A 109,143-nucleotide genomic window follows, 5' to 3' on the forward strand; every position below is an offset into this window, starting at 1 on the left:
TTTCAGACGCAGCATGATATCCCCTTGGGCTTTCAGCCAAAACGCAAAGGGCGCGGCCAGGTTCCCCCGCCGCGCCCCGATCTTCGGATTTTTTTCGCTCAGACCAGAACGCCGTCGACGAGGCGGGTCTTGCCGCCCAGATAGGGGTGCAGGACGGCGGGCAGGGTGACGGAGCCATCGGCCTCCTGACCGTTCTCGAGCACCGCGATCAGGCAGCGCCCGACGGCGAGGCCCGAGCCGTTCAGCGTGGCGACGAATTCGGGCTTGCCGCCCGAGGCGGGCTTGTAGCGCCCGTTCATCCGCCGCGCCTGGAACTGGCCGCAGGTCGAGACCGAGGAGATCTCTCGATAGGTGTTCTGCCCGGGCAGCCAGACCTCGAGGTCATAGGTCTTCTGCGCGCCGAAGCCCATGTCGCCGGTGCACAGCACGATCCGCCGATAGGGCAGACCGAGCGCCTCGAGCACCGCCTCGGCACGCTTCACCATGCCCTCGTGTTCCGCGATCGCATCCTCGGGGCGGCAGATCGTCACCATCTCGACCTTCTCGAACTGGTGCTGGCGCAGCATCCCGGCGGTGTCCTTGCCGGCGGACCCGGCTTCCGAGCGGAAGCAGTTCGTATGCGCGCACATCCGGGCGGGCAGCGCCGCCTCGTCCCAGACCTCGCCCGAGATGAAGTTCGTGAGTGTCACCTCGGCGGTCGGGATCATCCACCAGCCATTGGTGGTCTCGTAGCTGTCCTCGGCGAATTTCGGCAGCTGCCCGGTGCCGAGCATGGTCTCGGGGCGGACGAGCACCGGGGTGATCGCCTCGGTCAGGCCATGGGTGTCGACATGCAGGTCGAGCATGAACTGCGCCAGCGCCCGGTGCACGCGGGCGACGCCCGATTTCAGCACCACGAAACGCGCCCCCGAGAGCTTCGCCGCGGTCTCGAAATCCATCGCCTTGCCGACCGCCGAGAGCTGGTAATGCTCCTTCGGCGCGAAGTCATAGGCGCGCGGGGTGCCCCAGCGGCGGACCTCGACGTTGTCGTTTTCGTCGGCGCCCTGCGGCACTTCGTCGAGCGGGCTGTTCGGCACCCACAGCAGCTTGTCGCGCAGCTCGGCATCAAGCCGGCCGGCCTCGGCCTGCATCGCGGCGACCTCGGATTTCTTCTCGGCCACCAGCGCGCGCAGGCGCTCGAACTCGGCCTCGTCGCCCTTGGCCTTGGCCGCGCCCACAAGCTTCGAGGCGGCGTTCTGATCGGCCTGCGCGGTTTCGGCGGCGTGGATCGCGGCCCGGCGCGCCTCGTCGAGCGCGAGGATCTCCGAGGCGAGCGGCGAGAGCCCCCGGCGCGCGAGCGCGGCGTCGAACTGGGCGGGGTTTTCGCGGATGGCGCGGATGTCGTGCATGGGGCTCACCTCTGATGGTTGCGCCAAAGCGTTTAGCGCGGAAAGATGCGGCATGAAAGCCCCGCGCATGCCGCGCCTTGATCCCGGTCATGGCGCAAGCCCTTGCGGGGTGATTGCATAATCGTGTATGGGATCACACATTCAAGAACCAGAATGTAAATGCCCGGACGCGAGCCGGGATCTGGGCGCCGTAGGGAAGGGATGCCGACATGAAAACTTACGTCTTGCCGCTGGCGCTTCTCGCGCTGGCCGTGCCGCAGGGGCTGCGTGCCGAGCAGAGCTTTACCGTGACCCCGACCGAGGTCGTCGACTGGAAGGCGGTCTATGGCCAGATCGAAGCGAAGGATTCGATCGCGGCGCGCGCGCGCCTTGGCGGCACGCTGACCGAGCTGAGCGTGACCGAGGGGGACCTCGTGCAAGCGGGCCAGCCGATCGGCAAGGTGGTGGACGAGAAGATCGCCTTCCAGCTGAGCGCGATCGACGCGCAGATTGCGGCGCTGCAGGCGCAGCTGGCGAATGCCCAGACCGAGCTGAAGCGCGGTCAGGAGCTGAGCGCGCGCGGCATCACCACGACCCAGGCGCTCGATGCGTTGCGCACCCAGGTCGACGTCTACATGAGCCAGATCGAGGCGCAGCAGGCAAGCCGCAAGGTGACCGAGCAGCAGGCGACCGAGGGCGAGGTGCTGGCGCCGATCTCGGGCCGGGTGCTGTCGGTGCCGGTCGCCAAGGGCGCCGTGGTGATGGCGGGCGAGACCGTCGCTACCGTCGGCGGCGGCGGTTTCTTCCTGCGCATCTCGGTGCCAGAGCGCTTCACCGCGACGCTGAAGGAAGGCGACGCGATCCATATCGAGGGCGCGAAAGGCGCCATCGACGGCAAGCTCGTCAAGGTCTATCCGCTGATCCAGGGCGGCCGGGTCGACGCCGATGTCGAGGTGCCCGATCTTGATTCGGAATTCGTGCAGGCGCGGGTGCTGGTGCGTCTGCCGCTCGCCCGGCGCGAGGCGATCTTGGTGCCGGCAACCGCGATCTCGACCCGCTCGGGCCTTGATTTCGTGCGGGTGCGCGCGGGCGAGGGCACGGTCGAACGCGCCGTCGTTCCGGGCGATCACCGCGACGAGAACGGCACCGAGATGGTCGAGATCGTCACCGGCCTTGCCGGCGGCGAAGAGGTGGTGACGGAATGAGCCAGGACCAGATCCCCGAAGAGGCGCATCCGCTCGGCATTCCCGAGCATCGCCTCGGCATCGCCGGCCGGCTGACGCGGGCCTTCATCCAGTCGGCGTTGACGCCGCTCATCATCCTTGCCGCGCTTGCGGTGGGGCTGGTCGCGCTGATCTCGCTGCCGCGCGAGGAAGAGCCGCAGATTTCCGTGCCGATGGTCGACATCCACCTGCAGGCCCCCGGCCTGAAGGCCGAGGATGCGATGAAGCTCGTGACCGAGCCGATGGAGACCATCATCAAGGGCATCAACGAGGTCGAGCACGTCTATTCGCAGACCTCGGACGATTCTGCGCTGGTGATGGCGCGCTTCGTCGTCGGCACCTCCTCGGACGCGGCGATCCTGCGCGTGCACGAGAAGGTCAAGGCGAACATGGACCGGATTCCCACCGGCATCGCCGAGCCGATCATCGTCGGCCGCGGCATCGATGACGTGGCGATCGTGGCACTCACCCTCTCGGGCAAGCCCGGCGAACAGATCGGCGCGAACGACCTGACGCGCATCGCGCGCGAGCTGCAGACCGAGGTGACGAAGATCGACAATGTCGGTCTGACCTACATCGTCGGCGAGGCGACCGAGGCGATCCGGATCGAACCCGATCCCGAGAAGCTCGCCATGTATGGCGTCACGCTGCAGCAGCTGTCGAACAAGGTCGAACAGGCGAACCGCGCCTTCAACACCGGCAAGCTGCGCGACAAGGGCGAGCAGATCGATCTCGTGGCCGGCAAGACGCTGACCGCGCCGGCCGAGATCGCCGGGCTGTTGCTGACCACCCGCGACTCGCGCCCGGTCTATGTGGCCGACGTGGCGAAGGTCGAATACGTGGGCGACACCTCGGACCACATCGTGGCCAATGTCACCCGCGAGAATGGCACGCTCGACCGCCGCCCGGCGGTGACGGTGGCGATCGCGAAGCGCGCCGGGGCGAATGCCGTGGTCGTGGCCGAGAAGATCCTCGAGCGCGTGCACGAGCTCGAGGGCTCGCTGATCCCGTCGAATGTCGAGGTGCAGGTCACCCGCGACTATGGCGAGACCGCGAACGAGAAGGCGAACGAGCTGCTGTTCCACCTCGGCCTTGCCACGGTGTCGATCATCGCGCTGGTCCTCTTCGCGATCGGCTGGCGGGAATCGATCGTCGTCGCGATCGTCATCCCGGTGACGATCCTTCTGACGCTGTTTGCCGCGAACATCATGGGCTTCACGCTGAACCGCGTCAGCCTCTTCGCGCTGATCTTCTCGATCGGCATTCTCGTCGACGACGCGATCGTGGTGATCGAGAACATCGCGCGGCATTGGGCGATGAAGACCCCGGGCACCCGCATCGCCAAGGCGATCGAGGCGGTGGCCGAGGTCGGCAACCCGACCATCGTCGCGACGCTGACCGTGGTCGCGGCGCTGCTGCCGATGCTCTTCGTCAGCGGGCTGATGGGCCCCTACATGTCGCCCATTCCCTCGGTCGCCTCGGCGGCGATGATCTTCTCCTTCTTCATCGCGGTGATCGTGACGCCCTGGCTGATGGTGAAGATCGCGGGGCGCGCCGACATGTCGTCGCATGCCGAAGGGCCTGGCCATCATGCCGGTGGCAAGCTGGGCGCGCTTTACGAACGGGTGGCGCGGCCGGTGCTGCGCACCAAGCGCACCGCCTGGACCTTCCTGATCGCGGCGATCGTGCTCAGCTTCGGCTCGCTCGGGCTTCTGTACACCAAGCACGTCACGGTGAAACTGCTGCCCTTCGACAACAAGTCGGAGCTGAGCGTGGTGATCGACCTGCCCGAGGGCTCCTCGGTCGAGGCGACGGATGCGGTGGCGCAGAAGGTCGCCGAGGTGGTGACGCAGATGCCCGAGGTGATCTCGGTGCAGACCCACGCCGGCGCCGCGGCGCCCTTCAACTTCAACGGGCTGGTGCGGCACTACTATCTGCGCGAATACCCCTATCAGGGCGACGTGCAGATCAACCTGACGAACAAGGCCGACCGCGACCGCAGCTCGCATGACATCGCGCTGGATGTGCGCGAGCGGATCGCCAAGCTCGACCTGCCCGCGGGCACCAGCCTGAAGACGGTCGAACCGCCGCCCGGTCCGCCGGTGATGGCGACGCTGCTGGCCGAGGTCTATGGCCCCGATCCCGAGACCCGGCGCGCCGCGGCCGCGAAGATCCGCATGGCCTTCGAAAGTGTGCCCTTCATCGTCGACGTCGACGACAGCTTCGGCACCCAGACCCGGCGGCTGCGCGCCACGGTGAACTCGGACGATCTCGAGTTCTACTCGGTCGAGGAAAGCGACGTCTTCGACACGCTCGGGTTGCTGAACGGCTCGACCACGGTCGGCTATTCGCACCGCGGCGACGAGCGCTCGCCGCTGCCGATCGTGATGGCGCGGGCGAAGGGCGACAAGGTGATGAACGAGGCGACGCTGTCGACCCCGATCCCGGCGAACGTGCTGCCCGGCGCGCGCGGTGTGGTCGAGCTGGGCGACGTGGTGACGGTAGGCGAGGAGAAATCCTCCTTCCCGATCTTCCGCCACAACGGCCGCGAGGCGGAGATGGTGACGGCGGATCTTGCCGGCACCTTCGAGGCGCCGCTTTATGGCATGATCGCGGTCGATGCGGCGCTCGACAAGATCGACTGGGCGCCGGGCGAGAAGCCCGTGGTGTCGCTGCACGGCCAGCCCGACGACGAGAGCCACGTGACGCTGCTGTGGGACGGCGAGTGGGAAGTGACCTGGGTCACCTTCCGCGACATGGGCGCGGCCTTCGGCGTGGCGCTTCTGGGGATCTACATCCTCGTCGTGGCGCAGTTCGGCTCGTTCCGGCTGCCGCTGGTCATCCTGACGCCGATCCCGCTGACCTTCCTCGGCATCATGCTGGGGCACCTGATCTTCCACGCGCCGTTCTCGGCGACCTCGATGATCGGCTTCATTGCCCTTGCGGGCATCATCGTGCGCAACTCGATCCTGCTGGTGGACTTCATCCGCCACGGCAACCACGAGGGCAAGTCGGACATCGACGTGCTGGTCGAGGCGGGGGCGATCCGCTTCAAGCCGATCCTGCTGACCGCGGTCGCGGCGATGATCGGCGCGGTGGTGATCCTTGCCGACCCGATCTTCCAGGGGCTGGCGATCTCGCTGCTCTTCGGTCTGCTCAGCTCGACGCTGCTGACCGTGCTGGTGATCCCGGCGATCTACCGGATCTTCAAGACCTGATCGGGCCCGAGAGACCGAAACGGGACGGACAAGAGGGGCACCCGGCGGCAACGCCGGGTGTTCGCGTTTCCGGGCGGGTGCGACATTCGGGCACGGCAGATGTGATCGCCGCCCGCGCGGCGCGGCGCTAGTCTGGACCTGTCACAGAGGTGACGCATGGAGGATGAGATGCACAGCGTCTTGAAGGCGTCGGTCGTGGTTCTGGCCGTCGCTGCCGGTTTCGTGCCAGTGCGGGTGTTCGCCGAGCCGAGTTGCACCGACTGGATGGATCAGGGCGACGGCACATCGTGGAAGGAATGCGTCGACGACAGTGGTGTGCAGCATTGCTACAAGGTGAACAACACGCCCGGCAGCACGGCCTACGAGGTCAGTTGCTCCGACTGAGCCCTCGGGCCATGTGGCACGGGCGGGCCGCTCCGGGAAACCGGGGCGGCTTTTTCCTGTCGGGGGGCGGGCTCAGATGCCCTTGCAGAACATCTCGTAGACGGTTTCGACGATGCGCACCGCCTTCGGGTCGCTCAGCGAATAATAGATCGCCTTGCCCTCGCGCCGGCAGGTCACCAGCCCCTCGAGGCGCAGCCGCGCCAGCTGCTGGCTGACCGCGGCCTGCCGCGACTCGAGCAGGTTCTCGAGTTCGGTCACCGTCTTCTCGCCCGAGGAGAGATGGCACATGATCATCAGCCGGCCCTCGTGCGCGAGCGCCTTGAGCAGGTTCGACGCCTCCTGCGCGCGGCTCATCAGCTCGTCCGCGTCGAGCCGTGCACAGCGCTCGGCCGGGTCGGCCGCCGTCGCTTCGGTCTGGATGATCTCTTGCCCGTCAGCCGCCATGATGCGCTGCGTTCTCCTTCGCTGTCCCTGCCGCTCCGGCCAGGTGAAGCAGCAGTCTGGGCAACGGAATTAGCACGGCTGCACAGGAGAATCGAGTGGGCGGCGCATTTTGTCGCGGGGCGCAGGCGCACAGCCGGGCTGCGCAGGAGCAGATCTGCCTGTCGCTTGGGCGGATTGTCGCCGGAACGGGATCGGAACGGGCAGGAAAACAAACGGCGCCCGCAGAGGGCGCCACAGATGAGGATGACGGCGCCGGCGTTGCTGTGCCGTGGCTCAGGCCGATTTCGGCGCGCGCGGGGCAGGGCGCAGGCGGCGCAGCAGCTCGTTCACGGCGGCCACGGCGATGACCAGAAGGGCGATGGTGTCGAAGCTCAGGTAGGTCATGCGCTCCTCCGGGTGCGGGCCTTGCCGGGCGTTCTGCGCCGGCCGCGATGCGGGACGTTTTCCGGCTACCGGCGGAATGCGGCAAAAACCGGGCAGGGGTGCGACTTTCGCGCGGCTTCGCGGCTTGCCCCTGCGCAGGGGGTTGATTTTCCTGCGCCCGGGCCGATACGCAAGGGGCGAAGCACGCGAAGAGGTCCGCCATGCTGCACGCCTTCACTGCCGGAACACGCGGGCTTGCGCGGATGGGCCAGGAGACGCCGATGGCGCCCGGCTCGCAGATCGCGCATGCGCTCTGGATCGACCTCTATCGCCCGCTCGACAGCCAGATCGCGGCGGTCTCTGGGCTGGGCATCGAGGTGCCGACCCTCGCCGACATGGAGGAGATCGAGATCTCGAACCGGCTCTACCGCGAGGACGGGTCGGATTTCATGACCGTCGTCGTGCCCGGCCAGACGCCCGACGGGCGCCACATCTCGGGCCCGGTCACCTTCATCCTGACGCCCGAGCGGCTGGTGACGGTGCGCCACCACGCGCCGCGCTCGTTCGAGACCTATCCCGAGCGCGCCGACCGCTCGACCGCCGGCTGCACCTCGCCCGAGCGGATCTTCCTTGGCCTGATCGAGGAGATCGTGGCGCGCCAGGCCGACCTGCTCGAGGGCATCGGGCGCGGGCTCGACTCGGTCTCGGTGCATGTGCTGGGCGACGCGAGCCCCGACGAGCTGCAGCATGCGCTTGGCGAGGTCGGGCGGCAGGGCGAATTGCTGGGCCGGATCCGGCTGGCGCTGCTGACGCTCGAACGCGCGCTGTCGTTCTATGACCAGACGCTGGCCACCCATCCGCAGGGCAAGGACCTGCACACGATCATCAAGGGCCAGATCCGGGACATCGGCTCGCTCGCGGTGCATGGCGATTTCCTGTCCTCGCGCGTGTCGCTCTCGGTCGACGCGACGCTCGGCATGATCAACCTGGCGCAGAACACCACGGTGCGGATCGTCTCGGTGGTCGCCGCGCTCTTCATGCCGCCGACGCTGATCGCCTCGATGTACGGGATGAACTTTGCCGTCATGCCCGAGCTCGACAAGCCCTGGGGCTATCCCTTCGCGATCGGGCTGATGATCGCCTCGGCGCTTGGCACCTGGGCCTTCTTCAAGTGGAAGGACTGGCTCTAACGCGCGCAGAGCTTCGTCTGCGGATCGAGCCGGACATATTCGCGCGCCGAGATCTTGGTCATCTTCAGCGACTTGCTCCAGGTGCTGTTCCATTTCTTCAGCACGCCGTTGCGGTAGTAATTGCCCATCAGCCCGATCATCATCGTCGCCGGGATGTTGGTGCCGATGAAATGCGGCGCGTGGAAGGCCATCACCGATTTCGGCCCGAGGCAGGCATTGGGCAGCGTCGTCAGCATCGTGCAGGCCGAGGCGCAATAGCCGCGGATCTCGACCCGGCGACCCGACCGCTCGAGCTGGTTGCGCCGCGCGATATAGCCCGCCACATTGCCGCCGTCGTCGTTGAAGATCACGATCGGTGCCTTGTCCGAGACCCGCACGCTGCCCGCGGTGCTGCCGCCGGCCTCGGTCTCGGTGACGCAGCCGGCCAGCACGAGGCCGGCGACGAGGAGGGGAAGAAGGCGGGTCTTGCGGGTCATCTGTGGCGTCCTTTGCGAAGCTCGGCCAGACGATAGGCGCGGCGCGGGCGCGGGCAAGCCCCGGCCCGCGCCCCCGGCGGGTTTCCGCCTCAGCGCGTCAGCACCAGCCGGTCGCGGTCGAATTCCACCTTCGCGAAGCGGGTCAGATAGCTCATCCCCATCAGCGAGCTGTCCATGTCTGCGCGGTTCACCACGGCGCGCAGATTGCGGTCGTGGATCGGGCCGAGATCCATCGTCTCGATCCGCACCGGCGCCGTGGCGACGGTGCCGTTCGCGGTATTGGCGCTGCCGATGAAGGCAAGCCCCGCGGTGTCGATGCCGGCGCGCTCCGCATCGCGCCGGGTCAGCACGATGTCGCTCGCCCCGGTGTCGACGACGAAGCGCACAGGCACGCCGTTCACCTCCGCGGTGAGGTAATAATGCCCGTCGGGACCGAGCGGCGCCTCGATCCGCCCGTCGGTCATCACCGATTGCTGCGGCACGAAGCTCTTGCGGATGTCGTCCCACATGCCGAAGACCGCGACGAGGCCCAGCACGATCAGCGCCCAGACCATGAGCTGTTGCAGGCTGCGCGCCGGATGGCGGCGGAAGGCGGTGAGGAAATAGCCTGCAAGCACGGCCAGCAGCAGCGCGAGATAGACGAGGTTCGGAGAGATGTCGCTCATGGGGCCTCCTGTCTGGCGGATGTAGGGGGCGGGGACGCCCCTGTCATCCCCTCAGCGGCCGAAGAAGGGGCCGAGCAGCCCCGAGCCGCGCAGCCCGTCGAGGATGAACTGCACCGCCAGCGCGGCCAGCAGCATGCCCAGAAGCCGCGTCACCACCATCGTGCCGGTGCGGCCCAGAAGCCGCTCGAGCGGTGTGGCGATCAGGAACATCGCGAAGACGCAGGCCAGCACCGCCAGCATCACCAGATGCACGAAGATCAGATGCACCGTGTCAGAGCCGGGCGCGCCGGCAAGCAGAATCATCGTCGCCATCGCGCCGGGCCCGGCGATCAGCGGTGTCGCCAGCGGGAAGACCGAGGGATCATCGGCATGCGGTTCGGCCGATTGCCCCTCGCGCCGCTCGGTGCGCCGCTCGAACAGCATGTCGAGCGCGGTCAGGAACAGGAGCACGCCGCCCGCGATCCGGAAGGCGGGCATCGAGATGCCGACCCCCGCCAGCAGCTTGTCGCCGAACAGGCCGAAGAGCGTCAGCAGGATCGCCGCGATGATCAGCGCCCGCAGCCCGACCTTCAGCCGCGCCCGTGCCGACATCCCGCGGGTCAGGGCGATGAAGAGCGGCGCGAGGCCGATCGGATCGACCACGACGAAAAGGGTGACGAAGGCGGTGACGGTTTCGGCGGGGCTCATGGCGCGAGAGTAGCGCGCGGATTTCGGGCGTTCCATGGGCGCGGACACAAAAACTTGCGTGATCTCGCGAAATCGGTCTTTGATTGCCCCCGCGCAGCCCGTAAATGTTGCCAAAGACAAGAAACAGGTGCGGCCCTCCCGCACCGGCTGGAGACTGAAATGCTCAACAATATCGGCCTTCCCGGCCTTCTTCTGATCGCCGTCGTCGTGCTCGTGCTCTTCGGCAAGGGCAAGGTGTCTTCGCTGATGGGCGAAGTCGGCAAGGGCATCACCGCCTTCAAGAAGGGCGTGAACGACGGCACCAAGGAAATCGAGGACGCCAAGGTCGACGAGGCGCGCGACGTGACGCCGGCGCCTTCGGACAAGGACAAGGCCTGAGCCGGCCGGCCGGGGCGGACGCGCCATGTTCGACATCGGTTGGAGTGAACTGCTGCTGATCGGCGTGGTGGCGCTGATCGTGGTGGGTCCGAAGGACCTGCCCGTGATGTTCCACACGCTCGGGCGGCTGACCGCCAAGGCGCGCCAGATGGCGCGCGAGTTCAGTCGCGCGATGGAGGATGCCGCGAAGGAGACCGGCATCAACGACGTCGCGTCGGACCTGAAGGGCATCGCCTCGAAGAAATCGCTCGGTCTCGAGGCGCTCGAGCGCGCCACCGAGAAATTCGAGAAATGGGATCCGAAGCTGCCGGGCACGGCGAAAGCCGCGGCCCCCGCCGCGCTGCAGCCCGATCCCGAGCTTGCGGCCGAGCTTGACGCGGCCGAGGCGGAATACGAGCCGGGCGACGCGCCCGCGCCGGCCGCGACAACGGCCGACACCGCCGCCGCGGCCCCGGCTGCGCCGGCCGGTGACGAAGAGAAGGGGAAGGCATGAGCACCGCGCCTCAGGACGAGATCGACGACTCCGCCGCGCCCCTGATCGAACATCTGGCCGAGCTGCGCACCCGCATCCTCTATGCGCTCGCCGCCTTTCTGGTCGCGATGGTGATCTGCTATGCCTTCTGGCAGCCGGTCTTCAACTTCCTGACCCAGCCGATCTGCCACGCGCTGACCGTCCGCGGCCAGCAATGCGGGCTCTACCTGATCAAGCTGCAGGAAGGGTTCTTCGTCGCGATCAACATCTCCTTCCTCGGTGGTTTCGCGCTCAGCTTCCCGGTGATCGGCTATCAGCTGTGGCGCTTCGTGGCGCCCGGGCTCTACAAGTCCGAGAAGCGGGCCTTCCTGCCCTTCCTCGTCGCCTCGCCGGTGATGTTCATCGCGGGCGCGGCCTTCGCCTATTACGTGATCCTGCCGATGGCCTTCTCGTTCTTCCTCGGCTTCCAGCAGGGGCCGATGGCCCCCGATGGGGGGGCGACGAACCAGATGGCGGCGATCGGCTTCCAGGGCTCGGTCGAGGAATATCTGTCGCTCACGATGAAATTCGTGATCGCCTTCGGCATCTGCTTCCAGCTGCCGGTGCTGCTGACGCTGATGGGCAAGGCGGGGATCATCTCGGCCGCGGGGCTGTCGAGCGTGCGCAAATACGCGGTGGTGGTGATCCTGATCGTCGCCGCCATCGTCACGCCCCCCGACGTGGTCAGCCAGGTGATCCTGTTCTCGGTGGTCTATGGCCTCTACGAGATCTCGATTCAGCTCGTCGCCCGGATCGAGCGCAAGCGCGAGGCGCAGATGCGCGCCGATGGCACCTGGGAAGAAGACGAGGAAGACGGCGAATGACCGATCCGCTGTTGCGTATCGCCGAGGCGCTCGAGCGCCTCGCGCCGGCGCCGGCGCCGGCTCCCGATTTCGGCGCGGCCGACGCCTTCGTGTGGCAGACCGCGCCCGACCGGCTGGCGCCGGTGGCCGCGGTGAACCGGGTCGAGCTGTCGCTTCTGCGCGGCATCGACCGGGCGCGTGACACGCTTCTGGCGAACACGCTGCAATTCGCCCGCGGTGCGGCGGCGAACAACGCCCTGCTGTGGGGCGCGCGCGGCATGGGCAAAAGCTCGCTCGTCAAGGCGGTCCATGCCGAGGCGCTGCGTCAGGGTCTGCCCCTCAAGCTCGTCGAGCTCGCACGCGAGGACCTGCCCTCGGTCAACCGGCTGATGGCGCATCTGCGCGCCTCGGGGCAGCGCTTCGTGCTGTTCTGCGACGATCTGAGCTTCAGCCACGACGACCAGCATTACAAGTCGCTGAAGGCGGTTCTCGATGGCGGCATCGAGGGGCGACCGGCGAATGTGATCCTCTATGCCACCTCGAACCGGCGCCACCTGATGCCGCGCGACATGATCGAGAACGAACGCTCGAGCGCGATCAACCCCTCGGAAGCGGTCGAGGAGAAGGTCTCGCTGTCCGACCGTTTCGGGCTGTGGCTGGGCTTCCATTCCTGCGATCAGGACGAGTTCTTCGCGATGATCGAGGGCTATTGCGCGGCCTATGGTGTCGAGATCGCGCCCGAGGCGCTGCGTGCCGAGGCGACGGAATGGTATCGCACCCGCGGCTCGCGCTCGGGGCGCGTGGCCTGGCAGTTCTTCACCGATCTGGCCGGCCGGCGCGGTCTCGCGCTCTGACCGACGGCACCGCGGCCCTGGCCGGGCAGGGGGGGGGCGCTGCCCCCCGTCCTTCGGACTCCCCCCGGGATATTTGAGGCAATTGGAAGCAGGGAACGGTTCGTCTTCCAATCGCGTCAAATATCCCGGGGGGTGAATTTTGCCGTCAGGCAAAAGAGGGGTGAGACGCAGGGCGTCGAATGCGCCCCCTGCCTCACATCAGCAGCAACACCAGCACCTGTGGTGCGAGGATGCGCAGGCACATCACCAGCGGATAGACCGCGGCATAGCCGATCGACTGCGCCGCGGAATTCGGCGCCATCGCATTCGCGAAGGCGAGCGCGGGCGGGTCGGTCATCGAGCCGGCCAGGACGCCCGCGAGGCTGAGGTAGTTCACCTTCCACAAGAGCCGCGCGGCAAAGCCCACGATCAGCAGTGGCAGCAGCGTGATGATCGCGCCGTAGAGCATCCAGATCAGCCCGTCGCCATGAATGAGCGTGGCGAGGAAGCTGCCGCCCGCCTTCAGCCCCACCGCGGCGAGGAAGAGCACGATGCCGAGTTCGCGCAGCGCGTGGTTCGCGACCGGCGGCATGAAGAACACGAAGGGGCCGAGAAAGCCGATGCGCGACAGCACGATCGCCACCACGAGCGGCCCGCCCGCAAGACCGAGTTTCAGCGGCGCCGGAAGCCCCGGCACCAGGATCGGCACCGAGCCCACCAGCACACCCAGCACGATGCCGATGAACACCGCCGAGAACTGCACGCTCTCGAGGCTCTTTGCCTGATTGCCGAAGAGCGGGCGGGCGGCGGCGATCTCCTCCTTGCCGCCGACGACGGTCAGGATGTCGCCGAATTGCAGCGTCAGGGCGCCGTCCGCCGGCACCTCGGTGCCCGCGCGCATCACCCGCGAGATGGTGACATTGTGCGCCTCGAGCCCGAAGTCGCGGATGTGCCGGCCAAGCGCCTTCTTCTCGGTCACCGCGATCCGCTCCCAGGCAAGATGTGTGCCCTTCGTCGTGGTCAGCGCGCTCTCGGCGCGCTCACCGAGGATCAGCTCCATCGCATGCAGCTTCGGCGCGGGACCGACGAGGTGCAGCACGTCGCCGAGGTTCAGCACCGTGTCGCGCGTCGGATGAAGCAGCTCGTCGCCCTTGCGCAGGCGCGACACCACCACACCCGCATCATAGAGATCGGGCACCTCGCCAAGCCGCAGCCCGTCGAGGTTGGGGTTGCGCACCCGCAGGTTGAGCGAGGGCAGCTCGGCCGCGCCGCGCGCGCGGGTGGCGTCGAAGGCGGCTTCCTCGGCCTCGATGCGGATCTTCAGCACTGCCCGCACCAGAAGCATCGAGGTGAGGATGCCGAGGATGCCGAAAGGGTAGGCGACGGCATAGCCGAGCCCCGGCTGCGACAGCGTGGCGGCATCGGCGCCGATGTCTTTCAGCACCTGCGTCGCGGCGCCGAGCCCGGGGGTATTGGTCACCGCCCCAGACATCAGCCCGACCAGCGCCGGCACCGGCACCGCGGTCAGCGCATGCAGACCGAGCGTCACCAGAACGCCCTGAGCGACGATCGCCGCGGCGATCAGGTTCAGCTGCAACCCCGATTTCTGCAGCGTGGCGAAGAAGCCGGGCCCGACCTGGATTCCGATGGTGAAGACGAAGAGGATCAGCCCGAATTCGCGGATGAACTCGATCATCGCGCCGTCGAATTTCAGTCCCGCGACCGAGGCGAGATGGCCGACGAAGATCCCCGCGAACAGCACCCCGCCGATGCCCAGCCCGACGCCGCGCCAGCTCAGCCCGCCCAGAAGCAGGCCGAGCGCGCCGGCAAGCGACAGCGCCGCGGTGCCAAGCGCGACACCCGACAGGCCTTGCAGGAAGCCGAGGATCATCTCCATCGCGGGTCTCCGTCATCGATGCTGCGAGTGCGAAAGGGTCTTGCCCTCACGCTGCACCCGCCGCCCGCGCCGGTCAATGCGCCAGCACATGCGATCCCCAAACCCTTGCGCTCATGCCGGATTTTGCGGCGCAGGCGCCACGCTTCCCGGGGCTTTCTTCCTGGCCGAAAGACCTCGGGGGTGAATTTTGCCGCATGGCAAAAGAGGGGGCAGCGCCCCCTTGCGCTGCCCACCCCCGAAAACGCCGGACTTCAGCGCCCCATCGCGAAGAATTCCTCGTTCGCGCGGATCGAGGCCATGTTCACCAGCCGGTTCGACAGCCCGAAGAAGGCGGTGATCGCGCCGATGTCCCAGATGTCCTCATCGTTGAAGCCATGGGCGTGGAGCGCGGCATAATCGGCCTCGTCCACCTCCTGCGCCCGCGCGCTGACCTTCAGCGCGAAGGCCAGCATGGCGCGCTGCCGGGGCGTGATGTCGGCCTTGCGCCAGTTCGTGGCGAGCTGATCGGCGAGGATGCGGTTCTTCGTGCGGATCCGCACGATCGCGCCATGGGCGACGACGCAATACTGGCACTCGTTCGCGGCACTCGTCGCCACCACGATCATCTCGCGCTCGCCCACGCTCAGTCCGCTGTCGCGCTCCATCAGCGCGTCGTGATAGGCGAAGAAGGCGCGGAATTCGTCGGGCCGGTGCGCGAGCGCCAGAAAGATGTTCGGCACGAAGCCCGCCTTCTCGGCCACGGCCTCGATCCGCGCGCGGATGTCTTGCGGCAGCGATGCCAGTGACGGCACCGGAAACCGGCTGATTGGTCTCTCTGTCATTGTGGTCCTCCCTGCGGGCACTGTGCCGCGGGGAGGGGTGCAACGGGAAATGACGTTGCGTCAGCTCTCAGGCGTCAAGCTCGATCACCAGCGGCACGTGGTCCGAGGGCTTGTCGCGGCCGCGGATCTCCTTGTCGATGGTGACGCCGCGCAGCAGGTCGGCGGCCTGCGGGCTGAGCAGCATGTGGTCGATGCGGATGCCGTTGTTCCGCTGCCATGCACCCGCCTGGTAATCCCAGAAGGTGTAATGCCCGGGCCCCTCGACCTCGGCGCGGAAGGCGTCGGTATAGCCGAGGTTCACGATCCGGCGGAAGGCCGCGCGGCTGTCGGGCAGGGCGAGCGCATCCTCGCGCCAGGCCTCGGGCTTGGCCGCGTCCTCATCTTGCGGGATGACGTTGTAATCGCCCGCAAGGATCACCGGCTCCTCGCTCGCCAGAAGCTCGGCCGCGCGGGCGCGCATCCGCTCCATCCAGGCCAGCTTGTAGTCGTATTTCGGCCCCGGCGCCGGGTTGCCGTTCGGCAGGTAGAGCCCGCAGAACCGCAGCGCGCGCTTGCCGACCACCGTCGCCTCGATCCAGCGCGCCTGCTCGTCGCCGTCATCGCCCGGCAACCCGCGCTCGACATCCTCGAGCGGCAGCTTCGAGAGCAGCGCGACGCCGTTGAAGCTTTTCTGCCCGTGCGTCTCGATGAAATAGCCCAGCCCCTCGAAGATCTCGTGCGGGAAGGCCTCGTCGGTCGACTTGATCTCCTGCAGCGCGACGAGGTCGGGCTCGGCCTCGCGCAGCCAGGTGACGAGCGCCTCGGCGCGCGCCTTGATGCCGTTGATGTTGAACGTCGCGATCTTCATGGGCGCCTCCCTTTGGGGAAGTTGTAGGGGAAGGGGGCGACGAGGGAAAGGGAGAGGAGGCTCAGTGCTCGGCCTCGTCGAAGAGGCGGTCGAGGATGTCCTGCCCGAAGATCTGATATCTCGGGTCGATCTTGCGGAGCTCGGTGTCGATCAACGGAAAGATGCGCTGACGCAAGGCGATCTCGGCTGCTTCCGGAAAGCTGGACGGGGCGCCGAGCCCCCGCCGATACTGCGTGATCAGCGCCATGAATGCCTTGTCGACGTGTAGGCTCGCCAAAACTGTTGCGACCTCTGCGTCGGCGAGCCGGAGCAGGACATGACCGCCCCCTTTCGTGCCGACACGGCGTTCGAACGGGCTCCTCACATCGAAAAGCTGATGCCGCAGCCGCAGGAGCTGGTGGCGTTCGGGTTCACCACCACGAAGCGCGCGCCGATCAGCTCGTCGGTGAAGTCGATCGTGGCGTTCTCGAGGAACGGCAGGCTGACCGGGTCGATCAGCACGCGCTGGCCCGCGCCCTCGAGCACGATGTCGTCCGGCGCCGAGGCCTCTTCCAGCGTCATGTCATACTGGAAACCCGAGCAGCCGCCGCCCTCGACGGCGATGCGCAGCGCGCGCGGCGCGTCGGTCGCGCCGTTGATCTCGGCGAGGCGCGCGAAGGCGCGCGGGGTGACTTTCGGCGGCACGAGCATGGCTGAACCCTCCGGGGGCCTGTATTTCCGTAACTTTCCGGATATAGGGTGGGAAGGACGAACCGGCAAGACGAGGCGAGAACCGTGCTGCAACCCTATGCCTGCCATCCCGAGGCCAGCCGCGGGCGGCTGTTTCCGGAGAGCATCTCGACCTTCCGCTCGCCCTTCCAGCGCGACCGCGACCGGATCATCCATTCCTCGGCCTTCCGCCGGCTCAAGCACAAGACCCAGGTCTTCGTCGAGCACGAGGGCGATTATTACCGCACGCGGATGACGCACACGATCGAGGTGGCGCAGGTCGCGCGCACGATCGCCGGGGCGCTCGGGCTGAACACCGATCTGGCCGAGGCGGTGGCGCTCGCCCATGACCTCGGCCATCCGCCCTTCGGCCACACCGGCGAGGATGCGCTGGCGGTGCTGATGAAGGAGTACGGCGGCTTCGATCACAACGCGCAGGCGCTGCGGATCGTGACCAAGCTCGAGCGGCACTATGCCACCTTTGACGGGCTCAACCTGACCTGGGAGACGCTCGAGGGCATCGCCAAGCACAACGGGCCGGTGATCTCGGACAAGGGCGGCTCGCATCAGGTGCCCGACCGCGCGAGCCTGCCCTATGCGCTGGCCGAGATCGACCGGCAATGGAACCTCGAGCTCGAGACCAACGCCTCGGCCGAGGCGCAGGTGGCGGCGGTGGCGGACGATTGCGCCTATAATCACCACGACCTGCATGACGGGCTGCGGGCCGGGCTCTTCACCGAGGACGACCTGTGCGAGCTGCCGATGGTGGGCGAGTGCTTTGCAGAGGTCGACCGGCTCTATCCCGGGCTCGAGGCGACGCGGCGCCGGCACGAGGCGCTGCGGCGCGTCTTCGGCGTGATGGTCGAGGACGTGATCGCGGTGGCGCAGAACCGGCTGGCCGGTCTGCAACCGCGCTCGGTCGACGACATCCGCGCGATGGACGGGCCGATCATCCGCTTCTCGAAGCCGCTCTACCAGAGCCTGAAGGTGGTGAAGATGTTCCTCTTCCAGCGCATGTATCGCGCGCCCCGCGTGGTGGCGGAGCGGCAGCGCGTGACGGCGATGGTGAACGGGCTGTTCCCGCTCTTCCTCGACCGGCCCGAGCTCTTGCCCGAGGACTGGCAGGGCGATGTGGCGGCGGCGAAGGCGAAGGGCAACGACGGGCGCACTGAGCTTGCGCGAGTCGTGCTGGATTACGTCGCGGGCATGACCGACCGGTTCGCGATTCAGGAATATCACCGGCTGATCGACCCCGACCTCTGAGCGGGGATCCGGCGGGCGGGCAGGGAGGGGGCGCTGCCCCCTCTTCGGCTGTGCCGAATTCACCCCCGAGGTCTTTTCGCCAGGAAGAAAGCCCGAAGGGGGCTGCAATCGGGCGCGTTGCGGCGTGAAGAAAGCCGGCGCGGAACTTTGCGGCGTGGCGTATGTTGATCTTCTGTGGCGCCGTTTCGGCGCATCATGGGAGAGGACAGATGATCCTGAAGACCGGTTCCGCACATTGGGAAGGTTCGATCCGCGAAGGCAGCGGCAGCATCTCGACGCAATCGGGGGCGCTTGCGGCGCAGCCCTATGGCTTTGCCGCGCGGTTCGAGGGGCGGCCGGGCACCAACCCCGAGGAGCTGATCGCCGCGGCCCATGCCGCCTGCTTCTCGATGGCGCTGTCGGGCGGGCTCGCTGCCGCCGGGGTGGGCGATGTGGTGATCGACACCGTCGCCACGGTGAAGATGGAAAAGCAGGAGGCGGGGTTCGCGATCACCGCCTCGATGCTGACGGTGCGGGTCTCGGGCACGGGCACGCCGGAGGTGATCCGTGCCGCGGCCGAGGCCGCGAAGGCGGGCTGCCCGGTCTCGAAGGTGCTTGCCTGCGAGGTGGGGATGGAGCTCGAGATCGTCGAATGAGCTCAGGCGGGCGGCAGCGGGCCGCCCGCGTCGAAGCCCGTCTCCATCGCGCCGATGCGGGCCGCCTCGATCCGCGCCCAGACCTCGGGCGCGGTCTCGCCCTGCCAGATCCCGGTCAGCGCGAAGCGGATCCGGGCCGAGCGGCGCGCGGCCTCCTCGAGCCGGTCGATGATCGCGGCGCCGTGGCTGGCGATCAGCTCCTCGAGCGGGCCGGCGGCGATCAGCCCGACCTGCCAGGGGTTTTCCGCCTTGCGGATCGCCCGCAGGCAGAAGGCGAACAGTTCCTCGGGATGGGCGTCGAGCTCGAACACGCACAGATCCGACCAGGCCATCTCGTCGGGATCGCCGCGGTCCTCGCGGTGATCGGCGAGCCACAGATCGGCCAGCGCCTCGACGCTGTGCAGCCCCTCGGGGGCGTTCGCGGCCTCGGCGAGGCGGGTGGTCAGATCGGGCGGCAGGGGCGTCACGCCATCATCTCCTTCGTCGCCGAGAGCTTCACCTCGGGATAGTCGCGCAGCACCCGGTCGATGTCCCATTGCAGCCGGGTCAGGAACACCACGTCGCCGTCATGGTCGATCGAGATGTGCTGCTTGTTGGCGTTGACCAGTTTCTCGACCGCGTCCTTCGGGCCCTGCACCCAGCGGGCCGAGGTGAATTGCGAGGGCTCGAAGCGCACCGGGATGCCGTATTCGATCTCGATCCGGCTCGCCAGCACGTCGAACTGCAGCGCGCCGACGACGCCGACGATGAAGCCCGAGCCGATCGAGGGCTTGAACACCTTGGCGGCGCCTTCTTCGGCGAATTGCATCAGCGCCTTCTCGAGGTGCTTGGCCTTCATCGGGTCGGTCGAGCGCACCGATTGCAGCAGTTCCGGCGCGAAGGAGGGGATGCCGGTGAAATGCAGCACCTCGCCCTCGGTCAGCGCATCGCCGATGCGCAGCTGGCCGTGGTTCGGGATGCCGATGATGTCGCCCGCCCAGGCCTCCTCGGCAAGCTCGCGGTCGGCGGCGAGGAACAGCACCGGGCTGCTGACCGCCATCGGTTTCTTCGTGCGCACGTGCAGCAGCTTCATGCCGCGCTCGAAATGGCCCGAGGCGAGGCGGACGAAGGCGACGCGGTCGCGGTGCTTCGGGTCCATGTTCGCCTGCACCTTGAAGACGAAGCCGGTGACCGGCTTTTCCTCGGGCATCACCATCCGTTCGGCGGCCTTCTGCGGTTCCGGCTCGGGGCCGTATTCGCCGATGCCGTCCATCAGTTCCTTCACGCCGAAGGAGTTGATCGCCGAGCCGAACCAGATCGGCGTCATCGAGCCTTCGAGGAAACGGGCGCGATCGAAGGCCGGAAGCAGCTCGCGCGCCATCTCGATCTCCTCGCGCAGCTTCGCGAGCAGGTCGGCGGGCAGGTGCTCGGCCAGTTTCGGATCGTCGAGCCCGTTGATCTTGACGCTTTCGGCGACGCGGTTGCGGTCGGCGCGGTCCATCAGTTCCAGCCGGTCGTGCAGCAGGTCATAGCAGCCGAGGAAATCGCGGCCCTGACCGATCGGCCAGCTTGCCGGCGCCACGTCGATCGCCAAGTTCTCCTGGATCTCGTCGATGATCTCGAAGGTGTCGCGCGCCTCGCGGTCCATCTTGTTGCAGAAGGTCACGATCGGCAGGTCGCGCAGACGGCAGACCTCGAAGAGCTTGCGGGTCTGGCTTTCCACGCCCTTCGCGCCATCGATCACCATCACCGCGGTGTCGACCGCGGTGAGCGTGCGATAGGTGTCCTCGGAGAAGTCCGAGTGGCCGGGGGTGTCGACGAGGTTGAAGCGGAACTGCTTGAAGTCGAAGCTCATCGCCGAGGCGGAGACCGAGATGCCGCGGTCCTGTTCGAGCTTCATGAAGTCCGAGCGCGTGCGCCGCGCCTCGCCCTTTGCGCGCACCTGACCGGCCATCTGGATGGCGCCCCCGAACAGCAGGAACTTTTCGGTCAGCGTGGTCTTGCCGGCGTCCGGGTGCGCGATGATCGCGAAGGTCCGGCGGCGGGCGATTTCGGCGGGGAGAGGGGCGCGGTTTGTCATGGCGCGCTCATAGCGCGGGCGCGCTCACGGAGCAAGCGGGGCAAGCGTGGGCGGGGCCGGAGCACCGGGCAAAAACGGGCGTTTCGCGGCCCGCCGCGGGGCGGCGGAGCGGCGCCACGTTCCCGATCGCGTGACATCAAGTTGTTTTGACCCTCGCGCGCCCCCACGCTATAGGGGCAGCCAATCGGGGGCGGACTGCCCCATGGGGGTGACCGTTGATCCGTTTCATTCTGTCCTTCTTCGGGGGGATCTTCTCGTGGATCGTCACCGCGCTGGTCTTCGCGGCGCTGACGATCGGGGCGATCTTCTGGATGTATTCGCGCAACCTGCCGAGCTATGAGCAGCTGGCGCAATACACGCCGAAGACGATCTCGCGGATCTATTCGGGCGAGGGGCAGCTGATCGACGAATTCGCCGAGGAACGGCGCATCTTCGTGCCGATCAACGACATGCCGGCGATCGTGAAGGAAGCCTTCATCTCGGCCGAGGACAAGAACTTCTACACCCACAAGGGCTATGACACCCGCGGCATGCTGGCGGCGATGGTGACGGCGGTGCGCTCGGGCGGCAAGGACGTGCGCGGCGCCTCGACGATCACCCAGCAGGTGATGAAGAACTTCCTGCTCGACGGCTCGCGCTCGATCGAGCGCAAGATCAAGGAGCTGATTCTCGCCTCGCGCGTGGAACAGGCGCTGTCGAAGGACCGCATCCTCGAGCTCTACCTGAACGAGATCTACCTCGGGCAGAACTCCTATGGCGTCGCGGCCGCGGCGCAGACCTATTTCAACAAGCCGCTGAGCGCGCTGACCGTCGGCGAGGCGTCCTATCTGGCCGCGCTGCCGAAGAAGCCGGCCGAGCTGCATCCGGTGCGCAACTACGAGGATGCGCGGCTGCGCCGCAACTACGTGCTGCGCCGCCTCTATGAGGATGGTCACATCGATCAGGCGACGATGGAGGCCGAGCAGGCGAAGCCGCTGAAGACGGTGCAGAACGGCGATTACCCGCCGTTCCGCGATGCGCTGCCGCCGCGTGACTATTTCACCGACGAGATTCGCCGGCAGCTGTCGAAGACCTTCGGTCAGGAGGAATTCTTCGGTGGCGGCCTGACGATCCGCGCCACCATCGACCCCGACATGCAGCGCCAGGCGGCCAAGGCGCTGCAGCACGCGCTCGAGACCTACGACCGCAACCAGGGCATCTGGCGCGGCACCGGCGTGACGATCGCGGCGGACCAGCTCGGCGACGAGCGCAGCTGGCGCGCGGCGCTGACCGCCGTGCCGACCGACAAGGCGCCGCGCGACGTCGAGGGCTGGCGCCCGGCGGTGGTGCTCGACACCTCCGACAAGGGCGCGCGGATCGGCATCGAGGGGATCGAAGAAGACGCCGACGGCCACTGGATCCCGAACGAGGACGCGACCTGGGCACGCAAGCTGCGCAAGGACGGCAAGCTTTCCGCCCGGGCGAAACGGGCGGCCGACCTGGTCGAGACCGGCGATGTCGTCCTGGTGCGCGCGCTCAACGACGACGCCGGCAGCTTCAAGCGCTGGTCGCTGCGCCAGGTGCCGCGCGTCGAGGGCGCCTTCATGGCGATGGACGTGAACACCGGCCGCGTCATCGCGATGCAGGGCGGCTTCTCCTATCAGGCCTCGGTGTTCAACCGCGCGACGCAGGCACAGCGTCAGCCCGGCTCGAACTTCAAGCCCTTCGTCTATGCCGCGGCGCTTGACTGGGGTTTCTCGCCCGAGACCATCGTGGTCGACGCGCCGATCGAGGTGAACACGCCGCAGGGCCTGTGGCGGCCGAAGAACTCGTCGAACAAGTTCTACGGCCCGACGCCGATGCGCACCGGGCTCGAGCAGTCGCGCAACCTGATGACGGTCCGCATCGCGCAGACGATCGGCATGGACACGGTGGCGCAATATGCCGAGAAGTTCGGCGTCTACAATCCGATGAGCCATTTCCTCGCGAACTCCCTCGGGTCGCAGGAAACGACGATGTATCAGCTGATCTCGGCCTATGCGATGTTCGCCAATGGCGGCGAGCGGGTCGAGCCGACGCTGGTCGACCGCGTGCAGGACCGCTGGGGCCGGACGATCTATCGCCACGACCAGCGCAGCTGCGAGGATTGCGCGGCGCGCAACATCGCGATGGGGCTTGGCCCGCGGATCGTGTCGAGCCGCGAGCGGGTGATCGACCCGGTGACCGCCTATCAGATGATCTCGATGATGCAGGGCGTGGTGCAGCGCGGCTCGGGGCACGGGGTGAACCTGCCGGTGCCGGTGGCGGGCAAGACCGGCACCACGAACGACGCCAAGGACGTGTGGTTCACCGGGTTCACCTCGAACATCGTGGCCTCGTGCTACATGGGCTATGACCAGCCGCGCACGCTCGGCCCCGGCGCCTATGGCGGCACACTCTGCGTGCCGGTGTTCAACGAGTTCATGCAGTCCGCGGTCAAGGTCTATGGCGGCAGCGCCTTCAAGGTGCCGCCGGGGGGCTATTGGGCGAAGTTCAACCGCTTCACCGGCGAGCGGCTGGCCGACGATGCCACGGGCGATTTCGTGCAGGCCGAATACCTGCGCGAGGGCCAGGGCATGAGCGGCATCGGCGCGATCGTCGACGGCGGCTTTGCAATGGGGCAGAACCTGCCGCTCTTCGCGCAGGGCGAGACCGACGAGGGCGACCGCTCGGTCACCACCTCGACCGGCCAGACGAGGGTGATCCCGAAGAAGGCCGATTTCGGCACCGTGAGCTCGGGCGGCCTTTACTGAGACCCCTGCACAAGCAGGCATTTCGGCGCCCGGGTGCTTGCCCGGGCGCCGGCTTGCCTGTATCACCGCGACGACAAGACAGGAAGGACAGGACCGATGCGCGCCGAGACGCAGAACATCGTGGACGCGATCCGCAAATCGCTGAAACTTCTGGGCCAGCGGATGGACCTCGAGACCGCGCCGCACCGGCTCGAGGAATTCAACGCGATGATCGAGGATGGCGACCTGTGGTCCGACCCGGCGCGCGCTCAGAAGCTGATGCGCGAGCGTCAGGTGCTGATGGACCAGATGGAGACCTACAAGCGCATCGAGCGCGAGGTGACCGACAACGTCGAGCTGATCGAGCTGGGCGAGATGGAAGACGATCCAGACATCGTCACCGAGGCCGAGACCTCGCTGCGCGAGCTGAAGGCCTTCGCCGATGCCAAGGAGCTCGAGGCGCTTCTGGATGGCGAGGCGGACGGCAACGACACCTTCCTCGAGATCAACGCGGGCGCGGGCGGCACGGAAAGCTGTGACTGGGCCTCGATGCTGGCGCGCATGTACACCCGCTGGGCCGAGAAGAAGGGCTATACCGTCGAGCTGATCTCGGAAACCGCGGGCGACGAGGCGGGGATCCGCTCGGTCGCCTACAAGATCACGGGCAAGAACGCCTATGGCTGGCTGAAGTCGGAATCGGGTGTGCACCGTCTGGTGCGGATCTCGCCCTATGACTCGGCGGCGCGCCGGCATACCTCGTTCAGCTCGGTCTGGGTCTATCCGGTGGTCGATGACAACATCGACATCGTGGTGAACCCGAACGACATCCGCATCGACACCTATCGCTCGACCGGCGCCGGCGGGCAGCACGTGAACACCACCGACTCGGCGGTGCGCATCACCCACCTTCCGACCGGTATCGTCACCACCTCGTCGATGAAGTCGCAGCACCAGAACCGCGAGGCGGCGATGAACGCGCTGAAGGCGCGGCTCTATCAGATGGAGCTCGACAAGCGCAACGCCGCGATCAACGCCCAGCACGAGGCGAAGGGCGATGCCGGCTGGGGCAACCAGATCCGCTCCTATGTGCTGCAGCCCTACCAGATGGTGAAGGACCTGCGCACCGGCTACGAGACCTCGGACACGCAAGGGGTTCTCGACGGAGACCTCGACGGGTTCATGGCCGCGACACTGGCCCTCGGGGTCGAGGGCAAGTCCCGCGCCGACGCACAGGCGGACTGAGGCGATGGCGGCGCGGGTCTATATCACCGGCGCCGCAGGGTCTGGGACCTCGTCCCTCGGGCGGGTCCTGGCCGACCGCCTCGGCGTGCCGCATCTCGACACCGATGCCTTCTTCTGGGCGCCGACCGACCCGCCCTATACCGTCAAGCGCCCGGTCGAGGAGCGCGTGGCACTGATCGCCGCGGCGCAGCTGGGCGAGGGGCCGGAGGGGGGCTGGGTGCTTTCGGGCGCCGCCGATGGCTGGGGCGAGTTGGTGATCGATGGCGCCGACCTGATCATTTTCCTCGTCACGCCGACGCCCCTGCGTCTGGCCCGCATCCGCCGCCGCGAGGCCGAGAAATTCGGCGCCCGGGTGAAGCCCGGCGGCGACATGCACCACAACCATGCCGGATTCCTGAAATGGGCCGCCTCCTATGACGAGCCCTATTTCTCGGGGCGCTCGCTGACCCGGCACCGCGACTGGCTGGCCGGCCGGTCCGAACCGGTGCTGGAACTGTCGGGGGCGAAACCGGTGCCCGAGCTTCTGGCCGCCGTCTGGTGGCGGCTGCAGGAGCTGAACCTCGTCTGAGGTCTGCCCGCCATCACCACCGGCTGGCCGTTCTTCGCGTGACGCGCGCTCAGCTTGCGGCCGGTGCGCCCGTCGGTGAAGGGCCGTGCGGCCGGGGCGACGGGCAGGCCCGCGCGCAGTTCGGGAAACAGCGCCAGCACCTCGGCCCGTGCCGCGCGGGTCAGGCTGCGCAGCGCCTGCGTGCCGGTGTAGAGCGATTCCGCCTCGGCACCATTCGCGAACACCACCTCGTGCCGGTCGAAGAGCAGGTGCAGATACTGCACCGGCCCGGGCGCGGCCAGCACCTCGATGCCGGGCAGGCCGACGAGGTGCTTGGCCGCGATCAGCACCTCGCGCGCGCCGCTGACCCGCTCGGCAATGCGCGAGCGCATCAGCAGGCGGTGCTGCGGCGAGACCAGCAGATCCTGTACCGGCAGCCCACGGCCAAGCGCGTCGCGTTCGATCCGCACCGGCATCATGTGCGGCGCCACGGTCAGCGCCGCGGGGTCGAGCGTGCGGCTGCCGATCCAGCGCAGCGGTTGCAACCCGTGATCGAGCGTGCGGATCAGATCGCCCGCCACCAGCGTCTCGATCGCGCGCGGGCCCTGCGCGGTGTCGATCTCGGTGCCGGCGCAAAAGCAGATCGCGCTGATCGCGTGATAGGCGTCCGAGAAGTCGAGCTGGCGGTCGTTGTCGCCCACGGCCAGATCGCCGTTCTCGTCGCTGGCGTAATAGGTCAGCGTCGTCGGCTGGGTCGGCAGACCGCCGTTCAGGTCCAGCAGCAGCCAGCCCTTGTTGCCCTCGAAGACGATGTAATCGTCCCCCGCGCCCAGACCCGCGACGAGGTCGTTCTTCGGCGTCAGGCTGTTGTAACCGTTCACCGGGGTCCAGCCGGCGCCGCCCACGGTCGGATCGCCGTCATGATCGCCCGAGGCGTCATAGACCTGCAGCTGCCAGAACTGGCCGTTCTGGAACTCGGTTGCCGAGCTGTTCTTGTTGCCGGTCCAGACCAGGCGATAGAGCGTGTCCGAGCCGTTCAGCGCCTGCACGTTGCGCATCACCATGCCGAAGTTGCTGTCGCCCGGGTTGCCCTGGTTCGTGGGCTGGCCCGAGACCGAGGCGAGCATGTCCCCCGTCAGGTAGATCGGATCGGTGTAGACCGTGTCTGCCATGCCTGTCAGTCCCCGCACGGACAACGGCGCGGCGTCCCGGATCGCCCGGGGGGGGCCGCGCCTCCGGGCGTCGGAGGTGCCTCTTGCTCTCGTTACAACTGCTCGCGCGCCGCTTCGGCGGCGCTTTCGTATTTTGGCGACCAAGATGCCGGAACGCCGCGGAAATGCAAGGAAAAGCGGCGAAATTGTGACATTTGCGGCCAGCCGTGCCTGTCTTGCCGCGCCGCCGCAGGGCCGGCGTGCCGCGCTGCCGCGAGGGATTTTCTTGCCGGGAGCGCCCGCCGGCCGCATCCTGAGACGAAGGGCTCGGGGAGGGGCCCGTCCGCTGGCATTCAGGGAGGGTTGCATGGTGGAAGTGATGAACGGACCGTCGGAGTTGCCCGAGGTGAAGGAGATGCCGCTGTCGATGATCCCGGAGGTGTTGCGCGCGGGCTGGCGCGATTTTCGCCGCGCGCCGGCCTTCGGGCTGTTCTTCTCGGCGGTCTATGTGCTCGGTGGCGTCGTGCTGTGGCAGGTCTTTGCGGCGCGCGGCGAGGAATGGTGGCTCGTGCCCTTCATCCTCGGCTTTCCGCTGCTGGCCCCCTTTGCCGCGATCGGGCTTTACGAGGTCAGCCGCCGGCTCGAGGCGGGCGAGCCGCTCTATTGGCCAGCGGTGCTGGGCGTCGTCTTCGCGCAGAAGGACCGGCAACTGCCGTCGATGGCGATGGTGATCCTGCTGATGTTCATGTTCTGGGTCTTCGTCGCGCACACGACCTTCGCGCTGTTCATGGGCACCAGCGCGCTGACCAATGTCTCGTCCTCGCCCGAGGTTCTGCTGAGCGGCAACGGCCCGGCGATGCTGCTGACCGGGGGCGTGATCGGCGGGATCTTCGCGGCGCTGCTGTTCAGCTTCACCGTCGTCGGCCTGCCGCTGCTGCTGGAGCGCGAGGTCGATTTCATCACCGCGATCATCACCTCGGTGCAGGCGGTGCTGGCGAATGCGGGGGCGATGGCGGCCTGGGCGGCGGTGATCGCGGGGCTGCTGTTCCTCGGCATGGTGCCGCTGTTTCTGGGGCTGTTCGTCGCGCTGCCGGTGCTTGGCCATGCCAGCTGGCACATGTATCGCGCGCTGACGGCGTGAGGCCGGGGACGGGCAAGAAAAAGGGCGGCCCGTGGGCCGCCCGATCTCGTTCTTGCGTCTCGCGGCCTCAGGCCTGCGGCGCGGAGGGTTCCGGCGGCGCGAGCTTCGGCGCCTGCGCGCCCTGCAGCGGGTCTTCCTGACGCTGCACCGAGCCTTCGAAATGCGCGCCGCTCTCGATCGCGATGGTCTTGTGGATGATGTCGCCCTCGACCCGCGCGGTCGAGGTCAGGCGCACCTTCAGGCCGCGCACGCGGCCCACGACGCGGCCGTTCACCACGATGTCGTCGGCGACGATCTCGCCGCGGATGGTGGCGGTCTCGCCCACGGTCAGCAGATGGGCGCGGATGTCGCCCTCGACCACGCCCTCGACCTGGATGTCGCCGGTGGTCTTGATGTTGCCGACGATGGTCAGATCCGAGGACAGGACCGAGGCCGGCGGTTTCGCCCGCGGCGTGCCGGTCGCAAACTCGCCCGCCGGACGGGGCGCCGGGGTCTCGGCCTTCGGCTTGTCGGCTTCCGGGGTCGTCTTCGGGCCCGGATCATGGATTTTGCTCTTAGAAAACATCTTTCGCCGCCTTGATGAAGGTCATCGGGTTGATGGGGTCGCCCCCAACCCGGATTTCATAGTGCAGATGCGGTCCGGTGGACCGACCGGTATTGCCACTATCACCAATCACGTCGCCGCGCGACACTTTTTGCCCGGGCCTGACGCGGATTCTGGACAGGTGGCCATAGACGGTGGAGACGCCGAACTCGTGCCGGATCTTGACCACATTGCCATAGCCGTTCTCCCATTCGGCGGCGGTGACGACGCCATCGGCCGGGGCATGGACCTGCATGCCGACCGGGCCGGCAAGGTCGATGCCCGCATGCAGCCGGCCCCAGCGATAGCCGAAGGGCGAGGTGAAGCGATAGCCGCCGTAGATCGGGATGGCGAAGGGCAGCTTGTCGACGGCGATGCGATACATGTTCATCTCGTCGAGCCGCTCGAGGATGCCGTTCGCGCGCGCCGCGTCGCGGGCGATCGCCGGGTCCTCGCCCTTGGTCGAATAGGCGATCGGCATCAGCGGTCCGCCGGTGCCGGAATAGCCCTTGCGGATCTGGCTCAGGATCGAGGCGGGGTTCATTCCGGCGTTCTTGAACATCCGGTCGAGCGGCGTCATCGACACCTTCACCGCGCCTTCGAGGGTGGTGAAGATCTCGTCGTTGCGTTCCTCGAGCAGGCGCTTTTCCAGCGCGATGCGGTCGGCCTCGACACGGGCGTCCTCGGCGTCGCGGGCGGCGGCGTCGCGCTCGGCCGCGGTGGCGTTCAGCACGGTCGAGAGCATGTCGACGGTGCTGGCCATGTCGTCGGCGCGCGCGGTGAGCGAGGTGGCCTTGCCGGCGTCCTTGTCCTGCGCCTTCGCGAGGGCCGCGCGGGCGCTGTCGCGTTCGGTCATGGTGCGGCGCAGCGTGCCCTGGATCACGTCGATCCCGGTCTCGAGCTCGCGCCGCCGCTCTTCCGAGGCGAGCAGCTGCGACTGCATCTGAGACACCTGCTCGAGCGCGAGCTGGAAGCGTTTCTGCGCCGCCACGGCCTCGTTCGCGCGGCTGTCGCGTTCCTTGGCGAGGGTGACGAGGCGCTGCTCGAAGGCGGCCTGCGCGATCGCCGCCTGTTCGCGCGCCGAGCCCGAGGAGATGCCGGCGATGAACAGCAGCGAGGTCGCCACCACCGCCCAGAGAAAGAACGCCCCTGCCGCGGCCAGCACCCAGGCCTGGGTGATCGGGCGCAGCCGCACGAAGCGGGTGGCGCTGTCGGATTTCATGAAGAGCCGCTGTTCGGGAAGGAACCGTCCGAGGCTCGAATTCACGCGGGCGATGAGGCGCTTGGGCACGCTTTGAGTCCTGTGAAGTGGTCATCAGAACGGGGCCGGGCCCCGAGATCCGGGGCGACGCCCTGAGGCGCCCCGCAACGGATGGCCTCCGCTTAACAACCGCGGGCGGCGCGGCGCAACCGCTTTCGCCCGGCGGTTCCCGTGCCTGCCGCGGAATCTCGCCCGATGCGCGAGATCCCGCCGATCGTGGCCCGGCTGGTTTCAGCCGAGCGCCTTCACGGCTGCGAGAACCGCCTCGGCATGGCCCTTGACCGCGACCTTCGGCCAGACCTGGGCGACGGTGCCGGTGCCGTCGATCAGGAAGGTCGCGCGCTGGATCCCCATCGAGGTGCGGCCATACATCGTCTTCTCGACCCAGGTGCCATAGGCCGCGCAGGTCGCGCCGTCCTCGTCCGAGACGAGGGGGATGCCAAGCCCATGTTTCGCGCAGAACTTCTCGTGTTTCGCGAGCGTGTCGCGCGAGATCCCGACGACGGACGCGCCCGCGGCTGCGAAGTCGGCGGCAAGGCGGGTGAAATCGAGCGCCTCGGTGGTGCAGCCGGGGGTGTCGTCCTTCGGATAGAAGTAAAGCACCACCGGGCGCGGACGCAGCGCCGAGAGGGTGAGCGTCGCCCCCTCGGTGCCGGGGCCGGTGCGCGGCAGGGTGAAGTCGGGCGCGGTTTCGCCGATGCCGATCATGTGCATCTCCTTGCGTGTGGTTCGTTGCTAGGTCTAGATCGCAGGACCGGAATGTAAACCGCCGATGGCAGACGAACAGGCATGACGAGCGAGGACGACGAGGGGGCACGCCCCGGCACCGGGGGTGCCGGCGCCGAAAGTGCCGCCGACGAGAAGGCTGTCGACGAACAGTTGCCTGCAGCGTTGCGCCGTGGCGCCGCGCGGCGGGGCCGCTTTGGCGTCTGGCTGATCCTCAGCCTGCCGCTTCTCGCCGTCGCGGCGCTTGTCGCCTTCCTTGCGCTCAGCCACCAGCCGCTTGCGGCGCCGGGCTGGGTGATCGCCCAGGCCGAGAGCCGGGCGAACGCGATGCTGGCGGGGCGGGTGAAGGTGGCGCTGACCGGCGGTGCCGATGTCTTCATCGACGAGGGATTCGTGCCGCGGCTGCGGCTGAAGATGGTGCAGATCGCCCGCCCCTCGGGCCTGCCGATCGCGGTGTTGCCCGAGTTGCGGATGTCGTTCTGGGCCGAACCGCTGATGCGCGGCAAGATCGTGCCGCGCTCGTTCCGGATCCGCGGCGCGACGGTCGCGCTGCGCCGGCTGCCCGACGGGCGCATCGACCTCGACCTTGGCGGGGCGGGCGGGGTGCAGGGGCTCCAGTTCGCCAATGCCGGCGAGGTCACCGCCGCGATCGAGTCGGCCTTTGCCACGCCCGCGCTTGCCCGGCTGGAGCAGATCACCGCGGATGGCGTGCGCATCCGGCTGGACGATGCGCGGCTCGGCAAGGTCTGGCAGGTCTCGGACGGCCGCTTCCGGCTCAATCAGGATGCGGCGAAGATCGGTCTGACGCTGGCCTTCGATGTGGGCGAAAGCGGCGCGCTGCCGGCGCAGGTGGCGCTGTCGGCCTCGACCTCGAAGACCGGGCCCGAGGCCGAGTTCGGCGCCGCGGTCACCGATGTGCCGGCCGCCGATCTGGCGGTGCAGTCGCCGGCGCTGGCCGTGCTCGGCCTGCTCGATGCGCCGATCTCGGGCACCTTCCGCTCGGGCATCGACGCGAGCGGTGCGCTGAAGCGGGTCGACGCCACGCTGAAGATCGGCGCCGGCGCGCTGAGCCCCGCCGAGGGGCTGCGCGCGGTGCCCTTCGAGGGCGGGCAGGTGCATCTGAGCTATGAGCCCACCGGCCAGAAGGTGAGCTTCAGCGAGGCGAGCTTTGCCAGCAAGGCGCTGCGCTTCAAGGCCTCGGGCCAGACCCTGCTGCGCGACTTCGCGAACGGTCTGCCACGCAGCGCGCTGATCCAGGTGGCGCTGAGCGATGTCGAGGCCGATCCCGAGGGGATCTTCGAACGCCCCGCGCGGATCTCGGAAGGCGCGGTCGACATCCGGTTGCGGTTCAACCCGTTCCGCGTCGACATCGGTCAGCTGTCGCTGGTCGAGGGCGAGCGGCGGATCACCGGACACGGCCGGGTCGAGGCCGGGCCCGAGGGCTGGCATGCGGCCTTCGACGCGGGTGTCGGGCGGATCAACCAGAGCGACCTGCTGGCGCTCTGGCCGCCGGCGCTGGTCGAGCCGACGCGGCGCTGGCTGGCGGAGAACGTCGCCACGGGCGAGCTGCGCAATGTGCGCGCCGCGCTGCGCCTTGACCCGGGCGAGGAGCCGCGGATGGAGCTCGGCTACGAGTTCCGCGGCGCCGAGGTGACGATCCTGCGCACCCTGCCGCCGGTGCGCGAAGGCCGCGGCTTTGCCACCATCCACGACAATTCCCACGCGCTGATGGTCGAGGAGGGCTCGGTCGACGCGCCGCAGGGCGGCCGCATCGAGGTGGCGGATTCGGTCATGGTGGTGCCCGACATCCGCGAGAAACCGGCCCGCGCCGAGGTCAAGCTGATCACCCGTGCGCCGATCCCCGCAGCCCTGTCGCTGCTTGACCAGCCGCCCTTCGAGTTCCTGACCAAGGCCGGCAAGAGCCCCGACATCGCCACCGGCTGGGCCGAGGCGCGCACCAACCTGCGCTTCCGCATGCTGCCGAAGCTCACTCCCGAGGATATCGATTTCGACGTCTTCGCGCGGATGACCGACGTGCGCTCGGACAAGGTGGTGCCGGGGCGGGTGCTGACCGCGCCCGAACTCACGCTCCGCGCCGACCGTGCGGGCATGGCAATCGCCGGGCGTGGCCTTTTCGATGCGGTGCCGTTCGATGCGCGCTGGTCGCAGCAGTTCGGCCCCGAGCACAAGGGCGTCTCGCACGTCGACGGCTATGTCAACGTCACCCCGGACTCGCTTGAAAGCCTTAAGATTTCTCTGCCCAAGGGGGCCGTTTCCGGCTCTGGCTGGGGGCGCATGGCGCTCGACCTGACCGAAGGCGCGCCGGCGCGCTACAGCTTCGAGAGCGACCTGCGCGGCCTCACGCTCTCGATCCCGGAAATCGGCTGGTCGAAGGCCGGCCCGGCGAAGGGCGATCTGACGCTTGCGGGCACGCTCGGCACGCCGCCCACGGTCGAGAAGATCGCGCTCACCGCCCCCGGGCTGAGCGCCGAGGGCAACCTGGTGCTGAACGCCTCGGGCTTCGAGCGGGCGCGGTTTGCGAAGCTTGCGGTCGGCAGCTGGTTTTCCGGCGGGGCCGAGCTGATCGGGCGCGGCGGCGGCCGGGCGCCCGATGTCACCGTCACCTCGGGCCGGCTGGATCTGCGCAGCGCGCGCTTCGGCAAGGGCGTACAGGGCGGGGGCGGCAGCGGCAACCGGATCAAGGCAAAGCTCGACCGGCTGACGATCACCGACACCATCGCGCTGACCGGCTTCGACGGCAGCTTCACCACCCGCAACGGCTTTTCGGGCGCCTTCGAGGGGCAGGTGAACGGCGGCGCGCCGGTCTCGGGCCTGGTCGGCCCCTCAGAGACCGGGCGCACCGCGGTGCGGATCACGGGCGAGGATGCGGGGGCGGCGCTGGCCTCCTCGGGCATCTTCGGCAAGGCCGTGGGCGGGGCGCTGTCGCTGACGCTGTCGCCGATCGGGCAGGCGAGCTACGACGGCAATGTGAAGATCGCGAACCTGCGGGTGAAGGATGCGCCGACGCTGGCCTCGATGCTCTCGGCCGCCTCGATCATCGGCCTTCTCGAGCAACTGAACGGCGAGGGGATTCTCTTCAGCGATGTCGAGGCCGCCTTCCGCTTGACCCCGCAGGGGGTCAGCGTCACAAGGGGCGAGGCCGCGGGCGCCTCGATGGCGGTGACCCTGACCGGCAATTTCTATCCGGGCACGGGGCAGATCGACATGGAAGGCGTGGTCTCGCCGTTCTACCTCATCAACGCGATCGGGCAGGTCTTCTCGCGCCCGGGCGAGGGGCTGTTCGGCTTCACCTACACGCTCAAGGGCACGGCGGCGGCACCGAAGGTGGTGATCAACCCGCTCTCGATCTTCACGCCGGGCATGTTCCGCGAGATCTTCCGCCGCGCCCCGCCGAAAATGGTAACGGAATGAAACTTGAAGATTTCGACTTCGATCTGCCCGAGGGGCTGATCGCGATGCGCCCGGCCCGGCCCCGCACGGCGGCGAAGCTGCTGCTGGCGGAGGGCGACACGATCCGCGATCTGCATGTGGCGGATCTGGTCGATCTGTTCCACCCGGGCGACCGGCTGGTGCTGAACAACACCAAGGTGATCCCGGCGCGGCTGAGCGGCACGCGCACCCGCCTGACCGGGCAGGGCGAGGTCACGGCGAAGGTCGAGATCACTTTGCTGGAGCCGCAGGCCTCGGGCGAATGGACGGCGCTCGCGAAACCGCTGCGCAAGCTGAGGGAGGGCGAGACGATCCGCTTTTCCGACGCGCTCTCGGCCGAGGTGCGCGCGATCGAGGCGGCGCAGCTGCGGCTGGCCTTCAACCTGACCGGGCCCGATTTCGATGCGGCGCTGGCCGAGGCGGGGGCGATGCCGCTGCCGCCCTACATCGCCGCGCTGCGCGCGCCCGACGAGGCCGACAAGACCGATTACCAGACCGTCTTCGCCCGCCATTCGGGCGCCGTGGCGGCGCCGACGGCGAGCCTGCATTTCACCCGCGAGCTGCTCGAGGCGATCCACGCGAAGGGCGTCGACTTCACCCAGGTGACGCTGCATGTGGGCGCGGGCACCTTCCTGCCGGTCAAGGTCGAGGACGTCGAGACGCACAAGATGCACTCGGAATGGGGCGAGGTCACTGCGGCGGCGGCCGAGGAGATCAACGCCACCCGCGCCGCGGGCGGGCGGGTCATCCCGGTCGGCACCACCGCGCTGCGCCTGATCGAGAGCGCCGCGGCCGAGGATGGCACGATGCGCCCGTTCCGCGGCACCACCGAGATCTTCATCTACCCGGGCTATCGCTTCCGGGTGACCGATGCGCTGATGACCAACTTCCACCTGCCGAAATCGACGCTGCTGATGCTGGTTTCGGCGCTGATGGGGCAGGATCGCATCCGCGCCATCTATGACCATGCCGTGAACTCGGGCTATCGCTTCTTCTCTTACGGGGACGCGTCGCTTCTGATACCGCAACGTCGCTAATCTGCCTGATCCTTGGGCGAAACCGCCCTATATCTGGCCTTTCACCGGATTCGGAGACCCCGATGCTGTCTGTCCTGCGCACCTCCTGGCCCCTGCTTCTGGGGATTTTGCTGTTCATGGTCGGCAACGGCATGCAGGGCACGCTTCTGGGCGTGCGCGGCGCGATCGAGGGCATCGGCACCTATCAGATGTCGGTTGTCATGTCGGGCTATTTCGCGGGCTTCCTGTTCGGCTCGCAGATGACACCGGTGATGATCCGCCGGGTGGGGCATGTGCGGGTCTTCGCCGCGCTCGGCTCGATGATTTCCGCGGTGCTGATCCTTTACGCCGCGGTGCCGCACTGGCTGGCCTGGGCGGCGCTGCGCGTGGTGATCGGCTTCAGCTTCTCGGGCGTCTACATCACCGCCGAAAGCTGGCTGAACGCCTCGAGCACGAACGAGACCCGCGGTCAGGCCCTGTCGGCCTACATGATCGTGCAGATGATCGGCATCGTCGCCGGGCAGGTCCTGATGAACACTGCCGATCCGGCGGGCTGGATGCTGTTTGTCATCCCCTCGGTGCTGGTGTCGCTCGCCTTCACCCCGATCCTGCTCTCGGTGGCGCCGGCGCCCACCTTTGCCGAGGTGCAGCGGCTCAATTTCCGCAAGCTCTTCGCCGCCTCGCCGCTGGGCGTGGTCGGCATGTTCGTGATGGGCGGCGTGTTCTCGGCGGTGTTCGGCATGGCCTCGGTCTGGGGCACGCGGGCGGGGCTTTCGGTGCCGCAGATCTCGATCTTCATCGCCAGCATCTATATCGGCGGGCTGATCGCGCAATATCCGATCGGCTGGATCTCGGACCGGATGGACCGGCGCCGGCTGATCTTCGTCGTCTCGGCGGTGGGGTCGGTCGCGATGCTGGCGGCGTTCCTGCTGGCGCCGGGGTTCTGGCTGCTGACGCTGCTCGGCGCGGTGATCGGCGGCGTGGCGAACCCGCTCTATTCGCTGCTCGTGGCCTATACCAACGACTACCTCGACAAGAGCGACATGGCCGCGGCCTCGGGCGGGCTGCTGTTCGTCAACGGCATCGGGGCGATGATGGGGCCGCCCGTCACCGGCTGGCTGATGGAGGCCGTGGGCACCGGCGGCTTCTTCCTGTTCCTGAGCCTGCTGACCGCCTTCCTCGCTGCCTATGCGTTGTGGCGGATGACCCGGCGCCCGGCGATGGCACCCGAGGACACCGGTGCCTTCACGGTGATCTCGCCCGCGGCGACGGCACTTGCGGTGGGCGAGGCGCTCGAGGCGGCGCAGGATGAGTCGGGCCCGCAGCCCCCGGAGCAGGCACGCTGAAGCCGGCCGTCGCGCCCTGAATTTCCGCAACGCGCGCCTGCGGGGCGGGCATCTGCCCGCAAAGCCGGCGCGGGTGGCGAATCGACCGCTGACGCCGGGCAGATGTCCGGCCTTTGTTCTGCGACACTCTGTCGGGGCGTGTGAAAATCATGGTTTCATCACGAAACCGTGTCATATTGCCCGCACACTCTCTCGACTTGGAAAGCTGCTGACATGGAACAGATCACCTCCGTGATCGCGTTCTGGCGCGATGTCGTCGGGCCGGAACGCTGGTTTGCTCACGATCCCGCCCTCGATCTCGAGATCCGAAAACGGTTCGAGAGGCTCTGGCGCAAGGCGATGATCGGAACGCTTGCGCCCTGGGAGCAATCGGCCGAGGGGGCGCTGGCCCTTGTCATCGTTCTCGACCAGTTTCCGCGCCGGATGTTCCGCGGCTGCCGCGAATGCTGGCTGACCGATGAACATGCGCGCGAGGTGGCCGGCCGTGCCATCGAATGCGGGCATGACCTGCAGATCGCCGGCCCGATGCGGCAGTTCTTCTACACCCCCTTCATCCATGCCGAGGACCTGCGCGCGCAGGAGCAGGGGGTGCGGCTGTTCGAGGAGCGCATGCCCGAGGGCGCGATCCACGACGCCCGCGCCCGGCATCTGGTGATCCGCCGCTTCGGCCGCTTCCCCTGGCGCAACGCGGTGGCGGGGCGGCGCTCCTCCGACGAGGAGGCGGCCTTCCTCTGGGCGGGCGGCTATGACTGGGCGTTGAAGGCGCAGGGGCCGCGCGCCGCGGCCTGAGTCCGCCGAAAACCATCGTTGAAGCCCTTTGGGAAATAGTTTAATACCAAACTAGTTTCCAGCGGAGGGTGAGACATGGCTGCCAGAAGCTTCGACATGATCGTGATCGGCGCGGGGCCGGGGGGTTATGTGGCGGCGATCCGCGGCGCACAGCTCGGGCTGAACGTCGCGGTGGTGGAACGCGAGCATCTGGGCGGCATCTGCCTGAACTGGGGCTGCATCCCGACCAAGGCGCTTCTGCGCTCGGCCGAGGTCTTCCACCTGATGCACCGCGCCAAGGAATTCGGCCTGAAGGCCGAGGGGCTTGGCTATGATCTCGACGCGGTCGTCGCGCGCTCGCGCGGGGTCGCGAAGCAGCTCTCGGGCGGCGTCGCCCATCTGCTGAAGAAGAACAAGGTCACCGTGGTGATGGGCGAGGCCAGCTTGCCCAAGCCCGGCCTCGTCTCGGTCAAGACCGAGAAGGGCGTGGAAGAGCTGACCGCGAAGAACATCATCCTCGCCACCGGCGCCCGCGCGCGCAGCCTGCCGGGGCTCGAGGCGGACGGCGATCTGGTCTGGTCCTACAAGCACGCTCTGGTGCCGACGCGGATGCCGAAGAAGCTCCTGGTCATCGGCTCGGGCGCGATCGGCATCGAATTCGCAAGCTTCTTCAACACGCTCGGCGCCGATGTGACAGTGGTCGAGGTGATGGACCGCGTGCTGCCGGTCGAGGATGCCGAGATTTCCGCCTTCGCCAAGAAGGCCTTCGTCAAGCAGGGGATGAAGATCCTCGAGAAGACCACGGTGAAGAAGCTCGACCGCAAGCCGGGCGTCGGTGTGACCGCGCATCTCGAGGATGCGAAGGGCACCACCACCGCCGAGTTCGACACGGTGATCTCGGCCGTCGGCATCGTCGGCAATGTCGAGAACCTCGGGCTCGAGGCGCTTGGCGTGAAGATCGACCGCACCCATGTGGTGGTCGACGAGTTCTGCCGCACCGGCGTGCCGGGGCTTTACGCGATCGGCGACATCGCCGGCGCGCCCTGGCTTGCGCACAAGGCCTCCCACGAGGGGGTGATGGTGGCCGAGCTGATCGCCGGCAAGCACGCCCATCCGATCAAGCCCGGCTCGATCGCCGGTTGCACCTATTGCCATCCGCAGGTCGCCTCCGTCGGTCTGACCGAGGAAAAGGCGAAGGCCGCGGGCTATGAGATCAGGGTCGGTCGCTTCCCCTTCGTCGGCAACGGCAAGGCGATCGCGCTTGGCGAGCCCGAGGGGCTGGTGAAGACCGTCTTCGACGCGAAGACCGGCGAGCTTCTGGGCGCCCACATGATCGGCGCCGAAGTGACCGAGCTCATCCAGGGCTATGTCATCGGCCGCAAGCTCGAGACCACCGAGGAAGACCTGATGGAAACCGTCTTCCCGCATCCGACGCTGAGCGAGATGATGCACGAGGCGGTGCTCGATGCCTATGGCCGGGCGATCCACTTCTGATTTCTGACCGTCCGGTCTGAATTCTCTTGACCTCGTGTCGCGGCGCGGCACAGGTTCGCAAGGGGCCCGCAGGGGCCCCTTTCATTTGACGGAGCGGTGCAGGATGCAGACGCGGTGGGGCGCGATTTTCGCGCTGTGGTTCGCGGGGCTCTGCGCCGCGGGCCAGTTCTCGAAAGTGGGCGTGATCTTTCAGGAGCTTGCGGCGATCTGGCCCGAGGCCGGCACGCGGCTTGGGCTGGTGGTCTCGGTCGTCGGGGCGGTGGGGATCGTCTTCGGCACCACGGCGGGGCTGATCGTGGCCCGCGCCGGCGCGCGGCGGATCATCATCGGCGCGCTGGTGGCGGGGGCGGGGCTCTCGGCGCTGCAATGCCTTGGCCTGCCGCTTGGCCTGATGATCGCCTCGCGCGTGGCCGAGGGCTTTGCCCATCTCGCCATCGTCGTGGCCGGGCCGGTGCTGATTGCGGGCGCCGCCGCGCCGCGCGATCAGGCTGCGGCGATGACGCTGTGGTCGACCTTCTTCGGCCTTGCCTTCGCGGTGACGGCCTTCTTCGGGCTGCCCTTCGCGCAGACGCATGGGGCCTCGGCGCTCTGGGCGGTGCATGCGGGGCTGATGCTGGTCGCGGCGGCGCTGCTCGCCGCCGTGCTGCCGCGCGAGACGATCCTGCCGGCGCCGCCACTGCAGCCGGGCACGGTGCTGCGCGACCATCTGGCGATCTATGCCAGCCCGCGCATCGCCGCCCCGGCGCTCGGCTTCGTCTTCTACACGATGATCTTCGTCGCCGCGCTGACGCTGGTGCCGGGGCTGGTCGAGCCGCGGCTGCGCGGGCTGACCGCGGCGGTGATGCCGCTCCTGTCGATCGCCAGCTCGCTTGGCCTCGGCGTGCAGTTCACCCGCCGCATCGGCGCGGTGCGCACCGCCCAGATCGGCTTTGCCGTCGGCGCGCTGGCCGCGGCGGGATGGGCCGTCACCTCGGGCGTGGCGCAGGTCGGCGCGGCCTTCCTGCTCTCGGCGGGGCTCGGCTTCGTGCAGGGCGCAAGCTTTGCCGCGATCCCCGAGCTCAACGACACCCCCGCCAGCCGGGCGCAGGCGGCGGGCGCGATCGCGCAGCTGGGCAATGTCGGCACCACGCTCGGCACGCCGCTGCTGCTTGCCCTGACCGCAGCGATGGGGCCGCAGGCGATCGCGGCCTTTTCGTTGCCCCTGTGCCTTGGCGGCATCGCGATGCACCTGTGGCTGTCGCGCCGCCGCGCGCGGGCTTGACCGCGGGCATGAAAAAGGGGCGCGGCGCGCCCCTTTTCAACGGCCGTGCGCTGCCCCTCAGGCGCGCTCGATCGGGCCGCCCGCGGCGTGCCAGTCGTAGAGACCGCCGAGGTTGAACACCTGCTGATAGCCCATCTGGGCAAGCATCTGCCCCGCCGCCTGCGAGCGCGCGCCCGAGGCACAGTAGACCACCACCGGCTTCTCGACCGACAGCGCCTTCAGGCATTCGGGGCTCGACGGATCGCATTTCATCTTGACCACGCTCAGCGGCACATGCAGCGCGCCCTTCGCCTTGCCCGAGGCGCGCAGCTCGTTCATGTCGCGCACGTCGATCAGCGTGATCTCGCCCTTGGCGGCCTTGGCCACCGCGTCCTTCGGGTTGATGCGTTGCACCTGCGCGCCGCCGCCGCCGGGGCGAAGAAAGTTGAACATGCCGTCATTCCTGTTCAGGGCAGCCCCCGTGGGCCGCGTCGCCTTCTGATGTGGCAGATCGCCGTGCCAGATCAAGACCGGATGCGGCGTCGCGGCGAAAAATGTATTCACGAAAGCGAATGAGTGACGCCGGCCCCGGCCTCGCTGCCCGAAATTCGGGCCGCACCGGCGATCTGCGGCCGATTGTTCCGCTTCCGTTCTCATATTTCGATTGGAGACTCCCGCGCCATACCCTATCTAGGGGGCGTGGTAACGGGGGCGGTCATGGCCGAGCAGAAGTTCATCGAAATCCGCGGCGCGCGCGAGCACAACCTGAAGAATGTCGATCTCGACATTCCGCGCGATGCGCTGACCGTGATCACCGGGCTTTCGGGCTCGGGCAAGTCCTCGCTCGCCTTCGACACGATCTATGCCGAGGGGCAGCGGCGCTATGTCGAAAGCCTGTCGGCCTATGCGCGGCAATTCCTCGACATGATGGGCAAGCCCGATGTCGACCATATCTCGGGGCTGAGCCCTGCAATCTCGATCGAGCAGAAGACGACCTCGAAGAACCCGCGCTCGACGGTGGGCACGGTGACCGAGATCTACGATTACCTGCGCCTTCTCTTTGCCCGCGTCGGCACCCCCTACAGCCCGGCGACCGGCCTGCCGATCGAGGCGCAGCAGGTGCAGGACATGGTCGACCGGGTGATGGCAATGCCCGAGGGGGCGCGCGGCTATCTGCTCGCCCCGGTGGTGCGCGACCGCAAGGGCGAATACCGCAAGGAATTCGCCGAGTGGCAGAAGGCGGGCTTCCAGCGGGTGAAGGTCGATGGCGCCTTCTACGAGCTCGAGGAGCCGCCCGTGCTCGACAAGAAGTTCCGCCACAATATCGACGTGGTGGTCGACCGGATCGTGGTGCGCGAGGGGCTGGAGACGCGGCTCGCCGACAGTTTCCGCACCGCGCTCGATCTGGCCGACGGCATCGCGATCTTCGAGGAGGCGCTCGGCGCCGACGAGATCGAGGCCGGCAAGGAGCCCGCCCGCACCACGTTTTCCGAGAAATTCGCCTGCCCGGTGAGCGGTTTCACCATCCCCGAGATCGAGCCGCGGCTGTTCTCCTTCAACGCGCCCTTCGGTGCCTGTCCGGTCTGCGACGGGCTGGGGGTGGAGCTGTTCTTCGACGAGCGGCTGGTGGTGCCCGATCAGTCGCTGTCCATCCCGGCCGGCGCGCTGGCGCCCTGGGCGAAATCGAAGAGCCCCTATTTCACCCAGACCATCGAGGCGCTGGCGAAGCATTACGGCTTTGACAAGCGCAAGCCCTGGAAGGACCTGCCCGAAGCGGTGCAGAAGCTGTTCCTCTATGGCTCGGGCAAGGACGAGATCAAGTTCCGCTTCGACGAGGCCGGCCGCGTCTACGAGGTCAGCCGCAGCTTCGAGGGCGTGATCCCGAACATGGAGCGGCGCTATCGCGAGACCGATTCCGCCTGGGTGCGCGAGGAGTTCGAGCGCTATCAGAACAACCGCCCCTGCGGCGCCTGCCACGGCTACCGCCTGCGCCCCGAGGCGCTGGCGGTGAAGATCGGCGGGCTGCATGTCGGCCAGGTGGTCGAGATGTCGATCCGCGAGGCCCACGCCTGGGCCGAGACCGTGCCCGAGGCGCTGACCAAGCAGCGCAACGAGATCGCCCGCCCGATCCTGAAGGAAATCCGCGAACGGCTTGGCTTCCTGGTCAACGTCGGGCTCGACTATCTGACGCTCAGCCGATCGGCCGGCACGCTCTCGGGCGGCGAAAGCCAGCGCATCCGGCTCGCCTCGCAGATCGGTTCGGGGCTGACCGGGGTGCTTTACGTGCTCGACGAGCCCTCGATCGGGCTGCATCAGCGCGACAACGACCGGCTGATCGCCACGCTGAAGAACCTGCGCGACGCGGGCAACACCGTGCTGGTGGTCGAGCATGACGAGGACATGATCCGCCAGTCCGACCATGTCTTCGACATCGGCCCGGGGGCGGGGGTGCATGGCGGCCGCGTCGTCGCCCATGGCACGCCCGAGGAGATCGCCCGCGATCCCGCCTCGCTCACCGGTCAATACCTGTCCGGCACCCGCTGCATCGAGGTGCCGGCCGAGCGGCGCAAGGGCAATGGCAAGAAGCTCACCGTGGTCAAGGCCTCGGGCAACAACCTCAAGGAGGTGACGGTCGACTTTCCGCTCGGCAAGTTCGTCTGCGTCACCGGCGTCTCGGGCGGCGGCAAGTCGACGCTGACGATCGAGACCCTGTTCAAGACCGCGGCGATGCGATTGAACGGCGCGCGCGAGACCCCGGCGCCTTGCGAGACCATCAAGGGCTTCGAGCACCTCGACAAAGTGATCGACATCGACCAGCGCCCGATCGGGCGCACGCCGCGCTCGAACCCCGCGACCTACACCGGCGCCTTCACCCCGATCCGCGACTGGTTCGCCGGTCTGCCCGAGGCGCAGGCGCGCGGCTACAAGCCCGGGCGGTTCAGCTTCAACGTCAAGGGCGGGCGCTGCGAGGCCTGTCAGGGCGATGGCGTGATCAAGATCGAGATGCACTTCCTGCCCGACGTCTATGTCGAATGCGAGACCTGCAAGGGCAAGCGCTACAATCGCGAGACGCTGGAGATCCAGTTCAAGGGCAAGTCGATCGCCGATGTGCTCGACATGACGGTCGAGGATGCGCAGGGCTTCTTCAAGGCGGTGCCCTCGATCCGCGAGAAGATGGACGCGCTGGTCGAGGTGGGTTTGGGCTACATCAAGGTCGGCCAGCAGGCGACGACTCTGTCGGGCGGCGAGGCGCAGCGGGTGAAGCTGTCGAAGGAACTGGCGCGCCGCGCCACCGGTCGCACGCTCTACATCCTCGACGAACCGACGACGGGGCTGCATTTCGAGGATGTGCGCAAGCTCCTCGAGGTGCTGCACGAGCTGGTCAACCAGGGCAATACCGTGGTGGTGATCGAGCACAACCTCGACGTCATCAAGACCGCCGACTGGGTCATCGACATCGGCCCCGAGGGGGGCGATGGCGGTGGCCAGATCGTCGCGACCGGCACGCCGGAGGAGGTCGCGGTGAACCCGCGCAGCCATACCGGGCGCTATCTCGCGCCGATGCTGGGGATGAAGGCCGCGGCCGAATAGGGCTCAGCGGCTGGTGCGGCGGCCGAGGATCTCGATCACCCGGCCGTCGCGCGCCGAGACCTTGTAGATCACCCCGTCGCGCCGGTAATAGCGCCACGGCCCGTCGACCGGCGGCAGGCCGTAGCGGTCGAGATCCATCAGCATCGACTGTTCGTAGATCGGGAAGGGGGCGCCGACGGCAAGATCGGGCGCGCGGGCCGTGGTGGCGATCCAGCGGTTGCCGAACTTGCAGAAGGTCACGCCCGAGGCCTGCATCACCTTGCAGGCCGAGGCGCCTTCGGGCAGCGGCGCCACCTCTGCCCCTGCGCCCGCCGCGGTCAGTGCCGCGACGAGCAACAGGGGCAGGGCGCGCGCCGGGCCCGTCATCTCAGTTCAGCAGCGCCGAGACCGCGCCGATCAGGTTCAGCACCTTGCCGGTCTGCGGTTCGACCCGATAGACGTAATCGCCGCTGCGCCAGTAGGTATAGCGCCGGTCGAGGCGATAGCGGTCGGGGTCGCGGATGACGATGTAATCGCCGCGGATCCGCTCGCCGCGCTGCCATTTCTTTGCCTGGCCGGGCGGCATGCAGCCATTGTGCTTTTTCGCGAGACCGGGCGGGCAGCCCGGTGCCTCGGCATAGATCACCGTGCGGCGATCGTGGCCGCGGCCCTCGTCATGGCCGTGGCCATTGCCGGCAAAGCCGGCCACCGGGACGATCACAGTGCTCAGCGCAAGGCCGAGCGCGGGGACGATCTTTGCAAGACTCATGTCGTATCTCCTTCTGCGCAGGAGATAACCCGAAACCCGGCGCCGTGTTCCCCCGAACTGCAGCGGCCCCGGGGCATCGGCGGCAAGGCGCCGAAGGCCCCCGGGGCCGAGGGGTCACTTCTTCATCGGGCAGGTGTTGATCCCGAGGATCGAATAGAGCGGGCAGGTGCCGAGCAGCCCGGTCACCAGCGGGATGATCCCGATCAGGCCAAGCCAGTTCCAGGCGCCGGCCGGGTTGGCCAGGTAGATGCCGATCAGCACCAGCCCCACGACGATGCGCGCCACGCGGTCCACGGTTCCTTCGTTCTTCTTGAACATGGTCAAGCTCCTTTGCCAGGGGCCGCTTTGGCCCGATGCGCACAGGGTAGCGCAGCCGGCGCGTCCTGTCTGTGACCAGATCACGCTGCGGTTGCGAAAAGCTCCGCCGCCGGTCTTCAGGCCTCGGCGAGGGCAAGGCGGGCAAGCGCCGCGGCATCGGTGATCTCGACCCGGCCGCGGCCGCGCCGCACCCATCCCCGCCGCTCGAAGCTTTCGAGCCGGCGCGACACCACCTCGCGCGCCGAGCCGATCTGGCTGGCAATCTCCTGTTGTGTCGCCGCAAGGCTGCCGCCCTGCGCCTGTGCCGTCAGGAAGGCCGCCAGCCGGCAATCGACCGACTGGAAGGAGACCCGCTCCATCAGCCGGATCATCCCCTCCATCCGTTCGGCGAAGGCGGCAAAGACCATGCGCCGAAACCCCGGCGAGCTGTCCATCAGTTGCAGGAAAAGCGCCCGCGGCACCATCACCAGCCGGGTGTCGCGGGTGGTGACGGCCTCGCCCGAATAGGCGGCCTCGCCCAGCAGGCCGAGCGTCGTCTGCACGCAGCTCTGCCCCGGTTCGACCGCGTAGAGCAGCAGCTCGCGGCCGTTCGCGCCGGTGAGGAACACCTCGATCCGGCCCGAGAGCACGAGGGCAAAGCCCGCGACCGCCTCGCCCGGGCGAAACAGCACCGCACCGCGCGGCACGGTGACGGGCGCCAGTGCGGAAAGGGCGGCGCGAGCGGCGGGCTCGAGGCCGGAAAGGGCGGGGGTGTCGGGGATCCAGTCGCTCATGCACCGGTTCTGGCCTGCCGGGCGCGGGGGTGCAAGCGGCGCGCAAGAGAACGGGGCGGCCGCGGCCGCCCCGTTCCGGCCGTGAGTGACGGTCGTTCAGTTCGAATTCAGGATGGTGCTGAGCAGCCCGACGACGGCCACCACCTTCAGCGTGCTGTCGTCGACCCGCACGACGGTGTTGTCGACGACACGGTAGTGCTGATGCGCGGGCGGTGCGGGCAGGCGGCTGTTCTTCGCCTGCTGGAAGAGGGCGCCCTTGCGGGCGGAATCACCCACATGCGGGGCGGGCACCTTCTGCGGTGCCGACTTCACCGGGGTCGAGGATTTTGCCGGGCTCGCGATCTTCTGGCCCGCGATTTTCTGGCCTGCGGCCTTCTGGGCGGGCTGTGTCTTCTGCGCCGGCGGACCGTCGCATGTGCGCATGCCGTCAGGCGGCAGCACGCAGGCGGAGTGCGTGCCCCGGGCCGCGGCCATCGGCGCGGCCAGACTGACGGCAAGGCTTGCCATCAAGGCGGCCAGGACGGTCTTGCGCGTGGTGATCTGCATGAAACTGCTCTCCCTCATGACGGTGATCAGGAGAGAAAACGACCGGGGGAGGACATTCCGTCGCACCCCCGGCCGGATTTTTCGCCCTCAGCCGCGATGACGCGCCGCAAGCCGCGGCAGCATCGCCGAGAAGTCCTTGCCGCGGCCATCCTCGGCCTCGACGAAGGTGGTGTAGAGCGCCGCCGCCAGCTGCCCCATCGGGGTGTCGGCATCCGCCGCCTCGGCCGCCTGCTGGCTCAGCCGCAGGTCCTTGAGCATCAGCTCGGCCGCGAAGCCGGGCTTGTAGTCGTTGTCGGCGGGCGAGGCGGGGCCGACGCCCGGGGCCGGGCAATAGGCGTTCATCGTCCAGCTGTAGCCCGAGGAGGTCGAGACCACGTCGAACATCTTCTGCCGGTCGAGGCCGAGCTTGTCGGCGAGCGCAAAGGCCTCGCAGGTGGCGATCATGGTGACGCCGAGGATCATGTTGTTGCAGATCTTCGCGGCCTGACCGGCGCCCGCGGCGCCGCAATGCACCGCCTTCTGGCCCATGATGTCGAACAGCGGCTGCACCGTGGCGAAGGCCGCGTCCGGTCCGCCGACCATGAAGGTCAGCGTGCCCGCCGTCGCCCCGCCGACGCCGCCCGAAACGGGCGCATCAAGCGCCGCAAGCCCCGCCGCCACCGCCTGCTCGGCCACCGCGCGCGCGCTTTCGACATCGACGGTCGAGCAGTCGCACAGCACTGCGCCCTTCGGCATCGCCGGGATCACCTCGACCGCCACGGCGCGCAGGATCGCGCCATTGGGCAGCATGGTGAAGACGACTTCGGCGCCCTGCGCCGCCGCCGCGGCCGAGGCGGCCTTCGCCACCCCCGCCGGCATCGGTGCGCTGAGGTCGAAGCCCGTCACCTCATGCCCCGCCTTGACCAGGTTGGCGGCCATCGGCCCGCCCATGTTCCCAAGTCCGATGAAACCGATCTTCATGTTTCCTCCCAATGTGTTGTGCCGCAACCTTCAAGCAGTTTCGAAGGCGATCTCCCAGTCCCGCGGCAGCGGTTCGAGCAGCGCCGCGACCTCGGCCATCGGCAGGGTCTCGAGGCTGTATTTCCAGTTCGGGCTGCGATCCTTGTCGATGATCTGCGCCCGCACGCCCTCGAGGAAATCGGCCTTCTCGACCGCGCGCAGGGTGAAGCGGAACTCGTTCGACAGGGCGTCGCGGATGGTGGGGGTGGCGCGGGTCATCCGCACGAGGCGCAGCGTCGCCTCCTCGGACAGCGCCGAGTTGCGGCGCAGGATGGCCAGCGTCTCGGTGGCGAAATGCGTGCCCGAGGCCTCGAGCGCGGCCACGATCTCGTGGATGTCGCGCCCGCCGAAGGTGGCCTCGATCTGCGGCCGGAGATCGGCAAGCCGCCCCTTCGTGGCAGGCACGCGGCCTTTCGGCAGAACCGACGGGTCGCCGGTCGCGATCAGCTGCGCCTTCACCGCCTCCCACTCCGCCTCGGGCAGGTAGAGATCGGCAAAGCCCGCATAGATCGCGTCGGCCGCGCCGATCCGGCTGCCGGTGACACCGAGGTATTCGCCGACGCGCCCCGGCGCCTTCGCCAGCAACAGCGTGCCGCCGACGTCGGGGATCAGGCCGATGCCGGTTTCGGGCATGGCGATCTGCGTCGTGTCGCCCACCACCCGGTGATGCGCATGGCCGCCGACGCCGACGCCGCCGCCCATCACGAAGCCCTGCATGAAGGAGACGACGGGCTTGCCATATTCCGCGAGCCGGGCGTTCATCCGGTATTCCTCGCGCCAGAAGCGCGGGCCGGTGGTGAAATCGCCGGCGCGGCCCTGGTGATAGATCTTGGCGATGTCGCCACCGGCGCAGAAGGCGCGCTCGCCCACGGCGTCGATCACCACCACCGCAACCTCGGGGTCATCGCGCCACGCGCTCAGCGCCGCGTCGATCGCCATCGCCATGTCGTAATCGAGCGCATTGAGCGCCTTCGGGCGGTTGAAGGTGAGCCGCCCCGCGCGGCCCTCCTTGCGCACGATCATCGTCGCCTCGTCGGTCATCAGTCCCGCTCCGCCAGCACAGCGCGGCTGACGATCAGCCGCATGATTTCATTCGTCCCCTCGAGGATCTGGTGCACGCGCAGGTCGCGCACGATCTTCTCGATGCCGTAATCGGCAAGGTAGCCATAGCCACCATGCAGCTGCAGGCACTGGTTGGCCACCTCGAACGCGGCGTCGGTGACGTAAAGCTTTGCCATGGCGCAGAATTTCGTGGCGTCCGGGGCGCCGGTATCAAGCTTCCAGGCGGCCTGGCGCAGGAAGGTGCGGGCGGACTGCAGCTTCACCTCCATCTCGGCCAGACGGAATTGCAGCGCCTGGAAGCCGTCGAGCGTGCGGCCGAAGGCCTTGCGCTCGCCCATGTAGGTCAGCGTCGCGTCGAAGGCCGCCTGCGCCCCGCCAAGCGCCGAGGCGGCGATATTGAGCCGGCCGCCGTCAAGCCCGGCCATGGCATAGCTGAAGCCCTGGCCTTCCTCGCCGACCAGGTTCCCGGCCGGGATCACGCAATCGTCGAATTGCACCTGCGCGGTGGGCTGCGCGCGCCAGCCCATCTTGTCCTCGAGCGCGCCGAAGCTGAGGCCCGGGGTGCCCGCCTCGATCACCATGCAGGAGATGCCCTTCGGCCCGTCGCCACCGCTGCGCACCATCGTCAGATAGGCGTCGGAATAGCTGCCGCCCGAGATGAAGGCCTTGGTGCCGTTGAGCTTCCAGCCGCCCTCGACGCGCTCGGCACGGGTGCGCAGCGCCGCCGCATCCGAGCCCGAACCGGGCTCGGTCAGGCAATAGGAGAAGATCGTCTCCATGCTGCACAGACCGGGCAGCCAGCGTTCCCTGGTCTCGGGCGAGCCGAACTTGTCGATCATCCCGCCGCACATGTTGTGGATCGAGAGGAACGAACCGACGGCCGGGCAGGACATCGCCAGCGCCTCGAAGACCAGCGTCGCGTCAAGCCGGCTGAGCCCGGTGCCGCCGTAGTCTTCCGAGACATAAAGCCCGCCAAGGCCGAGCTCGGCCAGTTGCGGCCAGAGCGTCTTCGGGATCGTGCCTTCGGCCTCCCACTCCCGGGCGAAGGGCGCGATGTTCTCCTGCCCGAAAGCCAGGGCCATGTCGAAGATGGCCTGCTGCTCCTCGCTCAGTGCGAAATCCATGGTTTCCTCCCCGAAACGCTGGAAATGAATATGTGTTCAATTTTCATCCGGCGCGCGGATTTTGCAAGGGGGCAGGGGCGCTGCCCCTCGGCCTTCGGCCTCACCCCGGAGTATTTGGACCAAGAAAAAGCGCCCGGGTTTTTTCTTGGCGCAAATACTCCCGCCGGAGGCAGCCGCGCCCCGAAGGGCGCGGCATCCGTCTCAGTCGAGCGCCTTGAAGTTCAGGCTGGCGCCGTCCTTGATGCCCGAGAACCAGCGCGCGGTGACGGTCTTCGTCTTGGTGTAGAAGCGCAGCGCGTCGGGGCCGTACTGGTTCAGGTCGCCGAAGGCCGACTTCTTCCAGCCGCCGAAGGTGTAGTAGCTCAGCGGCACCGGGATCGGGAAGTTGATGCCGACCATGCCGACGTTGACGCGGCTGGCGAAATCGCGCGCGGTGTCGCCATCGGCGGTGAAGATCGCGGTGCCGTTGCCGTAATCGTTGTCGATCACCAGCTTCAGCGCGTCTTCATAGCTGTCCATCCGCACCGTCGACAGCACCGGCCCGAAGATCTCCTGGCGGTAGATGTCCATCTCGGGGGTGACGTCGTCGAACAGCGTCGGGCCGACGTAGAAGCCGTTCTCGTAGCCCTGGATCTTCAGCGCGCGGCCATCGACGACAAGGGTCGCACCCTGTTCGACGCCCGAGCCGATCAGCCCGTTGATCCGGTCCTGCGCCTGCTTGGTGATGACCGGCCCGAAGTCGACGTCATCGCCCGCGGTATAGGGACCGACCTTGAGCTTCTCGATCTTCGGCACCAGCTTCTCGATCAGACGGTCGGCGGTTTCCTTGCCCACCGGCACCGCGACCGAGATCGCCATGCAGCGTTCGCCCGCCGCGCCGAAGCCCGCGCCCACCAGCGCGTCGGCCGCCTTGTCGAGGTCGGCGTCGGGCATGATGATCATGTGGTTCTTCGCGCCGCCGAAGCACTGCGCGCGCTTGCCGTTCGAGCAGGCACGGCCATAGATGTATTGCGCGATCGGGGTGGACCCCACGAAGCCGACGGCCTGCACCGTCTCGTTGTCGAGGATCGCGTCCACGACTTCCTTGTCGCCGTTCACCACCTGCAGCACGCCATCGGGCAGGCCCGCTTCCTGGGCCAGCTGGGCGAGCCGGATCGAGGTCGAGGGGCAGCGCTCGGAGGGCTTCAGGATCATCGCGTTGCCGGCAACGAGGGCCGGGCCCATCTTCCACAGCGGGATCATCGCCGGGAAGTTGAAGGGCGCGATGCCGGCGACGACGCCAAGCGGCTGACGCATCGAGTAGAGGTCGATGCCCGGGCCGGCGCTGTCGGTGTATTCGCCCTTGAGAAGGGCCGGCGCGCCCATGCAGACCTCGATCACCTCGAGCCCGCGCTGCACGTCGCCGCGCGCGTCGGGCAGGGTCTTGCCGTGCTCGCGCGAGACAAGCTCGGCCAGCTCGTCCATATGGGCGTTGATCAGGTCGCCGAATTTCATCATCACCCGGGCGCGGCGCTGCGGGTTGGTCGCGGCCCAGACCGGCTGCGCGGCAGCGGCGGCGGCAACCGCCGCGTCAAGCTCCGCGGTGGTGGCGAGCGCGACGCGCGCCTGCACCTCACCTGTCGCCGGGTTGTAGACGTCGGTGAAGCGGCCGGACGTGCCCGCCACCAGCTTGCCGTTGATCCAGTGTCCGATCTCTTGCATCGAGTGCCTCCCGTGAATTGGTCGGGCAAACCTTAGCCTTGCGAAAATCACCGTAAAAGAGGAAGTCTGGCAAAAGGTGTTTTGCGTTTCTGCAAAGGTTGAGCGATGGATTGGGACGATCTGCGGGTCTTTCTGGCGGTGGCGCGGGCGGAAAGCCTGTCGGGCGCGGGGCGGGTGCTGAAATGCGACGCGGCGACGGTGGGGCGGCGGATCGCGCGGCTCGAGGAGGGGCTGGGGGCGAAAATCTTCCTGAAATCGCCGCATGGCTATGCGCTGACCGATGCGGGGGCGCGGCTCCTGCCCCATGCCGAGGCCGCCGAGGCAGCGACGGCGGCGGCCGAGGAGGCGCTGTCGGGGGAGGCGGGGCAGCTGACCGGGCAATTGCGGATCGGTGCGCCCGATGGCTGCGCGAACTATCTTCTGCCGCAGGTCTGCGCGGCGATCTGTGATGCGCATCCGGGGCTCGAGATCCAGCTGATCGCCCTGCCGCGGCTGTTCAACCTGTCGAAACGCGAGGCGGACATGGCGATTGCCGTGTCGCGGCCGACGGCGGGGCGGCTGACGGTGCAGAAGCTGGCCGATTATCAGCTCCATCTGGCCGCCGACCGCGACTATCTGGCGGCGCATCCGCCGATCACCAGCCGGGCCGATCTGCGCGGGCACCGGATGATCGGCTATATCCCCGACATGATCTTCGACAAGGAACTCGACTATCTCGCCGAGACCGGGGCCGAGGCGGTGGGGCTCGCCTCGAATTCCGTGTCGGTGCAGATGCAGATGGTGCGGGCCGGGGCGGGGCTCGGCATCGTGCATGACTTCGCCATTCCCTTCTGCCCGGGGGTGAGCCGCGTCCTGCCCGACGAGATCGGCCTGCGCCGCACCTTCTGGCTGTTGCGCCATGCCGATGACCGCCGCTCGGAACGGCTTGGCCGGCTCGCCGAGGCGCTTGGCCAGGGGCTGCGTGCCGAGATCGCCCGGCTCGAGGCCGCGGCCGCGGTGCAGTGACCCCGACCTTCGCGTCACTTGACAGACGATCACGCAGTTGTGACGCTGGGACATGGCATGCAAAAGGGAGGTTGCGATGCAGGTTCTGCAGATTCTGAAGTCGAAGGGGGACGACGGGGTGGTGACGGTGGTGCCGGGCACTACGGTTGCAGAGGTGGCGCGGGTGCTCTCGGCCCGCAGGATCGGTGCGCTCATCGTCTCGACCGATGGCAAGCACGTCGACGGCATCATTTCGGAGCGTGACGTGGTGCGCGAACTCGGCCGGCGCGGTTCCGCGGCGCTGAACCTGATGGTCGAGGAGGTGATGACGCGCAATGCCGTGGGCTGCACGCGCACCGACACCACCGAAGAGGTGATGGAGCAGATGAGCGCCGGCGGCTTCCGCCACATGCCGGTGATCGAGCAAGGCGAGATGGTCGGCCTGATCTCGATCCGCGACGTGATCGCGGCGCGGCTGAGCGAGCTGCACGTCGAGAAGGAAGCCCTGACCGGGATGATCATGGGCAATTGACGCCGCGATGCGGCATCACAAGTCTTGCAAAAGGGCGCGCAATCTTGTTGCGTGCCCTTGACCTGTGATGAATGGCACTGAGGAGGAGCCCATGCGCATCGGCCTGTACCCCGGAACCTTCGATCCGGTGACGCTGGGGCATATCGACATCATCCAGCGCGCGATGCCGCTCGTCGACCGGCTGGTCATCGGGGTGGCGATCAACCGCGACAAGGGGCCGCTGTTCAACCTCGAGGAACGGGTCGAGATGCTCGAGGCCGAATGCGCCGAGATCACCGCGCGCTGTGGCGGCGAGATCGTCGTGCATCCGTTCGAGAACCTGCTGATCCATTGCGCGCGCGACGTGAATGCGAATGTCATCATCCGCGGGCTGCGCGCCGTCGCCGATTTCGAATATGAATTCCAGATGGTGGGCATGAACCGCGCGCTCGATTCCAGCGTCGAGACGGTGTTCCTGATGGCCGACGCGCGGCGTCAGGCGATCGCCTCGAAACTGGTGAAGGAGATCGCCCGGCTTGATGGCGAGGTGTCGCGCTTCGTCACCCCGGCGGTGCAGACCCGGCTTCTGGCGAAGCTCGGCAAGGGCTGAGCTCAGCCGCTGAACGAGGGCAGCACGCCGATCGAGACGAAGGCGCGCAGCACCGCATCGACGGCGACCGCGGCCAGCAGCATCCCCATCACCCGGCTGATCACCGCGGCGCCGGTGGTACCGATCACCCGCAACAGCGGCGAGGCGGCCAGCATGATGCCCAGCGTCACCGCCAGCACCAGCGCCATCAGCGCCGTCGTCACCGCCTGATGGGCGATGGCGAAACGGTCGTTGTCGGTCAGGATCACCACCGTCAGCATCGCGCCCGGCGAGGCGATCGAGGGGATCGCCACCGGGAAGACCGAGGTCTGGCGCACCCGCTCGGCCTCGGCGATCTCGTTCTCGGGCTTCGAATGGCCGAAGATCATCGTCAGCGCGAAGAGGAAGAGCACGATCCCGCCGGCGATCTGGAAGGCCGGAAGCGCCAGGCCGAGGGCGTCGAGAACCACCTGCCCAAGGACGATGAAGAGCGTCAGAACCACGAAGGAAACGATCACCGCGCGCACCGCGACCGCGCGGCGCTGATGCGCGCTCATCCCGGCGGTGACGGCGATGAACACCGGCAGCGTGCCGATCGGGTCGATCACGACCCAGAGCGTGATGAATTCCTGCAGAATCTGCGCGGGGCTGAGCAATGGGCAATCCTTTCAAGGGGTTGCTCAATCTCTAACAGAGGGGTGCCCCTGCGGCCAAGGGATGGGGCGCGATCCCGGGCACACGGGCGATCACATCGCCGTGCGTTGCGCGAAAACCACACCCAAAACCACACCCCGTGCCGGTTTCATCCGCGCCCGTAGACCGCCTTGCGCGCGATGCGGGCGGCGTCGCGCGGATAAAGATCGACATCGAGCGCGACGTCGAGCGGCAGTCGCGCGATCTCGCGCCGCGTACGGGCATAGCGGGCCCGCCGTTCGGCGGCGCTGACCAGACGTCCGATGAGCTTGTGCATCCTTCCGGTCCTTTCCACCTGATGACCGGGGGCCGCGGAAGGCCGCCCCGTGCCGCCAAGATGCGCATCATTGATAGCGCTAACAAGTGCCGGAACCGGAAGACCGCATTGCTGCAACCGCATGACTGGCGGCCGTCGATGCGAAAGGGGCGCCCGGCGGGGCGCCCCTTGCAACCGGAAGGCCAGATGTCGGTCAGATCAGCTTGCCCATGGCGACCGCGGTGTCCGACATGCGGTTCGAGAAGCCCCATTCGTTGTCATACCACGACAGGATGCGCACCATCGTGCCGTCCATCACCTTGGTCTGGTCCATGTGGAAGACCGAGGAATGGCTGTCGTGGTTGAAGTCCATCGAGACGTTCTTGTACTTGGTATAGCCGAGGATGCCCTTCAGTGGCCCATCGGCGGCAGCCTCGATCGCGGCGTTGATCTCCTCGACGGTGGTCGCGCGCTTCGCGGTGAAGACCAGATCGACGACCGAGACGTTCGGCGTCGGCACCCGGATCGCCACGCCGTCGAGCTTGCCCTTGAGTTCGGGCAGCACGAGGCCCACGGCCTTCGCCGCACCGGTCGAGGTCGGGATCATGCTCAGCGCCGCGGCGCGGGCGCGGTAGAGATCCTTGTGCAGCGTGTCGAGCGTCGGCTGGTCGCCCGTATAGCTGTGGATCGTGGTCATGAAGCCCTTCTCGATGCCGATCGCGTCGTTCAGCACCTTGGCGACCGGAGAGAGGCAGTTCGTCGTGCACGAGGCGTTCGAGACGATCAGGTCATCCTTGGTCAGGCTCTTGTCGTTCACGCCGAAGACGATGGTCTTGTCCGCGCCTTCGCCCGGGGCCGAGATCAGCACCCGCTTCGAGCCGTTCTCGAGATGCGGCAGGCATTTTTCCTTCGAGGTGAAGATGCCGGTGCATTCGAGCACCACGTCGACGCCGGCCCAGGGCAGTTCCGCCGGGTTGCGCAGCGCCGTCACCTTCATCGCGCCGCGGCCGCAATCGATCCAGTCCGCGCCGGTCGTCACCTCGGCCGGGAAGCGGCCGTGCACCGAATCGAAGCGCAGCAGATGCGCGTTGGTCTCCACCGGGCCGAGATCGTTGATCGCCACGACCTCGATGTCGGTGCGACCCGATTCGATGATTGCGCGCAGCACATTGCGCCCGATACGGCCAAAACCGTTGATTGCCACCTTGACCGACATTCCTGCCTCCTTCGATTGCCTTCGCGAAAGTTCGCACAACCTAGACTAGGTCTAGGCTGTGAAATTTCCACGAAAGGTCAATGGGAAAACAGGGGGTCAGCGCCAGAAGGCAACCCAGTCGACCAGATCGACGGATTTTCGGGCGAGAAACAGCGAGGCGCCCCAGCCGTTGAAGATCGCGTCGGCCAGCACGCACAGCAGGATCAGGGCGGCAAGCCCGATGGCGATTGGGGTGTTCATCCGCTCCCTCGTCCCGGGCTTGCCCCGGGATTATTTCAGGAGCATCCCGATCGCGCCGGCCACGTCGGCCATGCGGCAGGAGAAGCCCCATTCGTTGTCGTACCACGCCAGCACGCGCACCAGGCGCCCGCCGGTGACCTTGGTCTGGTCGGGGGCGAAGATAGACGAATAGGGCGTGTGGTTGAAGTCGATCGAGACCTTCGGCTCGGGGTCATAGGCCAGAACCTTGCCCATGTGGCCGGCGGCGGCCTCGCGGACGATCTCATTCACCTCGTCGCGGGTGACCGATTTCGCGGCGTAGAAGGTCAGGTCGACGGCCGAGACGTTCGGCGTCGGCACGCGCAGCGAGGTGCCGTCGAGGCGGCCGGCCAGTTCCGGCAGCACTTCGCCGATCGCCTTCGCAGCGCCGGTCGAGGTCGGGATCATCGCCATCGCCGCGGCGCGGGCGCGATAGAGATCCTTGTGGCGGCGGTCGAGCGTCGGCTGGTCACCGGTGTAGCTGTGCACCGTGGTCATGATGCCCGACTCGATGCCGATGTTGTCGTTCAGCACCTTGGCGAGCGGCGCGAGGCAGTTCGTGGTGCACGAGCCGTTCGACACGACCAGATGCTCGGGCAGCAGTTCGCGGTGGTTCACGCCATAGACGATGGTCTTGTCGGCATTGGTGGCCGGCGCCGAGACCAGGACGCGCTTGGCGCCGCGGCCGAGGTGGACGGCGGCCTTCTCGCGCGAGTTGAACTTGCCGGTGCATTCGAGGACGACGTCGACGCCGTCCCAGTTCAGCTCGTCGGGGTTGTAGGTCGACATCACCTCGATCGGGCCCTGGCCGAGGTCGAGCGTCTTGCCCTCGACCTTCACCGGACCGCCGAAGCGGCCGTGCACCGAGTCGTATTTCAGCAGGTGGGCGTTGGTCTCGATCGGGCCGGTGGCGTTGATCTTGACGACTTGAACGTCGTTGCGCGCGGCTTCGGCGATATGGGCCAGCGTGCAGCGGCCGATGCGGCCAAAGCCATTGATCCCGATGGTGACGGTCATGTGCGCTCTCCTGACTGGGCGATGCGAGGGGCGATCGCGCGGACTCGATGCAGTATTGGCGAGCGCATACCATGGCATGCAAGACCGGAAAACCCGTCGTTTCAGCATGATAGCGGAAACATCGCGTGGTTGCGGTAACGGTAGCGGCGAAGCCCGCGCAACCGGCGGAAGACCGCCGGCGGCCCGGACCGAACGGCGCCGGCAGGAGCCGGCCCGGGCCGGGCGGCGGGCGCCCGCGGAGCAGGTGAGTCGCGGCTCAGTCCTGCGTCTCGTCCGCCTCCTCGGCGAGCAGCGTCAGCTCGCCCGCCGCCTCCATCTCGCGGATCGCGGCGACGACCGTGGCCATCGCCTCCTCGACATCCTTCGCGCGCAGCTTGCCAAGAGTGCCCATCTCCTCGCGCAGCGAGGCCGCCATGCGCTGCGACATATTGGCAAGGATGAACTCGGCCGCCTTCACATCCTCGCCGGTGGCGCCCGCGAGCGCGACGATCAGCTTTTGCTGGTCGACGTTGCGCAGGATGCGCGGCACGTCGCGGGTGTCGATCCGCTTCGGGATGTTGGTGAAGGTGAAGATCGCCTTGCGCACCTTCTCGGCGAAATCCTGATCCTCCTCCTCGAGGCCGATCAGCACATCTTCGCGCGTGGCCGAGGGGGACTGGTTCAGGATCGCGCCGACGCGTTCGACCGGGCCGGTGTCGAAGGCGCGCGCGGGCAGCGAGTCGAGTTGCTGGGCCAGGGCGATGCCGATGCGCTGCACCGTCTCGGGAGCGACATTGCCGGTGCGCGACACCGCATAGGCGATGCGCCGCGCCCGGTCGCCCGGCAGCTGACCGAGCAGCTCGGCGGCCTTCGGCACCGACAGTTTCGAGAGCAGCACCGCCGCCACCTCGACGCTTTCCTCGGTCATCACCTGCAGCAGGACCGCGGTCGACAGGCCGGTGATCCGCTCCCAGGGGTCGGTGTCCGCCGTGGCCAGTGCCAGGCGTCGCAGCCGGCTGGTCGCGGCCGAGGAAAGCTGTCCGTCGAGCAGGCTGAGCGCGCCGTCGAGCCCGCTCGGGAAGGTCAGCCCCACCGCCTCCAGCGCCTCGCAGAATTCCGCCACCACCGCATGCAGCGTGTCGCGATCGACGAGCTTCATCGCGCCGATCTGCGCCGTCAGCTCGGTCTGCTGGTCCTCGCTCAGCTCGGCAAGCGGCAGGCGCATCCCTTCGGACGACAGCAGCCGGACGATGATCGCCGCCTTCTGCTGCGGCGAGAGCGTGATCACGGGTGTTGCCGTGACGGGCTTCGCCCCGGCCTGGGAGCCGGGGGTGATCCGGGCAAGTTCCACGTCCGCCTCCGTTGCGGGTTGCACTGTGGTGCAGCCTGCCACGGGAGGGTTAAGGGCGGGTTAGCCGCCGCCCCCGAAGGTGCGGCGGCAGGTCGGATCAGGCCTCGCCGAAGACGCGGGCGAAGATCGTGTCGACGTGCTTGGTGTGATAGCCGAGGTCGAATTTCTCCTCGATCTCGGCCGGGCTCAGCGCCGCGGTCACCTCGGGGTCGGCGAGCAGCTCGGTCTTGAAGTCGGCGCCGTGCTCCCAGACCTTCATCGCGTTGCGCTGCACCAGACGATAGGCGTCCTCGCGGCTGACACCGGCCTGGGTCAGCGCCAGAAGCACCCGCTGCGACATCACCAGACCTTTGAACTTGTGCAGGTTCTTCAGCATGTTCTCGGGATAGATCACGAGGTTCTCGATCAGACCCGCGAGCCGGTTCAGCGCGAAGTCGAGGGTCACCGTGGTGTCGGGGCCGATGCCGCGCTCGACCGAGCTGTGCGAGATGTCGCGCTCGTGCCACAGCGCCACGTTCTCCATCGCCGGCACCACCGCCATGCGCACAAGGCGGGCAAGGCCGGTGAGGTTCTCGCTCAGCACCGGGTTGCGCTTGTGCGGCATCGCCGACGAGCCCTTCTGCCCCTTCGAGAAGAATTCCTCGGCCTCGAGCACCTCGGTGCGCTGCATGTGGCGGATCTCGATCGCGACGTTCTCGATCGAGGAGGCGATCACGCCGAGGGTGGCGAAGAACATCGCGTGACGGTCGCGCGGGATCACCTGGGTCGAGATCGGCTCGGGGCGCAGGCCCATCATCTTGCACACGTGTTCCTCGACGCGCGGGTCGATGTTGGCGAAGGTGCCGACCGCGCCCGAGATCGCGCCGGTGGCCACTTCCGCGCGGGCGGCCGCCAGACGGGCCTTGTTGCGGTCCATCTCGGCGTAGAAGCGCGCGAAGGTCAGGCCCATCGTGGTCGGCTCGGCGTGGATGCCGTGCGAGCGGCCGATGCGGACGGTGTCCTTGTGCTCGAAGGCGCGCTTCTTCAGCGCGGCCAGGACGCGGTCCATGTCCTTCAGGAGGATGTCGGCGGCCCGCGTCAGCTGCACGTTCAGCGTGGTGTCGAGCACGTCCGAGGAAGTCATCCCCTGGTGCACGAAGCGCGCCTCGGTCGAGCCGATATGCTCGGCCAGATGGGTCAGGAAGGCGATCACGTCATGCTTGGTGACGGCTTCGATCTCGTCGATGCGGGCGACGTCGAACTCGACATCCTTCGCCTTCCAGACGGCGGCGGCGCTTTCCTTCGGGATCACGCCAAGCTCGGCCTGGGCGTCGCAGGCATGCGCCTCGATCTCGTACCAGATCTTGAACTTGGTGGCGGGCTCCCAGATGTCGACCATCTCTTTGCGGGAATAACGCGGGATCATGGCGGGCCTCTCGGTTGTGGCAGCGTTGCCGGGCTTCTAGACTGCGCGGCACCTTCGGGCAAGGCAAAGGGGCGGGAATGCGGCTGCGGCTGAGCGATTTTGCAGGGGAATGGACGATCGCGCGCGAGATCGAGCAGATGGGCGCGGGGCCGGCGCGCTTCGAGGGGCGGGCGCGGTTCACCGCGGACGGGGTAGGGCTTGCCTATCACGAGGCGGGCACGCTGACCCTTCCGGGCGCCGCCCCGATGCGGGCCGAGCGCGCCTATCTGTGGCGCGAGGAGGGGGCGGAGATCGTCGTGCTCTTCCCCGATGGAAGACCGTTCCACCGTTTCGATCCCTCCGCACCGGCGGCCCATCACTGGTGCGACCCCGATGACTACCGCGTGCGCTACGATTTCGTCACCTGGCCGGAGTGGCGCGCCGAGTGGCGGGTGAGCGGGCCGCGCAAGGCGTACACGATGCGCTCGCTTTATCGGCGCGGCTGAGGCGGGCAGGGCGGAAGGGGGGCGCTGCCCCCCGTCCTGCGGACTCCCCCCGGGATATTTCAGGCAATTGGAAGCGGGAGAGGGCCTGCCCGCTTCGACCCGCCGGGATTTCGGGGCTGGGGGCTGCCCCCTGCTTCCAATTGCCGAAAATATCCTCGGGGGTGAGGCGCGGAGGCGCCGAGGGGGCGGAAAGCCCCCTTTCTCCCGTCGCCACCCCTTGCGCGGGGGCGGATTCGGCGCTCATCTGCCGCCATGAGCGAGATCCGACAGAGCCGACTTCCCTTCGCCCCCTGGGCCGACGCACGCACCCGCCGCCTGCCGGGGATCGTGCCGATCCCTCCGTCCGAGTGGCTCGAGGTCGATGACGCCTATGGCGCGCAGATGGCCGAGCGTGAGCGGCTGATCGCCACATGCCCCGAGGCGGTGCTGGCGCTCGCCCCCGAGGCGCAGGCGGCGGCCGACGAGCTTTACGCCATGGTGCTGGGTCTGCTGCCCGCGCTTGGCTTCGTGCCGGTCGCGGGCGGGCTGCGCCGGCCTGACGGCGTCGAGGTGGCACTCGATCCCGCGGCGCCGCTCGCCACGCTCGGCCGGCTGGTGCAGGAGGATCTGTGCCTGATGCGCGAGGGGCCGGACGGGCATGTCCTTGCCGGCGCCGTGCTGTGCTTTCCGGCGGGCTGGACGCTGGCCGAGAAATACGGCCGGCCGATGATGGGCATTCACCGCCCTGTCGCGAAATACACCGAGGATGTCGGCGCGCGGGTGCAGCGGCTGATGGACGGGGTGCAGCCGGGCCGGGTGCTGATGCGCGGCACCGCGCATCACTCGAACGCGCCCCTGCACAACCCGCGCCGCGAGGCGCAGGGGCGCGACCCCGAGGGCGAGCTGCCCTTCATCCGGGTCGAGCGTCAGGGCCTCGTGCGTCTGCCGCTGACCCGCTTTGTCGCCTTCTCGATCCACACCTATGTGGTCGAGCCCGCGGCCCTCAGCCCCGAACAGGCCGCACTTCTGGCCGAGTTCCCGATCCGCGAGGCGGCCTGAGAGGCGCGACGTGACGCCCTGTCTGCCCGTCTGCTCTTGTCTTGCGCGGCAATTCCTGCAACTCAGGGGGCAGGAAGACGACCGGGGGGATTGCATGACCGAGGGGCCGAGATGACGGAGCCGGTGACGGCATCCGCGCGGCGGGCACGGCTGCGCCATCTGGGGCCGGTGCTGGTGGGGCTCGGTCTTTTTGCGCTTGGCATCTGGGCGTTGCACCACCTGCTGCAGCCGATCCATGCCGCCGACATCATCGCGCAGATGCGCTCGATGCCGCTGCATGTGCTGGCGGTGGCGCTTGGCGCGACGACGCTCGGCTATTGTGCGCTGATCGGCTATGACTTCTGGGCGCTGAAATACCTCGAGAAGAAGCTGCCCCTGCGGGTGGTCGCCCTCGGCGGCTTCCTCGGCTATGCCTTCGGCAACACCATCGGCATCTCGGTGCTGTCGGGGGGCGCGGTCCGCTACCGGATCTATTCCGCCTTCGGGCTGAATGCCTTCGAGGTGGCGGCGCTGGCCTCCTATATCGCGATCGCGATGGGGACCGGGCTGAGCCTCGTGGGCGTCTTCGCGCTGGCACTGCACCCCGCCGCGCTGACCGGGCTTCTGCCGCTCTCCGAAACCGCGATCCGCACGCTTGCGCTTCTGGGCGGCGGCGGCACGCTCGGGCTGCTGTATGCGCTGTCCTTCTCCGGGCGCACGCTGCGCATCCGCCGCTTCGAGCTCGCCATGCCGAGCCCGCGGATCCTGACCGGCCAGATGGTCGTCGCGCTCTTCGACTCGACGATGGCCTCGCTCACCCTCTACATCCTGCTGCCGCAAGGCGCGCCCGATTTCGTCACCTTCCTCGCGATCTATGCGACGGCGACGATGGTCGGCGTGATGAGCCACGTGCCGGGCGGGGTGGGCGTGTTCGAGACCGTGGTGATGGCGGCGATGCCCGCGGGCACGGCGGCGGGCGACGTCGCCGCGGCGCTGCTGCTGTTCCGCATCATCTACTATCTGCTGCCCTTCGCCATCGCCTTCGTCATCGTCTCGCTGAACGAGGCGCGGCTTGCCGGCGGGTGGGCGGTGCGGGTCTTCGGCGAGATCTCCGAGCCGATGCGGCCGGCCTTCAACGCGCTTGCCGGCATCGTGCCCTGGCTCGTCGGGGCCTGGGCCTTCGGGCTTGGCGCCTACATGCTGGCCGTGGCGCTCAGCCCCTCGGTGCGGGCCTCGGCGGTCGATGACAACGACCTGGTCGGCGCGATCCTGCTCGAGGGCGGCACGCTCACCTCCTCGGTGATGGGGATCGTGCTGCTGATCCTGTCGCACGGGCTGATCCGGCGCGTCTCGGGCGCGTTCTGGCTGACGCTTGCGGCGATCGCGGGCGGCGCCGTCGCCTCGCTCCTGAACGATTTCGACTATGAGAGCGCGGCGCTTCTGGCGCTTGGTGGCATCGTCCTGCTGCCCTTCCGGCACGAGTTCTACCGCCGCGCGAAGATCACCGAGGGGGTGCTGGGACCGTCCTGGTTCGCGCTGGTCGCCGCGGTGATCCTGGCGGCCGGCACCTTCTTCTTCTTCGTCCACGCCGCGACGCCCTATTCGCTCGACCTGTGGACCGATTTCGCCCGCTCGGCCAACACCCCGCGCTCGCTGCGGGCGGGGCTCGCGGCCTCCGCGGTGCTGTTCTTCTACACCATCTTCCTCGCGCTGCAGCCGGTGCGCCGGCCGCGCGCCGAGCCCTGCGAAAGCGTGGTCGACCACGCCGCGCGCATCGTGAGCGCACAGGACGACCCGCAGGCCTGCCTGGCGCTCACCGGTGACAAGGAGCTGCGCTTCTCGGCCGACGGGCGCGCCTTCATCATGTATGGCCGGCGCCGCGCCGACTGGATCGCCTATGGCGACCCGGTGGGGGCGATCGACGCGATCCCGACGCTGGGCTGGGATTTCGTCGAGGAGGCGCAGAAGGCGAATTGCCGCCCGGTGTTCTACGAGATCTCGGAACGCCACCTGCCGCTGATGATCGAGATGGGGCTGGCGCTGCACAAGGTCGGCGAAGAGGCTGTCGTGCGCCTGCCCGAGTTCTCGCTTGCCGGCGCGAAGTTCAAGACCATGCGCGCGGCCTATAACAAGCGGCTGCGCGAGGGGCTGGCGGTCGAGGTGCTCGCTCCGCCCCATGCGCCGGCGCTGGTCGAGGAGCTGCGCGCCGTCTCGGACGCCTGGCTCGGCGACAAGGTCGGGCGCGAGAAGGGCTTTTCCGTCGGCCGCTTCGACCCGGCCTGGCTCGACCGCACGCCCATTGCCGTGGTGCGCCGCGAGGGCCGGGTCCTGGCCTTCGCCAGCATCCTTGCCCCGGGCAGCGGCCGGCGCGTCGCGGTCGATCTGATGCGCTATCTGCCCGAGGAGGCTTCGGGGATGATCGAGTTCCTCTTCCTCGCGCTGATCGAGCATTACCGTGTCGCGGGGGCCGAGGAATTCTCGCTGGGCATGGCGCCGCTCGCGGGGCTGTCCGACCGGCGCACGGCGCAGCTGTGGCACCGCTTCGGCGCGCTGATGTTCCGCCACGGCGGGGCGTTCTACAACTTCGAGGGGCTGCGCGCCTTCAAGCAGAAGTTCCAGCCCGACTGGCGGCCACGCTACATCGCGCTGCCGGTGGGGGTGTCACCGATGATGGCGATGGCCGATGTGGCGCTCCTGATCGCCGGCGGGCCGCGCGGGCTGATCGGCAAGTAGGGGCGGGTCAGACCTCGCGCCCGGTGCGCAGCCGCCAGCGCATCTCGGCAGTGTCCGAGGCGATCATCGACGGGATCAGGAAGGCATCGAGCAGCCACCACAGCCCGACGAGGCCAAGCGGCAGATAGCCCACCAGCACCGGCGCCAGAAGCGTGCCGAGGCCGAAGAGGGCCAGCATGAACAGCCCCGAGACCCAGCGGCCGAGATAGAGGCGGTGCGCGCCGAAGAAGCCGAGGAAGAACCACAGCAGATAGGCCGCCGCCGCCGATTTGCGGTCATTGGCGATGCGCTGTTCGATCCAGAGATCGCGGTCTGTCATGTAAACCTCCTTAACATGTGCGGAGGATATGGGGAGGGCGTGGGCGCTGTGCAAGGGCGCAGCGCGTCAGTGCCCCTTCGTCGCGTAGACGGCGGTCCAGAACGTCGCGGTGCCATCGGCGGCGACGGCATGGCCGATGCCGAAGTCCTGCATCTGCGCGATGGTGATATTCGCCCGATGCTTGGGCGAGAGCGCCCATTGCTCGAGCGTGCCCATCAGGGTGAACCGCCCCGGGGCGCCGGCGGCGATGTTCTCGGAAATCACCCGCGGCCGGTATCCTTCCTGCTTGGCGCGGGCGAGCGGCCCGGTCGTCGAGGTGCCGGCATGGGTCATCAGGCCGCGGCGGGCCATGTCGCAGGCGTGTTTTTCCGCCACGCGCTGCAGCACCGGGTTCGCGGTGAGCGGGGCAAGACCGGCCTCGCGGCGCACCGCATTTGTTCGGGCCAACGCCGCGCTGACCTCGGCGGCGCTGGTCGTCGGACAGGCCGCCGCTCCGGCCGTGGCAACGGCAAGATCGCCGTGGCCGTCGGTCCAGACCACCTTGCCGGGCAGGGCGGGGGCTGCCGCGACCTCGGGCGCCGGGGGGGGCGGCGCGGCACAGCCCGCAACAAGCGCAAGAGCAAGGATGGTGGGCAGGGGCGGGGGCAGGGAGCGGGACATGGAACGGGAACCTGTGGCAGACGATGGGACGGCAAAGCGTGCCGCCAGAGTGGCGGCGAGCCCTTAACGCACGGATAAGATCGCGGTTTCGGGGGCGGGCGGAAATGAAAAAAGGCCCCGCAACTGCGGGGCCTTTCCGGTTCCTGAACCCGAAGATCAGGCCTTGGCGAGGTTGCGCAGCACGTAGTGCAGCACGCCGCCGTTCTTCAGATACTCGATCTCGACCTCGGTATCGATCCGGGCCTTGAGCTGGATCGTCTTCACCGAGCCGTCCTTGAAGGTGATGGTGCAGGGCACCAGCGAGAGCGGCTTGATGTCGCCTTCGAGGCCCTCGATCGTCACCACTTCGTCGCCGGTCAGGCCGAGCGTCTTGCGGGTGTCGCCGCCGGTGAACTCGAACGGGATGACGCCCATGCCGATCAGGTTCGAGCGGTGGATCCGCTCGAAGCTTTCCGCGATGACCGCCTTGACGCCGAGCAGGTTGGTGCCCTTCGCCGCCCAGTCACGCGACGAGCCCGCGCCGTATTCGATGCCGCCGAAGATGACGAGCGGGATGCCCGCCGCCTGATATTCCATCGAGGCGTCGAAGATCGTCGTCTGTTCGCCGTTCAGGCCCTTGGTGTAGCCGCCCTCGACACTATCCAGCATCTCGTTCTTGATGCGGATGTTGGCGAAGGTGCCGCGCATCATGACTTCGTGGTTGCCGCGGCGCGAGCCGTAGCTGTTGAAGTCCTTCGGCGCGACCTGGCGCTCGGTCAGGTACTTGCCGGCCGGGGTGGTCGGCTTGAACGAGCCCGCGGGCGAGATGTGGTCGGTGGTGATCATGTCGCCCAGCACCGCGAGAACGCGCGCGTTGGTGACGTTCGAGATCACGCCCGGTTCCTTGGACATGCCGCGGAAATAGGGCGGGTTCTGGATGTAGGTCGACTGCGCCGGCCAATCGTAGGTTTCACCCTCGGTGGTCTTCACGCCCTGCCAGTTGGCGTCGCCCTTGAACACGTCGGCGTATTTCGCAAGGAAGGCCTCGCGGGTCACGCATCTCTCGACAAGCTCGGCGATCTCGGCGTCGGTCGGCCAGATGTCCTTCAGGAAGACCGGCTTGCCGTCCTTCGAGGTGGCGATCGGCTCGCTCGACAGGTCGATGTTCATGTCGCCGGCGATCGCATAGGCGACCACGAGCGGCGGCGAGGCGAGGAAGTTCGCGCGCACGTCGGGCGAGATCCGGCCCTCGAAGTTGCGGTTGCCCGAGAGCACGGCCGCGGCGACGAGGTCGTTGTCGTTGATCGCCTTCGAGATCGCCGGATCGCCGAGCGGGCCCGAGTTGCCGATACAGGTGGTGCAGCCGAAGCCGACGATGTTGAAGCCGAGCGCGTCAAGATCGTCCTGCAGATCGGCGGCCTTCAGGTATTCCTGCACGACCTGCGACCCGGGGGCGAGCGAGGTCTTCACCCAGGGCTTCGCGGTCAGGCCGAGCGCGCGCGCCTTGCGGGCGACGAGACCGGCACCGATCAGCACGTAGGGGTTCGAAGTGTTGGTGCACGACGTGATCGAGGCGATCACCACCGAGCCGTCACCGACCTTGTAGTCCTTGCCCTCGACGGCGACCGACTTGCAGACCTCGACCGGCTTCGTGGTGACATTGCCTTCCTCGGCCATGTCGGCGGCGGCGGCCGAGACGTCGATGCCGCGGTAGGAGGCGACGACCTTCGAGAAGGTCGATTTCGCGTCGGTCAGCGGCAGGTAGTCCTGCGGACGCTTCGGACCCGAGATCGCCGGAACGATCGAGCCCATGTCGAGCTCGAGGGTCGAGGAGTAGACGGGTTCGTAATCCGCGCCGCGCCAGAAGCCGTTTTCCTTCGCATAGGCCTCGACCAGGGCGATGCGCTCTTCCGAGCGGCCGGTCTGCTTGAGGTAGCGCAGGGTTTCCGCATCGATCGGGAAGAAACCGCAGGTCGCGCCGTATTCGGGCGCCATGTTGGCGATGGTGGCACGCTGCGCCAGCGGCAGCTTGTCGAGGCCTTCGCCGTAGAATTCGACGAACTTGCCGACCACGCCATGCTTGCGCAGCATCTGCACGACCTTCAGCACGAGGTCGGTGCCGGTGGTGCCTTCGACCATCGCGCCGGTCAGCTTGAAGCCGACGACTTCCGGGATCAGCATCGACACGGGCTGGCCGAGCATCGCGGCCTCGGCCTCGATGCCGCCCACGCCCCAGCCGAGAACGGCGGCGCCGTTCACCATCGTGGTGTGGCTGTCGGTGCCGACGAGGGTGTCGGGATAGGCCACGAGCTCGCCGTTCTGGTCGGTGTCGGTCCAGACGGTCTGGGCGAGGTATTCAAGGTTCACCTGGTGGCAGATGCCGGTGCCCGGGGGAACGACGCGGAAGTTCTCGAACGCGCCCTGACCCCATTTCAGGAACTGATAGCGCTCCATGTTGCGCTCGTATTCCAGTTCCACGTTGCGCTGGAAGGCGCGCGGGTTGCCGAACTCGTCGATCATCACCGAGTGGTCGATGACCAGGTCGACGGGAACGAGCGGGTTGATCTTCTGCGCGTCGCCGCCCAGGCCCTTGATGCCGTCGCGCATCGCGGCGAGGTCGACCACGGCCGGAACGCCGGTGAAGTCCTGCATCAGCACACGGGCCGGACGATAGGCGATTTCGCGCGGGTTCTTGCCGCCCATCTTCGCCCAGTCACCGAAGGCCTTGATGTCCTCGACCGAGACCGAGAAGCCGCCGTCCTCGAACCGCAGCAGGTTCTCGAGCACGACCTTCAGCGAAGCGGGCAGCTTCGAGAAGTCGCCCAGGCCCGCCTCTTGCGCGGCCGGGATCGAGTAATAGGAATAGGACGTTCCGCCGACGGCGAGCGTGCGGCGCGTCTTGGCAGTGTCTTTGCCGGTGACGACGGTCATGGGGACTGGCCTCCCTTGCAGTGATCGGATTGAGATCAGGGTTTCGCTGCGGCCGTTCTGCCCCAACGGGGGGAGTCGATCAAGGGGGATGCGGGATTTTTGTATACCATTGCACACTGATTTTGCGGGGAGCCCCTCCGTTGGCGCTATCAGCCACGGCAGGGCGTCGCGGCCGCGCCGCTGCCGTCGGGGAAATCGCAAAACCTTGATTGGCAAAGGCCATGTCCGCAGCTTAGGAAGAGACCTGCAAGGGAAAGGGGCGCCATGGCACTGGCACGCGCGATCATCGGCACCGCCGCAGGAGGCTGGCTGGCACTGACCTGCGCCGCTGTCTGCGGCGCCCAGGCGTTCGCGCAGGGCATGGGTGCGGCCAATGGTCCGGGCACCGGTCCTGGGCCGGGCACGATGGCGAGCCCCGCTCCGATCGTCCTTGCCGATGCCGGAACGGGCTCGGCGGCGGGCGCCGGGGCAGGCGGCACGACGGGCGGCACACCCGCGCCGGGCACGCTGTCCGGACCGTCGCTGATCGAAAACCTCAATGAGGCGCTCGAGAACGCGCTCGAGAAGGCCCGGGTCCCCGATGCCATGTCGCTGATGGCGCGCACCGTCACGCCGGAGCCCTCGCGCGGCCCGGTGGTGGTCGAGCTCTTCACCTCGCAGGGCTGTTCGGCCTGCCCGCCGGCGGACGAGCTTCTGGCGAAGATCGCCGACCGTCCCGACGTGATCGCGCTGTCGCTGCATGTCGACTACTGGGATTATCTCGGCTGGGAGGATCCCTTCGCCCAGCCCGCCTTCACCGCCCGGCAGAAGGCCTATGCCCGCGCCGCGCGCAGCCGCACCATCTTCACACCGCAGATGATCGTCGAGGGCGAACAGTCGCTGGTGGCGCCGAGCGAGGCCGAGCTCGAGCAGATGATCGCGCGCGAATACGAGGCCCCCGATGCCGTGGCGCTGAGCGTCTCGGGCTCGAAGGGCAATTACCAGATCGAGCTGCGCGCCGATCCGCCGCTGCCGCAAAATGCCGTGGTGCAGATCGTGCGCTTCGCGCCGCAGGCGCGGGTCGAGATCCTGCGCGGCGAGAATGCGGGGATGGTGCTCGATTACGCCAATGTCGTCACCGCCTGGCACGCCGTTGCCGATTGGGACGGCCGCACGCCGACCCGGCTCAACGCGAAGATCGACGGCGACGAGCCCGCGGTGGTGATCGTGCAGGGCGCGACGCCGGGCAAGTCGGCGCCGCTGCCGGGGCCGATCCTCGCGGCCGCGCGGCTGAACTGAGCCCCCAGTCCCGAGCTGAAGCCGATCGCCGCGCCGCGCCTCAGGGGCGCGGTTTCGGGCCGCGGTTCTTCCAGCGCCGGTGCACCCAGAACCACTGTTCCATATGCGCGCGCACCTGCCGCTCGAGCGCATCGTTCAGCGCCTGCGTCATCGTCTCGGCATCGCTGTGCGGCACCGGCGCCTCGACCAGGATGCGGAAGCTCAGCCCGTCGGGCTGGCGGATCGCATAGATCGGGATCAGGTCGGCCTTCAGCTTGAGCGCCAGCTCGGCCGCCGAGGTCGGGGTGGGGGCGGGCCGGCCGAAGAAGGTCAGCGGCGCGCCCTGGCGGAAATACTGGTCGAAACCGAAGGCCACCATGCCGCCCGCGCGCAGGAAGCGCAGCATCGCCTTCAGGTCGTGGTCGCGGGCGAAGAGCGGCGTCGCGATCGCCGAGATCGCGCGCACGTAATGGCGGTTGAAGAGTGCATTCGCCATCGGCCGGTAGATCGCGCCGATGCGATAACCGCGCCCGGCCAGCGCGCCGCGCCAGGCGTCGTAATTGCCGAAATGCCCGGCCGCGACGATCACCGGCCGGCCCTCGTCATGCGCCGCCTGCAGCGCTGCGGCTCCCGGCCCCTCAAGCGGCAGATCGCGCACCCGGGCAAGGAATTCCTCGCCGGAATAGATCTCGGCGAGCGAGCGGCCGACATTGTCGGGCACGGCGCGCACCAGCCGCTCGACCTCGGCCGTCGTCAGCTCGGGGCAGGTCAGGGCGAGGTTCGCGCGGATCCGCCGGCGCCAGCCCGCGACCGGCGCCACCAGATGCGCCACCGCCCAGCCCATCATCGGCACCCGCCGCTCGTAGGGCAATGCGCGGGCAAGCGCCATCAGGCCACGGAACACCGTGTCGGACAGGCGGTCGGTCAGGCTGGGATGCGGGGTCTCGGTCATCGGTCACTCTGCGGACTTGCGTTCGCGATACCAGACATAGAGACCCGCCCCGACGATCACAAGCGCACCGGCCACCGTCCAGGCGTCGGGCAGCTGACCGAAGAAGACAAAGCCCCACAGGCTTGCGAAGATCAGGCTGAAATAGCCGAAGGGGGCGAGGGTCGAGGCCTCGCTCAGGCTGAAGGCGCGCACGACGAGCGCCTGACCGGCACTGCCCAGCACGCCAAGCGCCAGGAAGATCGGGAAATCGGCCATCGCCACTTCCTTCCAGACGAAGGGCAGGGCGATCGAGCTGAGCACGGTGCCGACCAGCGCCGACCAGATCAGCGAGGTGGCAAGCGGGTCGGTGCGCACGACGCGGGTGAGCAGGTTGCCCGCGGCATAGCTGAAGGCCGAGGCGAAGGCGAGGGCGGCGGCGGGTTCGAAGGCGCCGACGCCCGGGCGCAGGATCACCAGCGCGCCTAGGAAGGCGATGACGATGCCGGCGATGCGGCGCGGCCCGATCCGCTCGCCCAGGAACAGCGCCGCGCCGAGCGTGATGAGGATCGGATTGATGTCAAAGAGCGCATCCGCCTCGGCCAGACCGATGTGACGGATGGCGACGAAGAAGAGCACGATGGTGATCACCTGCATCACCCCGCGCGCCGCCTGCGCGAGCGGCTGGCGGGTGCGCAGGCGCGGAAGGAACGCGCCCCGATAGACCAGTGCCACCAGCGCGAGGTTGATCGCGAAGCGCGCCCAGATCAGCTGCGCGGGATGGTAGCGGGTGACGAGATACTTCGCCACCGCATCCATCAGCGTGAAGGTCGCGAGCGAGCCGAGCAGGAACAGCACGCCGAGCCCCGCGGCACGCCGCCGGGCTGCTGCCGCAGGGGCAACGGCAGGGGGGGCCGCTTGCGGCCCCCCCGGTTCATTCTGGATCTGGGTCGGGCTCAAAGCAGGCTTTTCACCTTTTCGGCCACCGCCTCGGCGGTGATGCCGAACTCCTGATAGAGCCGGTCGGCCGGGGCCGAGGCGCCGAAGCCTTCCATGCCGACGAAGCCCGCCTTCTTCTCGGTGCCGCGCTCGCCCAGGAGCCAGCGGTCCCAGGGCTGACGCACCGCGGCCTCGACCGCCACGCGCACCGCACCGGGCGGCAGGATCTTGCGGCGGTAAGCCTCGTCCTGCGCCGCGAAGAGCTCCATGCAGGGCATCGAGACGACACGGGTGCCGATCGCCTGCGCCTGCAGGATCTCGCGTGCCTTCAGCGCGATCTCGACTTCCGAGCCGGTCGCCATGATCACCGCCTGCCGCTTGCCCGCCGCTTCCTCGAGCACATAGGCGCCCTTCGCGGTGAGGTTCGCGCCCGAGTGCTTGGTGCGCAGGGTGGGCAGGTTCTGCCGGCTGAGCGCGAGCACCGAGGGGGTCTTTTCGGACGACAGCGCCAGTTCCCAGGCCTCGGCCGTCTCGATCACGTCGGCGGGGCGGAAGGTCCAGGTGTTCGGCGTGGCGCGGCAGATCGCCAGATGCTCGACCGGCTGGTGGGTCGGGCCGTCCTCGCCCAGGCCGATGCTGTCATGGGTCATGACATAGACCGCCGGAACGCCCATCAGCGCCGACAGACGCATCGCGCCGCGGGCATAGTCGGTGAAGCAGAAGAAGGTGCCGCCATAGGGGCGCACGCCGCCATGCAGGTAGAGCCCGTTCATCGCCGCCGCCATGCCGTGCTCGCGGATGCCGTAGCGGATGTAGCGGCCCTTGCGGTTGTCGGGCATGAAATCGCCCAGACCGGGGGTCAGCGTCAGGTTCGAGCCGGTGAGGTCGGCCGAGCCGCCGATGGTTTCCGGAATGACCGGGTTCACCGCGGCGAGCACCATTTCCGAGGCCTTGCGGGTCGCGACCTTGGGCGCGGCTTCCGACTGCGCCTTCTTGAAGGCGCGGATCGCCGAGGCGAGCTTCTTCGAGACGCCGCGGCTCATCTGCCGCTCGAACTCGGCCCTCTTCGCCGGCGAGAGCGCGTTCAGACGCTCTTCCCACTCGGCGCGCGCGGTGGCGCCCTTCGCGCCGATCGCTTCCCATTCGGCCTTGATCTCGGCCGGGATCTCGAACGGGCCATAGGGCCAGCCGTAGATCTCCTTGGTCGCGGCCAGTTCCTTGTCGCCGAGCGGCGAGCCGTGCACCGAATAGCTGTCCGACTTGGTCGGCGCGCCGAAGCCGATGATCGTCTTGCAGTCGACAAGCACCGGACGCTTGGCCTTCTTCGCCTCGGTCAGCGCGCGGTCGATGTCGGCCGGGTCATGGCCGTCGCAGCTCAGCACCTGCCAGCCCGAGGCCTCGAAGCGCTTGTGCTGGTCGGTGATATCCGACACCGTCACGCGGCCGTCGATGGTGATATTGTTGTTGTCCCAAAGGACGATCAGGTTGTCGAGCTCCTGCTTGCCGGCAAGGCCGATCGCCTCCTGGCTGATGCCTTCCATCAGGCAGCCGTCTCCGGCGATCACCCAGATCTTGTGATCGACGACCTTCTTGCCGAAGCGCGCGGCCATCGACTTCTCGGCGATCGCCATGCCGACCGCGGTCGAGATCCCCTGGCCGAGCGGGCCGGTGGTGGTCTCGACGCCCTCGAGATGGCCGTATTCCGGGTGACCCGCCATGCGCGAGCCCCACTGCCGGAACGACTTCACCTGCTCGAGCGTCGCCTGCTCATAGCCGGTGAGGTGCAGCAGCGCGTAAAGCAGCATCGAGGCATGGCCGGCCGACAGCACGAAACGGTCGCGGTCCGCCCAGCCCGGCGCCTTCGCGTCGAACTTCAGGTGGTTGCGGTAGAGCACCGTCGCGACATCGGCGAGGCCCATCGGCGCGCCGGGGTGGCCGGAGTTCGCGGCCTGAACCGCATCCATCGCGAGGGCGCGGATCGCGGTCGCAAGTTTCCAGTGGTCGGGGTGAGTGGCACGGAGCGTGGCGATGTCCAAGAGCCTCTCCTTTCGATGCGATGTTGGCGTTAACTTGTGCCCCTGATAGCAGGGATCGGGGCAAGTTCAAGCGCAAGCCCCAAGTGCTTGATGCAAAAGGGTGGGCTGGCCCCTGTCCACAGGATAGACTGGCCCGCGAGGGGACAGGCACGGCGATTCGCCGGTGTCTTTTCCTGTCGCGCAGGGGCTGACCGGGGGACCAGATGACCGAGATCGCCGAATACGAACGCCGGATCTCCTTCGCGCTCGACCGGATCGGGCGCGGGGTCGACGCGCTGCTGGCGCGGCCGGTGGCCGAACCGCCGGCCCCCGAGCCCGAACCCGAGCTGCCCGCCGAAATCCCGGCCGAAATCCCCGCCGAGGTCGCCCCCGAGCCTGCGCCCGGACCCGAGGTCGAACCCGAGGCTGAGGCGCCCGCCCGCCCGCCGATGCCGGCGGCGCTCGAACGCGCGGCGGCCATGGGCGCGGCGCTGGCCGGCGCCGATCCGGCGGAACTCGCCCGCCTGCGCGAGGCGCTCGACAGCGAGCGGATGGCCAATGCCCAGCTTTCCGAGCGCGTGCGCGCGATCCGAGAAAAGCAGGAAACCACGCTTTCGGCGCTGGAAAAGCGCCTTGCCACCGCGACGAAATCGCTTGAGACCGCGCAATCCGAGGTGACCCGGCTCAAGCGCGCGAACCTCGATCTCGCCGAGGCGAACCGCGCTCTGATCGAGGCCGGCAATGATCCGGCGCCGCATCTGATCAACCGCGCGATGCAGGCCGAGCTCGAGGCGCTGCGCGCCGCGCGGGCCGAGGAGGCGGCGGAACTCGCCGAGATCCTCGGCGGTCTGGCGCCATTGTTCGGGACCGCGGCCGAGGGCACGCATACGGGGATGAACGAGGATGCCTGAGCTGAAGATCACCATCGGCGAGCGCGATTTCGCCGTCGCCTGCGCCCAGGGCGAGGAACATTTCCTGCAAAACGCCGCCGGGCTTCTCGATGCCGAGGCCTCGGTGCTGCTCGACCAGATCGGCCGCATGCCCGAGGGGCGGATGCTCTTGATGGCGGGGCTGATGGTTGCCGACAAGGCCGCCGGCATGGACGATCGCCTGCGCGGTCTTCAGGCGGATCTCGAGGCGGCACAGGGGCAGATCGCGATGCTCGAGGCCGAGATCGCCATGCTGAAGGCGCATCCGGTCGAGATCGAGGTGCCGGTGATCCCGCATGAGGTCGTCGACACGCTGGCCGAGATCGCCGCCCGCGCCGAGGCGATGGCCGACGCGATCGAGGAAAGCGCCTGAGCCGAGTGCGGGCCTGCCGCATCCTGGCGTCCCCCTGTCATCGCCGGCCCCGATCCTGTCGCCGGCGCGAATGAAAAGAAGACGCAAGCGGGCCGCCTGCGTCTTCCAGTTGCCTCAAATATCCCGGGGGTGAACTGGCCGCAGGCCAGGAGGGGGCAGCGCCCCTGCTTCACATGGCCCGGCCGCGACCGCGGGATGACGGGGCCTTACTCGGCCGCCTCCGGCGCGCGCATCTCGAAGCCCTTCTCGATCTGGTCCGAAGGCACCACCGGGTATTCGCCCGAGAAGCAGGCGTCGCAATATTGCGGGCAGGCGTTGTTGCGGCCATTGGCCTCGCCCGCGGCGCGATAGAGCCCGTCGAGCGAGATGAACTTCAGACTGTCGACACCGATCCAGTCGCGCATCTCGTCCTCGGTCATCTTCGCGGCGAGCAGCTTCGAGCGGTCGGGCGTGTCGACGCCGTAGAAGCACGGCCAGGCGGTCGGCGGCGAGGCGATGCGGAAATGCACCTCGGCCGCGCCGGCGTCGAGGATCATCTCCTTGATCTTGCGCGAGGTGGTGCCGCGCACCACCGAGTCGTCGACGAGGATCACCCGCTTGCCCTTCACCAGCGACTTGTTGACGTTCAGCTTCAGCCGCACGCCCATGTTGCGGATCTGCTCGGTCGGCTCGATGAAGGTCCGGCCCATGTACTGGTTGCGGGTGATGCCGAGGGCGAAGGGAATGCCCGATTCCTGGCTGTAGCCGATCGCCGCGGGCGTGCCCGAATCCGGCACCGGGCAGACGAGGTCGGCCTCGACCGGCGCCTCGCGGGCGAGCTCCACCCCGATCTGGCGCCGGGTCTCATAGACCGAGCGGCCGCCGATGATGCTGTCGGGGCGCGAGAAATAGACATGCTCGAAGATGCAAAAGCGCGGCGTCGCCTGATGGAAGGGACGCGAGCTTTCGATCTTGCCGTCCTGGATGATGACCATCTCGCCGGGCTCGATTTCGCGCACGAAATGCGCGCCGATGATGTCGAGGCCGCAGGTCTCGGACGACAGCACATAGCCGTTGTCGCCGATCCGGCCGAGCACCAGCGGCCGCACGCCGAGCGGATCGCGCACGCCGATCAGCTTGGTGCGGGTCATCGCGACGACCGAGAAGGCGCCTTCGCAGCGGCGCAGCGCATCGGCGATGCGGTCGGCATGGGTCTTCTGGAACGAGCGCGCCATCAGGTGGATGATGCACTCCGAATCCGAACCCGACTGGAAGATCGCGCCATGCTCGATCAGCTCGCGGCGCAGGGCTTCGGCATTGGTCAGGTTGCCGTTATGCGCGATCGCCGCGCCGCCCATCGAGAACTCGCCGAAGAAGGGCTGGATGTCGCGGATCACCGCGGCCTTCTTGCCGGCGGTCGAATAGCGCACATGGCCGATGGCGAGGGGACCGGGCAGGGTCTCCATCAGCGAGGCCTTGGTGAAGTTGTCGCGCACATAGCCGAAGCGATGCGCCGAGTTGAAGCCCTTCTCGGGGTCATGGGCGACGATGCCGCCCGCCTCCTGGCCACGGTGCTGCAGCGCGTGCAGGCCAAGGGCGACGAAGTTCGCCGCATCGGTCACGCCGATCACGCCGAAGATGCCGCATTCCTCCTTCAGCTTGTCGTCGTCAAACGGGTGCGACAGGAAATGCGGTTCCGGTTGGGTCATGGGGGGTCTCCGAGTCCGGCTTGCGATGGGGGGCTTGCGCGGCGACATGTAATGCGAAACGGGAGGGGTGTTAAGCCCTCCCGCTGCGAAATCCGTCATCTGTGCGTCACGTTTGCGACGTTTCAGTTCGCCGTTGCGGCGGGAGCGGTCTCCGTCGCGGCCGGCGCGGCCGTGGGCGCGGGGCATTTCGACACCAGCTGTTCGTAGCGCGCGACGATCCAGCCCGGCGCATCCGAGGGCATGGTCTCGTCGAGATTGCCGCTGAGCTGGGCAAAGACCTTGGCCGAGCGCGAGGCATCGACCGCCGGGATCGCCTCGTCGGCGACGACGCGGTCGTAGACGACGAAGGCCACCGCCACCAGCACCACGCCGCGCGCGACACCGAAGAGGAAGCCGAGCGCCTGGTCGAGCCCGCCGATCGCCGAGCGCTGCACCACCGAGGCAAAAAGCGGGGTGATGATCGAGAAGACGACAAGGGCCAGCGCGAAGACCGCGGCGAAACCGCCGATCGTCGCAAGCTCGCAGCTGTCGCCGAGGAACTTGTTGATCACCGGCAGCTGCGCGATCAGCGGCCGCGCCGCATCGGCGAACATGTAGGCCACGACCGCGGCGGCGATCCAGCCGACGATCGCCAGCCCCTCGCGCACGAAGCCCCGGCTGTAGGCGAGGATCGCCGACAGGATGATGACGACCGCCACGATGGCGTCAACGATGGTAAAACCTTCCATGGTCCCCACATTTGCCTGCAGCGCCTCAGCCGGCGCCGAACATGTCCCCGACGAATGTCACGAGGTCGGGCAGTTTGCGCACCCGCATCCCCGCGCCGCCCTCGACCTTGGTCCCCTGCGGCAGGATTGCCTGTGTGAAACCAAGTTTCTCCGCCTCTTTCAACCTGTTTTCCACCTGACCCACGGGACGCAGCGCCGCCGAGAGGGAGATTTCGCCGAAAATCACCAGGTCTGGCGGCAATGCCACATCTTCGCGCGCGCTCAGCAGCGCGGCGGCCAGCGCGAGGTCCGCGGCGGGTTCGCTCACCTTCATCCCGCCGGCGACGTTCAGGAACACGTCAAGCCCGGTGAAGGGAATGCCGCAGCGGCTTTCGAGCACGGCGAGGATGGTCGACACCCGCCCCGAATCGAGGCCCACCACCGTGCGCCGGGGCGAGGCGAGCGAGGAGGGGGCAACCAGCGCCTGGATCTCGGTCAGCACCGGGCGGGTGCCCTCGATGCCGGCAAAGACCGCCGAACCGGGCGCCGGCTGGCCGCGCTCGCTCAGAAACAGCGCCGAGGGGTTCGCGACCTCGGCGAGGCCGCCGCCGGTCATCTCGAAGACGCCGATCTCCGAAGCCGGTCCGAAGCGGTTCTTCACCGCGCGCAGGATGCGGAACTGGTGCCCGCGCTCGCCCTCGAAATAAAGGACCGTGTCGACCATGTGCTCGACCACGCGCGGGCCGGCGATCTGGCCTTCCTTGGTGACGTGGCCGACGAGGATCACCGAGACGCCGCGGGTCTTGGCGAAGGTCACCAGCTCATGCGCGGCCGAACGCACCTGACTGACCGAGCCGGGCGCCGCCTCGACCGTGTCGGCCCACATCGTCTGGATCGAGTCGATGATGACAAGGTCGGGGCGCTCGGCCTCGAGCGTGGTCAGGATGTCGCGCAGGTTGGTCTCGGCGCCAAGGTCCACCGGGGCGTCGGCCAGCCCCAGCCGCTGCGCCCGCATCCGCACCTGCGCCGCCGCCTCTTCGCCCGAGATGTAGAGGCATTTCAGCCCCTTGCGGGCAAAGGCCGAGACCGCCTGCAGAAGCAGCGTCGATTTCCCGATGCCCGGATCGCCGCCCACGAGGATCGCCGAGGCGGGCACGAGGCCGCCGCCCAGCACCCGGTCGAATTCCGCCATGCCGCTCAGCGTGCGCGGTGGCGGCGCCTCTTCGGTGGCCAGCGTGCTCAGCGCGATGCGCCGCCCCTTGCTGCCGCCAAGCGTGCGCGAGGCGGGGCCGGCGGACAGCGGCGCCTCCTCGGCGATGGTGTTCCACGCGCCGCAAGCCTCGCAGCGGCCGGCCCATTTCTTGTGGACGGCGCCGCAGGCGGTGCAGGTGAACTGGGGGGATGCCTTGGCCATGCCCCCTTGTGCCAGAGGGGCGCGCCGGCGGCAAGCCGGGGAAGGGGGCGCAGCCCCCTCGCGGCCGGGGCCGCTCACCCCCGAGGTATTTCAGCCAAGAAGAACGCAGAAGGCCACGGGCTTCCAATTGCCTCAAATATCCCGGGGGTGAGGGCGGAGCCCGAGGGGGCAGAGCCCCCTTCGCGGGCTCAGCGGCGCGACGCCGGAAGATGGGAGAGTGCGAGCGAGGCGAGGACGCAGCCGGTGAGCAGGTAGAGCCCCCAGCCGGTCTCGATCCGGCCGACGCCCACGCCCTTCGCCACCACGATATAGAGCGCGATCAGGAAGATATCGGCCATCGCCAGCCGGCTGAGCGCATGCAGCGGCCCGAGCCAGCGCGGCGATGCGCGGCCGAAATCGACGGCGGCGCGGCCGGCGATCTTGGCCAGCGGCGCGACGATGGCGAGCAGGGCGACCAGCGCGGCCAGGACCGGGTCGGAATGGGCAAGGGAGCCGATGCCGGACAGGACCGAAATCTCGTCAAGCCCGACGAACGGCAGCAGACCTGCGCGCAGAAGCGGCGCGCTCCAGGCGACGGGGAAGAGGATCAGCAGCGACAGGTTCGCGAGGCGGGCGATCATTTCTTCGGCAGCGGCACCACATTCGCCGGGGCGGCGGGATCCTCGAGCTCGTAGCCGAGCGCCGGCAGCACCGCGCGCAGGTCGCGCTCGAGCAGGCGGAACTCGGCCGAGATGCGGCGCTCCTCGGTCTCGACATCGGTCAGCCAGTCGCGCAGCTCGTCGCAGGTGTTGCGCGCGACGCGAAGTTGCGCGTCGAGCCGCTCGGCCTCCTGCTGACGCTGGGTCAGGAACGCGCGGGCGCGGGCGACCTTGTCATCGGCATAGATCCGGGCCAGGTCGCGCGCGGTGGTGCTCATCTGTGCGGCGAGCTCCAGCAGCTCGGGTTCGAGCGTGGCGAGGTCGGGGTGGCGGCGCAGGAAGGCCAGCCGCTCGCGCACCGCGTCGAACTCGCCCGAGAGCGCGAAGGCGCCGGCGCGGTCGGCCTCGTGCGCGGCGCGATAGGCGCGGGCGAGATCGTCCATGTTGACGTGGAAGCTGCGATGGCTGCGTTCGAGCGCGAGGACCCGCGATTGCGCCGGCAGCGACAGCAGCAGGATCAGACCGAGAAGGGCAAGCCCGCCCTCGAGCCAGGCACCGGCCATCGGCAGGGCGGTGTCGCCAAGGCGCGCCTCGATCACGAGCCAGGGGATCAGCCCGAGGGCCGAGGCGAGGAAGGTCGCGATCGCGGCGAGGGCCACCAGCAGCACCAGCCCGTTCAGCACCGTGCCGAGCACCGATTGCAGCTGAAGGTTTCGCCGCGCCGAAGGCTCACCCATGCCCGCCCCCCGTGTTACCCGGGCTCAGGATCGGCGAAAATCCGCACGAAAGCAACCGCGCCGCGACAGGGCCGCGAAATCAACGGGTTCCGCGGGGAAACGGCGCGGATCAGCGCAGTGCGGTGATCGGGCCCTCGGCCCGGCCGTGGATGAACTGTTGAACGTAAGGGTCTGATGTCGTGTCCATTTCCGCGACAGTTCCCTGCCAGCGCAGGACCCCCTCGTGCAGCATCGCGACGCTGTCGGCGATGGCGCGGACCGAGGACATGTCATGGGTGATGGTGATCGCGGTCGCGCCCATCTCGCTCACGATCGAGCGGATCAGGTCGTTGATCACGCCGGCCATGATCGGGTCGAGCCCGGTCGTCGGCTCGTCGAAGAAGATCACCTGCGGGTCGGCGGCGATGGCGCGGGCGAGGCCCACGCGTTTCTGCATGCCGCCCGAGAGCTCGGCCGGGAAGAGGTCGGCCACTTCCGGGCCGAGGCCGACGCGCTTGAGCTTGTCGATCGCGATCGCGCGCGCCTCGGCCTTGGGCCGTTTCGCCGGGCCGCGCAGCAGCCGGAAGGCGACGTTCTGCCAGACCGAGAGGCTGTCGAACAGTGCCGCGCCCTGAAACAGCATGCCGAAGCGGGCGAGGAAATCCTCGCGCGTGGCCTCGGTCACCGGCTTGCCGTCGAGCCGGATCTCGCCCGCGTCGGGGGTAACGAGGCCGAGGATGCATTTCAGCAGCACCGACTTGCCGGTGCCCGAGCCGCCGATCACCACAAGGCTTTCGCCGCGCTTCACGGTCAGGTTCACATCGCGCAGCACCTGCTTGCTGCCAAAGGATTTTCGCAGGCCCTCGATCTCGATCATGCGGAGAAGAAAACCTCGGTCAGCGTGTAGTTCGCGGCCAGGATCAGGATCGAGGCGGCGACCACGGCGGATTTCGTGGCGGCGCCCACGCCCTGCGCACCGCGGCCCGAGTTCATGCCGTAGAAGCAGCCCATCAGCGCCACGATGAAGCCGAAGGCCGCGCCCTTGACGAGGCCCGAGCCGACGTCCCAGAACTCGAGGTATTCCCAGGTGTTCTTGATGTAGGTGGCCGAGTTGAAGCCGAGCCGGCCGGTGCCGACCAGCCAGCCGCCCATGATGCCGATCACGTCGCCGACGCCGACCAGCAGCGGCACGCTCAGCGTCGCGGCCAGCACGCGCGGCGCGGCCAGGTATTTCAGCGGGTCGGTCGACAGGGTGACGAGGGCGTCGATCTGCTCGGTCACCTTCATCGTGCCGATCTCGGCGGCGATCGAGGAGGCGACGCGCGCCGCCACCATCAGCCCGCCGAGCACCGGGCCAAGCTCGCGCACCATGCCGATCGCGGTGATCGAGGGCACGACGGATTCGGCCGAGAAGCGGGCGCCGCCGGCATAGATCTGCAGCGCCAGCGCCGCGCCGGTGAAGAGCGCCGTCATGCCCACGACCGGCAGCGAGAGCCAGCCGATCTGCATCAGCGCATGCAGGAATTCGCGGCCATAGAACGGCGGGCGCAGCAGGTGCGAGACCACGGTCAGCGCGTAAAGCGCCACCCGGCCCGCACCGGCAAGCCCGTCGAGCACGACACGGCCAAGCGAGGCAAGCCCGCGCTCGATCACACCGACCCCCCGACGTAATGGCGGGTGTAGCGGTTGCCGAGCGAGGTCAGGATCTCGTAGCCGATGGTGCCGGCTACGTCGGCGAGGTCGTCGACGGTCTGATGCGGCCCGAGGATGTCGAGCGACTTCGGCACCTCGCCCAGATGGCTGATGTCGACGGTGATCAGGTCCATCGAGATCCGGCCGACGAGCGGGCAGGGCACGTTGCCATGCCACAGCGTCGCCTTCGAGCTGAGCGTGCGCATCAGCCCGTCGGCATAGCCGCCCGAGACGGTGGCGATGCGCGCGTCCTCCTCGGCGGTCCAGGTGTTCGAATAGCCCACGGTCTCGCCGGCCTGCACGTCGCGCACCTGGATCACCGGCAGCGACAGCGTGACGACGCGCTGCGCCGCCTCGAAGGGCATGCCGCCGTACAGCGCGATGCCCGGGCGGGTGACGTCGAAGTGATAGTCGCGGCCAAGGAGGATGCCACCGGTGGCCGAGAGCGAGCGCGGCACGTTCATCCCTGCGGTCATCTTGCGGAAGGTGTCGAGCTGATAGCGGTTCATCTCGTGCGCGGGTTCGTCCGAGCAGGCGAGGTGGCTCATGATCAGCTTCGGATGCGAGCCGAGCACGATCGGCGCGACGGCCTGCCATTCGGCGGGCTCGAAGCCGAGCCGGTTCATCCCGGTGTCAAGCTGGATGCCGAAGGGGGCGCCGGGCAGCGACTCGAAATGCCGGGTCACCTGATCGAGCGAATTCAGCATCGGCGTCAGGCCGAGGTCACCGATCATCTCGGTGTCGCCCGCCATGTGGCCGGAGAAGATGAAGATCTCGGGGCCTTCGCCCAGGGCCTGGCGCACGGCGGCGCCTTCCTCGGTGCAGGCGACGAAGAACTTGCGGCATCCCGCCCGCGCCAGCATCCGCGCGATGCGCGCGGCGCCGAGGCCGTAGCTGTCTGCCTTGACCACGGCGCCCGTCTCGGTCGTCGTGCCCGTGAGCGCGTCCATCGCGCGCCAGTTCGAAAGGATGGCATCGAGGTCGATGCGAAGGGATGCGGTAGCCATGGGGTTTTCTTGAACCATGGGCCGCGAAGGTCAAGGGCAATCGCACCCGCATCCCGCGCGATGACGGAACTGTGGCCGGCGGGGCCGCTCAGGCGGCGCCGATCCGCGCAAGCGGGCGCATCGCAAGGGCGCTGGCCAGCGCCATCAGCCCGGCGGCGGCAAGGCAGAGCGGCAGCCCGCCCGCCTGATAGCTGAGCCCCGAGAGCAGCGTGCCCAGCAGCCGGCCCGCGGCATTTGCGCTGTAGTAAAAGCCCACGTCCATCGTCACCCGGCCCTCGCCGGCAAAGGCGAGGATCAGCCAGGAATGGAGCGAGGAGTTGAGCGCGAAGACGACGCCGAACAGAAGCAGCCCGGCGACCAGCACCACGGTGAGCCAGGGCGCGGGGCCACCAGCGGCAAGGGCGGCGGCGGCAAGCGCAAAGGGGATCGGCACCAGCGCGTCTGTCCAGCGCGCGGCGGCACGCGGGCCGTCCGCCGCGGCGCCGCGCAGGATCTTCGGCGCCAGCGCCTGCACCAGGCCATAGCCGATGATCCAGGCCGCCATGAAGCCGCCGATCAGGAAGAAGGCGGCGCGGTTGCCGGCGGGCGTGCCGTCCGACAGCACGGCGTCGAAATAGACCGGGATGCCGACGACGAACCAGACGTCGCGCGCGCCGAACAGGAACATCCGCGCCAGCGACAGCCGGTTCACCCGCGGATCGCGCGACCAGACGGCGGCGAATTTCGTGCCCTTCTTGCCCGCGGGCAGACCGGGCGGCAGGAAGGCCGCGACGGCGATCAGGATCAGTGTCAGCACCGCCGCCATCCCCCAGACCGCGGCGCCAAAGCCCGCCAGCGCCAGCAGCGCCGCGCCGAGGAAGAAGCCCACGCCCTTCACCGCGTTCTTCGAGCCGGTGAGCGCCGCGACCCAGCGGAAGAGCGCGCCCTCGCCCTTGGGGGCGAGCAGCTTCACCGCCGATTTCGCCGACATCTTCGCCAGATCCTTGGCGACGCCGCTCACGCCCTGCACCGCCATCACGAAGACGACCGAGGCGGTGAGGCTCCAGCCCGGATCGAGATTGGCGAGCGCGACGAGGGCCGCGATCTGCAGCGCCAGCCCACCGTAAAGGGTCGAGGCCAGCCCGAAGCGCGCCGCGATCCAGCCCGCGGCAAGGTTGGTGACGATCCCCGCGATCTCGTAGAGCAGGAACAGCCAGGCAAGCGCCACCGGCGAGAAGCCGAGCGCGTTGAAATGCAGCAGAACCAGCATCCGCAGCGCGCCGTCCGACAGCATGAAGGCCCAATAGGCCGCGGTCACCGCCGCATAGGCGCGCAAGGGGCGGTCCATCACAGCGCCCCCGCCACCAGGCCCAGCACATCGGCCAGCCGGCAGGCATAGCCCCATTCGTTGTCATACCAGGCGAAGACCTTCACCTGGGTGCCGCCGGTGACCATCGTCGCCCCGGCATCGACGATCGCGGAGCGCGGGTCGTTGACGTAATCCGAGGAGACGAGCGGCCGCGTCTCGAAGCCGAGGATACCGGCGAGCGGCCCCGCGGCCGCGGCGGCGAGAAGCGCGTTCACCTCGGCCACGGTGGTCGGTCGCTCGACCTCGAAGACGCAATCGGTGAGCGAGGCGTTGAGCAGCGGCACCCGCACCGCGTGGCCATCGAGCCGGCCGGCGAGATCCGGGAAGATCAGGCCGATGGCGCTGGCCGAGCCGGTGGTCGTCGGGATCAGGTTGGTCAGCGCCGAGCGGGCGCGGCGCATGTCCTTCGCCGGGCGGTCGACGATGGTCTGGGTGTTGGTCACGTCATGCAGGGTGGTGATTGCGCCATGACGGATGCCCAGCCCCTCGTGGATCACCTTCACCACCGGAGCGAGGCAATTGGTGGTGCAGCTTGCCGCGGTGACGATGCGGTGGCGCGCGGGCTCATAGGCCGCGTGGTTCACGCCATAGACAAGGTTCAGCGCGTCGCCGTCCTTCACCGGGGCCGAGACCACGACCTTGCGCACGCCGGTCTCGAAACAGGGCGCGAAATCGGCGGCCTTGCGGAAGGCGCCCGAACAGTCGAGCACCACGTCGATGCCCATCTCGGCCAGCGGCAGGTCCTGAAACCGGCGCGCTGCGGTCAGACGCAGGCGCTGGCCGTTCACCGTCAGGCTGTCGGCATCCTGAGTGATCTGCGCCGGCCAGCGGCCATGCACGCTGTCGAATTCCAGCAAGAGCGCGTGCTGCTCGGCGCTGCCCAGGGGCTCGTTCACCAGGACAAGGCCCTCGGCCGCGCCGGTCTCGATCAGGCGGCGCAGGACAAGCTTGCCGATGCGGCCAAGGCCGTTCAGCGCGATGCGCGGGGGTGTGCGGGTCATCAGAGGGCTCCGTCAGAGGTCATCAAGGCCGATCCGGTCGAGCTGCTGCTGCAGCGCGAGGCGGTCGAGCGTGTCGAAGGGCAGGGCGGCGAAGGCGGCGATGCGGCGGTGCAGCTCGCTGAAGGCGCGGGCGAAGGCAAGGCCGCGCTCGGCCTCGGTGCCCTCGGCCTGCACCGGGTCGGCAACGCCCCAATGCGCGGTGAGCGGCGCGCCGGGCCAGGGGGCGCATTCCTCCGACGCCGCCGCATCGCAGACGGTGAAGACGAAATCCATCCGCGGCGCGCCGGGCAGCTCGAACTCGGCGATATGCTTGGCGCGCAGCCCCTCGACCGGCAGGCCGTTGCGGCGCAGCAGATCGACCGCGATCGGGTTCAGTGCCGATCCGGGCCGGGTGCCGGCCGAGAAGGCGCGGAAGCGGTCGCCGCCAAGATCGCGCAGGATCGCCTCGGCAAAGATCGAGCGCGCCGAGTTGCCCGAGCAGATGAAGAGCACATTCAGCGGCCGGTCGCGCGGCACGGGGCGCGCGCCCTGCGCGATCAGCGCCGCCGACAGCTCGGGCCGGCCACGGCCGCAGTCGGCGACGAGATAGCCCACCAGCGCGGTCAGGTTCTCGAGCGCGACCGAATAGAGGATCGCGCGGCCCTGCCGTTCCGAGCGGATCAGCCCCGCCGCCTCGAGATCGGCGAGGTGATGCGAGAGCGTGTTGGGCTTCACCCCGGTGAGGCGGGCGATCTCTCCGGGCCGTGTCGCCTGGGGCACGCGGCGCATCAGCAGGCGGAAGACGGCAAGCCGGCCGGGGTGGCCAAGCGCGGTGAAGGCGAGGGGGGCGTCAATCTGTTCCATAATTCCTGAATAGTGGAATCAATGACACGTGCCAAGTGACGTTTCGATGACGGCGGGATGACGCGCGGGACATGGCGGCACTGCTGCATTCCGTCGCACCCCACCCGCTGGGCTTGCCCGGTACCCGGCGCGGGCGGATAAATGCGCTGTAACGCATATGCGCGAGTCCGGAAATGCCACTGACCATTCTCACCGCCCTTGCCGAACCCACCCGCCTTGCCGCGATCCGGCTGCTGGCGGACGGGGGCGAACATTGCGTGTGCGAGCTGATGGCGCGGCTCGATGCCACGCAAAGCCGGATGTCGCGGCACATGCAGACCCTGAAACAGGCGGGCCTCGTCACCGATCGGCGCGATGCGCAATGGGTGCGCTACCGGCTGAACCCGGAGATGCCGGCCGAGATCCGTGCCCTCCTTGACGCGGTTCTGGCGGCCGAGGCCGCAGAAAGGAGCGCCGCATGAGCGCCGAAGTCGAAGCCCCCCGCCCGTCGCATCCCGCGCCCTGGCCGCATCTGGCGGTGCTCGCGGCGGTGGCCGCCTGGTTCTGGCTTTACGGCCGGTTGCCGGCGATTTCCGAGGCGCTGACCGCGCTGATCCCGGTCGAGCGGCACAGCCACACCGGCGAGGCGCTCGCCTTCTTCTTCTATGACGTGCCGAAGGTGCTGATGCTGCTCGCGCTCATCGTCTTCGCGATGGGGGTGGTGCGCAGCTTCTTCAGCCCCGAGCGCACGCGCGCGCTTCTCGCCGGGCGGCGTGAAGGCGTGGGCAACGTGCTGGCCGCGCTTCTGGGGGTGGTGACGCCGTTCTGCTCCTGCTCGGCGGTGCCGCTCTTCATCGGGCTCGTCTCGGCCGGGGTGCCGCTCGGGGTGACCTTCTCCTTCCTGATCGCCGCGCCGATGGTGAACGAGGTGGCGCTGGTGATGCTGTTCGGCCTGGTCGGGCCGGCGGTGGCGCTGACCTATTTCAGCTTCGGCCTCGCCGTCGCGATCCTCGCCGGCTGGGTGATCGGGCGGCTGCATCTTGAGGGCTGGCTGCAGGACTGGGTGCGCGACATCGCGACCGGCGCCTCTGCCCCCGAGGAGGCGGGCGGCGCGCCGCTGAGCATGGTCGAACGCTATCGCCTTGGCGTTGATGCCCTGCGCGAGATCATGGGCCGGGTCTGGCTCTGGATCCTGCTCGGCATCGCGATGGGCGCGCTGATCCACGGCTATGTGCCCGAGGATCTGATGGTGCGGATCATGGGCGCCGATGCCTGGTGGAGCGTGCCGGCGGCGGTGGTGCTGGGCATCCCGATGTACACCAATGCGGCCGGCGTGATCCCGATCGTCGAGGCGCTTCTGGGCAAGGGCGCGGCGCTCGGCACGGTGCTCGCCTTCATGATGAGCGTGATCGCACTGAGCCTGCCCGAGATGATCATCCTGCGTCAGGTGCTGACGCTGCGCCTGATCGCCGTCTTCATCGGCGTCGTCGGCTGCGGCATCCTGGCTGTAGGGTTCTTGTTCAACCTTCTGTTCTGAAAAGGGGTTTTCGATGGAGATCAAGGTTCTTGGCACCGGCTGCGCGAAATGCCGCGCGACCGTCGAGCTGATCGAGCGCGTGGCGCGCGAGGCGGGGCGGGAGGTCTCGGTCGTCAAGATCGAGGATCTGCGCCGCATCGCGGGCTACGGGGTGATGTCCACCCCCGCCGTGGTGGTGGGCGAGAAGGTGGTCCACAAGGGCTCGGTGCCCGCGCCGGACGAGGTTCTGGGCTGGCTGGCCTGAGGAGGGGATGATGAGCGACACCATGGTGAAGGATCTGCCCGAGGTGCGCGTGGCCTGCCCGACCAGCAGTCACCGGATGCTGGGCGAGGGAGCGCTGCTGATCGACCTGCGCGTGCCCGAGGCGGTGGCGAAACTGGGCTTCGGCGGCTGCGATCTGCGCGCCATCCCCTTTGCCGAGTTCGAGGATCGCTGGGCCGAGATCCCGCGTGACCGGGCGCTGATCCTGGTCGGCGACAGCGGCACGCAGGCGCGCAAGGCCGCCTATTTCCTGATGTTTCAGGGATTCGAGAACGTTGCGGTGATGGAGCCGGGGCTCGAGCGCTGGATCGCGCGCGGCTTCCCGGTGACCGGCGATCCGGCGGCGCTGGCCGAGGCGAGCGCGGCAAGCTGCTCCGGGGCGGGGTGCTGCTGCGGCTGAGCGCGGCAGGGGGGGGCGCTGCCCCCTCGGCCCTGACGGGCCTCACCCCCGGGATATTTGGGGCAATTGGAAGCGGGAGGGCGGGTGCATGGTGCCCGCCACTGCTTTTGGGGCTTCCAATTGCTGAAAATATCCTCGGGGGGTGAATTGCCCGGCACGGGCAAGAGGGGTGCAGACAGCCCCCTTTCGCGCGGTCGACGCCCGCGGGTCGGTTTGAAATGCGTGACGCGGGCGGGGGCTCAGTAGCCCTCGCCGCCCTCGCCCTGCCATTGCCGCGCAAGGTCCGAGAACCGGGTGAAGCGGCTCTCGAAGGCGACCTCGACGGTGCCGATCGGACCGTGGCGCTGCTTGCCGAGGATGACCTCGGCCTTGCCGTGCACGCGCTCGGCTTTCTGCAGCCATTCGGCGAATTTCGGGTCGTCTTCCGGCGGCTTCATGCGTTCGTGGTAATATTCGTCGCGATAGACGAACATCACCACGTCGGCGTCCTGTTCGATCGAGCCGGATTCGCGAAGGTCGCTCAGCTGCGGGCGCTTGTCCTCGCGGCTTTCGACGGTTCGGCTGAGCTGCGACAGCGCGACCACCGGGATGTTCAGCTCCTTCGCGATCGCCTTCAGGCCCATCGAGATCTCGCCGATTTCCTGCACGCGGTTGTCGGTGCGGCCGGTGCCGCGCAGCAGTTGCAGGTAGTCGACGAAGACCACGTCGAGCCCGTGCGTGCGCTTCAGCCGGCGGCAGCGCGCCGCGACCTGGCTGATCGGCAGGGCAGGCGTGTCGTCGATGTAGAGCGGGCAGGTCTCGAGTGCCTTCGCCGCCTCGACGAAGCGGCGGAACTCGCCTTCGGTCATGTCGCCGCGGCGGATCTGTTCCGAGGGCACTTCCGAGGCTTCCGAGAGCACGCGCGCGGCGAGCTGCTCGGCCGACATTTCGAGCGAGAAGAAGCCCACCACGCCGCCCTCGACCGCGCCCTCGGTGCCGTCGTGGCGCTGGCCGCGCTTGTAGGCCTTGGCGATGTTGAAGGCGATGTTGGTGGCGAGCGAGGTCTTGCCCATCGAGGGACGGCCGGCGAGGATCAGAAGGTCGGAGGGGTGCAGCCCGCCGAGCTTCTTGTCGAGGTCGGTCAGCCCGGTCGAGACGCCGGCGAGGCCGCCGTCGCGCTGATAGGCGGCGTTCGCCGATTGCACGGCCTCGGTCACCGCCTTGAGGAAGCTGACGAAGCCCTTCTCGGCGGTGCCGGTCTCGGCCAGCTTGTAAAGCGCGCCCTCGGTCTTCACGATCAACTCGTCGGGCTCGATGCCGATGTCGACCTTCGAGGCCGAGGCGCTGAGATCCTTGCCAAGGCGGATCAGCTCGCGGCGCAGCGCGAGGTCATGGATCATCTGCGCATAATCGCGCGCGGCATAGGAGGAGATCGCCGCGCCCGCGAGCCGGGCGAGATAGGTCGCACCGCCAAGCGCCTGCAGGCCCTGATCGTCCTCGAGATAGGCCTTGATCGTCACCGGCGAGGCGAGCGCGTTCTTCTGGATCCGCGCGATCGCGGTCTCGTAGATGGTGCGGTGCACCGGCTCGAAGAAATGCTCGGGCTTCACCACCGAGGCGATGCGGTCGAAGATGTCGTTGTTGGTCAGGATCGCGCCGAGCAGCTGCTGCTCGGCCTCGATGTTGTGCGGCAGCGCCTCTTCCGGCACCTCGGCGGGGGCGGCGGTGTCGTTGCGGATCGCGGTGGTCTCGTTCATCTCTGCCTCATGGCCCGGAACCCGTCGCATAGCCGATCGGGGACGGGCCGCGCCATCTGGAAATCTCTGTGGATAACCGGCCGCCGGGGCGGCCACTTGCGGCGTTTGTTGTGGATCTTGGCGATCAGCCTACCATGGATGGTGGGATCGCGCGAGGGGGAAGCGAGTCGGGGGCAGACTGTCCACAGCCTGCCCCCGAAACTGTCCACAGGTTTTTCGGCCTCAGCCCTTCTGGCGGGCGTCCTGCCAGGCGCGCGGCGCCTTCAGGAAGGCCTCGACCTCGTCGAGGGTCTTCGCATCGAAGGCGCCCTGGGCGCGGGCCTCGGCCAGCACATCCCACCAGGTGCACAGGTAATGCAGCGCCACGCCGTGATCGGCGAGCTTGCCCACCGTCTCGGGGAAGATGCCGTAGTAGAAGATCACGGCGGTGTGGGCGCAGGTGGCGCCGGTGTCGCGGATCGCATCGACGAAGCTGAGCTTCGAGCCGCCGTCGGTGGTCAGATCCTCGACCAGGAGCACGCGCTGGCCCTCGCTCATCGCGCCCTCGATGCGGGCGTTGCGGCCATAGCCCTTCGGCTTCTTGCGCACATAGGTCATCGGCAGCGCGAGCCGCTCGGCCACCATCGCGGCGAAGGGGATGCCCGCGGTCTCGCCGCCGGCGATGTTGTCGAAGGCCTCGAAGCCCGCATTGCGCAGCACGGTGACGGACAGGAAGTCCATCAGCGTCGAGCGGATGCGCGGGAAGGAGATCAGCTTGCGGCAGTCGATATAGGTCGGGCTGGGCAGGCCGGAGGCGAGGGTGAAGGGCTCCTCGGCATTGAAATGCACGGCCTTGATCTCGAGCAGCATCCGCGCGGTGAGGCGGGCGATTTCGTCTTGGGTCGGGTAGGAGGAGGGGATCATCTCGGGAACTCCGTTCACGCAGCTGGCTGCGTGCCCCATACGCGAGCGCGGCCCGAAAGGGAAGGGAAAGCCGCCCCGGGGCGTGCCCGGGCGCGCCCTCGGGACGGAAGACCCGCCCGGCCCGGGCGCCCCGACAGGACGGGAAAGCCGCCCGGCCTGCCCGGGCGGCGGGGCTCAGAACAGGAAGTCGTCCGCGAGCAGGGCGCCGGCGTCGACGTTGCGCAGCGTGATCGTGTTGCCCGCGCCATCGTCGATCACCGCGTTACCCGCGACCATGCTCAGGTGGTTCGCGGTCAGGTCGGCGAAGTCGATGATCGCCGCGACGCCGGACAGGTCGATCCGCTCGAGCGTTCCGGCGGTGGCGAAGTCGACGATCACGTCCTGACCGAAGGTGCCGGCGAAGACGAAGGTGTCGGCGCCGCCATCGCCGCGCAGGGTGTCATTGTCGAGCCCGCCATTCAGCGTGTCATCGCCAAGCCCGCCCCACAGCACATCATTGCCCTGGTTGCCGAACAGCAGGTCGTTGCCGGCCTCGCCGAGCAGGCTGTCGGTGCCGAAGCTGCCGAACAGCCGGTCGTTGCCGTCGCCGCCGCCGAGGATGTCGTTGCCAAGCCCGCCATCGAGCGTGTCATCGCCCAGCCCGCCCCACAGGATGTCATTGTCCTGGTTGCCCAGAAGCAGGTCATTGCCGGCCTCGCCGAGCAGTCTGTCGGCGCCGAAACCGCCCTCCAGCCGGTCGGCGCCGTCGCCGCCCCACAGGATGTCCTGGCCCGCGCCGCCCCAGAGCGAGTCATTGCCGATCCCGCCCCCGAGCGTGTCATTCCCGGCGTCGCCGAAGAGCCGGTCATTGCCGAGGTCGCCGGTGAGCCGGTCGTTGCCGGTGCCGCCGCCGAGGCTGTCGTTGCCGAGGCCGCCGTTCAGGGTGTCGTTGCCGTCTCCCCCCAGCATGAAATCGTCGCCGTTGTCGCCGCGCATCAGGTCGTTGCCGGCCTCGCCCCGCAGCACGTCGTTGTCGGCGCCGCCGGCGAGCGTGTCGTCTCCGAAACCGCCGGCCAGCGTGTCACGGCCCGCGCCGCCGTCGAGCCGGTCATTTTCGCTGCCGCCCCACAGCGCGTCGTTGCCATTCTCGCCCAACAGGACATCCGCGCCGGCGCCGCCGCCGAGCGCATCATTGCCGTCGCCGCCCTGCAGCGTGTCGAGCCCGTCGAGCCCGAACAGCCGGTCGTTGCCCGCATCGCCCTGAAGCAGGTCGTCCCCGACGCCGCCGTTCAGGGCGTCATCCCCGTCGCCGCCCTGCAGCGTGTCGTTTCCGCCTAGACCGAACAGGCTGTCGTTGCCCTCGTTGCCGCGGATCGCATTCGCGACGATCGAGCCGGTGATCGCGTCGGCATAGGCCGAGCCGCGCACGTTCTCGAAGTTGAACAGGGTGTCGCGATCCCCGAAACCGTCGATCGCATATTGCTGGAAGAGGTTCACCGTCACCCCGGCGTTGCCGCCATAGGTCGCGTCGCGGTCATAGCGCACGGTGTCGATGTCCGCCCCGCCATTCATCGTGTCATTGCCGGCCAGACCGCGCATCGCCTCGCTGGCGGCACTGCCGACGAGCCGGTCCGCATACATGCTGCCGCGCAGGGTCTCGATGCCGAAGAGGCGGTCGGTGTCTCCCCAGCCGTCGATGGCGGTGCCGTTGTAAAGAGTGACGGTGACGCCCGATGGGTCATTGCCGAAGGTCACCTGATCGTCGCCGGCCCCGCCGCGATAGGTGTCGTTGCCCTCGGAGGAAAAGAAGTAATCGTCGCCGATGCCGCCCGACAGGTCGTCATTGCCCGCGCTCCCCGAGATGTCGTCATCGGCGCCGAGCAGTTCGGCCGCGAGCACGTCGCCCCATTCGATCAGCACGCCCGGGCCATAGGCTCCGCCCGGAGCATAGACGCCGGTGATGCCGGTGTCGTCGAAACTCGAGAAGGCCGAGAGCGAGGCGAAATCGGGCAGCGCATCGCCGCCCAGAGCAAAGTAATAGCGGGTGCCGTATTCATAACCGCCGACGCTGTCTTGCCCCCGCACGAGCTCGAGTTCCAGCACGACGGTCGAATGCGCAGCCCCGTCCAGGCGCCAGTTCACGCCGATGATGCTGGCGTTGATCTCGGCTTGAAAGGCGTCCAGCCCGTCAAGGTTCAGCGCGTAGGTGTTGCCGTCCGGGGTGATGTCGACCCAGATCGTGCCATCGGCAAGGTCGACCTGCTCGACGGTATAGGTGAAGCCCGCGCCGGGGTCCGCGGTGACGTCAAGCGACACGCTGGCATCAAAGCCGGTCGCGGCGTCCTGCTGCGTGTTCCAGTAAAAGCGATAGTCATAGCTGAAACCGTGGACGGAATAATATTGCGTGTGCGAAACCGTTGTCATCGATGCGCCCTTCCCGTGACCCGAATACTCGTCAAGACCCCGTCCGCAGGAGGGGGCGGTTCCGATTCAGGCTAGGGAAACGGGGGCAGCCATGTCAACCTTGCATGGCCGGATGGCGAGGATTGTTTTGGCTGCAAGGGTCGACGCCGCCCGGTTGGGCGGCATCGGGGCGTTTCGGGGCGGTCAGAGGACGCGCCAGTGCAGCGGGAAGCCCGGGTCGAACACGGTGACGGGGCCGTCCGCGCTGAAGACGTGGCCCGGGTAGGCGACGGGCTCGCCCTTCTCGAGGGTGATCGTCTCGGCATTGACCGGCAGCCGATAGAAGGCCGGCCCGTTTTCCGAGGCAAAGCCCGCCAGACGGTCGAGCGCATCGGCGCGCTCGAACACCTCGGCCAGCAGCGACATCGTGTTCGTGGCGGTGAAGCAGCCCGCACAGCCGCAGGCGCTTTCCTTGTTCGCATCGGTGTGCGGCGCGGAATCGGTGCCGAGGAAGAAGCGCGTCTCGCCCGAGGTCGCGGCCTCGACCAGCGCCAGGCGGTGGCTCTCGCGCTTGGCGACCGGCAGGCAATAGTAATGCGGCTTGATCCCGCCCACGAGGATGTGGTTGCGGTTGATGATCAGGTGATGCGCGGTGATCGTCGCACCAAGGTCCTCGCCCTGGCTGCGGACATAGTCGACGCCGTCCTTCGTGGTGATGTGCTCCATCACCACCCGCAGCCCCGGCGTGGCGCGGCGCACCGGATCGAGCACGCGCTCGATGAACACCGCCTCGCGGTCGAAGATGTCGACGGCCGGGTCGGTGACCTCGCCATGCACGCACAGCGGCAACCCGATCTCGGCCATCTTTTCGAGCACGCCGCGCACCTTGTCGAAGTCGCGCACGCCCGAGGCCGAGTTGGTGGTCGCCCCGGCCGGATAGAGCTTGACCGCGGTGACGATGCCCGCGGCCGCGGCGGCGGCGACATCTGCGGGGTCGGTCTCTTCGGTCAGGTAGAGCGTCATCAGCGGGGTGAAGCGCATGCCCGCGGGCAGGGCGGCGAGGATGCGCTCGCGATAGGCCGCGGCCTGCGCGCCGGTCACCACCGGCGGCACCAGGTTCGGCATGATGATCGCGCGGGCGAAATGGCGCGCGCTCTCGGGCAGAACGGCCTTCAGCATCGCGCCGTCGCGCAGGTGCAGGTGCCAGTCGTCGGGGCGGGGGAGCGTGATCTGGGTCATGGCTCCGACCTACACCGGGCGGGGCAGCGAATCCAGTGGCAGCTTCGCGCCGATGTGACGCAGCGGGCCGGGGAAGGGGGATTGTCGGCGCCCGCGTGCCGGTGCAGCATGGCGCCGCCTTCGGGCCAAAGAGGAGAGCCGCGATGAAGACCCTGACCGCCCTTGCCGGTGCCCTGCTGGTGCTGGCCGCCTGCAACGATCCCGGTTTCCGCGGCGTCACGGGCGTGCGCACCGCCGAGGCAAGCGAGGTCGGCAGCTGCCGCTTCGTCTCGACGATCACCATGAAGCCCGGGGTCTATGGCCCGGTTCTGGGCGATCAGGGGATCAAATACGCCCGCAACAAGGTGCTCGACAGCGCGCGCGCAAGCGGCGCGAACACCATCGTCTTCGACCGGGTCGAGCCGGGCGCGGCGGTCTATCTGGTCACCGCGCGGGCCTATTCCTGCTGATCCCGGCCGCGGCTGACGCGTGCATGGCTTGCCGTGCAGCCATGCGCTGCGCGCAATAGTTATGGCAGCGATTCTGACGTATCCTTGATGTCATGGGAGGAGACGGACTGACCCGACATCAGGAGGTTTCCAATGGCATACGTCTTTGCGACAGAACCGCGCGCGCTGCGCGCGTCCAAGGCCCACCCCCTGCTGGCGTCGCTCGCGGCGGCGCTGACGTCGCATACCGAACGACAGGCGCGTCTGGCCGAGATCGACGCGCTGGCGGCGCTTGGTGACGACGATCTGCGGCGCCGGGGGCTGACCCGATCGGGGCTTGCCTCGCATGTGCTGAGCGATCGTTTCTGCTACTGAGCCCGGACGGGGCGGGTGTCTTGCGGGGCCCGTCCCTCCGAAGCGGCGATCCCGGCCCTCGCCCTCGCCCTCGCCCTCGCCCTCGTCGTCGCGGCACGCGGCCGCGCCCCCTTGCGCATCGGCGCGGCGCGGCGGATAGTCGGGCCGGACCGGTCGCACAGGCCGGAGCAGTGCAGGGAGGGGACCGGATGTCCGAGACATCGACGACGCAGACGCTGACCGAAGTGCGGGGTGACCTCGTTCTCGCCGCGCTGTGCGTGGGGCAGTTCCGTGCGCCCTGCCAGATCGAGGGCGACCGGCTTCTGGTGCAGGCGGATGATGCGCTGGCGCAGGCGCTGCACGCGCTCGGGCTCGAGCTGCGGATCACCGCCGAACCCTTCACGCCCGCGCCGCTTTTCGCGCCCGAGCAGATGCTTCTCGATCAGGTCGCGCGCGGCACCGCGGCGCGGCGGGCCTCAGTGCATGTGCATGCCTCGCACGACCATGACGTCGAGGCGCCCGAGGAACCCTCGGGGCGCGGGTCGAACGCCTGACCCCGTTCCCCGGGGTCAGATCTCGGAGGGCAGCGGCAGCGGGTCGGGCAGGGTGACGCCCTTCGCGGCCAGCGCCTCCTCGAGCGGGCCGAGACGCGCGCGGAACCGCGGCGCATTCATCCGGCGCACCACGTTGCGGCACAGCATCGCGGCCAGATAGGTCCGCCCGGTGCCCTCGAGATGGGCAAGCAGGTGGCGCAGATAGCGCCCCGAATTGCGCCGCGTGCGGTAAAGCCGCCAGAAGTTCGCCGCGTCGAAGCTGCCGGCACAGGCCTGGGTCAGCATCGTCTCGAGCACGTCGAGATCGGTCAGCGTGCGCTCGATCGTCGAGCCGGCGCCGAAACAGGCGAGCAGCTCGACCCAGGGCCGCGCCATCAGCGCCGCGTGCATCGCGTCAAGCGTAACCGCCGGATCGAACAGCACATAGGCTTTGCCCACGCCCTCGAGCATGTCGGGGGCAAAGCCGTAGCGGTCGGTGAAGCACAGCCGCCGCATCTCGGTGAAGCGGTCGTCCCAGCCGGTCAGCCGCGGCTCGAGCGTCGCCTGCGGCTGGATCGCGATCACCGTGGCGCCGGGGGCCGCGACCGAGAAGGCCGCGGCGGCATAGCCGCAGGGGCCCGCGCCGTAGAAGACGACGCGGTCGAAATCCTCGAAGAAGCCGTCATCGACCAGCCGGTCGAAGAAGGCATAGACCGCCGGGTCGCGAAACCAGGTGTCGCGGTCCGAGATCAGCGTCAGACTCGAATGATCGGCGGCCTCGGCCAGGCTGTAGCCGAGCGGCACCTGCCCCTCGCCGCGGCTGCGGATCGCGCCGCGCACCTCGAAGCTGACCAGCAGCACCGGCCCGCGGTCGGCGAAAAGCGCGCCATGGGCAGGCCCGAGCGGCTCGTAATAGCCCTCGTCCTCGCCCAGATCCGCGATCTGCCGCTTCCATTCGCTGTCGCTCATTTCCCGCATCGGTTTTCGGGTTTCCACAATGCTGTCCATGGCCTCCTCCGCTGTCCCGGGAAAGGTGCCCTCCGAGATATTAACCTAGCATTGCCGAATTCGGGCGAAAATCAGGGAAATTAAGGAATTTCAAAGGATTGTCCGCATTCCCGGCAGGAATGTGCCGAATCCGCTCAGACTGTTTCTCCGCGCGCTTTCTGCGCCCGCAGGGCAAGCGCCATCATCCGCGCGGCAAGGGCCGGGGGCAGCGGGCGCGAGGGCGGCGTCAGCAGCAGCCGCCCGAACAGCGCGCGGAACGGTTCGTCAAGCAGCAGCTCGGCAATCCGGCTGCGCCGCCAGGCGACCGCGGCCGCATGCAGGCGCGCAAGCGCGGAATCTGCCATCAGCTCGGCCATGCCGGCGGCGAGCGCCGGGGCATGGCGGGCAATGCTGGTGTCTTCCTCGGACGAGAAATTGCGCTCGACCCAATAGCTCATGTCGAAGGTCGAGGCCTCGCGATTCGCCCGGCCGCGGTCACATTTCAGCACATAGCTTTCCATCGCGCCGAGGGCATAATGGTTGAGCTGCACAAGGCCGTAGTGCGGCTCGCCCGGCGGCGAGAACAGACGCGAGCGGTGGTAGATCTGCGGCAGCTCGACGCCCGAGCCGTCGAACCAGCGCTGTGCCGCCATCCGCGCGGGATCGGGGCTGCGCGGGCGGTGCACGCCGAGCTTGCGATAGCTGCCGTCGTTGCGGAAGAGCGTCTTGAACAGGATCGCGCGCCAGGGCCAGGTCATTGCATCGGGGGCGGCGCGGGTGAATTGCGCGGTGATCGGCGCATCGGTGTAATCGACGACGCCCGCATTGCCGAAGAGCCGCCAGGTCAGCGGGATTGCCGTCGCCTCGGGCAGGGCGGAGAGCAGCGCCGAAACCGTGCCGTCGCCCGCGTGGATGTTGACGAATTCGTCGATGTCGAGGAACAGCACCCAATCGGCCTGCCGCATCAGCGGGTGCCGGTCGGCGGTCTTCAGCGCCGCCCATTGCGGGCCCTCGGGCCAGGGCCCCGGGTTCGGCACATGGGTCAGAAGCCCCATCGCCGCCAGCCGGTCGAGCATGACGTCGGTGCCGTCGCTGCAATCGTTCGAGAAGACGAGGAAATCGGTGAAGCCGATGGCGCGGTGATGGGCCAGCCATTCGAGCAGGAAGGCGCCCTCGTTCTTCACCGTCAGGATCGCCAGCACCCGCATCACATCGCCCCCGCGACAAGACGCGCCGAGAAGTGCGCCCAGTCCGGCCGGGCGTGCAGCGCCGCGATGCGGGCGCGGTGCCAGTCGCGGGCATGGGCCTCGAGCCGCGCAAGCTCGGGGTCCGCCCGCAGCGCCGCAAGCTCTGCCGTCACCGCCGCGTCATAGCGGGCAATGGCGTGGTCCTCGGCCTCGTTGCGCTCGAACCGCGCCCAATAGTCGGCGCCCATGTCCTCGCCCGCGTGGTTCACCCTGCCGCGGTCGCGCTTGACCAGAAAGCTGTCACGCGCCCGCAGCGCATAGTGATTGACCTGCGCCACGCGGGTGTCGGCCTTCAGGATCAGCCCGCCGCGGCCCTTGCGCCAGGGGGCGCCGCCGGCAATGGCACGCACGACTTCGACGCCCGTGCGCGGGTGCGGCATGTGCACGCCGATCCGCGCCATCTCGGGCAGGCGGCGGAACAGCGATTTCACATAGGCCATGCGTGGCGGGCGTTCGCAGCGGATGAATTGCCGGGTGACAGGGGCGGGGTCATAGGTGGTGATCCCGGCCGAGCCGAACTGCAGCCAGTTCACCCCGATCACATCGGCCCCGGGCGTCGCCCCGATCAGCGCGGCGAAACTGCCGTCGCCGGTCTTCACCACCAGAAACTCGTCGGCATCGCAGACCCAGATCCACTCGGCCTGCGTCACCTCCTCATACCAGCGCGCCTGCCGCAGCGCCGCGCGCTGGATGCCGCCATGTTCGGTCGCCCGCGTCGCGTGCGGGCGCACAAGGCCCATCTCGGCCAGGCGCGCCAGAATCTCTGGCTGGCCATCCTCGCAGTCGTTATGGGCAACATAGAAGGACGTCGCGCCCAGAACCCGGTAATGGGCGAGCCATTCGAGCAGGAAGGCGCCCTCGTTCTTCATCGTGGTGACCACGGCGACGCGCGGGGACGAAGCTGTCATCGCCGCCCCCGGCCGCGGCGTCGGACGCTCCGCGGGGAGTATTTTTGCCAGGGAAAAGGCCCATTTTCCCGGCCCAAAGACTCCTGTCGCAGGCAAGCGCCATCGGGGCCGGGCACGCCGCCGGGCAGGGCACGCGCGCTCAATGCTCGGCCTCCCCCACATGCTCGACGGTGAAGAGGAAGTCGGGCGGCAGGTCCTGTTCGTGCAGGTCGGGCGGGATCACGCCGGGCCCGGCGTTGAACACGCTCGAGCCGAAGACATGCAGGATGCGGGAATATTTCTCGAAGCGCGGTGAGCACAGCTCGCCATAGAATTTCTCGTAATTCTCGGTGGCGCGCAGCTCGGCGATCTTCTCGCGGTGCTTGCCGACGGAATACTCATGCGCGGCGCGGATCTCGGGGTCGGCCATCAGCCGGTCCCATTCGGCCTGAAGCGCCGGGATCATCCGCTGGATCGAGCGGTCCTCGACGGCGTTGTGGTTCATCCGGAACCAGTAGCTGAGCCCCTGGTCGCGGTCGACGTGGTTCACCCGGCCGCGGTCGCGCTTGACGAGGAAGCTCTCGGCCGAGCGCACGGCGTAATGGTTCAGCTGCACCCAGTCATAGCCGTAGGTGTCGGTGGTCGAGCGCCAGCCGTTGCGGAACATCTCCTTCGGCATCGGACGCCCCGAGCCGTTGAGCCATTTCACTTGGTCCCAGAGATCGGGGATCAGCCCCTTCGGCCGGTGCACGCCCAGCTTCTTGTAGATGTCGATGTTGCGGAAGAGGGTCTTGAAGCCCCAGGCCTGATGCGGCTTGCGCACCACCTCGGGCGCGCAGGTGGTGAACTGCTCGAGCAGGAAGCGGTCTTCGTAGCCGTGCACGTCGCAATTGCCAAAGAGCCGCCAGGTCAGCGAGATCATGTTCGCCTCGCCCATGGCGGTATACAGCGCGCGCAGCGTGCCATCACCAATCTTGATGTCGATGAATTCGTCGACATCCATGCAGATCGCCCAGCCGGCATTCTGCATCATCGGCTCGCTTTCGGCGGCCTGCAGCGCGGCGTGCTGCGGCTTCAGATCCATCGTGCGGAACGGGTTGTCGCGATGCGCGCAGATCCCCTTGCGCTCGAGCAGGTCGAGCATCTCGTCGGTGCCGTCCGAGCAGTCGTTGGTGTAGATCAGGAAGTCGTCGACCCCGATCGCCCGGTGATAGGCGATCCATTCCATGATGAAGGGGCCCTCGTTCTTCATCGTGGTGACGATGCAGGTGCGCCCGCCCTCGACCGCGCGTTTCGGTGCGGCCTTGGGCTTCGACACCGGCGGCCGGATCGGCTTGTGGCCCCAGACCTGGGTGGCAAGCTCCAGCAGCTGCGGGTCCTCGATCAGCGAGGTCTTGGGCGCAAGCTCCGAGGCGGCGCGGCCCGGCACGCGCAGGCCCATGGCGCGCCAGAACGGGAAGGTGGTGTTCGGGTCGGGTTTCGCATAGGCGACGCGGATCGCGCGCCAGGTGGCGTCGAGCCCGGCGCGGGCAGGGGCGACGCCCCAGCGGGCGATGCCGCGGCGCGCGTCGAACTGGCGGCAGATGTGATCGGCAAAGCGGGTGGGCGCGCCCTGCCGCACCCGCCAGGGATAGATCCGCCGCCCGACCAGCAGCACCACGCCCGAGCGCGCGGTGGTGCAGGCGTCGAAGGCCGAGGGCACGCCCGCCGCCCGCGGCGTCAGCAGGTCGGTGACGTCAAGCGTCAGCATCGCCCGCGCCTCGGTCAGGAAGCGCCATTTCGCGATCTCGTAGATCAGCGCCTGACCGAGCGGGGAACGCCAGGGATCGGCCGCGGGCACCTCCATGCGGTCCTTGCCGGGCGCGTCGGGGGCGAGGAACGGGTGGCTTTCGGGGCCGAGATCGGGCTTGCCGAGCGGGAGCGCGCTTTCGACGAGTGCCACCGCCATCTCGAGCTCGCGCGCCTTCAGGCCGCGGCGCAGGGCCGTGGCGAAGTCCTCGGCGCTGCCCGCGGCACTGTCGGGCGGCGCGCGGTTCACGATCACCGCGCCGGTCGCGCCGTGATAGTCGTGATGCCAGCTCAGCCAGTCGACCACCGCCTCGGCACTTTCCTCGAGCCGCTGGCCGAAGAGGCAATCGCGGCCGGCGAACAGCCGGGTATCGGGGGCCGCGGCGGCGATCTCATGCACGATCACCGGCGCGGCGGAGGCCTCGGCCTCGGGGCCCGGGCGCGGTGCCTCGGGGCTCAGCGCAATGCGCAAGGGGCCGTCCGCCGCGGCGCGCGCGACCACCATCACGCCCCCCGAGATCTCGCGCCGTTCGAGCACCTCGACGCAGCTCTCGGGCTGCTCGGGCGGCACCTGGCCGGCATGCGACGGCGCGGCAAGGAAGAGACGCAGGGCGCGCACCGGCGCGCCGTCGCGCTGATCGGGCCAGACCACCGCATCGAGCACCGTCAGGCACCCGAGCTGCACGACCCCAAGTTGCCGGCGGATCACCCCTGCCTCACTCATCTGCTCACCTCTTGCCTTTGGCCCTTCCTAGCACAGCCCCCGGGGCCCGCAAACCGCACCCGGCCCCGGCACGAATTAACGTTGGCAATCCGGGGGGATTTGGCGATTATGCCGGCAGGCAAGGCCGGAAAAAGACAAAAGGGCAGTGTATTCATGTCAAAAGATTACCAAGTTGCGGCGCTCTGGATCGGCGGATCGCTGAGCTACCTCGAACAGCTTTGCCTGAAATCCTTCGTCGATGCCGGCCAGCATGTGAAGCTCTATTCCTACGAGCCGATCGACAATGCCCCCGAGGGCATCGAGATGGCCGATGCGAACGAGGTGCTGTCGCAGGAGAACTTCCTGCGCCATGGCCGCACCAACAGCCCGGCGCTGCATTCGGACCTGTTCCGCTATCACCTGCTGGCACAGAACGACCGCACGATCTGGGCCGATACCGACGCCTATTGCGTGAAGCCCTTCGAGACGCCGAACGGCCATTTCTATTCCTGGGAAAGCGCCGATGGCATCAACGGCGGCGTGCTCGGCCTGCCGCGTGACAGCGAGGCGCTTGGCCAGCTGCTCGAATTCACCACCGACGAATATGCGATCCCGGACTGGTATGGCGAGGCCTACCGCCGCGAGCTGGAAGAGAAGAAGGCCGCCGGCACGCCGGTGCATGCGGGCGAGCAGCCCTGGGGCGTGTGGGGGCCGCATGCGCTGACCCATTTCCTGAAGAAGACCGGCGAGTCGCGCTATGCGATGCCGATCTGGGGGCTTTACCCTTTCGAGTACAGCGAGCGTGCGCTGATGCTGCGGCCGGGCTATGACTGGCAAAGCCATATCAAGGACGATACCTATTCGATCCATTTCTATGGCCGGCGGATGCGGGCGCGTCTGCTCGACAAGTTCGACGGCGTGCCGAAGCCGCGCAGCCTGATCGGGCAGCTCGTCAAGAAGCATGGCATCGACCCGGCCGCCGCGCCGCTGCGCCGCCATGGCAAGCCCGAGGCCGATACCGACGCGGATGACTGAGCGATGGCCGGGGCACAGGACGGGCTGTTCGCGGCGACGGGGCTGACGCAGGTGGCCTCGGTCGCCGATCTCGGCGGCGGGGCGCTGGCGCAGGTGATCGCGGCGCATGACCGCTGGGATTGCGACATCACCTTGATCGACATGGGCGCGAATGGCAGCTGGAGCGGGCTGCGCTCGGACTGGGTTGCGCCCTATCTTGCCGCACTCGAGGCGGCGGGGGTGGACCCGGGCCGGGTGCGCGTGGTCACGACCGGCGCCGAGTTGCGCGCCGTCGATCTGCTGCTGAACCTTGCGGGCTGGGGCGACCGGCACAAGATCAAGCATCTGAAAGAGGTGCTCGAGACGGCGCTGCATGCCGACAGCCGGATGGTTCTCGACATCCGCCTTGGCACCGGCAGCTTCCCGTTCCTCAAGGACTTCGGCGAGACCGAGATCGTGGCCGAGCTGCCGCCCCGCGACGGCAAGTCGGTGCGGCGCGTGGTCTTCACCCCGAACGCGCCGGCGCCCGTGGCCGATGACGGCTGGGCCGCGATCGCGCAGGGGCTTGCGGGGCCCGACGGCTTCTATCGTGAGAACGAAGGCCACAGCTTCCTTTATATCCCGCGCTCGAAGAAGGTGCTGGTCGTCACCTTCGACAACCTCGACATCGCGATGAACAAGCGCGACGACCGTCGGCCCTGGGGCTTTGCCTTCATCGAGAAGCAGGGCTGGTCGATGCTGGGCGTGATGGCGGGCGGCTGGACCTGGTATCGCACCCCCTGGGTCGCGGCCGAGTTCGACCGGCTGGCGGCCGAGGGCTTCTTCGCGCAGTTCGACCGGGTGGTGTTCTATGGCGCCTCGATGGGCGGCTATGCGGCCTGCGCCTTCTCGGGCGCCTGCCCGGGGGCGGATGTGGTGGCGATCTCGCCGCAATCGACGGTCGACAAGACCGTTGTGCCCTGGGAAACGCGCTACAAGACGGTCTGGGGCGCGGATTTCAGCGGCAAATACGGCGATGCGGCACAGGTGAGCGGCGCGGCGCGGCGCATCGCGCTGCTCTATGATCCCTATGAGCCGCTCGACGCGCAGCATGCCGCGCGGTTCCAGGGCGCGAATGTGATGAAGCTGCGCGCCCCGCTTCTGGGCCACCGGCTCGGCTCCTCGCTCAGCCAGATGGGGATCCTGAGCCCGATCATCCTGGGCGCGCTCGACGGCACGCTGACCGAGGCCGGCTTCTATCGCCGGCTGCGTGCGCGCAAGGATTTCGCCCGCTATCAGCGCGAGCTGTTCGAACGGGCGGTGGCGACGGGGCACCGGCGGCTGGCGCGGCGGTTGGGCGAATGGGTGCTGAAGCGTGGCGACAACCGGGCGATCCGGCAGGGGCTGGCGAAGCTCTAGTCCCGGCGCGGGCCGTCAAAATGTCGCAGCCTGCGCCCCGGCAATCTTGATCTGGATCAACGTTGCCCGCTGCGCTGCCGCGTAGAACGGACGCATCAGGTTCCTGATCTCCCTGAAACACGGCGCAAGCCGGCGGAACCTGACCGAACCCTGAACGTTCTCCCTCGTCGGGTTCAACAATGCGCTGCGGGCCTCCCTCCCGCAGCGCTTTATTTTTTGGCCCATGCCAAGTCAGATCAGCTTCACCTGCGTGCCGATCGGGCACAGGCCGAAAAGCTCCTCGATCTGCTCGTTGAACAGCCCGATGCAGCCCGACGAGCTCTTGCGCCCGATCTTGCGGGTGTCATGGGTGCCGTGGATGATATAGGCGGGCCAGCTCAGATACATCGCATGGGTGCCGAGCGGATTGTCCGGCCCGGGCGGCATGGCGTGCAGCGAGGGGTCCGCGGCGATCATCGAGGGCGTGGGGGTCCAGCTCGGCCCGATCTTCTTGCGCACGATCTCGGTATAGCCGGTCTTCGTCAGCTCGGGGCTTTTCGGCACCGAGGTCGGATAGAGCCGGTAATCCGCGCCGTCGACGGCCCAGTAGTGCAGCGCCTTCGACACCGTGTCGGCGATCAGCGTCACCCGGTCGAGCCGGTCGAAATGGTCGCGCCAGTCGATCTCGCGGAAGGACGAGATGTTCGCGCGCATCTGCGGCGCGACGATCGCCGGCTGATCGGCCATCGGAATGTCCTGCGTGCCGGCGCGCGCAATCGCCGGGGTGAAAAGCGATGCAGCCCCCGCGGCGAGCGCCGCGCGGCGGCTGAGAATGATCCGTGCCATGGTGTTTCCTGTCCTCATCTTCGCGTTGCCGGATGCTCCCACGACGACCCTCCGGGGGCAAATCACGCTGCCTCACGAAAGGGCGAGTCGGGGGACACCGCGGCCAAAAGGAAAAGGCCCCCCGTCCGGAGGGCCCTTCGCCGGCTCACGCCAGATGGCGCGGGCTCATTTCGGGGCGATCATCATCACCATCTGCCGGCCCTCGAGCTTCGGCATCGACTCGATCTTGCCGGCCTCGCCGACATCGGCGGCGACGCGGTTCAGCAGCTCGAGCCCGAGGCCCTGGTGCGCCATCTCGCGGCCGCGGAAGCGCAGGGTGACCTTGACCTTGTCGCCGTCCTCGAGGAAGCGCATCACCGAGCGCATCTTGACCTCGTAGTCATGGGTGTCGGTCCCGGGACGGAACTTCACTTCCTTGATTTCGATGATCTTCTGCTTCTTGCGGGCTTCCGCCTCGCGCTTCTGCTGTTCGTACTTGAACTTGCCGTAGTCCATGATCTTGCACACCGGCGGCACCGCCGTCGGCGAGATCTCGACCAGATCAAGCCCGGCCTCTTCGGCCATCATCATCGCGCGCGCCGGGGTGACGACGCCCACGTTCTCGCCGTCCGCCCCGATCAGGCGGATTTCGGGCGCTCGGATCCGATCGTTGATCCGGGGGCCGGTGTCTCTTTGCGGCGGGGCATTGTGCGGTCTGCGGGCTATGGCTGTGATCCTTCTGCGGCCAAGTCGAATGGCGCGCAAAATAGGACCCACGGCCGCGGCTTTCAACCGGAATCAGCGGTTTTCCGCCCGAACGGCCGGATCTGGCTGTCAAGCGGGCAGGCAGGGCGGGTTGTGCCTTTGCCCGGGCGCTGCGGATGTCCATATAGCGGGCATCGCATTCGTTTCGAAACCGAAGGGAGAGAAACATGAAGAAGGTTCTGGGCCTGGTCGTGGTCGTTGCCGCGATCGCTGCAGGGGCGTGGTATGTCACCCGGTCGCCCGAGGGGCAGAAGGCCGCGACCGAAGCGGTGACCGATGCCGAGGAGGCCGCCAAGGCGGTGACCGGCGCGGTCGAGAAGGGCACCACCGACAGCACCGCCACCGCCGCCGAGGATGCCGCGAAGACCGCGGCCGAGGCCGCGGCCGCGGCGACGAAGGCCGCCGGCGATGCCGCAAGCGCGGCGACCACCGCCGCCGGGGCCGCGGTTGACGCGGCCAAGGACATGGCGAGCGACGCCGCCACCCAGGCGGCGGGCGCGGCCTCCGACGCGGCCTCGGCCGCAAGCCAGGCGGCCAGCGCCGCCGTCGATGCCGCCAAGACCGCGGCCTCGGACGCGACCGGGGCGGCAAGCGATGCCGCGACCCAGGCCGCGCAATCGGCCGCCGCCGCGACCTCGGCTGCCGCGCAGGCGGTGAGCGATGCGGCCACGGCCGCGACCAATGCCGCCGCTGCGGGCACCGGCGCGGGCGCCGATGCCTCGGCGCTGACCATCGAGGGCTTCGATGCCGAGAAGGTCGGCGCGATGATCGACGCCTCGTCGCTCTCGGCCGAGACGAAGACCTCGCTCAAGGCGGCGGTCGCGGCGGCGAAGACGAACCCCGACCTCGTTGCGGCGACGGTCGAGCAGGTGAAGGTTGCGCTTGGTCTCTGAGATCGGGCCGCAGCCCTGACAGCGAAACGCCGCCCCGAGGGGCGGCGTTTTTCGTTTGCGGAGAGGCGGAGCAGGCCGCGGGGGGACGCACCCGCCGCCTGTCGCCCTCTGCCGATCCGTGCTCAGATGCCGTCGCCGACGAAGGCTTTCTCGACGACATATTCGCGCGGCTCGGAATTCGCGCCCTCGCGCAACCCGTAATGTTCGAGCACCGCCATCACGTCCTTGTTGAAGGCAAGGCTGCCGCAGACCATGGCGCGGTCATGTTCGGCATCCATCGGCGCGATGCCGAGATCCTCGAAGACCTTGCCGCTCATCAGGTTGTCGGTGATGCGGCCGCGGTGGTGGAACTCCTCGCGGGTGGCGGTGGGATAGTATTTCAGCTTGTCGCCCACCAGCTCGCCGATCAGCGGATCGTCCTTCAGGCTCTCGACCAGCTCCTTGCCGTATTCAAGTTCGGCGACGGTGCGGCAGGTGTGCATCATCACCACTTCCTCGAACTTCTCGTAGGTCTCGGGCTCGCGCATCAGCGAGGCGAAGGGGGCGATGCCGGTGCCGGTCGCCAGGAACCACACCCGCTTGCCGGGCAGCAGCGCGTCGATCACCAGCGTGCCGACGGGCTTCGGGCGCAAGATGATCTCGTCGCCCACGCCGATGTGCTGCAGCTTCGAGGTCAGCGGGCCGTCCGGCACCTTGATCGAGTAGAATTCGAGCTCCTCGTCCCAGGCGGGCGAGGCGATCGAATAGGCGCGCAGCAGCGGTTTGCCGTTGTCGCCCATCAGCCCGATCATCACGAATTCGCCCGAGCGGAAGCGCAGCGATTGCGGCCGCGTCACGCGGAAGGAGAACAGCCGGTCGGTCCAGTGCTTCACGTCGGTCACGGTCTGGGCGTCGGGCAGGTGCTTCACGGGCGGAATCGTCGCAGTCTGGGTCACGTCTGGCATCTCGTTCGGTTGGGCCCGGGGAGGAGGACCCGGGGCGCGAAAAAAACATGAGCCGCAGATATCTCAATCCTCTGCGGCCGGCCTTGATCTAAGGCAAATTGCCGGGCTGCGGCGATCTGTCAACCCGCGCGGGTCAGCGCTGCAGCCGGGCGCGGTAATCATGCGCGCGCCAATCGGCCCGGGCAAGCCATTGTTCCGCGCCCTGACGTTCGGCCAGCGTCTCGGAAATCTCGACCTCGTCAAAGCCCGAGCGGCGCGCCATCGCATATTGGTCGGCGATCACATGGCCCGCCGCGCGCAGCCGCCCGGTATAGCCCGCCGCCCGCAGCCGCCGCGCCAGCGTGAAGCCGCGCCCGTCCGAGAAGGACGGGAAGGCGATGCGCACCAGCGCCGCGCCCAGGGCGCGCTGTGCAAGCTCCTCGGACGGGGTGTCGGGGGCGATCTCGACGACATCGCCGGTGAAGTCATCGGCGTGGAAGCCGTCGTCGCGCACGATCACGCTCATGCAACTTTCTCCTTGTTGTCAGGCTCTTGCATGCCGTTCTTGAGGCGCACGGCCTTGCCGCCGATGAAATGGATGCCGCATTCCGTCTTTTGCGAACCGCGCCAGCGTCCGGCCCGCGGATCCTCGCCCGGGGCGACCTTCGAGGTGCAGGGCGCGCAGCCGATCGAGGGATAGCCCTGCGCCACCAGCGGATGCCGCGGCAGCCGGTTCTGCACCATGTATTCCTCGAGATCCTCGCGGCCCCAATGCGCAAGCGGGTTGATCTTCATCCGCGTCGGCGTCTCGACCTCGAAGAAGTCGATCGTCGCGCGGGTCTGGCCCTGATAGCGCTTGCGGCCGGTGATCCAGGCATCAAAGCCCGACAGTGCCTGTTCAAGAGGCACCGTCTTGCGCAGCGCGCAGCAGGCGTCCTGGTTGAACTGGTGCAGCGTGCCGTCCGGGTCCTCGAGGTCGAGCATCGCCTGCGCGGCGGTGATCGTGCGCACATCGGTCAGGCCAAGCTGTCGCGACACCTCGCGCTGATAGTCGAGCGTCTCCTGAAACAGCATCAGCGTGTCGATGAAGATCACCGGCGTGCCCGGTGCGATCAGCGAGACCATGTGCAGAAGCACCACCGATTCCGCCCCGAAGGAGCTGACCAGTGCGACTTCCCCTGTGTCGGGGTCCTTCAGCGCCTTCTCCATGACCGCGACGGCCGCGTGGTGGCGGTAGCGGTCATTGAGCCCGGCGACGCGGGTGGTGATGTCAGGCAGCATCCCGTGCCTCGCCATAAAGCGCCTCCTTGAACGGCGCGGGGCCGAGGCGGCGGAACGCCTCGATGAAGCTCTCGGCGCGGTCACTGCGCAGCGCCAGATAGGCGCGCAGGATCCGCTCGATCGCCGGTACGACCTCGTCATAGGCAAAGCCCGGGCCGGCCCGTTCGCCGATCGTGGTCGCGGGGCCCGCGTCGCCGCCAAGGGTGATCTGATAGTTCTCCACCCCGGCGCGGTCGAGGCCGAGAATGCCGATGTGGCCGACGTGGTGATGGCCGCAGGCGTTGATGCAGCCCGAGATCTTGATCTTCAGCGCGCCGATTTCCTCTTCGAGGCCGATCTTGCGGAAATGCGTGGCGAGCTCCTGCGCGACCGGGATCGAGCGGGCGGTGGCCAGCGCGCAGTAATCCATGCCAGGGCAGGCGATGATGTCGGAGAGCAGCCCGACATTCGCCGTGGCCAGCCCCGCGCGCAGCAGCTGCGCATGGATCGCCGGCAGATCGGCCTTGCGCAGATGCGGCAGCACGACGTTCTGCTCGTGGCTGATGCGCAGCTCGCCATAGCCGTAGCGCTCGGCGATATCGGCCAGCACCCGCATCTGTTCGGCCGAGGCGTCGCCGGGGGTTTGCCCATGCGCCTTCAGCGACACGGTGACGATCGCGTGGTCGGCGCGGCGATGTGCGGTCAGGTTCTGGCCCGCCCAGGCCCGGAACAGCGGATCGACCTCGAGCGCGCGCTCGTAGAACTCGACCGGCGCCGCCTCGAAGTCGGGCAGGGCGAATTGCGCCTCGATCTCGCGCAGCATCGCCTGGTCGACGCCTTCGAAGCTCGGCCGGATCCGGGCGAATTCCTCTTCGGTTGCGGCGCGGAAGGCGTCGATGCCGTTCTCGAAGACGGTGATCTTGATCCGCGCCTTGTACTTGTTGTCGCGCCGGCCCATCAGGTTGTAGGTCGAGACGATCGCCTCGAGATAGGGCAGCAGGTCGGCCTTCGGCAGGAAGGCGCGCAGCTCCTGGCCGACCATCGGCGTGCGGCCGAGACCGCCGCCGACGAAGACGCGCAAGCCGGTCTCGCCATCCTTCTCGACGATCTGCAGCCCGACGTCATGGGCGCGGATCACCGCCCGGTCATCCGGCGAGCCGGTGATCGCGATCTTGAACTTGCGCGGCAGGAACTGGAACTCGGCATGGTCGGTCGACCATTGCCGGATCAGCTCGGCCACCGGGCGCGGATCGGCGATCTCGTCGGCGGCGGCGCCCGCGAAGGCGTCGGTCGTGACGTTGCGGATGGTGTTGCCCGAGGTCTGGATCGCGTGCATCTGCACATCGGCCAGCGCATCGATGATATCGGGCACGTCGGTCAGCTTCGGCCAGTTGAACTGGATGTTCTGGCGCGTGGTGAAATGGCCATAGCCCTTGTCCCAGGTCTCGGCGATATGGGCGAGCTGGCGCATCTGGTCGGCGCGCAGCGTGCCATAGGGAATGGCGACGCGCAGCATGTAGGCATGCAGCTGCAGGTAGAGCCCGTTCATCAGCCGCAGCGGGCGGAACTCGTCCTCGGTCAGCGCGCCTGACAGGCGCCGCTCGACCTGGCCGCGGAACTGCGCGGCGCGTTCGCGCACGAAGGCTTCGTCGAAGTCGGAATACTTATACATGGGCCGCCTCCTGCTTGCCGTGCGGATAGTTCGAGGGGCCGCGGGTGCGGAACACCTCGCGGAAATGGACGGGTTCGGGGCCGTTCGCGCCGGCGCGCGCCTCGGCGAGATAGGGGCCGACGACGACACCGGGCTGACCGAGCGCCGCCAGCAGCCGCAGCTCGCCATGCGCCTCGTCCTCGATCAGCTCGGCCTCGGCATGGTCGCGCGTCCAGCTGCCCGCCGCGGTCATGTAGACCACGTCGCCCATGCGCAGATCATTGGCGGTGACAACTTTCGGGGTGAACTTGCGGCTCATGGCGGCCTCCGGGGACGTGTTTTCCTGTCTGGAATATAGGAAATTTTCCCGGTATCCTGCCAGTCACCCGCGCAGATAAGGACATCTGTTCCGCATCCTGCGCCGCGGGGCATCAATTTCCCGACCGAAGGAGAAAAGCGGAATGGCTGTCCGGATCGACGAGATGGATCGGAAAATCCTCTTCCAGCTGCAGGAGGACGCGAGCCAGTCGCTCGACGAGATCGCGCGCAAGGTCGGCTCCTCGAAGACGCCGGTGTGGAACCGGATTCGGCGGATGAAGGAGCAGGGCGTGATCGGCCGGCAGACGGTGATCCTCGACCCCGAGGCGCTCGGGCTCGAGGCGTGCTTCTTCGTGCTGATCCGCACCTCCGAGCACGAGGCGGAGTGGCAGCAGAAATTCCTGCGCACCCTGCGCGAGCGCCCCGAGGTGCTCGAGGCGCACCGGCTGGCGGGCGACATCGATTACATCCTGAAGGTGCGGGTGCAGAACGCACGCGCCTATGACGCCTTCTATCAGGCGCTGA

Annotated in this window: 106 protein-coding genes and 1 pseudogene (2 of these 107 cut by a window edge); 41 read left to right on the plus strand and 66 right to left on the minus strand. The window is 68.2% G+C overall.

Translation table 11 applies throughout. The annotated features are described in order from the left end of the window. Window positions 1–15: the 5' portion of a hypothetical protein gene (locus AC0QTQ_RS08090; RefSeq protein WP_480259017.1), read on the minus strand. It extends 687 nt beyond the left edge of the window; only the first 15 of its 702 coding nucleotides appear in the window; it begins with the start codon at window positions 13–15; the stop codon falls past the left edge of the window. Between the two features lie 83 nt (window positions 16–98). Then, window positions 99–1,388: a serine--tRNA ligase gene (gene serS, locus AC0QTQ_RS08095; protein WP_480259018.1), complete on the minus strand. Its 1,290-nt coding sequence runs from the start codon at window positions 1,386–1,388 to the stop codon at window positions 99–101. Between the two features lie 209 nt (window positions 1,389–1,597). Between serS and AC0QTQ_RS08100 the strand changes: the two genes are divergently transcribed. From AC0QTQ_RS08100 to AC0QTQ_RS08110, 3 genes are all read left to right on the plus strand, one after another. Next, window positions 1,598–2,572 (plus strand): efflux RND transporter periplasmic adaptor subunit, encoded by a 975-nt coding sequence (locus AC0QTQ_RS08100; RefSeq protein ID WP_480259019.1) that lies wholly within the window; start codon window positions 1,598–1,600, stop codon window positions 2,570–2,572. Further along, a complete protein-coding gene (locus AC0QTQ_RS08105; protein ID WP_480259020.1) occupies window positions 2,569–5,808 on the plus strand; it encodes an efflux RND transporter permease subunit in 3,240 nt (1,079 codons plus the stop codon). The genes AC0QTQ_RS08100 and AC0QTQ_RS08105 overlap by 4 nt, the downstream gene beginning before the upstream one ends. 168 nt (window positions 5,809–5,976) lie before the next feature. Next, the gene (locus tag AC0QTQ_RS08110; protein WP_480259021.1) at window positions 5,977–6,192 is read left to right on the plus strand and encodes a hypothetical protein; all 216 of its coding nucleotides are present in this window, start codon (window positions 5,977–5,979) and stop codon (window positions 6,190–6,192) included. A gap of 72 nt (window positions 6,193–6,264) precedes the next feature. On the opposite strand, the gene AC0QTQ_RS08115 is transcribed toward AC0QTQ_RS08110, so the two are convergent. Next, window positions 6,265–6,636: an ArsR/SmtB family transcription factor gene (locus tag AC0QTQ_RS08115; RefSeq protein ID WP_121531260.1), complete on the minus strand. Its 372-nt coding sequence runs from the start codon at window positions 6,634–6,636 to the stop codon at window positions 6,265–6,267. Window positions 6,637–7,220: 584 nt separating this feature from the next. Here AC0QTQ_RS08115 and AC0QTQ_RS08120 point away from each other — a divergent pair. Continuing rightward, entirely contained in the window at window positions 7,221–8,189 is a 969-nt protein-coding gene (locus AC0QTQ_RS08120; RefSeq protein WP_121531258.1) for a magnesium transporter CorA family protein, read from the plus strand. On the opposite strand, the gene AC0QTQ_RS08125 is transcribed toward AC0QTQ_RS08120, so the two are convergent. From AC0QTQ_RS08125 to AC0QTQ_RS08135, 3 genes are all read right to left on the minus strand, one after another. After that, window positions 8,186–8,665 carry a hypothetical protein gene (locus AC0QTQ_RS08125; RefSeq protein WP_121531256.1) on the minus strand — a complete coding sequence of 160 codons (480 nt, stop codon included), beginning with the start codon at window positions 8,663–8,665 and terminating at the stop codon, window positions 8,186–8,188. The genes AC0QTQ_RS08120 and AC0QTQ_RS08125 overlap by 4 nt on opposite strands. An 89-nt stretch (window positions 8,666–8,754) precedes the next feature. Then, the gene (locus AC0QTQ_RS08130) at window positions 8,755–9,330 is read right to left on the minus strand and encodes a retropepsin-like aspartic protease family protein (RefSeq protein WP_480259022.1); all 576 of its coding nucleotides are present in this window, start codon (window positions 9,328–9,330) and stop codon (window positions 8,755–8,757) included. A gap of 51 nt (window positions 9,331–9,381) precedes the next feature. Continuing rightward, on the minus strand, window positions 9,382–10,017 hold the full coding sequence (locus tag AC0QTQ_RS08135; RefSeq protein ID WP_480259023.1) for a MarC family protein: 636 nt from the start codon (window positions 10,015–10,017) through the stop codon (window positions 9,382–9,384). 159 nt (window positions 10,018–10,176) lie between these two features. Here AC0QTQ_RS08135 and AC0QTQ_RS08140 point away from each other — a divergent pair, with 159 nt between their 5' ends. The 4 genes from AC0QTQ_RS08140 to AC0QTQ_RS08155 are packed head-to-tail and all read left to right on the plus strand — an operon-like array spanning window position 10,177 to window position 12,563. Next, window positions 10,177–10,395 carry a twin-arginine translocase TatA/TatE family subunit gene (locus tag AC0QTQ_RS08140; RefSeq protein WP_480259024.1) on the plus strand — a complete coding sequence of 73 codons (219 nt, stop codon included), beginning with the start codon at window positions 10,177–10,179 and terminating at the stop codon, window positions 10,393–10,395. 25 nt (window positions 10,396–10,420) lie between these two features. After that, window positions 10,421–10,888, plus strand: coding sequence for a Sec-independent protein translocase protein TatB (gene tatB / locus AC0QTQ_RS08145; RefSeq protein WP_480259025.1), 468 nt, complete (start codon window positions 10,421–10,423; stop codon window positions 10,886–10,888). After that, complete coding sequence (tatC, locus tag AC0QTQ_RS08150) at window positions 10,885–11,730, plus strand: twin-arginine translocase subunit TatC (protein ID WP_480259026.1); 846 nt, start codon at window positions 10,885–10,887, stop codon at window positions 11,728–11,730. The genes tatB and tatC overlap by 4 nt, the downstream gene beginning before the upstream one ends. Further along, a complete protein-coding gene (locus tag AC0QTQ_RS08155; protein WP_480259027.1) occupies window positions 11,727–12,563 on the plus strand; it encodes an ATP-binding protein in 837 nt (278 codons plus the stop codon). Before tatC ends, AC0QTQ_RS08155 begins: the two co-directional genes overlap by 4 nt. 193 nt (window positions 12,564–12,756) lie before the next feature. On the opposite strand, the gene AC0QTQ_RS08160 is transcribed toward AC0QTQ_RS08155, so the two are convergent. The 5 genes from AC0QTQ_RS08160 to AC0QTQ_RS08180 form a co-directional block, all read right to left on the minus strand. After that, a complete protein-coding gene (locus AC0QTQ_RS08160; protein ID WP_480259028.1) occupies window positions 12,757–14,439 on the minus strand; it encodes a putative transporter in 1,683 nt (560 codons plus the stop codon). 251 nt (window positions 14,440–14,690) lie between these two features. After that, complete coding sequence (locus tag AC0QTQ_RS08165; protein ID WP_480259029.1) at window positions 14,691–15,260, minus strand: peroxidase-related enzyme; 570 nt, start codon at window positions 15,258–15,260, stop codon at window positions 14,691–14,693. A gap of 67 nt (window positions 15,261–15,327) precedes the next feature. Beyond that, window positions 15,328–16,107, minus strand: a complete 780-nt coding sequence (xth, locus tag AC0QTQ_RS08170; protein ID WP_480259030.1) for an exodeoxyribonuclease III — start codon at window positions 16,105–16,107, stop codon at window positions 15,328–15,330. A gap of 61 nt (window positions 16,108–16,168) precedes the next feature. Further along, window positions 16,169–16,354, minus strand: a complete 186-nt coding sequence (locus AC0QTQ_RS08175) for a hypothetical protein (protein WP_480259031.1) — start codon at window positions 16,352–16,354, stop codon at window positions 16,169–16,171. A 113-nt stretch (window positions 16,355–16,467) separates the two neighbouring features. Continuing rightward, entirely contained in the window at window positions 16,468–16,797 is a 330-nt protein-coding gene (locus AC0QTQ_RS08180; RefSeq protein ID WP_480259032.1) for a HesB/IscA family protein, read from the minus strand. 84 nt (window positions 16,798–16,881) lie between these two features. On the opposite strand from AC0QTQ_RS08180, the gene AC0QTQ_RS08185 reads away from it, so the two are divergent. Both AC0QTQ_RS08185 and AC0QTQ_RS08190 read left to right on the plus strand, forming a co-directional pair. Further along, window positions 16,882–18,078: a deoxyguanosinetriphosphate triphosphohydrolase gene (locus AC0QTQ_RS08185; RefSeq protein ID WP_480259033.1), complete on the plus strand. Its 1,197-nt coding sequence runs from the start codon at window positions 16,882–16,884 to the stop codon at window positions 18,076–18,078. 209 nt (window positions 18,079–18,287) lie between these two features. Next, a complete protein-coding gene (locus tag AC0QTQ_RS08190) occupies window positions 18,288–18,713 on the plus strand; it encodes an OsmC family peroxiredoxin (protein WP_480259034.1) in 426 nt (141 codons plus the stop codon). Between the two features lie 2 nt (window positions 18,714–18,715). Here the strand turns inward: AC0QTQ_RS08190 and AC0QTQ_RS08195 are convergent, their stop codons facing one another. Both AC0QTQ_RS08195 and AC0QTQ_RS08200 read right to left on the minus strand, forming a co-directional pair. Continuing rightward, window positions 18,716–19,180, minus strand: coding sequence for a DUF6869 domain-containing protein (locus AC0QTQ_RS08195; RefSeq protein ID WP_121531233.1), 465 nt, complete (start codon window positions 19,178–19,180; stop codon window positions 18,716–18,718). Then, the gene (locus AC0QTQ_RS08200; RefSeq protein WP_480259035.1) at window positions 19,177–20,772 is read right to left on the minus strand and encodes a peptide chain release factor 3; all 1,596 of its coding nucleotides are present in this window, start codon (window positions 20,770–20,772) and stop codon (window positions 19,177–19,179) included. Before AC0QTQ_RS08200 ends, AC0QTQ_RS08195 begins: the two co-directional genes overlap by 4 nt. A 215-nt stretch (window positions 20,773–20,987) precedes the next feature. On the opposite strand from AC0QTQ_RS08200, the gene AC0QTQ_RS08205 reads away from it, so the two are divergent. From AC0QTQ_RS08205 to AC0QTQ_RS08215, 3 genes are all read left to right on the plus strand, one after another. After that, window positions 20,988–23,543 (plus strand): penicillin-binding protein 1A, encoded by a 2,556-nt coding sequence (locus tag AC0QTQ_RS08205; RefSeq protein ID WP_480259036.1) that lies wholly within the window; start codon window positions 20,988–20,990, stop codon window positions 23,541–23,543. 96 nt (window positions 23,544–23,639) lie between these two features. Continuing rightward, window positions 23,640–24,764, plus strand: a complete 1,125-nt coding sequence (gene prfB / locus AC0QTQ_RS08210; RefSeq protein WP_480259037.1) for a peptide chain release factor 2 — start codon at window positions 23,640–23,642, stop codon at window positions 24,762–24,764. A 4-nt stretch (window positions 24,765–24,768) separates the two neighbouring features. Then, the gene (locus tag AC0QTQ_RS08215; RefSeq protein ID WP_480259038.1) at window positions 24,769–25,332 is read left to right on the plus strand and encodes a P-loop NTPase family protein; all 564 of its coding nucleotides are present in this window, start codon (window positions 24,769–24,771) and stop codon (window positions 25,330–25,332) included. Between the two features lie 242 nt (window positions 25,333–25,574). On the opposite strand, the pseudogene AC0QTQ_RS08220 reads toward AC0QTQ_RS08215, so the two are convergent. Continuing rightward, window positions 25,575–26,831 (minus strand): annotated as a pseudogene (locus AC0QTQ_RS08220) (Hint domain-containing protein); the annotation flags it as partial. Between AC0QTQ_RS08220 and AC0QTQ_RS08225 the strand changes: the two are divergent. Continuing rightward, window positions 26,830–27,603, plus strand: coding sequence for a DUF2189 domain-containing protein (locus AC0QTQ_RS08225; RefSeq protein WP_480259039.1), 774 nt, complete (start codon window positions 26,830–26,832; stop codon window positions 27,601–27,603). The pseudogene AC0QTQ_RS08220 and the gene AC0QTQ_RS08225 sit on opposite strands and share 2 nt — an antisense overlap. Before the next feature lie 67 nt (window positions 27,604–27,670). On the opposite strand, the gene AC0QTQ_RS08230 is transcribed toward AC0QTQ_RS08225, so the two are convergent. The 3 genes from AC0QTQ_RS08230 to AC0QTQ_RS08240 all read right to left on the minus strand — a co-directional run bounded on the left by AC0QTQ_RS08230 (window position 27,671) and on the right by AC0QTQ_RS08240 (window position 30,155). Then, complete coding sequence (locus tag AC0QTQ_RS08230) at window positions 27,671–28,168, minus strand: bactofilin family protein (protein ID WP_480259040.1); 498 nt, start codon at window positions 28,166–28,168, stop codon at window positions 27,671–27,673. After that, window positions 28,158–29,477: a DUF5930 domain-containing protein gene (locus AC0QTQ_RS08235; RefSeq protein ID WP_480259041.1), complete on the minus strand. Its 1,320-nt coding sequence runs from the start codon at window positions 29,475–29,477 to the stop codon at window positions 28,158–28,160. Before AC0QTQ_RS08235 ends, AC0QTQ_RS08230 begins: the two co-directional genes overlap by 11 nt. A gap of 201 nt (window positions 29,478–29,678) precedes the next feature. Then, window positions 29,679–30,155, minus strand: coding sequence for a peroxiredoxin (locus AC0QTQ_RS08240; RefSeq protein ID WP_480259042.1), 477 nt, complete (start codon window positions 30,153–30,155; stop codon window positions 29,679–29,681). 81 nt (window positions 30,156–30,236) lie between these two features. Between AC0QTQ_RS08240 and AC0QTQ_RS08245 the strand changes: the two genes are divergently transcribed. The 6 genes from AC0QTQ_RS08245 to AC0QTQ_RS08270 all read left to right on the plus strand — a co-directional run bounded on the left by AC0QTQ_RS08245 (window position 30,237) and on the right by AC0QTQ_RS08270 (window position 39,508). Beyond that, window positions 30,237–33,605: an AsmA-like C-terminal region-containing protein gene (locus AC0QTQ_RS08245; RefSeq protein ID WP_480259043.1), complete on the plus strand. Its 3,369-nt coding sequence runs from the start codon at window positions 30,237–30,239 to the stop codon at window positions 33,603–33,605. Then, on the plus strand, window positions 33,602–34,660 hold the full coding sequence (queA, locus tag AC0QTQ_RS08250; RefSeq protein WP_480259044.1) for a tRNA preQ1(34) S-adenosylmethionine ribosyltransferase-isomerase QueA: 1,059 nt from the start codon (window positions 33,602–33,604) through the stop codon (window positions 34,658–34,660). Before AC0QTQ_RS08245 ends, queA begins: the two co-directional genes overlap by 4 nt. 62 nt (window positions 34,661–34,722) lie before the next feature. Beyond that, complete coding sequence (locus AC0QTQ_RS08255; protein ID WP_480259045.1) at window positions 34,723–35,985, plus strand: MFS transporter; 1,263 nt, start codon at window positions 34,723–34,725, stop codon at window positions 35,983–35,985. A 213-nt stretch (window positions 35,986–36,198) separates the two neighbouring features. Next, window positions 36,199–36,774, plus strand: coding sequence for a DUF924 family protein (locus AC0QTQ_RS08260; RefSeq protein ID WP_480259046.1), 576 nt, complete (start codon window positions 36,199–36,201; stop codon window positions 36,772–36,774). A 75-nt stretch (window positions 36,775–36,849) separates the two neighbouring features. After that, a complete protein-coding gene (gene lpdA / locus AC0QTQ_RS08265) occupies window positions 36,850–38,247 on the plus strand; it encodes a dihydrolipoyl dehydrogenase (RefSeq protein ID WP_480259047.1) in 1,398 nt (465 codons plus the stop codon). 103 nt (window positions 38,248–38,350) lie between these two features. Next, window positions 38,351–39,508, plus strand: a complete 1,158-nt coding sequence (locus tag AC0QTQ_RS08270; protein WP_480259048.1) for an MFS transporter — start codon at window positions 38,351–38,353, stop codon at window positions 39,506–39,508. 57 nt (window positions 39,509–39,565) lie between these two features. Here AC0QTQ_RS08270 and AC0QTQ_RS08275 read toward each other — a convergent pair whose 3' ends face one another. Further along, window positions 39,566–39,940 (minus strand): rhodanese-like domain-containing protein, encoded by a 375-nt coding sequence (locus tag AC0QTQ_RS08275; protein WP_480259049.1) that lies wholly within the window; start codon window positions 39,938–39,940, stop codon window positions 39,566–39,568. 264 nt (window positions 39,941–40,204) lie between these two features. On the opposite strand from AC0QTQ_RS08275, the gene uvrA reads away from it, so the two are divergent. Next, the gene (gene uvrA / locus AC0QTQ_RS08280; protein WP_480259050.1) at window positions 40,205–43,078 is read left to right on the plus strand and encodes an excinuclease ABC subunit UvrA; all 2,874 of its coding nucleotides are present in this window, start codon (window positions 40,205–40,207) and stop codon (window positions 43,076–43,078) included. A 3-nt stretch (window positions 43,079–43,081) separates the two neighbouring features. On the opposite strand, the gene AC0QTQ_RS08285 is transcribed toward uvrA, so the two are convergent. The 9 genes from AC0QTQ_RS08285 to AC0QTQ_RS08325 form a co-directional block, all read right to left on the minus strand. After that, the gene (locus AC0QTQ_RS08285) at window positions 43,082–43,444 is read right to left on the minus strand and encodes a hypothetical protein (RefSeq protein ID WP_480259051.1); all 363 of its coding nucleotides are present in this window, start codon (window positions 43,442–43,444) and stop codon (window positions 43,082–43,084) included. Between the two features lies 1 nt (window position 43,445). Beyond that, complete coding sequence (locus tag AC0QTQ_RS08290) at window positions 43,446–43,826, minus strand: hypothetical protein (RefSeq protein WP_480259052.1); 381 nt, start codon at window positions 43,824–43,826, stop codon at window positions 43,446–43,448. A gap of 114 nt (window positions 43,827–43,940) precedes the next feature. Further along, entirely contained in the window at window positions 43,941–44,144 is a 204-nt protein-coding gene (locus tag AC0QTQ_RS08295) for a YgaP family membrane protein (protein WP_113899413.1), read from the minus strand. A 116-nt stretch (window positions 44,145–44,260) separates the two neighbouring features. Beyond that, a complete protein-coding gene (locus AC0QTQ_RS08300; RefSeq protein WP_480259053.1) occupies window positions 44,261–44,917 on the minus strand; it encodes a Crp/Fnr family transcriptional regulator in 657 nt (218 codons plus the stop codon). 96 nt (window positions 44,918–45,013) lie between these two features. Beyond that, the gene (locus AC0QTQ_RS08305; protein ID WP_480259054.1) at window positions 45,014–45,463 is read right to left on the minus strand and encodes a hypothetical protein; all 450 of its coding nucleotides are present in this window, start codon (window positions 45,461–45,463) and stop codon (window positions 45,014–45,016) included. A gap of 87 nt (window positions 45,464–45,550) precedes the next feature. Continuing rightward, window positions 45,551–46,423, minus strand: coding sequence for a 3-hydroxyisobutyrate dehydrogenase (gene mmsB / locus AC0QTQ_RS08310; RefSeq protein WP_480259055.1), 873 nt, complete (start codon window positions 46,421–46,423; stop codon window positions 45,551–45,553). Between the two features lie 30 nt (window positions 46,424–46,453). After that, window positions 46,454–47,503, minus strand: coding sequence for a 3-hydroxyisobutyryl-CoA hydrolase (locus AC0QTQ_RS08315; protein WP_480259056.1), 1,050 nt, complete (start codon window positions 47,501–47,503; stop codon window positions 46,454–46,456). After that, on the minus strand, window positions 47,503–48,648 hold the full coding sequence (locus tag AC0QTQ_RS08320) for an acyl-CoA dehydrogenase family protein (protein WP_480259057.1): 1,146 nt from the start codon (window positions 48,646–48,648) through the stop codon (window positions 47,503–47,505). Before AC0QTQ_RS08320 ends, AC0QTQ_RS08315 begins: the two co-directional genes overlap by 1 nt. Before the next feature lie 201 nt (window positions 48,649–48,849). After that, window positions 48,850–50,349, minus strand: a complete 1,500-nt coding sequence (locus AC0QTQ_RS08325) for a CoA-acylating methylmalonate-semialdehyde dehydrogenase (protein WP_121531187.1) — start codon at window positions 50,347–50,349, stop codon at window positions 48,850–48,852. 105 nt (window positions 50,350–50,454) lie between these two features. On the opposite strand from AC0QTQ_RS08325, the gene AC0QTQ_RS08330 reads away from it, so the two are divergent. The 3 genes from AC0QTQ_RS08330 (at window position 50,455) to coaD (ending at window position 52,454) form a co-directional block, all read left to right on the plus strand. Beyond that, window positions 50,455–51,354 (plus strand): LysR family transcriptional regulator, encoded by a 900-nt coding sequence (locus AC0QTQ_RS08330; RefSeq protein WP_480259058.1) that lies wholly within the window; start codon window positions 50,455–50,457, stop codon window positions 51,352–51,354. Window positions 51,355–51,430: 76 nt separating this feature from the next. Beyond that, a complete protein-coding gene (locus AC0QTQ_RS08335; RefSeq protein WP_480259059.1) occupies window positions 51,431–51,865 on the plus strand; it encodes a CBS domain-containing protein in 435 nt (144 codons plus the stop codon). A gap of 91 nt (window positions 51,866–51,956) precedes the next feature. Further along, on the plus strand, window positions 51,957–52,454 hold the full coding sequence (gene coaD / locus AC0QTQ_RS08340; protein WP_480259060.1) for a pantetheine-phosphate adenylyltransferase: 498 nt from the start codon (window positions 51,957–51,959) through the stop codon (window positions 52,452–52,454). Between the two features lie 2 nt (window positions 52,455–52,456). Here coaD and AC0QTQ_RS08345 read toward each other — a convergent pair whose 3' ends face one another. The 7 genes from AC0QTQ_RS08345 to purB all read right to left on the minus strand — a co-directional run bounded on the left by AC0QTQ_RS08345 (window position 52,457) and on the right by purB (window position 58,608). Next, entirely contained in the window at window positions 52,457–53,089 is a 633-nt protein-coding gene (locus tag AC0QTQ_RS08345) for a MarC family protein (RefSeq protein WP_480259061.1), read from the minus strand. A 146-nt stretch (window positions 53,090–53,235) separates the two neighbouring features. Continuing rightward, entirely contained in the window at window positions 53,236–53,403 is a 168-nt protein-coding gene (locus tag AC0QTQ_RS08350; RefSeq protein ID WP_480259062.1) for a hypothetical protein, read from the minus strand. Window positions 53,404–53,596: 193 nt separating this feature from the next. Continuing rightward, window positions 53,597–54,598: a type I glyceraldehyde-3-phosphate dehydrogenase gene (gap, locus tag AC0QTQ_RS08355; protein WP_480259063.1), complete on the minus strand. Its 1,002-nt coding sequence runs from the start codon at window positions 54,596–54,598 to the stop codon at window positions 53,597–53,599. A 96-nt stretch (window positions 54,599–54,694) separates the two neighbouring features. Next, entirely contained in the window at window positions 54,695–54,838 is a 144-nt protein-coding gene (locus AC0QTQ_RS08360; protein WP_480259064.1) for a hypothetical protein, read from the minus strand. A gap of 30 nt (window positions 54,839–54,868) precedes the next feature. Continuing rightward, window positions 54,869–55,873 carry a type I glyceraldehyde-3-phosphate dehydrogenase gene (gap, locus tag AC0QTQ_RS08365; RefSeq protein WP_121531175.1) on the minus strand — a complete coding sequence of 335 codons (1,005 nt, stop codon included), beginning with the start codon at window positions 55,871–55,873 and terminating at the stop codon, window positions 54,869–54,871. Between the two features lie 256 nt (window positions 55,874–56,129). Beyond that, window positions 56,130–57,203, minus strand: a complete 1,074-nt coding sequence (locus tag AC0QTQ_RS08370) for a flagellar motor switch protein FliG (protein ID WP_480259065.1) — start codon at window positions 57,201–57,203, stop codon at window positions 56,130–56,132. 97 nt (window positions 57,204–57,300) lie between these two features. Next, entirely contained in the window at window positions 57,301–58,608 is a 1,308-nt protein-coding gene (purB, locus tag AC0QTQ_RS08375) for an adenylosuccinate lyase (protein ID WP_480259066.1), read from the minus strand. Between the two features lie 77 nt (window positions 58,609–58,685). Here purB and AC0QTQ_RS08380 point away from each other — a divergent pair, with 77 nt between their 5' ends. The 3 genes from AC0QTQ_RS08380 to mprF all read left to right on the plus strand — a co-directional run bounded on the left by AC0QTQ_RS08380 (window position 58,686) and on the right by mprF (window position 62,843). Further along, window positions 58,686–59,093, plus strand: a complete 408-nt coding sequence (locus AC0QTQ_RS08380; RefSeq protein WP_480259067.1) for a DUF6314 family protein — start codon at window positions 58,686–58,688, stop codon at window positions 59,091–59,093. A 252-nt stretch (window positions 59,094–59,345) separates the two neighbouring features. Beyond that, entirely contained in the window at window positions 59,346–60,131 is a 786-nt protein-coding gene (locus tag AC0QTQ_RS08385; protein ID WP_480259068.1) for a heme-dependent oxidative N-demethylase family protein, read from the plus strand. A gap of 111 nt (window positions 60,132–60,242) precedes the next feature. Then, window positions 60,243–62,843, plus strand: coding sequence for a bifunctional lysylphosphatidylglycerol flippase/synthetase MprF (gene mprF / locus AC0QTQ_RS08390; RefSeq protein ID WP_480259069.1), 2,601 nt, complete (start codon window positions 60,243–60,245; stop codon window positions 62,841–62,843). Between the two features lie 7 nt (window positions 62,844–62,850). On the opposite strand, the gene AC0QTQ_RS08395 is transcribed toward mprF, so the two are convergent. The 3 genes from AC0QTQ_RS08395 to acnA all read right to left on the minus strand — a co-directional run bounded on the left by AC0QTQ_RS08395 (window position 62,851) and on the right by acnA (window position 66,732). Beyond that, the gene (locus tag AC0QTQ_RS08395; RefSeq protein ID WP_480259070.1) at window positions 62,851–63,162 is read right to left on the minus strand and encodes a TM2 domain-containing protein; all 312 of its coding nucleotides are present in this window, start codon (window positions 63,160–63,162) and stop codon (window positions 62,851–62,853) included. Window positions 63,163–63,228: 66 nt separating this feature from the next. Further along, complete coding sequence (locus AC0QTQ_RS08400; RefSeq protein WP_480259071.1) at window positions 63,229–63,822, minus strand: CAP domain-containing protein; 594 nt, start codon at window positions 63,820–63,822, stop codon at window positions 63,229–63,231. Between the two features lie 156 nt (window positions 63,823–63,978). Beyond that, a complete protein-coding gene (gene acnA, locus AC0QTQ_RS08405; protein ID WP_480259072.1) occupies window positions 63,979–66,732 on the minus strand; it encodes an aconitate hydratase AcnA in 2,754 nt (917 codons plus the stop codon). Between the two features lie 264 nt (window positions 66,733–66,996). On the opposite strand from acnA, the gene AC0QTQ_RS08410 reads away from it, so the two are divergent. Continuing rightward, on the plus strand, window positions 66,997–68,010 hold the full coding sequence (locus AC0QTQ_RS08410) for a DUF1223 domain-containing protein (RefSeq protein WP_480259073.1): 1,014 nt from the start codon (window positions 66,997–66,999) through the stop codon (window positions 68,008–68,010). A gap of 40 nt (window positions 68,011–68,050) precedes the next feature. On the opposite strand, the gene AC0QTQ_RS08415 is transcribed toward AC0QTQ_RS08410, so the two are convergent. The 3 genes from AC0QTQ_RS08415 to tkt all read right to left on the minus strand — a co-directional run bounded on the left by AC0QTQ_RS08415 (window position 68,051) and on the right by tkt (window position 71,892). After that, window positions 68,051–68,941, minus strand: a complete 891-nt coding sequence (locus AC0QTQ_RS08415) for a lysophospholipid acyltransferase family protein (RefSeq protein WP_480259074.1) — start codon at window positions 68,939–68,941, stop codon at window positions 68,051–68,053. Between the two features lie 3 nt (window positions 68,942–68,944). Continuing rightward, window positions 68,945–69,775, minus strand: a complete 831-nt coding sequence (locus AC0QTQ_RS08420; RefSeq protein WP_480259075.1) for a DMT family transporter — start codon at window positions 69,773–69,775, stop codon at window positions 68,945–68,947. A 98-nt stretch (window positions 69,776–69,873) separates the two neighbouring features. Further along, window positions 69,874–71,892, minus strand: a complete 2,019-nt coding sequence (gene tkt / locus AC0QTQ_RS08425; protein ID WP_480259076.1) for a transketolase — start codon at window positions 71,890–71,892, stop codon at window positions 69,874–69,876. Between the two features lie 203 nt (window positions 71,893–72,095). Between tkt and AC0QTQ_RS08430 the strand changes: the two genes are divergently transcribed. Next, on the plus strand, window positions 72,096–72,782 hold the full coding sequence (locus AC0QTQ_RS08430; RefSeq protein ID WP_480259077.1) for a hypothetical protein: 687 nt from the start codon (window positions 72,096–72,098) through the stop codon (window positions 72,780–72,782). Next, window positions 72,775–73,173, plus strand: coding sequence for a cell division protein ZapA (locus AC0QTQ_RS08435; protein ID WP_480259078.1), 399 nt, complete (start codon window positions 72,775–72,777; stop codon window positions 73,171–73,173). Before AC0QTQ_RS08430 ends, AC0QTQ_RS08435 begins: the two co-directional genes overlap by 8 nt. Window positions 73,174–73,379: 206 nt before the next feature. On the opposite strand, the gene purF is transcribed toward AC0QTQ_RS08435, so the two are convergent. The 11 genes from purF to AC0QTQ_RS08490 all read right to left on the minus strand — a co-directional run bounded on the left by purF (window position 73,380) and on the right by AC0QTQ_RS08490 (window position 84,227). Next, window positions 73,380–74,861 (minus strand): amidophosphoribosyltransferase, encoded by a 1,482-nt coding sequence (purF, locus tag AC0QTQ_RS08440; protein ID WP_480259079.1) that lies wholly within the window; start codon window positions 74,859–74,861, stop codon window positions 73,380–73,382. A gap of 122 nt (window positions 74,862–74,983) precedes the next feature. Beyond that, window positions 74,984–75,589 carry a CvpA family protein gene (locus tag AC0QTQ_RS08445; protein WP_480259080.1) on the minus strand — a complete coding sequence of 202 codons (606 nt, stop codon included), beginning with the start codon at window positions 75,587–75,589 and terminating at the stop codon, window positions 74,984–74,986. 25 nt (window positions 75,590–75,614) lie between these two features. Continuing rightward, window positions 75,615–76,982 (minus strand): DNA repair protein RadA, encoded by a 1,368-nt coding sequence (gene radA / locus AC0QTQ_RS08450; protein WP_121531143.1) that lies wholly within the window; start codon window positions 76,980–76,982, stop codon window positions 75,615–75,617. A gap of 188 nt (window positions 76,983–77,170) precedes the next feature. Continuing rightward, window positions 77,171–77,602, minus strand: coding sequence for a paraquat-inducible protein A (locus tag AC0QTQ_RS08455; RefSeq protein WP_480259081.1), 432 nt, complete (start codon window positions 77,600–77,602; stop codon window positions 77,171–77,173). Next, entirely contained in the window at window positions 77,599–78,357 is a 759-nt protein-coding gene (locus AC0QTQ_RS08460) for a DNA repair protein (RefSeq protein WP_480259082.1), read from the minus strand. Before AC0QTQ_RS08460 ends, AC0QTQ_RS08455 begins: the two co-directional genes overlap by 4 nt. Before the next feature lie 109 nt (window positions 78,358–78,466). Then, window positions 78,467–79,213, minus strand: a complete 747-nt coding sequence (locus AC0QTQ_RS08465; protein ID WP_480259083.1) for an ABC transporter ATP-binding protein — start codon at window positions 79,211–79,213, stop codon at window positions 78,467–78,469. Next, window positions 79,210–79,989 (minus strand): MlaE family ABC transporter permease, encoded by a 780-nt coding sequence (locus AC0QTQ_RS08470; protein WP_480259084.1) that lies wholly within the window; start codon window positions 79,987–79,989, stop codon window positions 79,210–79,212. The genes AC0QTQ_RS08465 and AC0QTQ_RS08470 overlap by 4 nt, the downstream gene beginning before the upstream one ends. Continuing rightward, on the minus strand, window positions 79,986–81,035 hold the full coding sequence (gene alr, locus AC0QTQ_RS08475) for an alanine racemase (protein WP_480259085.1): 1,050 nt from the start codon (window positions 81,033–81,035) through the stop codon (window positions 79,986–79,988). Before alr ends, AC0QTQ_RS08470 begins: the two co-directional genes overlap by 4 nt. A gap of 88 nt (window positions 81,036–81,123) precedes the next feature. Further along, entirely contained in the window at window positions 81,124–82,362 is a 1,239-nt protein-coding gene (arsJ, locus tag AC0QTQ_RS08480) for an organoarsenical effux MFS transporter ArsJ (RefSeq protein ID WP_480259086.1), read from the minus strand. Next, window positions 82,362–83,384: an ArsJ-associated glyceraldehyde-3-phosphate dehydrogenase gene (locus AC0QTQ_RS08485; protein WP_480259087.1), complete on the minus strand. Its 1,023-nt coding sequence runs from the start codon at window positions 83,382–83,384 to the stop codon at window positions 82,362–82,364. Before AC0QTQ_RS08485 ends, arsJ begins: the two co-directional genes overlap by 1 nt. A 12-nt stretch (window positions 83,385–83,396) precedes the next feature. Continuing rightward, on the minus strand, window positions 83,397–84,227 hold the full coding sequence (locus AC0QTQ_RS08490; protein WP_121531130.1) for a metalloregulator ArsR/SmtB family transcription factor: 831 nt from the start codon (window positions 84,225–84,227) through the stop codon (window positions 83,397–83,399). A gap of 173 nt (window positions 84,228–84,400) precedes the next feature. Here AC0QTQ_RS08490 and AC0QTQ_RS08495 point away from each other — a divergent pair, with 173 nt between their 5' ends. Genes AC0QTQ_RS08495 through AC0QTQ_RS08510 form a run of 4 tightly spaced genes read left to right on the plus strand, consistent with a single transcriptional unit; the run spans window position 84,401 to window position 86,405 of the window. Beyond that, window positions 84,401–84,688: an ArsR/SmtB family transcription factor gene (locus tag AC0QTQ_RS08495; RefSeq protein ID WP_121531128.1), complete on the plus strand. Its 288-nt coding sequence runs from the start codon at window positions 84,401–84,403 to the stop codon at window positions 84,686–84,688. Next, window positions 84,685–85,743, plus strand: coding sequence for a permease (locus tag AC0QTQ_RS08500; protein WP_480259088.1), 1,059 nt, complete (start codon window positions 84,685–84,687; stop codon window positions 85,741–85,743). Before AC0QTQ_RS08495 ends, AC0QTQ_RS08500 begins: the two co-directional genes overlap by 4 nt. 13 nt (window positions 85,744–85,756) lie before the next feature. Continuing rightward, entirely contained in the window at window positions 85,757–85,987 is a 231-nt protein-coding gene (locus AC0QTQ_RS08505) for a thioredoxin family protein (protein ID WP_128147171.1), read from the plus strand. A 10-nt stretch (window positions 85,988–85,997) separates the two neighbouring features. Then, entirely contained in the window at window positions 85,998–86,405 is a 408-nt protein-coding gene (locus AC0QTQ_RS08510; protein ID WP_480259089.1) for a rhodanese-like domain-containing protein, read from the plus strand. Window positions 86,406–86,644: 239 nt separating this feature from the next. Here the strand turns inward: AC0QTQ_RS08510 and AC0QTQ_RS08515 are convergent, their stop codons facing one another. The 4 genes from AC0QTQ_RS08515 to pyrC form a co-directional block, all read right to left on the minus strand. Beyond that, the gene (locus AC0QTQ_RS08515; protein WP_121531120.1) at window positions 86,645–88,141 is read right to left on the minus strand and encodes a replicative DNA helicase; all 1,497 of its coding nucleotides are present in this window, start codon (window positions 88,139–88,141) and stop codon (window positions 86,645–86,647) included. A gap of 222 nt (window positions 88,142–88,363) precedes the next feature. Further along, a complete protein-coding gene (locus tag AC0QTQ_RS08520) occupies window positions 88,364–89,044 on the minus strand; it encodes an orotate phosphoribosyltransferase (RefSeq protein WP_128147172.1) in 681 nt (226 codons plus the stop codon). 174 nt (window positions 89,045–89,218) lie between these two features. Next, entirely contained in the window at window positions 89,219–91,447 is a 2,229-nt protein-coding gene (locus tag AC0QTQ_RS08525; protein WP_480259090.1) for a calcium-binding protein, read from the minus strand. A gap of 183 nt (window positions 91,448–91,630) precedes the next feature. Continuing rightward, a complete protein-coding gene (pyrC, locus tag AC0QTQ_RS08530) occupies window positions 91,631–92,665 on the minus strand; it encodes a dihydroorotase (protein WP_480259091.1) in 1,035 nt (344 codons plus the stop codon). A gap of 143 nt (window positions 92,666–92,808) precedes the next feature. Here pyrC and AC0QTQ_RS08535 point away from each other — a divergent pair, with 143 nt between their 5' ends. From AC0QTQ_RS08535 to AC0QTQ_RS08545, 3 genes are all read left to right on the plus strand, one after another. Continuing rightward, window positions 92,809–93,114: a hypothetical protein gene (locus AC0QTQ_RS08535; RefSeq protein WP_480259092.1), complete on the plus strand. Its 306-nt coding sequence runs from the start codon at window positions 92,809–92,811 to the stop codon at window positions 93,112–93,114. 132 nt (window positions 93,115–93,246) lie between these two features. Further along, window positions 93,247–93,468 carry a hypothetical protein gene (locus AC0QTQ_RS08540; RefSeq protein ID WP_480259093.1) on the plus strand — a complete coding sequence of 74 codons (222 nt, stop codon included), beginning with the start codon at window positions 93,247–93,249 and terminating at the stop codon, window positions 93,466–93,468. Window positions 93,469–93,656: 188 nt separating this feature from the next. Beyond that, on the plus strand, window positions 93,657–94,001 hold the full coding sequence (locus AC0QTQ_RS08545; protein ID WP_480259094.1) for an urease accessory protein UreE C-terminal domain-containing protein: 345 nt from the start codon (window positions 93,657–93,659) through the stop codon (window positions 93,999–94,001). A gap of 15 nt (window positions 94,002–94,016) precedes the next feature. Here the strand turns inward: AC0QTQ_RS08545 and AC0QTQ_RS08550 are convergent, their stop codons facing one another. From AC0QTQ_RS08550 to AC0QTQ_RS08565, 4 genes are all read right to left on the minus strand, one after another. After that, a complete protein-coding gene (locus tag AC0QTQ_RS08550) occupies window positions 94,017–94,988 on the minus strand; it encodes a phosphoadenosine phosphosulfate reductase (RefSeq protein WP_480259095.1) in 972 nt (323 codons plus the stop codon). 134 nt (window positions 94,989–95,122) lie between these two features. Then, entirely contained in the window at window positions 95,123–96,175 is a 1,053-nt protein-coding gene (locus AC0QTQ_RS08555) for a glycosyltransferase family 2 protein (protein ID WP_480259096.1), read from the minus strand. Next, entirely contained in the window at window positions 96,175–97,122 is a 948-nt protein-coding gene (locus AC0QTQ_RS08560) for a glycosyltransferase family 2 protein (RefSeq protein ID WP_480259097.1), read from the minus strand. The genes AC0QTQ_RS08555 and AC0QTQ_RS08560 overlap by 1 nt, the downstream gene beginning before the upstream one ends. A gap of 139 nt (window positions 97,123–97,261) precedes the next feature. After that, window positions 97,262–99,613, minus strand: coding sequence for a glycosyltransferase family 2 protein (locus AC0QTQ_RS08565; RefSeq protein ID WP_480259098.1), 2,352 nt, complete (start codon window positions 99,611–99,613; stop codon window positions 97,262–97,264). A gap of 153 nt (window positions 99,614–99,766) precedes the next feature. Here AC0QTQ_RS08565 and AC0QTQ_RS08570 point away from each other — a divergent pair, with 153 nt between their 5' ends. Together AC0QTQ_RS08570 and AC0QTQ_RS08575 are read left to right on the plus strand one after the other, a co-directional pair. Next, window positions 99,767–100,627, plus strand: coding sequence for a glycosyltransferase family 32 protein (locus tag AC0QTQ_RS08570; protein WP_480259099.1), 861 nt, complete (start codon window positions 99,767–99,769; stop codon window positions 100,625–100,627). Between the two features lie 3 nt (window positions 100,628–100,630). Continuing rightward, window positions 100,631–102,004: a hypothetical protein gene (locus AC0QTQ_RS08575; RefSeq protein ID WP_480259100.1), complete on the plus strand. Its 1,374-nt coding sequence runs from the start codon at window positions 100,631–100,633 to the stop codon at window positions 102,002–102,004. 231 nt (window positions 102,005–102,235) lie between these two features. On the opposite strand, the gene AC0QTQ_RS08580 is transcribed toward AC0QTQ_RS08575, so the two are convergent. Next, window positions 102,236–102,829 (minus strand): L,D-transpeptidase, encoded by a 594-nt coding sequence (locus tag AC0QTQ_RS08580; RefSeq protein WP_480259101.1) that lies wholly within the window; start codon window positions 102,827–102,829, stop codon window positions 102,236–102,238. A gap of 165 nt (window positions 102,830–102,994) precedes the next feature. After that, window positions 102,995–103,585 carry a translation initiation factor IF-3 gene (gene infC / locus AC0QTQ_RS08585; RefSeq protein WP_480259208.1) on the minus strand — a complete coding sequence of 197 codons (591 nt, stop codon included), beginning with the start codon at window positions 103,583–103,585 and terminating at the stop codon, window positions 102,995–102,997. Window positions 103,586–103,740: 155 nt separating this feature from the next. Here infC and AC0QTQ_RS08590 point away from each other — a divergent pair, with 155 nt between their 5' ends. Next, window positions 103,741–104,466 (plus strand): hypothetical protein, encoded by a 726-nt coding sequence (locus AC0QTQ_RS08590; protein WP_480259102.1) that lies wholly within the window; start codon window positions 103,741–103,743, stop codon window positions 104,464–104,466. Between the two features lie 122 nt (window positions 104,467–104,588). Here AC0QTQ_RS08590 and AC0QTQ_RS08595 read toward each other — a convergent pair whose 3' ends face one another. The 5 genes from AC0QTQ_RS08595 to AC0QTQ_RS08615 form a co-directional block, all read right to left on the minus strand. Then, window positions 104,589–105,410 (minus strand): ferredoxin--NADP reductase, encoded by an 822-nt coding sequence (locus AC0QTQ_RS08595; protein ID WP_121531090.1) that lies wholly within the window; start codon window positions 105,408–105,410, stop codon window positions 104,589–104,591. Window positions 105,411–105,543: 133 nt separating this feature from the next. Next, window positions 105,544–105,915, minus strand: a complete 372-nt coding sequence (locus AC0QTQ_RS08600) for a DUF934 domain-containing protein (RefSeq protein WP_480259103.1) — start codon at window positions 105,913–105,915, stop codon at window positions 105,544–105,546. Next, window positions 105,912–106,670, minus strand: a complete 759-nt coding sequence (locus AC0QTQ_RS08605; protein ID WP_480259104.1) for a phosphoadenylyl-sulfate reductase — start codon at window positions 106,668–106,670, stop codon at window positions 105,912–105,914. Before AC0QTQ_RS08605 ends, AC0QTQ_RS08600 begins: the two co-directional genes overlap by 4 nt. Next, the gene (locus AC0QTQ_RS08610) at window positions 106,660–108,321 is read right to left on the minus strand and encodes a nitrite/sulfite reductase (RefSeq protein WP_480259105.1); all 1,662 of its coding nucleotides are present in this window, start codon (window positions 108,319–108,321) and stop codon (window positions 106,660–106,662) included. Before AC0QTQ_RS08610 ends, AC0QTQ_RS08605 begins: the two co-directional genes overlap by 11 nt. Then, window positions 108,314–108,619 carry a DUF2849 domain-containing protein gene (locus AC0QTQ_RS08615; RefSeq protein ID WP_128147185.1) on the minus strand — a complete coding sequence of 102 codons (306 nt, stop codon included), beginning with the start codon at window positions 108,617–108,619 and terminating at the stop codon, window positions 108,314–108,316. Before AC0QTQ_RS08615 ends, AC0QTQ_RS08610 begins: the two co-directional genes overlap by 8 nt. 142 nt (window positions 108,620–108,761) lie before the next feature. On the opposite strand from AC0QTQ_RS08615, the gene AC0QTQ_RS08620 reads away from it, so the two are divergent. Beyond that, window positions 108,762–109,143, plus strand: the 5' portion of a protein-coding gene (locus tag AC0QTQ_RS08620) for an Lrp/AsnC family transcriptional regulator (RefSeq protein WP_121531082.1). The gene runs 80 nt beyond the window's last position; only the first 382 of its 462 coding nucleotides appear in the window; it begins with the start codon at window positions 108,762–108,764; its stop codon lies beyond the right edge, outside the window.

Source organism: Paenirhodobacter sp. YD-8 (assembly GCF_056590935.1).

What these genes read in the sequence shown, in the direction of transcription:
- AC0QTQ_RS08190 (WP_480259034.1), top strand. Translation starts at nt 18,288, where the DNA reads ATGATCCTGAAGACCGGTTCCGCACATTGGGAAGGTTCGATCCGCGAA.
- serS (WP_480259018.1), bottom strand. Translation starts at nt 1,388, where the DNA reads ATGCACGACATCCGCGCCATCCGCGAAAACCCCGCCCAGTTCGACGCC.
- mprF (WP_480259069.1), top strand. Translation starts at nt 60,243, where the DNA reads ATGACGGAGCCGGTGACGGCATCCGCGCGGCGGGCACGGCTGCGCCAT.
- AC0QTQ_RS08115 (WP_121531260.1), bottom strand. Translation starts at nt 6,636, where the DNA reads ATGGCGGCTGACGGGCAAGAGATCATCCAGACCGAAGCGACGGCGGCC.
- pyrC (WP_480259091.1), bottom strand. Translation starts at nt 92,665, where the DNA reads ATGACCCAGATCACGCTCCCCCGCCCCGACGACTGGCACCTGCACCTG.
- queA (WP_480259044.1), top strand. Translation starts at nt 33,602, where the DNA reads ATGAAACTTGAAGATTTCGACTTCGATCTGCCCGAGGGGCTGATCGCG.
- AC0QTQ_RS08330 (WP_480259058.1), top strand. Translation starts at nt 50,455, where the DNA reads ATGGATTGGGACGATCTGCGGGTCTTTCTGGCGGTGGCGCGGGCGGAA.
- AC0QTQ_RS08555 (WP_480259096.1), bottom strand. Translation starts at nt 96,175, where the DNA reads ATGCGGGTGCTGGCGATCCTGACGGTGAAGAACGAGGGCGCCTTCCTG.
- AC0QTQ_RS08160 (WP_480259028.1), bottom strand. Translation starts at nt 14,439, where the DNA reads ATGGAGATGATCCTCGGCTTCCTGCAAGGCCTGTCGGGTGTCGCGCTT.
- AC0QTQ_RS08510 (WP_480259089.1), top strand. Translation starts at nt 85,998, where the DNA reads ATGAGCGACACCATGGTGAAGGATCTGCCCGAGGTGCGCGTGGCCTGC.
- prfB (WP_480259037.1), top strand. Translation starts at nt 23,640, where the DNA reads ATGCGCGCCGAGACGCAGAACATCGTGGACGCGATCCGCAAATCGCTG.
- AC0QTQ_RS08155 (WP_480259027.1), top strand. Translation starts at nt 11,727, where the DNA reads ATGACCGATCCGCTGTTGCGTATCGCCGAGGCGCTCGAGCGCCTCGCG.
- AC0QTQ_RS08435 (WP_480259078.1), top strand. Translation starts at nt 72,775, where the DNA reads ATGCCTGAGCTGAAGATCACCATCGGCGAGCGCGATTTCGCCGTCGCC.
- AC0QTQ_RS08125 (WP_121531256.1), bottom strand. Translation starts at nt 8,665, where the DNA reads ATGACCCGCAAGACCCGCCTTCTTCCCCTCCTCGTCGCCGGCCTCGTG.
- AC0QTQ_RS08320 (WP_480259057.1), bottom strand. Translation starts at nt 48,648, where the DNA reads ATGGATTTCGCACTGAGCGAGGAGCAGCAGGCCATCTTCGACATGGCC.
- AC0QTQ_RS08360 (WP_480259064.1), bottom strand. Translation starts at nt 54,838, where the DNA reads ATGAACACCCCAATCGCCATCGGGCTTGCCGCCCTGATCCTGCTGTGC.
- AC0QTQ_RS08315 (WP_480259056.1), bottom strand. Translation starts at nt 47,503, where the DNA reads ATGACCGACGAGGCGACGATGATCGTGCGCAAGGAGGGCCGCGCGGGG.
- AC0QTQ_RS08570 (WP_480259099.1), top strand. Translation starts at nt 99,767, where the DNA reads ATGTCAAAAGATTACCAAGTTGCGGCGCTCTGGATCGGCGGATCGCTG.
- AC0QTQ_RS08565 (WP_480259098.1), bottom strand. Translation starts at nt 99,613, where the DNA reads ATGAGTGAGGCAGGGGTGATCCGCCGGCAACTTGGGGTCGTGCAGCTC.
- AC0QTQ_RS08465 (WP_480259083.1), bottom strand. Translation starts at nt 79,213, where the DNA reads ATGATCGAGATCGAGGGCCTGCGAAAATCCTTTGGCAGCAAGCAGGTG.
- AC0QTQ_RS08540 (WP_480259093.1), top strand. Translation starts at nt 93,247, where the DNA reads ATGGCATACGTCTTTGCGACAGAACCGCGCGCGCTGCGCGCGTCCAAG.
- AC0QTQ_RS08255 (WP_480259045.1), top strand. Translation starts at nt 34,723, where the DNA reads ATGCTGTCTGTCCTGCGCACCTCCTGGCCCCTGCTTCTGGGGATTTTG.
- AC0QTQ_RS08400 (WP_480259071.1), bottom strand. Translation starts at nt 63,822, where the DNA reads ATGTCCCGCTCCCTGCCCCCGCCCCTGCCCACCATCCTTGCTCTTGCG.
- AC0QTQ_RS08525 (WP_480259090.1), bottom strand. Translation starts at nt 91,447, where the DNA reads ATGACAACGGTTTCGCACACGCAATATTATTCCGTCCACGGTTTCAGC.
- arsJ (WP_480259086.1), bottom strand. Translation starts at nt 82,362, where the DNA reads ATGGACCGCCCCTTGCGCGCCTATGCGGCGGTGACCGCGGCCTATTGG.
- AC0QTQ_RS08275 (WP_480259049.1), bottom strand. Translation starts at nt 39,940, where the DNA reads ATGTTCAACTTTCTTCGCCCCGGCGGCGGCGGCGCGCAGGTGCAACGC.
- AC0QTQ_RS08325 (WP_121531187.1), bottom strand. Translation starts at nt 50,349, where the DNA reads ATGCAAGAGATCGGACACTGGATCAACGGCAAGCTGGTGGCGGGCACG.
- AC0QTQ_RS08260 (WP_480259046.1), top strand. Translation starts at nt 36,199, where the DNA reads ATGGAACAGATCACCTCCGTGATCGCGTTCTGGCGCGATGTCGTCGGG.
- AC0QTQ_RS08575 (WP_480259100.1), top strand. Translation starts at nt 100,631, where the DNA reads ATGGCCGGGGCACAGGACGGGCTGTTCGCGGCGACGGGGCTGACGCAG.
- AC0QTQ_RS08455 (WP_480259081.1), bottom strand. Translation starts at nt 77,602, where the DNA reads ATGATCGCCCGCCTCGCGAACCTGTCGCTGCTGATCCTCTTCCCCGTC.
- AC0QTQ_RS08215 (WP_480259038.1), top strand. Translation starts at nt 24,769, where the DNA reads ATGGCGGCGCGGGTCTATATCACCGGCGCCGCAGGGTCTGGGACCTCG.
- AC0QTQ_RS08605 (WP_480259104.1), bottom strand. Translation starts at nt 106,670, where the DNA reads ATGCTGCCTGACATCACCACCCGCGTCGCCGGGCTCAATGACCGCTAC.
- AC0QTQ_RS08135 (WP_480259023.1), bottom strand. Translation starts at nt 10,017, where the DNA reads ATGAGCCCCGCCGAAACCGTCACCGCCTTCGTCACCCTTTTCGTCGTG.
- AC0QTQ_RS08610 (WP_480259105.1), bottom strand. Translation starts at nt 108,321, where the DNA reads ATGTATAAGTATTCCGACTTCGACGAAGCCTTCGTGCGCGAACGCGCC.
- AC0QTQ_RS08130 (WP_480259022.1), bottom strand. Translation starts at nt 9,330, where the DNA reads ATGAGCGACATCTCTCCGAACCTCGTCTATCTCGCGCTGCTGCTGGCC.
- AC0QTQ_RS08485 (WP_480259087.1), bottom strand. Translation starts at nt 83,384, where the DNA reads ATGACCCGCACACCCCCGCGCATCGCGCTGAACGGCCTTGGCCGCATC.
- AC0QTQ_RS08600 (WP_480259103.1), bottom strand. Translation starts at nt 105,915, where the DNA reads ATGAGCGTGATCGTGCGCGACGACGGCTTCCACGCCGATGACTTCACC.
- AC0QTQ_RS08550 (WP_480259095.1), bottom strand. Translation starts at nt 94,988, where the DNA reads ATGGACAGCATTGTGGAAACCCGAAAACCGATGCGGGAAATGAGCGAC.
- AC0QTQ_RS08395 (WP_480259070.1), bottom strand. Translation starts at nt 63,162, where the DNA reads ATGACAGACCGCGATCTCTGGATCGAACAGCGCATCGCCAATGACCGC.
- AC0QTQ_RS08505 (WP_128147171.1), top strand. Translation starts at nt 85,757, where the DNA reads ATGGAGATCAAGGTTCTTGGCACCGGCTGCGCGAAATGCCGCGCGACC.
- AC0QTQ_RS08105 (WP_480259020.1), top strand. Translation starts at nt 2,569, where the DNA reads ATGAGCCAGGACCAGATCCCCGAAGAGGCGCATCCGCTCGGCATTCCC.
- AC0QTQ_RS08200 (WP_480259035.1), bottom strand. Translation starts at nt 20,772, where the DNA reads ATGACAAACCGCGCCCCTCTCCCCGCCGAAATCGCCCGCCGCCGGACC.
- AC0QTQ_RS08595 (WP_121531090.1), bottom strand. Translation starts at nt 105,410, where the DNA reads ATGCCAGACGTGACCCAGACTGCGACGATTCCGCCCGTGAAGCACCTG.
- AC0QTQ_RS08415 (WP_480259074.1), bottom strand. Translation starts at nt 68,941, where the DNA reads ATGACCGAGACCCCGCATCCCAGCCTGACCGACCGCCTGTCCGACACG.
- xth (WP_480259030.1), bottom strand. Translation starts at nt 16,107, where the DNA reads ATGAAGATCGCGACGTTCAACATCAACGGCATCAAGGCGCGCGCCGAG.
- AC0QTQ_RS08120 (WP_121531258.1), top strand. Translation starts at nt 7,221, where the DNA reads ATGCTGCACGCCTTCACTGCCGGAACACGCGGGCTTGCGCGGATGGGC.
- AC0QTQ_RS08305 (WP_480259054.1), bottom strand. Translation starts at nt 45,463, where the DNA reads ATGCAGATCACCACGCGCAAGACCGTCCTGGCCGCCTTGATGGCAAGC.
- AC0QTQ_RS08110 (WP_480259021.1), top strand. Translation starts at nt 5,977, where the DNA reads ATGCACAGCGTCTTGAAGGCGTCGGTCGTGGTTCTGGCCGTCGCTGCC.
- AC0QTQ_RS08230 (WP_480259040.1), bottom strand. Translation starts at nt 28,168, where the DNA reads ATGTTTTCTAAGAGCAAAATCCATGATCCGGGCCCGAAGACGACCCCG.
- lpdA (WP_480259047.1), top strand. Translation starts at nt 36,850, where the DNA reads ATGGCTGCCAGAAGCTTCGACATGATCGTGATCGGCGCGGGGCCGGGG.
- AC0QTQ_RS08175 (WP_480259031.1), bottom strand. Translation starts at nt 16,354, where the DNA reads ATGGCGCTGATCACGCAGTATCGGCGGGGGCTCGGCGCCCCGTCCAGC.
- AC0QTQ_RS08290 (WP_480259052.1), bottom strand. Translation starts at nt 43,826, where the DNA reads ATGAGTCTTGCAAAGATCGTCCCCGCGCTCGGCCTTGCGCTGAGCACT.
- AC0QTQ_RS08300 (WP_480259053.1), bottom strand. Translation starts at nt 44,917, where the DNA reads ATGAGCGACTGGATCCCCGACACCCCCGCCCTTTCCGGCCTCGAGCCC.
- AC0QTQ_RS08240 (WP_480259042.1), bottom strand. Translation starts at nt 30,155, where the DNA reads ATGATCGGCATCGGCGAAACCGCGCCCGACTTCACCCTGCCGCGCACC.
- AC0QTQ_RS08100 (WP_480259019.1), top strand. Translation starts at nt 1,598, where the DNA reads ATGAAAACTTACGTCTTGCCGCTGGCGCTTCTCGCGCTGGCCGTGCCG.
- mmsB (WP_480259055.1), bottom strand. Translation starts at nt 46,423, where the DNA reads ATGAAGATCGGTTTCATCGGACTTGGGAACATGGGCGGGCCGATGGCC.
- AC0QTQ_RS08560 (WP_480259097.1), bottom strand. Translation starts at nt 97,122, where the DNA reads ATGACAGCTTCGTCCCCGCGCGTCGCCGTGGTCACCACGATGAAGAAC.
- AC0QTQ_RS08350 (WP_480259062.1), bottom strand. Translation starts at nt 53,403, where the DNA reads ATGCACAAGCTCATCGGACGTCTGGTCAGCGCCGCCGAACGGCGGGCC.
- AC0QTQ_RS08335 (WP_480259059.1), top strand. Translation starts at nt 51,431, where the DNA reads ATGCAGGTTCTGCAGATTCTGAAGTCGAAGGGGGACGACGGGGTGGTG.
- AC0QTQ_RS08225 (WP_480259039.1), top strand. Translation starts at nt 26,830, where the DNA reads ATGGTGGAAGTGATGAACGGACCGTCGGAGTTGCCCGAGGTGAAGGAG.
- AC0QTQ_RS08245 (WP_480259043.1), top strand. Translation starts at nt 30,237, where the DNA reads ATGACGAGCGAGGACGACGAGGGGGCACGCCCCGGCACCGGGGGTGCC.
- AC0QTQ_RS08410 (WP_480259073.1), top strand. Translation starts at nt 66,997, where the DNA reads ATGGCACTGGCACGCGCGATCATCGGCACCGCCGCAGGAGGCTGGCTG.
- AC0QTQ_RS08460 (WP_480259082.1), bottom strand. Translation starts at nt 78,357, where the DNA reads ATGGGTGAGCCTTCGGCGCGGCGAAACCTTCAGCTGCAATCGGTGCTC.
- AC0QTQ_RS08445 (WP_480259080.1), bottom strand. Translation starts at nt 75,589, where the DNA reads ATGGAAGGTTTTACCATCGTTGACGCCATCGTGGCGGTCGTCATCATC.
- AC0QTQ_RS08500 (WP_480259088.1), top strand. Translation starts at nt 84,685, where the DNA reads ATGAGCGCCGAAGTCGAAGCCCCCCGCCCGTCGCATCCCGCGCCCTGG.
- gap (WP_121531175.1), bottom strand. Translation starts at nt 55,873, where the DNA reads ATGACCGTCACCATCGGGATCAATGGCTTTGGCCGCATCGGCCGCTGC.
- tatC (WP_480259026.1), top strand. Translation starts at nt 10,885, where the DNA reads ATGAGCACCGCGCCTCAGGACGAGATCGACGACTCCGCCGCGCCCCTG.
- AC0QTQ_RS08515 (WP_121531120.1), bottom strand. Translation starts at nt 88,141, where the DNA reads ATGAACGAGACCACCGCGATCCGCAACGACACCGCCGCCCCCGCCGAG.
- coaD (WP_480259060.1), top strand. Translation starts at nt 51,957, where the DNA reads ATGCGCATCGGCCTGTACCCCGGAACCTTCGATCCGGTGACGCTGGGG.
- acnA (WP_480259072.1), bottom strand. Translation starts at nt 66,732, where the DNA reads ATGACCGTCGTCACCGGCAAAGACACTGCCAAGACGCGCCGCACGCTC.
- AC0QTQ_RS08520 (WP_128147172.1), bottom strand. Translation starts at nt 89,044, where the DNA reads ATGATCCCCTCCTCCTACCCGACCCAAGACGAAATCGCCCGCCTCACC.
- alr (WP_480259085.1), bottom strand. Translation starts at nt 81,035, where the DNA reads ATGGCTACCGCATCCCTTCGCATCGACCTCGATGCCATCCTTTCGAAC.
- AC0QTQ_RS08180 (WP_480259032.1), bottom strand. Translation starts at nt 16,797, where the DNA reads ATGCTCGTGCCGCCGAAAGTCACCCCGCGCGCCTTCGCGCGCCTCGCC.
- gap (WP_480259063.1), bottom strand. Translation starts at nt 54,598, where the DNA reads ATGTCGGTCAAGGTGGCAATCAACGGTTTTGGCCGTATCGGGCGCAAT.
- AC0QTQ_RS08545 (WP_480259094.1), top strand. Translation starts at nt 93,657, where the DNA reads ATGTCCGAGACATCGACGACGCAGACGCTGACCGAAGTGCGGGGTGAC.
- AC0QTQ_RS08495 (WP_121531128.1), top strand. Translation starts at nt 84,401, where the DNA reads ATGCCACTGACCATTCTCACCGCCCTTGCCGAACCCACCCGCCTTGCC.
- uvrA (WP_480259050.1), top strand. Translation starts at nt 40,205, where the DNA reads ATGGCCGAGCAGAAGTTCATCGAAATCCGCGGCGCGCGCGAGCACAAC.
- AC0QTQ_RS08285 (WP_480259051.1), bottom strand. Translation starts at nt 43,444, where the DNA reads ATGACGGGCCCGGCGCGCGCCCTGCCCCTGTTGCTCGTCGCGGCACTG.
- AC0QTQ_RS08615 (WP_128147185.1), bottom strand. Translation starts at nt 108,619, where the DNA reads ATGAGCCGCAAGTTCACCCCGAAAGTTGTCACCGCCAATGATCTGCGC.
- AC0QTQ_RS08580 (WP_480259101.1), bottom strand. Translation starts at nt 102,829, where the DNA reads ATGGCACGGATCATTCTCAGCCGCCGCGCGGCGCTCGCCGCGGGGGCT.
- AC0QTQ_RS08535 (WP_480259092.1), top strand. Translation starts at nt 92,809, where the DNA reads ATGAAGACCCTGACCGCCCTTGCCGGTGCCCTGCTGGTGCTGGCCGCC.
- AC0QTQ_RS08430 (WP_480259077.1), top strand. Translation starts at nt 72,096, where the DNA reads ATGACCGAGATCGCCGAATACGAACGCCGGATCTCCTTCGCGCTCGAC.
- AC0QTQ_RS08590 (WP_480259102.1), top strand. Translation starts at nt 103,741, where the DNA reads ATGAAGAAGGTTCTGGGCCTGGTCGTGGTCGTTGCCGCGATCGCTGCA.
- AC0QTQ_RS08490 (WP_121531130.1), bottom strand. Translation starts at nt 84,227, where the DNA reads ATGGAACAGATTGACGCCCCCCTCGCCTTCACCGCGCTTGGCCACCCC.
- AC0QTQ_RS08140 (WP_480259024.1), top strand. Translation starts at nt 10,177, where the DNA reads ATGCTCAACAATATCGGCCTTCCCGGCCTTCTTCTGATCGCCGTCGTC.
- purF (WP_480259079.1), bottom strand. Translation starts at nt 74,861, where the DNA reads ATGACCCAACCGGAACCGCATTTCCTGTCGCACCCGTTTGACGACGAC.
- AC0QTQ_RS08385 (WP_480259068.1), top strand. Translation starts at nt 59,346, where the DNA reads ATGAGCGAGATCCGACAGAGCCGACTTCCCTTCGCCCCCTGGGCCGAC.
- AC0QTQ_RS08380 (WP_480259067.1), top strand. Translation starts at nt 58,686, where the DNA reads ATGCGGCTGCGGCTGAGCGATTTTGCAGGGGAATGGACGATCGCGCGC.
- AC0QTQ_RS08165 (WP_480259029.1), bottom strand. Translation starts at nt 15,260, where the DNA reads ATGACAGAGAGACCAATCAGCCGGTTTCCGGTGCCGTCACTGGCATCG.
- AC0QTQ_RS08295 (WP_113899413.1), bottom strand. Translation starts at nt 44,144, where the DNA reads ATGTTCAAGAAGAACGAAGGAACCGTGGACCGCGTGGCGCGCATCGTC.
- radA (WP_121531143.1), bottom strand. Translation starts at nt 76,982, where the DNA reads ATGGCCAAGGCATCCCCCCAGTTCACCTGCACCGCCTGCGGCGCCGTC.
- purB (WP_480259066.1), bottom strand. Translation starts at nt 58,608, where the DNA reads ATGATCCCGCGTTATTCCCGCAAAGAGATGGTCGACATCTGGGAGCCC.
- tatB (WP_480259025.1), top strand. Translation starts at nt 10,421, where the DNA reads ATGTTCGACATCGGTTGGAGTGAACTGCTGCTGATCGGCGTGGTGGCG.
- AC0QTQ_RS08270 (WP_480259048.1), top strand. Translation starts at nt 38,351, where the DNA reads ATGCAGACGCGGTGGGGCGCGATTTTCGCGCTGTGGTTCGCGGGGCTC.